The following is a 114,400-nucleotide window of genomic DNA, read 5'->3' as shown; positions in this document are numbered from 1 at the left end:
CGGATACTTTGAGATGTTGACTCTGGCTTTTCCCCTACAAATGGTGGTCTTATCCTGGTGTTTAGGGAAAACAGGGAGCATAAAGATGGAAACCAGGGAAGGCTTTGAAAGAGCGTTAACATGTGGGGAAGCTGTGCTGGCACGCTCTATATATGGCAATTCAATTTTTTATAACGACGTAAAAGTACATTGTGACAGTTACTTTCCATTTGGATTACAGCATCCGGCTTATGCTATGGCCCCAAATGGGGAGTTGTGGTTTCGAAAAGAGAGATATTTATCGGACTTCTCGCGAGGAAATGATGAATCTCAGCATACTTTCATACATGAAATGGCTCATGTCTGGCAGCACCAGAAAGGTATGTGGGTAAGGTTGAGCGGCCTTTTTAGCGGAGTTGCTGATTACACGTACCGCCTTGACGGTAAGAGGTTGCTTCATCACTACACGATGGAGCAACAAGCATCCATCATTGCTGACTATTGGTTGCTTCGAAAATTAGGGTATTCCAAATGGATTAAAAACGTACGCCTTATAAATTTCAGAGGTGTAACACATAAGACTCTCCTGCCAGAATACGAATATGCTCTTTCACACTTTTTAAACCAAAGGTAATTGCTGATGAAAAAAATGGTGTTAGTTAGCCTGTTAGTATTGTCGCTTGCAGCTTGCCATCAAAATCCACAGCCTCCACAGCTACGGGCAAAGGCTGTTACTAACGCTGATAATGTTTGTGTTCTTGTTCAACCTGAAGGCGATGAACAGGTGGTGATTGTCAAAATCTCAGAAGTCGGGAATCCGCAAAATACGCTTGAAAAATATGATATCAACGATATAGCTGCCACCTTTGATAGTTGCATGCCGACTTATGGCTATAAGTTTGAAAAAGGACACGCCTATAACTTCACCGTCTATCTCGATTCAGCCGAAAAAAGAAAGAAACTGATAATTCCCTCTTCACGCATATTCTCTATAGGCTTTGCCGTTCGGGATAATAACGGTATTACAGAAATATTTAGCGATAACTGATTTTGAGCCCAGCGGCTGGGCTCATATTTATTCCCTTACGGATAAATCGCCATCAGTACACTGCGTTTATCCTGCGAGAAGAGCGTGAAATCATCGCTTAGCGCCGGATTTTTTGTTAATAAACGCTGCTTAACCGTCGGAAACTTATCGTCGTTGGTAAAAAATAGCGCCATCAGATAATCCATATTTTCAATATGATTGTTTTCCGATTCGCTGATTACACGTTGATAGCACGTATCCTCTTTTTTACCCAAACGCTCTTTGAGCATGCACTCTTGCAACAATAATGAGGGATTAGCGTTGGCTCTGTTAACAGGCTCAAGATAATTGAGTGATTTCTGATAGTCTCCTCTGGAAGCAAGCAGGCTGGTATAACTGCGAATAACATTCACATTTTCAGGATTTTTGCGCGCGAGCTTGTCGAAATCCTCTAACACGGCAGGTTTATCCGCATCCTCTGACAGCGTGTACTTTTTCACCAGCTCAGAGGCTTGCTGTGTAGGTTCATCCTTATAGTTACTAACAGCTCTAACGCTCAAGCTGAAAATAGAAAAAAGGACGAAAAGGATTATCTTTTTTACGTTCATATCTTATCCTTGAAAAGCTGTTAGGTTTATGACTCGCTTTAAGCTGGCTGGAATCGGCGGTACTGTGCCAGTATACCCAGAATCATAAAAGTAACCTGCTTCGATTTCTAAGGCCGCGTTTCTGCTTGCTGCATCAGGAATAAAAAATGATGTATTCCCTATAACGACATCATCGACACCTACAGCCCAATGTTCGCCTCGTTTCCTCTCGAGCACATAGGTTTTACCATCAACATTGTTTCTCACCTTACACCAAAACAATAGATTCCCTGTCCCCACTGCTTTTGCTGCATTACTTTTCCCGGTCGCAGAGACACTAATTTTTTTGCCCCCAGAAATATTTTCGTCGCTAACGTTCAAATTAACAGAATAGCTGGCATGGGGATTCCTATACCTTCAATCCTTAAGTCAGCGATTGGTGAAAAAAAATTTTTTAGTAGCCATCATCACGTCCTTATTAATCACTATGGAACCTTTTTCAAGGGCTTAATCCTGGTACAGAGTCTTTATAGAGCCAAACACTTGCTCCAATAACGATGGTCACTACTGGTCACTTAAATTAACTATTCGTTCAATCACATTATTACTCTACTTTGCGGTTTTTATACCAAACACCCTGAACAGTGCGCTCGTTCCCTCTGCGGTAATTGTCACTTCGCGGTAACCCGGCGTGCGCTGTAACCAGCCGCGCTGTTCGCAGGCGATCAGCAGCGCGGCACCGGCATCGCCGCCGAGATGAAAGCGGCGCTCGCTCCAGTCGAGGCAGGCGCTACAGGGTTTGCGTCGGGTATGCGGGTCGAGCACCACGCCGAGCCTGGCAAGCTCGCGCCTGCCGGTGTCGGTGATCGCATCACCCGCATCGGTGATCCACCCCTCTCGCTGCATCACGCTGTAAATGCCGACGGCGATCTCACCGGCAAGGTGGTCGTAACAGGTACGCGCCCGACGTAGCGCCGGCGGCGTGCGGATGACGGGCGTTTTTGCGCCGCGCATCGAGACCCCCATCATATTTTCCAGCAGCCCGGCGACATCGTGACCCGCCAGCCGGTAGTAGCGATGCCGCCCCTGCGAGACGCACACCAGTAGCCCGCTGCTCAGCAGCTTGCCTAAGTGCGCGCTGGCCGTTGAGGCGGCAATATCAGCCACCGCACACAGCTCCGTTGCGGTCCACGCCCGCCCATCCATCAGCGCGCAGAGCATCCGCGCGCGTGACGGTTCTGCCATGGCGCTGGCGATAGCGGCAAGCGCGCTCTCCAGCGCTGGCGGTGAATTGTCGGCAGGTAAACTCATGCTTTTGAAACGTCCCAATGTTGTGTCACTTCGTGCGCCAGTGGATCATTATCGGTGAGCAGGATCAAGCGATTATCGTGATCGCTGTACTGCACCTCAATGTTGATCCCCGCTTTTGCCAGCGCGCGCGCAATCTCACCCAGCTCGCCCGGCCTCTCCTGCTTTAGCTTACGGATAAGCGGCTTTCTGATGCTCTGCACCGTAAAGCCTGCCGCCTTCAGCAGTTGCCCTGCGCGCGCGCCCTCTTCAACCAGAAAGTGAGCATGACACTGCGCGTTCACGCTAAACACGCCGCCCCCCTCCAGACCAACGCCATTGCGACCCAGCGTTTCGCCAAGCGCCGCCAGCGCACCGGGCGCGTTATCCAGCACAACATGAAGATCGTACATATCAGGCTCTCCTGTCGGTCGAGGCGTAGTCGCGCAGCACCTGTGCGACGCGAATGCGGTAAAACGAAAAGATGGTGCGCTGCCCTTCCGCCTGCGCAGCCTGGTGCAGAACGTTTTGCTTCCAGGCGATCACCGCCGCCTCATCCCGCCACCAGGAGAGGGATAACATCTTCCCCTCCCTGCTCAGGCTCTGAAAGCGCTCAATGTCGATAAAACCGTCAATCTCCGCCAGCTGCGGCTTAAGCTCTGCGGCAAGCTGCAAATAGCGCGGCTGCTCGCCGTGGGCAATATCCGCTTCAAATAACACTGCAATCATAGGTTACTCCCTCCACTGTTTCGTCTCGCCAGTGTTATGCAGCACGCGGTGCGATGCTTCGCCCGGCAACGAAATGTCGCCGCAGCGCCTCTTTTTTCGGAGTGATTTGGCTCGCAATTTTCCCTGAAACCGGTTGCAGCCGGGCCTCACCAGGCTAGCATGAAACCGGTTTCACCCAGTTACACCTACTCAGTTTCCGATAATAAAAGGTAAATAAAAATGGCCGTTATCAGGGATTACAATAAGTTAGCGAGCGATATCCTGCGGGAGGTCGGCGGTGAAGAGAACATCAGCAACTTCTCCCGCTGCGCCACCCGACTGCGCCTCGTCCTCAATGAAACGCCCGCCACTGCAAAAAGCAATGTCCAGAGCCTGCCCGGCGTGATTGCGGTCGTTGAGAGCGGCGGTCAGTTCCAGGTGGTGATTGGCACCCACGTCGCCGATGTATTCAACGCCCTGAGCGGCATGGTGAAAGAGCGCGGCGATGACGCACCGCCAGTGAAAACGCGCTGGCTCGATGCGGTGATCGCAACCATGTCGGCGGTGTTTGCCCCCATCGTCTATATTCTTGCCGCCGCCGGGATTTTGCAGGGTTTGCTGATCCTGCTCGGCCTTGCGGATGCGGATATCAAGTCCACCGGCACCTTTGCGGTGCTCAACTTTATGTCCTGGACGCCCTTCGCCTTTCTGCCGGTGTTTATTGCCATCACCGCCGCCCGCCACTTTAAGTGCAACCCGTTTATTGCCGTGCTCTGCTGCTGTGCGCTGATAAACCCGGAGTGGACGGCGCTGGCGGGCAAAATCGCCGCCGGTAACGACGTGAAGTTCCTCTTCTTCCCGCTGGCGGAAACGGTCTATACCTCCTCGGTGCTGCCGCCGCTGTTCCTCGTCTGGGCGCTGTCGTGGTTTGAACGCCGCGTGGAAAAATGGCTGCCGGAGGTGATAAGCCCTCTCTTTACGCCGCTTATTTGCTTTGTGGTGATTGTGCCGCTGACGCTGATTGTGATTGGGCCGCTGACCAGCTGGGCGGCGATCGGTGTGGCAAATGGCTATAACGCCCTGTTCCACGCTGCACCAGCGCTGGCGGCTGCGATTATTGGCGGCGTCTGGCAGGTGATTGTGATTTTTGGCGTTCACTGGGGCATTACGCCGGTGATCATGGCCAACTTCGACACCCAGGGGTATGACTCCTTCCAGGCCTACCAGACCATCGCGGTGATTGGCCAGATGGCGGCGGTCTTCGGCGTGTTTATCAAAAGCCGTAACAAACAGCTGAAAGCCACCTCGCTTTCGGCGGGCGTCACCGCCATTTTCGGCATTACCGAACCGGCGATTTACGGCGTTACGTTGCGCTTTAAAAAGCCCTTTATCTGCGGCTGTATTGGCGGTGCCATCGGCGCGGTGGTCGCCAGCCTGTTTGGCAGCCTCTATTATGCCTATGCCGCGCTGCCGGGTCTCTTTACGCTGGTGAACGCCATCAGCCCCGATGCGCCGATGTCCTTTATCGGTGAACTGGCCGGTGCCGCAACGGCCATTGTGCTCACCGTGGTGATGGTGCAGTTTGTTGGTTTTGACGATCCCGTTGAAGAGAGGCCCGCAGAGCAGAAACCCGCGACGGTCACCGTCGGTACACTGCAAATGCTCAGCCCGATCAAAGGCGAAGTGATTGCGCTGGAGAGCGTGAAAGATGAAGCCTTTGCTGGCAAAGTGCTGGGCGATGGCATCGCGATTGTGCCCGCTGAGGGAAAAGTGGTCGCGCCGTGCGATGCGCAGGTCGCGACATTAATTGACTCTCATCACGCTATCGGCCTGATTTGTGACAATGGGGCAGAATTACTGATCCATGTTGGCCTGAATACCGTTAATTTACAGGGACAATACTTTACGCCGCTGGTTAAAGAGGGTGACCGGGTGATCGCAGGCACACCTCTGCTGGCATTCGATAAGGCGAAAATTGAGCAGGCCGGGTATGATTTAACAACGCCGGTGCTGGTGGTGAACAGCGATGAGTTCACGCTTACCCGCCACCAGTCACAAGGTGCCGTCACGGCGGGAGCGCCGCTGATGTCACTGGCCTGACAAGAGAGATAACACGAGCGAGGATGAAGAATGGTAACGATACTGGATGTCGCACGGCTGGCAGGCGTCTCCAAAGCGACGGTATCGCGTGCGCTGAACGGCAAAGTCTTTGTCCGCGAAGAGGTCAAAGCCCGCATTATGCAGGCGATTGACGAAACGGGTTACAAGCCAAACCAACTGGCGCGCAACCTTGCCAATAATAAAACCAACTCCGTCGGACTGGTGATCACTAACGGGCTCTATAACGGCCCGTTCTTCTCCAGCATGATTTACCATGCGGCGACCGACAGTGAAATGCACGGTCGGCAGCTGGTGCTGGCGGATGGAAAACACAGCGCACAAGAGGAGCGCGACGCCATCGACCTGCTGCTGTCGCTGCGCTGTGAAGCGATCCTCATCTACCCGAAATACCTGACGGTCGACGAGCTGGATGAGATTATCGATACCAGCCAGACGCCAATTGTGGTGATTAACCGCGAGCTGACCCGCAACCGCAGCCAGTGCGTGTTTGTTGACCACCAGCAGAGCAGCGAAAGGATGGTGGCGTATCTGCTGGCGCAGGGGCATCGGCGTATTGCCTTTGTCGCCGGTTCCGAGGGTTCACCCACCGGCGACAGCCGTCTGGCGGGGTATCACCAGGCGCTGCGTCACGCCGGCATTGAGCCGGACCCGCAGTTGCTGGTGCGGGGAAGCTGGAGCACCGACAGCGGTTATGAAGCCGGGCGTGAGCTGCTGGCGCGCAATGTGTCATTCAGCTGTGTGCTGGCCGCGAATGACGATATGGCGATTGGCGTGGCGAAAGCGTGTCAGGAGGCCGGGCTGCGCCTGCCGGAGGATCTCTCCCTCGCGGGGTTCGATGACTCGGTGATTGGCAAATATTACAACCCGGCGCTCACCACCCTGCATGTGCCGATGGATGAGATGATCCGCCACGCGGTGGCGATCCTCTTGTTGCCGGATGAGACGCCCCCGCGCGCCCATCAGGGCGAGCTGGTGTGCCGCGAGTCGGTGGTGAAGGTGGGGTAATGGTTGAGTCTTTTGTCAGCCAGATATCTTTTGTAGGCCGGATAAAGCGTCAGCCGCCATCCGGCAATACCCGGCGCGCTACGCGCCGATGCTGTTTAACGTCTCCAGCGCCTCGCGCGGTAATACCAGCTTAGCGCTGACGAGGTTCTCCTGCAGATGCTGCGGAGAGGAGGTCCCCGGGATCAGCAAAATATTGGGCGAACGCTGTAACAACCACGCCAGCGCCACCTGCATTGGCGTTGCATCAAGCTCTGCCGCCACTGCATTGAGTTCGCTTGATTGCAGCGGCGAAAAACCGCCAAGCGGGAAGAACGGCACAAAGGCGATGCCCTGCTCATTCAGCGTATCAATCAGCGCGTCATCCTGGCGGTTTGCCACGTTATAGAGGTTCTGCACGCAGGCGATGGGCGTCATCTTCTGCGCGTCCGCCACCTGTTTTGCCGTCACATTACTCAGACCAATATGGCGAATCAGCCCGCGATCTTTGAGCTTGATTAAGGTCTCAAGCGGCGCCTCCAGCGACCCTTCTGCCGGGCCGTGAGCGCTGAACATCGCGCGCAGGTTCACCACATCCAGCACATCCAGCGCGAGATTACGCAGGTTATCTTCAACCGCGCGGGTCAGCTCTTCATCGCTAAAAGCGGGCAGCCAGTTGGCTTTTTCATCGCGGCGCGCGCCAACTTTGGTGACAATCGTCAGGTTGTCCGGGTAGGGATGCAGCGCCTGCTTAATCAACTTATTGGTAACGTGCGGGCCGTAAAAATCACTGGTATCAATATGCGTAACCCCGGCGGCCACCGCATCGCGCAGCACCTGCAGGGCGCGCGCCTCGTCGGCCGGCGGGCCAAACACGCCAGGGCCTGCGAGCTGCATTGCACCGTAACCCAGACGACCCACTTCGTTGTCGCCCAGACGATAAGTAAGCGAAAGTTCAGACATAGCATTGCTCCTGTGTGTTAAGTCAGTCGATTGTAGGCGGCGCGTCTGAAGGCGGCAATGTACCTTTTGTGCGAAGGGTAAAGCCGTGCCTCAAGCCTTGGATATATAACGCAATCGTTACAAGAAATGTCTACACTTGAGAAAACAGGCCTTATCGAGGATGTCATATGATTTTTCCGGCTATGCCAGTCAACGAAAGAGAGCGTCTGCACTCTCTATACATGATGGATCTGCTTGATAAAAAAGATGACGAGCGCTTCGATCGCTTAACCCGCATGGCGAAAACCACCTTCGATGTGCCAATTGCGGTGATTAGCCTGCTCGACCGCGATCGACAGTGGCTGCTGTCACGCGGCGGTATTGATACTCATGAAACCCCGCGCAACCTCTCTTTCTGCGCCCACGCCATTCTTGAAGAGGGTGTCTTTATTGTGAAAGACACCCAGATGGATCCGCGCTTTGCCGATAACCCCTTTGTTACCGGCGAACCGTGGGTGCGTTTTTACGCCGGCTGCCCGGTGCGCCTTCCGGATGGCGCGATTGCCGGTACCATCTGCATTATCGATACCTATCCGCGCCCCTTCTCCAGCGCGGAGATCAACACCCTGCTCGATTTCGCCGCCATTGTCGAAGATGAGTTTTTGATTCTCAGCATGGCGATGACCGATTCACTGACCGGCATGCCCAACAGCCGCGGCTTTTACCGCTCCGGCGAGAAGCGCTTCAACTGGTCAAAAGAGCACAACACGCCCTTCAGCCTGCTCTATTTCAGCCTCGACAACCTGAAATCGATCAACGAAGTATTGGGCAGTAAAGAGGGGGATGCGGTGGTGAAAACCTTTGCCAGCACGCTGACGAAATGCCTGCAGGAGCAGGATATCGCCGCGCGCATGGGCGGCGGGGAGTTTGCGGTGCTGCTCAGTAATAGCGCCGGGCATGATGTCGATGCCTTCCTCTTCGATCTGCAAACGCGAATGGACGCGCTGGAGGCAAACGGCGCTAAAAACTACCACATCAACTACTCTCACGGCGTAATTGAACAGGATGAGAAGTACACCACCCTGCGCGACATGCTGGAGGAGAGCGGCAAAGTGATGTACGCGGAAAAACGTCGCCGTTAATCAAAGGGGATCGAAACCGGCCTGCCCTTGCCAGCCATCCAGCCGCTGATAAATGGTCTCTACCGCCGCCTTCACTGGCGGCGTCATCGGGTAGCAAAAGCCTACGATATCAGGCTGAATGCCGAGAAAAATCACCTCACCGACATCCTCTTTCAGCTGATCGATCAGGTAGTTGAGCGGCATATTGTGGGTGGTCATCATAAACATGTCGGCGATGTCATCCGGGTTAACCACGCGGATTTCGCCGGGGTTAAGCCCCATATCCGTCGCGTCGACCAGCAGCAGCCGCGTCGGGCGCAAATCACGGATCGCGGCGACATCATTCTCCGGCGCGCTGCCGCCATCAATCACCAGCCACTCCCCCGCAGGCTTAGCGGCACACATCTCCGCCAGCAGCGGACCTGCGCCATCGTCGCCCATCATGCTATTGCCGACACAGAGTAAAACGTCAGTCACGTAACCTCCTGACCATCAGATAGATGGCGCTCTCCTGGTAAATATCATGCAGCATCGACAGTAGCGCATGGCTCCACGCCTGCTGCGTGGCGCTTTGCTGCGCCAGCGCGCGGTCAAAGGCGTTGGCCAGCAGCATCACATGATTCGTGTCGATGACGATTTCGCCGTAGCGCGGCACCCCTTCCATTTTTCGCCGCGCTTCGCTGCCCGCGTCGAGAGTGGCGATCCACGCCAGGTACTCCTCCCACGAGCAGGTGAGCGCCGCCTCCAGACAGTCGATCACCCCAAGATGGTGACCAATAGCCAGACTGTAGTAGACCACCTGCTGCGCCTGCGGCGGCGTCGCCTCATTTTCGTCGATAAATTTGCGCCGCAGCTGACTAAAGACCACCGTTTCGCCCATCAGATTTTCGCCTCCTGCACCACCTGGTTAAGGTGGCTGACAATCTCCGTCAGGCGCGGATCGTTCTCCTGCGCCAGCCAGTTCATTACCTCATGCTCGCCAAGGGTACGCAGGCGCAGGTAGTCATCAGCGATCTGGCGGCCATAGCGGTAACCCGCCAGCCGGCGCGCGGTGCGATCCACTTTGACCCGCAGCGGCTGCACCATCTGCGGGTGAAGGATCTCTGCTGGCTGATCGTCCTGCTCGCCGGGAAGACGGGCGTGAATTTTCTGCTCCAGCAGCCCAAGCGCCATAGCAAAGCCATACAGCGTAGCGGCGGGCGTCGGCGGGCAGCCAGGAATATAGACATCCACCGGCACGATCTTGTCCGTACCACCCCAGACACAGTAGAGATCGTGGAAGATCCCCCCGCTGTTACCGCAGGCGCCGTAGGAGATGCAGATCTTCGGATCCGGTGCCGATTGCCAGGCGCGTAACGCCGGGGAGCGCATCGCACGCGTCACCGCGCCGGTAAAGAGCAAAATATCCGCGTGACGCGGCGACGGCACTACCTTGATACCGAAACGTTCGGCGTCGAACAGCGGCGAAAGAGTAGCGAAAATTTCGATTTCACAGCCGTTGCAGCCGCCGCAATCGACGCGGTACACGTAGGCTGAGCGTTTGATCTTCTTCAACAACGAGGTTTTCATGCTGGCGATGGACTCCTCCACCGTCAATGGCAGCGGAATGCCCTGTGCGTCGCGCGGTCCAATAAGCTGGCTCATTAGCTGGCCTCTCTCATATGGCGGGTCAATTCAATACGGTCGGTTGGTACCAGGCACTGCTGGCGTTTGCAGGCGGGGCAGGTTTCAAAGCTTGCGCGGTGCGCTTCGGCGTGGGTATCGCCATTGTGCGCCAGCAGCGCGATGGCGTAATCGATCTCTTTCTGCACGGCAAAGGGGCGCGCGCATTCACGACACTGGCAGAGCTCAAAGCGCGACTGTTGCAAAAAGTCGGCCTTGTTCCACACTGCCAGCTCATACTCCTGCGACAGAGTAATCGCCGCCGTCGGGCAGACCTCTTCGCAGCGGGCGCAGAAGATGCAGCGTCCGAGATTAAACTGCCAGGCCTGCTCGCCGGTGGCGAGGTCGGTCTCCACCGTCAGCGCATTGGAGGGGCAGGCATTGACGCACGCCGCGCAGCCGATGCACTGCTGCGGGTTGTGCTGCGGCTTACCGCGAAAATTTTTATCAACCGGCATCGGCGACAGCGGATAACTGCTGGTCGGGGCGCCGGTTTTGATCACTTTTTTGATAAAGGTAAACATGGCTTGCAACGCTCCTTCTATTTCAGCGGCGAGTGCTTACGCTCAATGCTGTAGCGCTCCAGCTCTTTGTACGGCACCACCTGGCTCTTTTTCTTACGCACATCCACCACCGTCATGCGGTCGGTGCAGGAGTAGCAGGGATCGAGGCTGCCGATAATCAGCGGTGCGTCAGAGACACTATTCCCGCGCAGCATGTAGCGCAGGGTTGGCCAGTTGGCGTAAGTCGCCGCACGGCAGCGCCAGCGGTAGAGCTTCTGGTTGTCGCCGGTCATGCTCCAGTGGATATCATCCCCGCGTGGCGCTTCAGAAAAGCCGAGAGCAAAGCGGTGCGGAATATAGGTAAAGCCCTCCACCATCAGCGGGCCGCCGGGCAGGTTATCGAGACCGAAATCAATCATGTTCAGGGCGGTAAAGACTTCATTGATACGCACTTTCAGGCGTGAAATCACATCACAGCCCTGCTCAGTGTGGACGGTCATTGGCAGCAGGCCATAGCCGACAAAGGGGTGATCGGCGCGGGTATCGCGGGCGTGCCCACTGGCACGCACCATCGGGCCGACGTTACTGAAGTCGCGGGCAATTTGCGGGTCAAGGCGGCCAATACCGACCGTGCGCTGCTCAATGTTGGGCGTGCTTAACAACATATCGACCAGCTCCTGCACATCGCGGCGCATCTGCTGCGCCAGCTGGCGGGTCTGGATCATCTCATCTTTAAGCATGTCACGACGGATGCCGCCAATCAGGTTCAGGCCGTAGGTTTTACGCGCCCCGGTCAGGATCTCCGCCATCTTCATTGAGGTTTCACGCACGCGGAAGAACTGCATAAAGCCAGAGTCGAAGCCGACAAAGTGGCAGGCCAGGCCGAGGTTGAGCAGGTTGGAGTGCAGGCGCTCAACCTCAAGCAAAATGGCGCGGATCATCTGCGCGCGCTCCGGCACCACAATGCCCATCGCGTTCTCCACCGAGGTGGTGTACGCCGTACTGTGGGCGAAGCCGCAAATCCCGCAAACGCGATCCGACAGGAAGGTCACTTCGTTATAACCCATGCGGGTTTCTGCCAGCTTTTCCATCCCGCGGTGGACATAGAACATGCGGTAGTCGGCGTCGATAATGGTCTCGCCATCGACAAACAGGCGGAAATGGCCCGGTTCGTCGGAGGTGACATGCAGCGGACCAATCGGCACCACATTGTTCTTCTTATCGCCCAGTTCGTTAATGAACTCGTAGGTTTCCGCGTCAGTGGTCGGTGCGGGGCGCTGGCGGTAATCCATGCTGTCTTTACGCAGCGGATAGAGTTCATCCGGCCAGTCGTCGGGCAGCACCAGACGGCGCTCATCCGGCAGGCCTACCGGGATGAGCCCATACATATCGCGCACTTCGCGCTCACCCCACACCGCCGCCGGCACGCGCGGCGTGACCGATGGATACTCCGGTTTCAGGGCATCCACCTCGACGCGCACCGTGATCCAGCACTTCACGCCCTGCTCCATCGACAGCACGTAGTAAACAGCGAAGTGACCGTTGAGCTTGCGCTCATCGTTGCCAAACAGTACCGACAGCCAGCCGCCCTGCTGGTAGTAGAGGAACTCAACCACTTCCGGCAAATAGTTGGTTTTGACGGTCAGGGTCAGCTGATCCTTCGTCTGCCACGCACTCTCCAGCACCACGCCGGGGAATTTCTCATGCAGCGCGGCAAGGTAGTGTTGGCCGATCTTTTCTTCAGACATAGATGAACTCTCTTAATAGGTCGCCAGCAAGGAGACAAAGGCCAGCAAGGCGACGCCAAAACCGGCCCAGGTGACGCGCGAGGCGGCAACGAAACGCAGGCGTGCCATGCTGTTTTCAAATAGCGCAATCACCAACACGCCGAGCAGCAGCTTCAGTAGTGCGGCAACCAGCGCCAGCAGCAGCCCGCCGACGCTGAAGGTGGTCAGCTGCCCCCACGGCAAAAAGACGCCGACAAAGAGTTGCAGCACCACCAGTTGTTTCAGGCTGATGCCCCACTTGAGGATCGCGAAGCCGCTGCCGCTGTACTCGGAGAGCGGCCCCTCCTGCAACTCCTGCTCCGCTTCTGCCAGATCGAACGGCAGTTTGCCCATCTCAATAAAGGTGGCGAAGGCGCAGGCGCAGAGCGCCAGAAAGAGCGGCAGGCTGGCGTGCAGCGGCCAGTGATAAACGGTGTCGGTGATGTGGGTGAGATGGGTCGAACCGGCGACCAGCGCCGCGACCCACAACCCCAACAGCAGGATCGGCTCCACCAGCACGCCGAGCATCGCTTCGCGGCTGGCGCCCAGCCCGGTAAAGGGGCTGCCGGTATCCAGCCCGGCAATGGCGAAGAAGAAGCGGGCAATGGCGAAGAGGTAGATGAGCGTGATCAGATCGCCGAGTTGCGGCAGCGGTGAGGCTACCGTCACCACCGGCAGCGCGGTAGCGACTGTCAGCATTACGCCAACCATCACCAGCGGCGTCAGGCGAAAGACCCAGCCGGAGGCCGCAGGAGCGACGCTCTGCCGCCCGAGCAGTTTGAACAGATCGCGATACTCCTGCAGCACCCCCGGCCCGCGCCGGTTATGCAGACGCGCACGCGCCACACGGCTTATGCCGGAAAGCAGCGGCGCAAGGGCAAACAGCACCAGCGCCTGTACAACAGCAAACAGAAAACTCATCTTCAGGCTCCTCGGGAAATCACCACAACCACCAGCACCGCCAGTTCAATCAGCGCCAGGCGACGAAACAGCAGCGGTGCGGCGTCGCCCCGCCAGGCAGGCAGCGAGAGCGTTGGCTCCAGCCATTTGCGCAGGGCGAAAAATGGTGCGAAGGCAGCTTTAACCGGCATCGCAAAACCGTGGGCGGTGATAACCATTGACGCTTCGTGGTCGTAACCACACACCCACGCTGCCCCCCGTCGGCGGGAGGGCAGACGATCGCCCTTCAGCAGCAGGAGCAGCACCACTGGCAGCAGGGTCGCGGCAATCAGCAGCAGGGCGATCATCGGTTGCGACACCACGGTGTTCGCCGTTTCAAGCGGCAGCGGCACGGCACTGAACAGGCGCGGCAGCAGCCACGGCGCGGCAACACCGCCTGCCACACAGCAGATCGCCAGCGCCGCCACGCTGGCACGCATTAGCCACGGCAGCGGGCGCGGGGTTTCCGCCTGCGCGCTACGCGGTGCGCCAAGGAAGGTGACGCCATAGACTTTGGCCATGCACATCACCGCCAGCGCGCCGGTGATCGCCAGCCCGACCGCCAGCAGCGGCCCCATCAGCTGCAGGAGAAAATTGCCGCTGGCGCTTAAGCGGAAGAAGGCCTGGTAGATCACCCACTCCCCGGCAAAACCGTTCAGCGGCGGCAGCGCGGCCATCGCCATCAGGCCAACCAGCATCGCCAGCGAAATAAGCGGCATGCGTTTACCGAGGCCGCCCAGTTTTTCGATATCGCGAAAGCCAGTGGCAAACCACAGCGCGCCCGCGCCAAGAAACAGCGTGCTCTTAAACAGGCTATGGTTGAAAAGATGATAGAGGGCACCGACCAGCCCGAGCGCCACCAGCGCGGGCTGGCGCAGCGCAAGCCCGGTGATACCCGCGCCCAGGCCAAGCAGAATGATGCCGATGTTCTCCAGCGTGTGGTAAGCCAGCAGCCGCTGAATGTTGTGCTCCATCAACGCGTAAAGCCCGCCGACAAAAGCGGTCAGCAGACCAAACGCCAGTAGCAGCACGCCCCACCACAGCGGCGGTTGTCCGCCGAGCAGCGAGAGGGTCAGCACGCCAAACAGGCCAACTTTCATCACCACGGCGGAGAAGAGCGCCGCCGCCGGGGCCGGGGCGTTGGCGTGGGCCTGCGGCACCCAGGCGTGTAGCGGGATGATCCCCGCCAGCAGGCCAAAACCGATGACGCCGAGCAGCCAGAGGCCGCCGCTCAGGGGATGCAGGCTCAGCACGGTCAAATCAAGTGTCTGATAGCGCTGCCACAGCAGCCAGCAGACCAGTGCCAGCAGCAGCGTGCCGAGACGCCCGAGCGCAAACCAGAGTTTGCCGGAGGCGCTGCACCCGGTGAGGAACACCGCGCAGAGCGCCATGATCTCCGCCATCACCACCAGCGCGCCGAGGCTAGCCGCGCTGACTGCGCAGATCGCCCCCGCCAGCAGGAGGTTAATCAGCAGGCCGTTGGCTTTCACCGCCTGATGTCGGTGCCACGCCAGATTATAGAGGCTGATAAAGACGCCGCAGACGCCAAGCGTCAGCAGCCAGACTGCGCTCAGCGGGGTGAGCAAAAGCGGAAGGTTAATCAGCGGCACGATACCCCTCACGGTTTGCCCGTTGAGCAGTACGCCAGCCCCGGCCACCGTCACCAGCATGCAGCCAGCCGTACCCCCAAGGCCCGCGAAGAAGCCGCTCACGGCTTTGAACGCACTCAGCAGGCCCGCCAGCAGCGCTGCGCAGCTCAGCGTGATGACCGCGGTGCTTAGCAAAGAGAAAAGCGTCATTTTGCACTCCCGTTATTCTGCGCAAACAGCGCCAGATCGCCGTAGTCGCTATTAAGGGTCTGTTCGCGTTTGCGGCGGCTGGCGCGATTGATATCGCGCGGGCTGACCAGATGCAGCGCCCTGGTCGGGCACATGCGCACGCAGGCCGGGCCGTCGGCGTCGAAAGAGCAGAGGTCGCACTTCACGGCGATGGCGCGCACGCCCGGCACCCAGTCGAGCAGCGAGCTTACTTTCGCAGGCATCGGCGGTGCGGCGGGCGCTTTCGGGGTGTTGACGTTGGCCGGAATATCCAGCGGTCGGCTGCCGGAAAACTCAATCGCGCCGAACGGGCAGGCAATCGCGCAGAGCTTACAGCTGACGCAGAGGCTCTCATTGAGCTGCACCGCGCCGTCGACACGGTTGATGGCGTTCACCGGGCAGACGCCGGCACAGGGCGCGTCTTCACAGTGGTGGCACTGCTGCGGCGCGGATTCATGTTGGTTGCGCATGACGCGCAGGCGCGGCATAGCCTGTAGCCCATATGCGCGGTGCGTCTCGGCGCAGGCCGCCTCGCAGGTGTGGCAACCAATACAGAGCGCCGGGTCGGCAATTACAAAACGGTTCACCAGTCGATCCTCAGGTGACTCGCCCGCTTACGGGCAGTCATTTTTGACGAAACATGTCGACGAGTGTCATCTCGACACCCGTCGACACTCCAGCTCAGGCCAGCACCGACGAGTGCCCGTCGCGGGCAAGCGTGGTGAGGTTGATCGGCGTATCTGCTTCCATCGCGGTATAGAGGTTGTCGTACACGGCGGCGAGTTTGCCGAGGTAGTGATCAAGCACTTTTTCGCGATCGCGGACCTCAATCAGAGCATCAATTTTTCCGTCGCTGGTGAGCCGCGCCTCGGCGATTACGCGCTTCTCTTCACTGCCTTTATTGGCAATCGCGTACTCAATGGTGTGGCCGTTAAAGCCGCCGCTCAGGGTGATGTAAACCATGAAGTGATCGAACAGTACGAAGCAGAGCTGCTGCTCCGGCGCACAGCCGATGGTGTGATGCAAACGCGCTTTGGAGAGCGTAATGCCCTGAACCAGCGTATTGCAGTAACTGCGCCACGCCTCTTGCAGACGGTGGTGCCGTCCGGCGATGTAATCCGCCTTTTCGCTAATTTCCCAAATCGTCATCTCAGCTTACCCGCTTAATAGAAACAACGAGGGTTAAGCATCATCCATGCCAATTTTTAAGATGCTGATATGTATAGGTATTAATAAAAACCAATCGGGATTTCGACGTGTCATCTCGTCAGTGTCGTCATCGTCACCGTGATTAAACCGGGGGTGGCACTGTTATTGCATTAACAGGCGAAAGTCATCAGGAGGCGTTATGCATGAAATCACGCTGTGCCAGCGCGCGCTGGAAGTGATTGAACAACAGGCAGCGGCAAATGGCGCACGCAAGGTTACCGCCGTCTGGCTAAAGGTGGGCGCATTTTCTTGCGTCGAAACGGACGCTTTAACGTTTTGTTTTGATCTGGTCTGCCGCGGCAGCCTGGCGGAAGGTTGTAGACTGCATATCGAACAACAACAGGCCGAGTGCTGGTGCGAATCCTGCCAGCAGTATGTGACGTTACTCAGTCAGCGTGTCCGCCGCTGTCCACAATGCCACAGCGACCAGTTGCAGATCGTCGCCGACGACGGTATGCAAATTCAGCGACTGGAAATTGAGGAGTAAGCAATGTGTACGACATGTGGTTGTCAGGATGGAAACCGCTATATAGAAGGCGATGAACATAACCCCCACTCTGCCTTTCGCAGCGCCCCCTTCGCCCCGGCGACGCGCCCGGCGCTGACCATTACCGGGGTAAAAACCGATGCTTTCAGCCCGACTCAGCTTAATGAGGGCGACCTGCATTATGGTCACGGCGAAGCGGGAACCCACGCGCCGGGCATCAGCCAGCGGCGGATGCTGGAAGTTGAGATCGACGTGCTGGATAAAAACAACCGCATCGCCGCCCGCAACCGCGCACGCTTCGCGGCCCGCCAACAGCTGGTGCTCAATCTCGTCTCCAGCCCCGGCTCCGGTAAAACCACCCTGCTCACTGAAACCCTGCTGCGCCTGAAAAACCGCCTCCCCTGCGCGGTGATTGAGGGCGATCAGCAAACCGTTAACGACGCCGCGCGCATCCGCGCCACCGGCACGCCGGCGATTCAGGTTAATACCGGTAAGGGCTGCCACCTCGACGCGCAGATGATTGCCGATGCCGCGCCGCGTCTGCCGCTGGCTGAGCAGGGCATTCTGTTTATCGAAAATGTCGGTAACCTCGTCTGCCCGGCGAGTTTCGATCTCGGTGAGCGGCATAAAGTGGCGGTGCTCTCCGTGACCGAAGGCGAGGATAAGCCGCTCAAATATCCGCATATGTTCGCCGCCGCCTCGCTGATGCTGCTGAATAAAGTCGATCTGCTCCCCTACCTCAACTTCGATGTTGCGCAGTGCATCGCTTACGCGCGGGAGGTGAACCCTGAGATTGAGATCCTGCTGGTTTCCGCCACCAAAGGCGACGGTATGGATGCGTGGCTGGAGTGGCTGGAGGCGCAACGATGTGCATAGGCGTTCCGGGGCAAATCTGTGCCATTGACGGCCTGCAGGCGAAAGTCGATGTCAGCGGCGTCCAGCGTAATGTTGATTTGACGCTGGTCGGCAGTGAAGATGAGCAGGGTCGCTCGCGTATCGGCCAGTGGGTGCTGGTGCATGTCGGCTTTGCTATGAGCGTTATCAACGAAGCGGAGGCGCGTGAAACGCTGACGGCGCTGCAAAATATGTTTGATGTTGAGCCGGATGTCGGTGCCCTGCTCTACGGCGAGGAGGGATGATGCGCTTTGTCGATGAATACCGCGCGCCGGAGCAGGTGATGCAGCTTATCGCCCGCCTCAAGGAGCGCGCCACACAGCTCGCTTACACCGCCGCGCGCCCGCTGCGCATTATGGAGGTGTGCGGCGGCCACACCCATGCCATTTTCAAATTCGGCCTCGACCAGTTGCTGCCGGAGAATATTGAGTTTATCCACGGCCCCGGCTGCCCGGTCTGCGTCTTACCGATGGGGCGCATCGATACTTGCGTGGAGATCGCCAGCCACCCGGAGGTGATCTTCTGCACTTTCGGCGACGCGATTCGCGTGCCGGGCAAAAACGGCTCACTGTTACAGGCGAAGGCGCGCGGCGCGGATGTGCGTATCGTCTACTCCCCGCTCGATGCGCTGGCGCTGGCGGAGAAAAACCCGCAGCGCAAGGTGGTCTTTTTCGGCCTCGGTTTCGAAACCACCATGCCCGCCACCGCGATTACGCTACAGCAGGCGAAAGCGCGCGACATCAACAACTTCTGGTTCTTCTGTCAGCACATCACGCTCATTCCGACCCTGCGCAGCCTGCTTGCGCAGCCCGATAACGGCATCGACGCCTTTCTCGCCCCCGGCCACGTCAGCATGGTGATTGGCACCGACGCCTACACCTTTATCGCCGATGAGTTTCAGCGCCCGCTGGTGGTCGTCGGTTTTGAGCCGCTCGACCTGTTACAGGGGGTGCTAATGCTGGTCGAGCAGAAGCTTGCCGCCCATAGCCGGGTGGAGAATCAGTACCGCCGCGTGGTGCCGGACGAGGGCAACCGGCGGGCGCAAGAGGCGATTGCCGGGGTGTTCACCGTGCGTGGCGACAGCGAGTGGCGCGGGCTGGGGATAATTGGTGAATCGGGCGTGCATCTGACTCCCCCCTATCAGCGTTTTGATGCTGAAGCCCATTTCCAGCCGGCGGTACAGCAGGTGTATGACGACCCGCGCGCCCGCTGCGGCGACGTGCTGACCGGGCGCTGCAAACCGCACCACTGCCCGCTGTTTGGCAAAACCTGTAATCCACAAAGCGCTTTTGGCGCGCTGATGGTCTCCTCCGAAGGGGCCTGCGCCGCCTGGTATCACTACCGCGCTCAGGAGTGTGAAGTATGAATGAGGTTCAGATGGCGCACGGCAGCGGTGGCCAGGCGATGCAGCAGTTGATAGGCGAACTCTTTATGCAGGCCTTTGCCAACCCCTGGCTGGCTGAGCAGGAGGATCAGGCGCGCCTCGATCTCACGGCACTGGCGGCGGGCGGCGACAGGCTCGCCTTCTCGACCGACAGCTATGTGATTGACCCGCTGATTTTCCCTGGCGGCGATATCGGTAAACTCGCCGTCTGCGGTACCGCCAATGATGTGGCGGTCAGCGGCGCGATCCCGCGCTACCTCTCCTGCGGCTTTATCCTCGAAGAGGGGTTGTCGATGGCAACGTTAAAACAGGTGGTCGAAAGCATGGCAATGACCGCCCGTAACGCCGGGATCAATATTGTCACCGGCGACACCAAAGTGGTGCAGCGCGGCGCGGCGGATAAGCTCTTTATTAATACCGCCTGTATTGGCGCGATCCCCGCCACCATTCGCTGGGCAGCGGCCTCGTTACAGCCGGGCGATGTGCTGCTGGCAAGCGGTACGCTCGGCGACCACGGCGCGACGATCCTCAACCTGCGTGAAGGGCTGGGGCTGGACGGGGAGTTAACCAGCGACTGCGCGGTGCTGACACCGTTAATCGGGACGCTGCGCGATCTGCCCGGTGTGAAAGCCCTGCGCGATGCGACGCGCGGCGGCGTCAACGCGGTGGTGCATGAGTTTGCCGCCGCCTGCGGATATGGCATTGAATTACAAGAGAGCAAATTGCCCATTAACCCGGCGGTGCGCGGCGTCTGTGAACTGCTGGGGCTGGATGCGCTTAACTTTGCCAATGAAGGCAAACTGCTGATCGCCGTCGCGCGTGACTGCGCCGAACTGGCGCTCAGCCGTTTACGCGCCCACCCTTTAGGTAAAGATGCAGCGATGATTGGTGAAGTCGTTGAACAACAAGGCGTGCGAGTAGCCGGGCTTTACGGCGTAAAACGCCTGTTAGATCTCCCCCACGCGGAGCCGTTACCGCGGATCTGCTAGTTGTTATTTTTCACACCCTCTGGTGTGTTTCTGGATGAGCAAAATGTCGTATACACCGATGAGCGATCTCGGACAGCAAGGGCTTTTCGATATCACGCGGATTTTATTACAGCAGCCGAACGTGGCGGCACTCAGCGAAACGCTGGCGCAGCTGGCGCGTCAGGCGGGGCTGGCGCAGGGCGCGGCGATTGTGCTGTGGCATGCGGATAGCCACCGGGCAAGCCGCTACAGTGTTCAGCCCCCGGAAAATGGCGCGGAGTATGGCGATCAGGCGCTGCTGGCGAGCGGGCCGGTGCGGCATATTCTCTCTCACCCGCAGACGCTGCACTGCACGGCGGCACTGTTTAACGAAACCTGGCCCGCCCTTGCCGCAGGCGGGCTCTACCCGCCTTTCGCCCACTACGCGCTGCTGCCGCTGGCAGCGGAGGGGCAGATTTTAGGCGGCTGCGAGTTCTTCCGCTATGATGACCAGCCATGGAGCGAGCGCGAACTTGATCGCCTTAATACGCTAACGCAACTCGTCGCGGTGGTGACCGAACAGTTGCAAAACCGCGACCGGCGCACGCCGGACTATGCGCTGCTCAGCCAGGAGCGTAATGATTACCGCATCCTCGTCGCCATCACCAATGCCGTGCTCTCCCGGCTGCATATGGATGAGCTGGTGAGCGAAGTGGCCAAAGAGATCCACTACTACTTCGGCATTGACGCCATTAGCCTTGTGCTGCGCGGCAGCCGCAAAGGCAAGCTGACCATCTACTCCACCCACTATCTGGATGAGGCCAACCCGACGCACGAAACCCAGGAAGCGGACGAGGCGGGAACGCTGACGGAGCGCGTATTTCTGAGTAAAGAGATGCTGCTGCTCAACCTGCACGAGCGCGACAAGCTTGCGCCCTATGAGCGGATGCTGTTTGAGACCTGGGGCAACCAGATCCAGACGCTCTGCCTGCTGCCGCTGATGTCGGGCAAAAATTTGCTCGGCGTGCTGAAGCTGGCGCAGTGCCAGAAAGAGGTCTTTACCCAGGCAAACCTCAAGCTGCTGCGCCAGATCGCCGAGCGTATCGCCATTGCGGTGGATAACGCGCTCGCCTACCAGGAGATCCATCGCCTGAAGGAGCGGCTGGTGGATGAGAACCTTGCGCTGACCGAGCAGCTTAATAAAGTCGACAGCGAGTTTGGCGAGATCATTGGCCGCAGCGAGGCGATGTCGCGGGTGCTGAAACAGGTGGAGATGGTAGCCCGCAGTAACAGTACGGTGCTGATCCTCGGCGAAACCGGCACCGGCAAGGAGCTGATTGCCCGTGCTATCCACAATCTGAGCGAGCGCAATAGCCGCCGGATGGTGAAGATGAACTGCGCGGCGATGCCGGCAGGTCTTATGGAGAGCGATCTTTTTGGTCATGAGCGCGGCGCGTTTACCGGCGCCAGCGCCCAGCGTATCGGCCGCTTTGAGTTGGCAGATAAGAGCTCGCTGTTTCTTGATGAAGTGGGCGATATGCCGCTTGAGCTACAACCGAAGCTGCTGCGCGTCTTGCAGGAGCAGGAGTTTGAGCGGCTCGGCAGTAACAAGCTGATCCGCACCGATGTGCGGTTGATCGCCGCCACCAATCGCGATCTGAAGAAGATGGTCGCCGATCGCGAGTTTCGCAGCGATCTTTACTACCGCCTGAATGTGTTTCCTATCCAGCTTCCGTCGCTGCGCGAACGCCCGGAAGATATTCCGCTGCTGGTGAAAGCCTTCACCTTCAAAATTGCCCGCAAGATGGGACGCAATATTGACAGCATACCGGCAGAAACGCTGCGGGTGCTGAGCGCGATGGAGTGGCCGGGGAATGTGCGCGAGCTGGAGAATATGATTGAGCGAGCGGTGCTGCTGACGCGCGGTAATGTGTTGCAGCTTTCGATGGCGGAGATCGCCATGCCGCCCGCGACGGTGGCTCCGCCCGCCGAGTCACCGCGCGACGGGGAGGATGAGTATCAGCTGATTGTGCGTGTTTTAAAGGAGACCAACGGCGTGGTCGCCGGGCCGAAAGGTGCCGCGCAGCGGCTGGGGCTGAAGCGAACAACGCTGCTCTCAAGGATGAAGCGGCTGGGGATTGATAAAGATGATTTGTCGGGTGGGTAAGTTGTGGCACACCATGCCGGATGGCGCTTACGCTTATCCGGCCTACGCCGTTTCAGAAATAGGTTTTTTGTAGGCCGGATAAGGCGCAGCCGCCATCCGGCAATGATGACGCGCTGATAATGCCGGATGGCGCTTGACGTTTATCCGGCCTGCTTGCGCCGGTATTTCTCGGGCAACTCCGGTACCGGGCGCTTATCGTCGATCAAATGACGCACGGTTAATATCGGGTGTCGCCACAACATGCGTGGCCCTGCCCAGCGCATCACCTGCTTCATCTCCTCGCGTTTTGCGGGCTGATAACAGTGCACCGGACACTGCTTGCAGGCCGGTTTCGCCTCGCCGAAGACGCACTTATCGAGCCGCTTTTCCGCATAGGCACAGAGATCTGCATAGTGCGCCGCGCTGCTCACTGCATCCGGGCAGAGGCGTTGATAGAGAGCAATCATCTTCCGGATGGTCAGTTTTTCCCGCAGGATGCGTGGTCCAGACATAATTATCACCAATGATTAAGATGCATCTATAATACAACTTAATCTCTCTCGGCGGCACCCCGGTGAGCGTTTTACGCACTTTCGTCACTCAACGTCGCATGCACCATGGCGATAATCACCCGCTCCAGCTCCTCTTTCGCCTGCTGTTCGCTAATCGCATCCTGCACCGCCGCCCAGGAGAGCCCTTCCGCGGCACCGAGCATCGCCCATAGCGCGGCGTCGCGCAGAGGCGCATGGCAAAACGGCGCAAACAGCGTGCGGCACGTGCCGGTAAAATCCACGGCGTAGTCGCGGCGGATCTTCTCCAGCTCCGGCGTCCCCGCCAGTGCCGCCAGCAGGCTCGGCATCTCACGCCCCTGAAACAGCACGCATTCGATATAGGTTGTTGCAACCACTTCTGCGCGCGCCGCCAGCTCGGGCGCGGTCCTGGCCAGCAGCGCCTCCATTTTGCGATTCTGACGCTGATCGTACTCGCGATAGAGCGCCGCCAGCAGCCCGGAGCGGCTGGTGAAGTGGTCATATACCACCGGTTTAGTCACTCCCGCCCGTTCGGCTAAATAGCCGAGCGTCAGCGCTTCGGTACCCACCTCATGGATAATATGCCACGCCACCTCCACCAGTTGTGCGTAGCGCTCTTCCCGCGAGAGCCGCTGGCGTACACGCGTTTCGGCCATCATTGCCTCCTTGACAAGCTTATATACCATTAGTAACTTACTAGTGGTAGGTTACCGATAGTATATAAGCCTACGGTGATTAATCCGTAATGGCAACCGAGGAGAAGCAAATGCATGCACTGATCGTAGTCTCTCACCCGCTCGACACCTCTTTAACCCATGGCCTGGCGCAGGCCGTGGCAGAAGGAATTCGCGAACAGAACGCGCAGAACAGCGTTGAGATCGCCGATCTGGCGCGGGAGGGGTTTAACCCGTCGTTTACCGCCGCCGATTACAACGCCTTTATGCGAACCGCCCCGCTGCCCGCCGACGTGGTGGCTGAACAGGAGCGTATTGAGAAAGCAGACGCATTAGTACTGGTATTTCCTATCTACTGGTGGACGATGCCCGCACAATTAAAGGGCTGGATCGATCGCGTCTTTGCCAACGGCTGGGCCTACGAAGATAGCGGCACCGGCAAGGTCATCAAGAAGCTGACACATCTGCCGGTGCATCTGGTGGCGACAGGAGGCGCAGACAGCAAAACGTTCGAAAAGCATGGCTATGCGCAATCATGGAATACACAAATCCCCCACGGTATTTTTGACTACTGCGGCGCGCCGGTGTTAACCAACGCCACGCTGATGCAGCCCGATCTCGGCACTCCGCAAGCTTGCCTGCAAAAGGCGCGTGAGATCGGTAAAACTATTTTCGCTGCGACCCAAGCGTAATTTTTTGCCGGAGAGGAGCCTTCGCCCTCTCCGGAATCGCTAAAAAATTAGCGAAACTGTGAAGAAGAGCATAGCAATCGGTCAACCAGAGATAATTGTGGCAGATTGCAGAATACCTCCCTCCCGTACGCTCCCGTATACTTGTTTTACCCACGGAAAAAAGTACCAAACCCAAATTTACGCCTCTTATTAAGATGTTAGTTACGTCATTTCTGGAAAAATGGGGACAATTGCCAGGCACATTGCGGGTAAAGAAGCATATTGCTCTTTTGATGTTGCAGGCCAGCCTGAGTGCTTTGCGGTAGTGATGAGGCAGAAGATTTGCCGCTTCGTTCGCTATTGAAGGATTTCAGCAAACCTGAACGTAGATAAAGAGCGTTCGCACCAGAAAAAAAACCCGGCCTGATAAGCAGGAAGCGCGCGGAAAGCGATCGCCAACGCGCTGAAATATAGACATGTATGCGCAAGTCGTAAGGAGTGAACGATGCAGCCAACACCAACGATCGGCACACAGGAGATCAAAACCGTCCACGAACAGCAGCTCTTTAAAGGAAAGCCTTTCCATGTCTTTATCTTCAATAAATCGGAGAGCGCCAGCGGGCTGCATCAGCATGATTATTATGAATTTACCCTCGTTCTGACCGGGCGGTACTACCAGGTCATTAACGGTAAACGCGTGCTGCTGGAGCGCGGTGATTTCGTTTTTATCCCGCTGGGATCGCATCACCAGAGTCTCTATGAGTACGGTGCCGCCCGCATCCTCAATGTCGGTATTAGCCGACAATTTTTCGATCAGTACTATCACTCTCTGCTGCCGTTCTGCTTTGTGGCCTCGCAACCTTACCGCACGCACAGCGCATTTTTGACCTATGTTGAAACAGTGATTGCTTCGCTCAATTTTCGTGAGAACGGTCTCGACGAGTTTATCGAAACCGTGACTTTTTACGTGCTCAATCGCCTGCGTCACTATCGCGAAGAGCAGGTGATGGAGGATATTCCGCAGTGGCTGAGAAGCACCGTCGAAGCGATGCACGATAAACGCCAGTTCAGCGATAATGCGCTGGAGAACATGGTGCGGCTCTCCTGCAAATCGCAGGAGTATCTCACCCGTGCGACGCGGCGCTTTTACGACAAAACGCCGATGCAGATCATCAATGAGATCCGTATCGACTTTGCGAAAAAGCAGCTGGAGATGACCAACTACTCGGTAGCGGACATCGCCTGGGAGTCGGGTTACAGCAGCCCGAGCCTGTTTATTAAGACCTTCAAAAAAATGACCTCGTTTACACCCAACGGTTACCGCAAGCGGTTAACGGAGATCACGCAGTAGTCCCCGCTGGCGCAATCCTCGACAGGAGAGAGCATGAGCCCGAAACTGAAAGTCGTCACTGTTGGCGGCGGCAGTAGCTACACCCCGGAACTGCTGGAAGGGTTTATCAAGCGCTACCACGAACTGCCGATTACGGAGTGGTGGCTGGTGGACGTCGAGGAGGGAAGAGAGAAGCAGGAGATTATTTTCCAGCTCTGCCAGCGGATGGTGGCCAAAGCGGGCATTCCCCTGAAGGTGTATCAAACGCTTGATCGCCGCGAGGCGCTGCAGGGTGCCGATTTTGTCACGACCCAGCTGCGCGTCGGCCAGCTGAAAGCGCGCGAACTGGATGAGCGCATCCCGCTAAGCCACGGCTATCTTGGTCAGGAGACCAATGGCGCTGGCGGATTATTCAAAGGGTTGCGCACCATCCCGGTCATTTTCGACATTCTGCGCGACGTAGAGGCTATCTGCCCGAACGCCTGGGTGATTAACTTCACCAACCCGGCAGGCATGGTGACCGAAGCGGTCTGCCGCCATACCAACTTCAGGAGATTTATCGGCGTCTGCAACATTCCTGTCGGCATGAAGATGTTTGTCCGCGATGTGCTGGCGCTGGCAAAGAGTGATGAGATCGCGCTCGATCTTTTCGGCCTCAACCACATGGTGTTCCTCAGTGATGTGCAGGTAAACGGCGTGTCGCGCTTCGCGGAGTTGCTCGACGGTGTTGCCAGCGGAAAGTTACAGGCATCGTCGGTGAAAAACATCTTCGACCTGCCCTTTAGTTAAGGGCTGATCCGCGCCCTCAACCTGCTGCCCTGCTCCTACCTGCTCTACTACTTTAAGCAGAAAGAGATGCTGGCGATTGAGCTCGGCGAGTATTACAAAGGCGGCGCACGGGCGCAGGTGGTGCAGCAAATCGAAAAAGATCTCTTTGAACTCTATAAAGATCCCAACCTTGACGTGAAACCTCAGGCACTGGAGCAGCGCGGCGGCGCCTGGTACTCCGATGCCGCGTGCGAGGTGATTAACGCCATCTATAACGATAAGCAGACAGAACACTATGTGAACATTCCCCATTGCGGTCACATCGACAATATTCCGCCAGAGTGGGCGGTTGAGATGACCTGCCTGATTGGGCGAGATGGGGCGACGCCCCATCCGCGCGTTACCCATTTTGATGACAAGGTGCTGGGGCTTATCCACACCATTAAGGGGTTTGAAATCGCGGCCAGCAAGGCTGCCCTGAGCGGCGAGTTTAACGATGTGTTGCTGGCGCTCAATCTCAGCCCGCTGGTGCACTCCGACGGTGACGCCGAGCGGCTGGCGCGCGAGATGTTACTGGCTCATGAGAAGTGGTTGCCAAACTTCGCCGCGACTCTTGCGCGCCTGAAGCAGCAAAAAGCCTGATGCAGAGGCCGTTTGCCCGCCAGCAACGGGCTTTTGCGGCGCACTTCTGCGCCGCTTTTTTGCTTACCACCACACCTCAGCCTGCGCGCCGACGGTGAACTGCTCCCGCCGCTCATCGCCAAAGCGGAAGTGGCTGATGCCGTTCTCCTGCGCGCGGAGCCAGCTGGCGTAAAAACGCAGCTCCGGTCGCGAGGTCAGCAGGCTGGTGTCCACTTTCAGCGCGTGATAGAGCGTGGCTTTATACCCCTTTTCGCGGTAATCCTCGCCCTGCTGACGGTTGGTTTGTTTAAACCACGCCAGCTCAACGCCCGTCTGGTTATGTTTATCCCAGATCCACGCCGGGCGCATCACTGCCCGGTAGCTGCGAAAATCGGTATGCGCACCGGTGTCATAGCTGTAAATATCCTGCCCGGCGGCATAAACCAGCGCATGCGCCAGCACGATCTGCGATGAGGGGTAGAACTCACCCTGCGAGATAGCGCGCACGGCGTGCCCGTAGGAGTGCTCGCCATAGTAGCTGTCTTGATAGCCGTAGGTCGCTCCCGAGTTGGAGATGAGCGCGAAGCCGCTGGCCAATGCGTTATCCGCCGCCTGCAGCGTGAACTCTTCAAACCCGCCCGCGCTAAAGCTCTGCCGCACTATCGCACCTGCTAACCACGCATCTTTGATGCTGTAGTAACGCCCCGCGTTTTCGCTCGCCCGGTAGGTGGCAGATTTGTTCGCCAGTGAGTAACGGCCAAACAGCTCCAGCGTAGCGCGATCCCACAGCGGCAGCGCGTTATAGCGAAGGTCCATCGTGTGGGTGTTAACCTGCATCGTGTTATGGCTGACAGGATAGTTCACCGCATGGGCATCCAGATCCTGGCGCACCAGCGCAACATTGAGCTTGCCCGCGCCGAGCGCCCAGTTCTCCACGCCGATCCCCGCGCCGCTGTCGGTCTGGTGGCTTTTCCAGTCCAGCATCTGAATTTCATACTTTGGCAGGTTGTGTTTTCCAACCCAGAGATCCGCTTCCGGCGCAAAGGGCAGGAAACCGCGTGTGGTGAGGTAGATATCGGAGAACTGCAGAAGGTTTTCTGAGCGCTTGTCGAACCACGCGCTGCCATACTGCGCGCCGACGTTGCCATCCAATTGCACAACGGCATGCGCCGATTTGCCCCCCTCCTCATAGACCCGCTGCGAGAAAGTGAAATCGAACCACGACGAATACTCATTGCCAAAACGCCCCAGCGAGCCAATGGCGTACTCTTTTGGCGAGCCGTTGCTGGCGGCTCCCCAGCCGGAACGCAGGTAACCATGCCAGGCAAAGCCGATATCCTCTTTGACGAAATCGCTGATCTCTTTCAGCGTATAAGAGGATTTTTCTGTCGCAGCGGCCTGCGGCTGTACGGTTGACTTTGCGTCGGTAACGCCCCTTGCTCTGACCTGTTCCAGCTCCGCTTTTGCCTGCGCCAGCTCCGTCATATTCCGCTCTAATGCCATTTCCAGCTGGCTCAGTCGCTCTTCAACCGTTAATTGTTGCGCAGAGGCGTGCGCGCAGGCTGCTGTGATCAGCAGTGCGAGTATTGATTTATTCATAATAACCAGTCCATTTATTAATATATAAACGCGCTGAATAAAGATTCCCTTTAAATTAATTTGCGCGTCTTACCCTGAATGCATGAAATATAAGAAAGCTAACAAATACAGAAAGATAAGATTATTGATAAACAAGGGGAATAACCCAAACAACGGCCTCCTTAACAACTATTATTGAGCGGGTAATAGTCATTCAGGATGTTTCGATATGTCTACAGAGATAAATTAATTTTTAGATCTCTCTCGCACAGAATTTTCTCGGAAATTTCACACATTCATGAAATGGTTTCTATACTCTCTGCGGAGGTTTATTAATGAGAAAATTACTTCGTTCTTTATTTGCCAGCCCTGACAAGCTGTTACAGGTGATGAGTCACAGTGAAATACAGGATTCGATTGAAGATGGTGAGCGCATTGTGGTCGATGCTGACGGCAACGCCTCGGTGAATATCCACTGCAAAAGGGTACAGGAAGATTTCAGAGAGCATGTTGATGCGTTGAAGAGGGCTTAGGGATGGGTACAGCAATATTCATGGTATTGATGGTTTGCGGCTACTGGTACACCTCGCACGACCTCTCGACACGCTTCAAATTCAAACGCAGCTTCGGCTGGGATGTCTACTTTCTGGTAGCGCTCTATGGCTGCGTCTTTGTCCTGCAGGGGATTATCGCCACCGCCGTGGTGTGGCTCAGCCTGCTCGCCAGTTCGGCTGTGATGAATACTTTTCCCGCCACGTTTGGCCCGGAAGAGCACCATCTGCATATGACATTTATGAACTGGACCTTCCTCGGCATCCAGGCACCGGTGGTGATTATGCTCGCCTTTGCTGTGCTGTTTTGCCTGTGGCACTCGAACTGGTCCAGCAGCGCGCGCCTCGATATCCCCGGCCGCCGCGAATTGTATAAACACCTCTCGCGCGCCAACGGCATTGAGGGGCTGATCTATCAGTGCATGGAGCGCGGCGACCTGGCGTGGATCACCCTGAAATCTCAGCGCATCTACATCGGCATGATCCATACCGCCACGTTTGATGTCGGCGATGCCAACAACATTGTGCTCATTCCGATGCTGAGCGGCTACCGCAACCATGAGACGCTGGATCTGCGGGTTGAGCATAACTACAGCGCATGGTACGACGACCATCATATCGATCTCGCCTCGGAGCCGATGTCGGCGCTCGATTTTCGCAAGGTGCTGCTGCTGTCGCAGGTGGAGAGTTTGTCGCTGTTCCACCCCTCACAGGTGATGGCGATGGGCATCAACAAACTGAAGTCCACGGAGTGAAGAGAGGCTAAGGGATTAGCTTGTTCCGCTACTTTTACTCACGGCGCGTTAATATTCAGCTTTATAGTATAAAAGCAGCGAATTGCGCCAAAAATTTGCCTCACCCATAAATTTTAATTATGGTGTCCCCCTGCCGCGAACGTCGGCAAACTGCTTTTTTCTGCATCTTATAGCTTTCATTTCCCTCCATTTGAGCATCACGGCTGCGAAAGCTATAAGGTCGCACCACCAGCACTCATGGGGAGTTTATGAGCAACGGAACGACTTTACCGCACCACACTAACCCGGCCGCAACGGCCAACGAACTGACCGTAGAAGACATCACTGTCATTGATAATAAGCTGCTGAAACGCGCCGTCGGTGCGGCCGCGCTGGGCAACACGATGGAGTGGTTCGACTTTGGCGTCTACAGCTATCTGGCAGTCATTATCGGCCAGGTCTTCTTTCCCGGCGCCAGCAGCACCGCGCAGCTTATCGCCTCTTTCGGCACCTTCGCCGCGGCCTTCCTGGTTCGCCCGATTGGCGGCATGGTCTTCGGCCCGCTCGGCGACCGCTTTGGTCGCCAGAAGATCCTCGCCCTGACGATGATCATGATGTCGATCGGCACTTTCTGTATTGGCCTGATTCCCGATTACGACAGCATTGGCATTGCCGCGCCGATCCTGCTGCTGGTCGCACGCCTGGTTCAGGGCTTCTCAACCGGCGGTGAGTATGGCGGCGCAGCCACCTTTATCGCCGAGTACTCCACCGATAAACGCCGTGGTTTTATGGGCAGCTTTCTCGAGTTCGGCACGCTTGGCGGCTATTTGCTGGGCGCCAGTCTGGTGACCATTATGATTGCCGTGCTGCCAGCCGAGGCGATGCACAGCTGGGGCTGGCGAATCCCCTTTTTCCTCGCCGCACCGCTCGGCCTGTTTGGTCTCTATATCCGCCTGAAGCTCGAAGAGACGCCGGCTTTTAAAGAGCATATGGATAAGCAGGGTGCGCTGGAGCACAGCAAACCCAAGCTGAGCCTGCTGCAGATGCTGCACAAATACCGCAAACAGATGCTGCAGTGTATTGGCCTGGTGCTGGTCTTTAACGTCTCGAACTATATGCTCACCTCTTATATGCCGAGCTACCTGACCAGCGTGTTAGGAATGAGCGAGCTGACCGGCCTGCTGCTGGTGATGGTGATCATGTTTGTGATGATGCCGCTGACGCTGGCCTGGGGACACTGGACCGACCGTCTGGGCCGCCGCCCGGTGATCGCTTTCGGCGCGCTGGGGCTGGTGCTGCTGGCGATCCCAAGCTATATGCTGATTGGCTCCGGCAATATGTGGGCGGTCTTCGGCGGCCTGGTCATTCTGGGCGTGCTGCACACCTGCTTTAGTGGCACCATGCCAGCAACGCTGCCAGCGCTGTTTATCACCGATATTCGCTACAGCGCGCTGGCCATTGGCTTTAACCTCTCGGTCTCTCTGTTCGGTGGTACTACGCCGCTGGTCACCGCCTGGCTGGTCGATACCACCCACAATGTGATGATGCCCGCTTACTACATGATGGGCGCAGGGCTGATTGGTGCCTTGACCGTGCTGACACTGCGCGAAACGGCGCGAAAACCGCTGAGCGGATCGTCGCCTGCGGTCGCCACCCGCGCGGAAGCGCACAAGCTGATTGATAAGTTGCGAAAGCAGCGCGCGTCGAAACGTTTAAAAACCCAGGCAGCGCATGAGCACGGCTAAACCCAGTCTTCAATAGCGCTGTCCAGAGGCCGGAGCGGTGGCGCGATCCGGCCTATCTCCTCTTCAATATTGAACTCCGTCAGATCTTCGGCGGTGGCCAGCAGATAGGTATGCCCTTCAGGCGATAGCCACTCGGTAATGAAGTACTGCTCTTTACGCGAGAGCTCGACCCTCTTCTGCCCGCTTCGGTCAAAGAACTGCCCGAAGCGCTCATCGTGCTTCGAGAGATTCAGCCCCATCGCCGGGTAGACGCCACGCCATACCTCGCCGTGGTGTTTACCGCCCAGCACCAGGTACTCCTGCATGATCTTCTTACTCATTTGCCACCCCCGTTACGCCCGCTTTTTTTAAGCGTAGCTAATGCTCAGCCCTTGCACTATTCGCGCCGTCTGGCCTGGTGCAGACCTTTTTCAGCAACTATACCTTTTGGGGTGCAATGTGCAGATTGCAGCCTCATGTGGAGGAGTATGAGTTATTTGATGTGGATGGCCGCGACCGGCGGCCTGTTACTGTTGATGTCGTTATCCTACGGCTGGATAAGCCGCGTGCCGATCCCGGTGTTTGGTCTCTATCTTGTGGTCGGCATCATCTGCGGCCCGTGGGAGATGGGCGTTCTTAATATCGATGTGGCGGCCCATGCCGATCTCACCGCCCGCATTACCGAAATCGCGATGGCGGCCTCGCTGTTTATTACCGGCCTGAAGATCCGTCTGCCGCTCACCTCTCCCTACTGGAAGATGGGCATTAAGCTGGCGCTGCCCGCTATGCTACTGACTATCGGCGGGATTATGGTCGCCGCCCACTATCTGCTCGATCTGGCCTGGCCGCTCTCGCTGGCGCTTGGCGCGATTCTGGCACCCACCGATCCGGTGCTGGCGAGCCTGGTGGCGATTAACGACGCGCGCGATGATGACCAACTGCGCATAGCGCTCTCCAGCGAGGCGGGGCTTAATGACGGCACCGCGCTCCCCTTCTTAATGCTGGCGCTGATCTGGTACAAAGCCGATGGCGTGCCGTCAGGCGAAGAGCTGTTGCACTGGCTGAGCATCGATCTGCTGTGGGCGCTGGTCGGCGGGCTGCTGATTGGTTTCTTTATGGGGCGCTTAATCGGCCTTCTCGCCACCCGTTCACGCCATAAACAGGGCGAAGTGGCACCCAGCGACTTTATCGCCCTGGCGCTGATCTGCCTGAGCTTCGCGCTGGCGCAGTCGGTGAGCGCCTCCGGTTTCCTCGCGGCCTTTGCTGCCGGGATTGGCCTGCGCAGCGCCGAAGTAAGCGTGCAAAAGCGCCATGGCGATCCCGAAGAGGAGGAGGATGTGCCGGCAGAGATGCAGGTCAACCCGCATCTGCGCCATGCGCTGGAGGAGCAGAACCCGATTAAATCTGTAGGCCTGGTGATTGGCGATGCCCTCTCTTTTGGCGATACCGTTGAGCGGCTGCTGGCGGCGCTGCTGGTGATTGTGCTTGGTGTCACCCTCGCTCAGCACTGGGATGCGCACGCGCTCGGGCTGGCCTTTGTGCTCTTTTTGGTGATCCGCCCGCTATCGGTGTTTATTGTGACGCTGCGCTCCGGTACGACATGGTTTCACCGCGCGAGCCTCGGCTGGCTTGGCATTCGCGGCATCGGCAGTCTCAACTATATTGCCTTTGCCTATGTCCACGGTTTGCAGGGCGCGGATGCCAATATTGTTGCCGATATCGCCATTACCATTGTGACGCTGAGCGTGCTGCTGCATGGCATCTCGGTGACGCCACTGTTAACGGTGCGCAGTAAAAAACTGGCGCGTAAAGCGAAACGTTAAGCACCGCCCGGCAATCGCTGCAAAAGCGTGGCAGAGTGGCCGCGGTTTTCTTGTAAACATTGATGAGGTTGCCTGTGACACCAATTGAGAGCTTCACGTCAGAAAAGGGTCTGTGGATAAATAAACCCGCCCACGTTACTCAGACTGATGAACAACTGCTGATGCGCACCGGGGCGAATACCGATTTTTGGGTCAAGACCTGGTACGGCTTTGAGCGGCACTCCGGTCATGCTTTTGGGTTTATGCTTGAGGGGGAGTTTACCCTTGAGGTGAAAATCGCCGCCGCGTTTGAACAACTTTACGACCAGGCGGGGATCTTTATTGAAGCGTCTGAAACGCAGTGGGTAAAAAGCGGCATTGAGTATAACGATGGCGCGCCCGCGATTGGCTGTGTGGTGACGCAGGGGCAATCTGACTGGTCGACTGGCCTCTTCCCCGGCGATGCGCATGAGTTCTGGATGCGCGCGACGCTTGAGAAGCAGGCGTTACGCCTGCAATACTCCACCGACGGGAAAACGTGGCCGCTGCTGCGGCTCTTCCCGTGGCAGGATAGCGGTCAGCGCTTTGTTGGGGTGATGTGCTGCTCGCCGGAAAGAGAGGGGCTGGATGTGCGCTTTGAACAACTGCGCATCACCCGCCCGCTCGGTAAAGCGCTGCATGATTTGAGCTGACCCCAGGCGGCCTGCGCCGGAGGTCTGCAACATACTGCCTTAACGCCCCGTTGAGAGGGTTTGCAGCACTTTCAGCTGGGCAACCGCTTCCTGCATCGCATCCATTCCGGCGGTCAGGGTGCGCAGGTTGCTCAGTTGCTTCGCGATGTTTTCCCGCTCCTGGCGCGTCTGCTGGCTCATCTCAGCAATGGCATTAGCGGCAAGAATGCTGCGCTCCGCCATATCGGTTGCGGTCTCCACCGTATTGCTGGCGACTTCACGGATATGGGAGATGGTGCTGACCGCGTCGCTGATGTTGCTCGCCGTCGCTTCTGCCTGCTCTTTTGAGGAGTGCGCCAGGCGGCGAACCTCCCCTGCTACCACCGCAAAACCGCGCCCCGCATCGCCGGCGCGCGCCGCTTCTACTGCCGCGTTGAGCGCAAGGATATTGGTCTGGAAGGCGATGTTACTGATGCCGTGGGTGATCACGCCGATGCCGTTGGAGATCTGCTCCAGCGAATCCAGCCCTTCGCCAAGACGCCCCTGCGCCCGCTGGCTTTCGGTGGCGATATCGCTGATGCCACGAATGCTGCTTTCTGCCATCACCAGCGCTTCACTCTGGCTCTGGGTGGCGGCTTCGAGCGCCGGCAGCGCCTGCACAATCGGTGCCAGCTCCTGCTGATAGCTCACCACGCGATCCAGCACCCGGGTCTGAATGCTATTCAGCGCTTCCCAACGGCGCAGCGCGCGCTGGGCATAGTGCGCGGCATATCCGGCGTACTCCACCGGAAACTGGGTCATCGCTTTCACGTCATGGTTAAAGAAGACCAGCGCGGAGAGGGTCTGGTTAATCGGCACGCCGAGGATTTCGCCAAAGCTGGAGAAGCCCGCCGCCGGGATGCCTTTGAAGAAGTGAGCATCGTGCAGCTGATCGCTGTTACCCATACGGCGCAAAATACAGTCATTCATCATGATGGCGGCAGGTTTGCCTTTACCGGTGATAAAGGTTTGCCAGTCGCGCAACGTCGCCTGTTTAAAGTCGGTCTCCTGCATCAGGAACAGCCGATCGCCAAACTCCAGATCGCAGAAGAAGTGCACCATGCCGTGCTCAATTTTCGCTACCGAGCGGATGAAGTACTCGTCACCCACTTTTACGCCGAAGGTAAGCCCTTTCAGACGTTCACTCAGCTGTGACTCTTTACAGTTAAGGTGCTCGGCGAGCGCCTGGGTAAAAGCCTTCTGCTGCCCCTGGCGATCAAAGACCGATGTTACCGTGCGAGAAATCGGATCGGCATCGGCAATCAACCAACTCTGATCCAGCGGGGTAAAGTTCTGGCTCTTAAAAGGTGAGAAGGATTTGCCTTCCGCCATGCGACAGAAAACGACAACGGCTTTGCCTTGTAATACCCGGTCGCCGACGCCAATCCACGTGCCGTCAAAGGTCGCGCGTCCGCCTGCGGAGCCGCCAATCGCCAGGCACGGGAAGAGACCGCTGTTATACCAGGCCTGCATGAAGAAACCTTCCGAAGCAGAGAGCCCGTCGCAGTAGATCATCGCGAAAGTGCGCTCAGCGGAGAGCGCCATGCGCGGTTTAATGGTGTTTAATTCGCGCTGAATGGCGCTGATACGCTGCGCGGCACTCTGGGTGTCGTGCAGATGGAGGTCGACAATATGCGTCTCATGCTCGGCGATAAGGCTATCCGGCAGCAGCAGGAAGCTCCCCTCCTGCCCGTCGCCCGCGCAGTAGGTCGTCTGGCGACCGCTGGCGCTTAGCGCGCCGTTTGAAGAGAGGGTAATCACCGTCAGATCGGCAGAGGTAAAACGTTGCCACGCCTGGCTGACGCGGTGGAAATCCGCTTCGGGCGGGACAAAGGTCAATAAAATGCCGGATGAGCGTGCGCTAAGACCCGCAGCCGAAAGTGAAGTCGGTAAATCCCGGCAGTCGAAAATGCCGTTAGCAGGTTTTGGTCCACCGGCCAGACGGGAACCCAACAAACCGCGACACAGTGATCTTACGAAAGCCATAGTACTGTTTTCCTTAAAATAAAAAAACGCGCGTAAAAAAGCGCTTACTGGTGTTGTTAAAGGAGGGCTAAAAGCAGATCCGTCGCGATCAGAACTCGTTGAAAAAAGATAAGCGCGCCCCTGCGTGATTGAGGGTGACGCTAAGACGTTATCGTCAATTTGCGCTAAAGCTTCACTAATCGCTGCAATAGGCAGAACTATTCCGCACAAAGTAGGTTACGAGTGAAGCAGAAAGCGTTTTGAATATTTCATCCTTTTTTATTTCCGGCCTGTTTAACAGCACGCATTATTTGCAGGGAAGCTTCAAATATAACCCTCCTTTATTATGTGCCTTTCAAATTCTGATAAGAGGGTGCGCATCCCCCCATTTCCGGTGGGCTTTCGCCGCAGCGGTTTCACTCCCCTCAGATAAACGGATAGGATGTGCGCCTCGTTTTTTCTACCACTCATATAAGGATTAATCGTGTACTACGATTACAACGGTAACAGCCATCTCAGCGAGTTTGAGCGCGATGAGGCTAACCGCAGATTAGCGGCGCAGAACCCCCATGCCGCAGCAGCAGGCCCGGCGGCAGTAAGTGTAGTGATGATTGTATTAATTGCCGCTTTTTCGCTTTTCGCGCTGCTCTTTTTTGCCGCTAAAGCCTTTCTTACGCGCGGTGCGCCGAAATTATGGCCAGGCTCTACCGCGCGTGCGCTGAAATTATTTCTGCTGTATGAGTTTCTTTTTTATCTATTCGAGATGCTGACCACCTGGTGGTATGTGTTTATTAATAGCCTTTCAGGCCCGTTGCCTGTTCCGCATATCTTCTCCTGGATCTCCTCTGTGCAGTTCTGGCTTTATCAGCAGATAAATACCCCATTGCTCTACTCCATTAATCTGGGGCAATTAGCGCTGCACTATCTGACCCTGCTGTGCATCAATACGCTGTCGATCATTATCTGGTTGTTATTAGCCAAAACGCTGGCAACCCATCTGCCCCATCTGAAGTGGTTCCGCTTTACGGATGCCACCGGCCAACGCATCGATTGGCTGCGGGTGATGAAAGTCCATATGCTCACCTCTCTGCTCTTCTGGAGCGTGGTCTACCTTTTTAGCTAACCCCGGCCAGAGAGTGCGCAGTTAACCGCCCCTGCCCGCTGCGAGACTGGCTTTTTATTAACAATCACGTTATAACCCTTTAACGCAGATGTTTAGACGTCCATACGTTTAGAGGGTTGTATGCAAAATCAGCAGGATCAGGCTCAGGGGCAGCTTAAGCGCACCATGAAAACCCGCCACTTAGTTATGCTGTCGCTGGGCGGCGTGATTGGCACCGGGTTGTTCTTTAATACCGGCTATATCATCTCTACTACCGGCGCGGCCGGCACGCTGCTGGCCTATCTGATTGGCGCGCTGGTGGTCTGGCTGGTGATGCAGTGCCTCGGTGAACTCTCCGTAGCAATGCCGGTGACCGGCGCGTTTCATGTCTATGCCGCGCGCTATCTCGGCCCGGCAACGGGCTATACCGTGGCCTGGCTCTACTGGCTCACCTGGACGGTGGCGCTGGGATCGAGCTTTACCGCCGCCGGGTTCTGCATGCAGTACTGGTTCCCGCATGTTCCGGTCTGGATATGGTGCGTCATCTTCTGCGTGGCGATTTTCGCCCTTAATGTCGTCTCGACGCGCTTTTTCGCCGAGGGCGAGTTCTGGTTCTCGCTGGTAAAAGTGATCACCATCATTGCCTTTATCCTGCTTGGCGGGGCGGCAATCTTTGGTTTTATCCCGATGCAGGATGGCTCTGCTGCTCCCGGTCTTGCCAACATCACTGCCGAAGGGTGGTTCCCCCACGGCGGGCTGCCGATTCTGATGACCATGGTGGCGGTGAACTTTGCCTTCTCCGGTACCGAACTGATTGGTATTGCCGCAGGCGAAACAGAGAACCCACAGCAGGTGATTCCGGTCGCCATTCGCGCCACGATCGTACGGTTAATCCTCTTTTTTATCGGCACCGTGTTTGTGCTGGCGGCACTGATCCCGATGCAGCAGGCGGGCGTGGAGAAGAGCCCCTTCGTGGTGGTGTTTGAGAAGATTGGCATTCCTTACGCCGCCGATATTTTTAACTTTGTCATCCTGACGGCGATCCTCTCAGCGGCTAACTCGGGGCTGTATGCTTCCGGGCGCATGCTGTGGTCGCTCTCGAATGAGAAGACGCTGCCGCGCTGTTTTATGCGCGTCACCAAAAACGGCGTGCCGCTGACGGCGCTCTCGGTCTCGATGCTGGGCGGTGTGCTGGCGCTGCTCTCGAGCGTTATCGCGCCGGATACGGTGTTCGTTGCGCTGTCAGCGATTTCCGGTTTCGCCGTGGTCGCCGTGTGGCTCAGCATTTGTGCGGCGCACTTTGTCTTTCGCCGTCGCCATTTGCAGTCCGGCAAGTCACTTGCGGATCTGCACTACCACGCGCCGTGGTATCCGCTGGTGCCTGTTGCCGGTTTCCTGCTCTGCCTGCTGGCGTGTATCGGCCTGGCATTTGATCCCGACCAGCGCATTGCGCTCTATTGTGGGCTGCCGTTTGTTGCTCTGTGCTATGGTGCTTACTGGCTGACCCATCATGATAAAGCGAAGGAGAGTGAACATGTCGCGCCCTAACCCCCTGACCGCGCTGCTGGAGAAGCAGCCCTTTATTGTGCTTGACGGCGCGATGGCAACGGAGCTTGAAGCGCGCGGCTGTAACCTTGCTGATAATCTCTGGTCCGCGAAAGTGCTGATGGAAGCGCCGGAGCTGATCCGCGATGTGCATCTCGACTATTTCCGCGCCGGTGCGCAGATCGCGATTACCGCCAGCTACCAGGCGACGCCGCTCGGCTTTGCTGCACGCGGCCTGGATGAGGCGCAGTCGCGCGCGCTGATTGGCAAAAGCGTCGAGCTGGCGCAGGCGGCCCGTGAGGCCGCGCTGGCGGAAAACCCGCAGGCCGGGCCGCTGCTGGTGGCGGGGTCCGTTGGGCCATATGGTGCTTATCTGGCGGATGGGTCAGAGTATCGCGGCGATTATCAGCGCACTGCGGAGGAGTTTACTGATTTTCACCGCCCGCGCATTGAGGCGCTGTTAGCGGCCGGTGCCGATCTGCTGGCCTGCGAAACGCTCCCCTCATTTGCCGAGATAAAAGCCCTCGCCGCGCTGTTGCAGGCCTGGCCTGACGCGCGGGCGTGGTTTTCGTTTACCCTGCGCGACGCGCACCATTTAAGCGACGGTACGCCGCTCGCAGAGGTGGTAAACGTCGTGGAAGCAACGCCGCAGATTGTCGCGCTGGGCATTAACTGCATTGCGCTGGAGAAGAGTAACGAAGCGCTGGAACACCTGCACAGCCTGAGCGCACTGCCGCTGGTGGTCTACCCCAACTCGGGCGAAACCTATGATGCGGTAAGCAAGAGCTGGCGCGGGCACGGTGCAGAGTGCGACACGCTGGCCGGGCATCTGCCCGCCTGGCTGGCTTCAGGGGCAAAACTGATTGGTGGCTGCTGTCGCACCACGCCTGCGGATATTGTCGCCCTGCACCACTGCTGCACGAAATGATTATCCCCCTGCGGCAGCTAGCGTGAACGCCAGCGTTGATGCCCCCAGCTCAGCGCGCCGTTAACGACAATCCTGCCGCCGCAGGCCGGATAGCCCGGCGGATCGACCGAGACGTTGCGCATCGAAGGGAAGATGTCGAAGCGCTGGAAGATAGCCGCCAGCCGTGGATACTCCGGGTTCAGCTCCGGCAGCGAGAACCACACCAGTTCGCCAAGCGAGCGCTCAAGCCACTCCTCGACCTCCCCCTCTTCGCTGACGGGATTACTCAGCGCCGGGCTTTGCGCCATCGCCTGGAGTTGCGCATAGTGGCGGATACGCCAACCGCAAAATTCCAGCGTTTCGCCAGCGTAGTAGAGCTCGTCGAGATATTCGCTCTCGTCGCGGCTTAAGCTCTCCGCTTGCGCCTCGGTCAGGCTGTCAAATAAGAAGCGTGCGGCAAGCGTCGGCAAGTTATGCACCACCAACCCTGGATGCTCGCCACTCCCGCCGCCCAGCACCAGGTTTTGCGGCGTGGCGCTGAAGTCATACGCTCCCCAGCCGCCGTCGCCTTCGATGGTTTCCAGCGGATGGTAGATCGGCAGATAGCCAAGAGTGCCGATTATTTCATGGTCAAAGCCATCAATGTAGCTCATACGGATCCTTGTGCGTGGTCATTTTCATCAAATAAATAGGGGACCCATGCTATAAATTATTGCCGACAATGTCATGACCGCCACACTATTCATTCTGTTGTTATTAATACAAGTTGATCTGCTGAGTCATAACAAAGCGTTTTTTTGTAATTTGGCACAATAACTCCATTATCTGTTGAACACCAAAACATATAGTTCCAACCGGGTAGCACCTAATATGCTGTACTGATATTTTTAAAAGCACCATCGCACACCGCGCATGGTTGCTTCTGTTAATAAAAAATATTTCCTTTGCTTGAATATTTCACTTTTAGCAAGATTCGAAAAAAAATAATTACCATATCCAAAATTAATGCTTTTTTCCTGACCTGTTTCTATCACAAGAGAAATAGTTACTCATATATCCTGGCAGCCATCAGCATATCGTAAAGAACTTTCCAGTTCATATCTGACGGAACCTCCTGTTTTGTATTGATATAATACTGTTCCATATCTTCGACCCACGCTTTCAATGCTTCTAAAAAAGAGGGGAGATCGCGATTAGCCCACTCTTCTGGGGACGATTTGAGATCCTGGCTGTATAACGTAAGAAAAGCCAGGAAATCTGCTTTTGATTTTATTTCGTTATCGGTGGGGATCATCTTACTCTCCAGGCTTCTCTATAAACGATAATGGTGGCAGAAACGCTTTCTCCGTCCTCTTCATCTCCCACAGAGAGATCAATGATTAATGACAGTAAGAGCGACTCTTTTTTCAGGATACATAACGCGCTCTCTATTCACCCTTTCATTTATCAGGAAAAGGAGATTTAAGTGACACAGCGCCTCTGTAACGAGTGAGCCAATGATAGCACTTTTGGTGACATCAAACTGTCACTGCCACTTATGTGTAGGGGGGATGTTGCGTGATGCCATGCTGCGGGGCTTAAGTATCATAGGGGCGCAAAAAAAAGCCGTTCTCTGGGGAAGGAACGGCAAATACACATCACGGTCAAAGGAACACCATACATTATTCATTTTCTATAAGTTTTACAGAGTAACCATAAAGTGTTTTTTAATGTAAGAAAATGAAACCTGCTTATCCTCACAGACCTGTTCAAGCGGGCAGACAGACACTATTACGTCACAGGATCTTTTATTGCATCTGGATAAATTATGATTTTTCATCAGGTAAAGAAAAATCCAGACCAGACGCGACCTGTACAAATGAATTAACCACGGGGTTGGATTCATTTTTTCTATAAAACAACTCCATTGTCATTCGCTCAGGAAAATCAATTATTTGACGGTATGCAGAACAATGGTTTAATTATCACCTTTTGGTAATCAAAACGGTTTGCATCGTTGTATAAACTTTGCGATGCAAACTACTGTACTTAACGATTAACGTTGAAGAAAACGGTCGGTTTCGTTCTGAAAGAGCTTGTCCTCACATGGCTATGTGACGGTAGAGAAAAAGAGCTTACCCGATAGCTCTCCAGGAGAGGCGTAAGGCATTGTTTTCGCCGTTATCAGCGTTATCTGTATCATTTAGTTCCACCATTTCCACCTCTTTCAACAACAGCCCCTCGCCCGCTGGTTTTCCTGCTCCACAGAGTCCGTTATCATGCTCGCTACGCCTTCATGAACCGCGATGCAAATTCATGAGTTTCGGTGAGGAAAGTGATAAGCGATGAGAACAACAAACATCACTGACTCATTATTTTTCAAGAAGATGGACATCACTAACTGATGAGTACGACAGATAATCTCGACGCACACACGCCCATGATGCAGCAGTACCTGAAGCTGAAAGCGCAGCATCCGGACATCCTGCTCTTCTATCGTATGGGCGACTTCTACGAGCTCTTTTATGACGATGCGAAACGCGCGTCGCAGCTGATGGATATCTCCCTGACCAAACGCGGTGCTTCTGCCGGGGAGCCAATCCCGATGGCGGGCGTGCCGCATCATGCGGTGGAGAACTACCTGGCAAAACTGGTGAGCCTCGGTGAATCGGTGGCGATTTGCGAGCAGATTGGCGATCCGGCCACCAGCAAAGGGCCGGTTGAGCGCAAGGTCGTACGCATCGTTACGCCGGGCACCATCAGTGATGAAGCGCTACTGCAGGAGCGCCAGGATAACCTGCTCGCCGCCATCTGGCAGGACAGTAAAGGCTTTGGCTACGCCACGCTGGATATCAGCTCCGGGCGTTTTCGCCTCAGTGAACCCGCCGACCGCGAAACCATGGCCGCCGAACTGCAGCGCACCAATCCTGCCGAACTGCTCTATGCGGAAGACTTTGCTGAAACCGCGCTGATTGAAGGCCGTCGCGGTTTGCGCCGCCGCCCGCTGTGGGAGTTTGAAATCGACACCGCCCGCCAGCAGCTTAATATGCAGTTTGGCACCCGTGATTTAATTGGCTTCGGCGTTGAGAATGCTGCGCGCGGCCTGTGCGCCGCTGGCTGCCTGTTGCAGTATGTTAAAGATACGCAACGGACGGCCCTGCCCCATATCCGCTCCATTACGATGGAGCGTCAGCAGGACACCATTATTATGGATGCCGCGACGCGCCGTAATCTGGAGATCACCCAGAACCTCGCAGGCGGGATTGAAAGCACCCTGGCCTCGGTGCTCGACCGCACCGTCACGCCAATGGGCAGCCGTATGCTGAAACGCTGGCTGCACATGCCGGTGCGCGACACGAAAGTGCTTACCGAGCGCCAGCAAACTATCAGCGCCTTACAGGATCGCGCCGCCGGGCTGCAACCGGTGTTACGCCAGGTAGGCGATCTGGAGCGTATTCTGGCGCGTCTCGCCCTTCGTACCGCCCGCCCGCGCGACCTGGCGCGTATGCGCTACGCCTTCCAGCAACTGCCTGAGCTGCGCGCGCAGCTGGCTGACGTTGACTGTGCACCTGTACAGGCGTTGCGTGAGAAAATGGGCGAATTCAGCGAACTGCGTGAACTGCTTGAGCGCGCCATTATTGAAGCCCCGCCGGTGCTGGTGCGCGACGGCGGCGTCATTGCTCCCGGCTACCACGCTGAGCTGGATGAGTGGCGCGGCCTCGCCGATGGTGCGACGGATTATCTCGACCGGCTGGAGATCCGCGAGCGCGAGCGCCTTGGGCTCGACACCCTGAAAGTGGGCTACAACGCGGTGCACGGCTACTTCATTCAGATCAGCCGCGGGCAGAGCCACCTCGCGCCAATCCACTATGTGCGCCGCCAGACGCTGAAAAACGCCGAGCGCTATATCATCCCTGAGCTGAAAGAGTATGAAGACAAGGTACTCACCTCGAAAGGCAAAGCGCTGGCGCTGGAAAAACAGCTCTATGAGGAGCTGTTCGACCTGCTGATGCCGCACCTCGGCGACCTGCAACAGAGCGCCGCCGCGCTGGCGGAGCTCGATGTGCTGATCAACCTCGCTGAACGCGCCGATACTCTGAACTACTGCTGTCCGACCTTTAGCGATAAGCCAGGTATCCGCATTAGCGAAGGGCGTCACCCGGTGGTGGAGCAGGTGCTGAAAGAGCCGTTTATCGCCAACCCGCTGAACCTGTCGCCGCAGCGCCGGATGCTGATCATCACCGGCCCGAACATGGGCGGTAAAAGTACCTATATGCGCCAGACCGCGCTGATTACCCTGCTGGCCTATATTGGCAGCTATGTGCCGGCGCAGAAGGTAGAGATTGGTCCCATTGACCGCATCTTCACCCGCGTTGGCGCGGCGGACGATCTGGCCAGCGGGCGTTCAACCTTTATGGTTGAGATGACCGAAACCGCCAACATCCTGCATAACGCGACCGAGAACAGCCTGGTGCTGATGGATGAGATTGGACGCGGGACTTCGACCTACGACGGCCTGTCGCTGGCGTGGGCCTGTGCGGAGAATCTGGCGAATAAAATCAAAGCGCTCACGCTGTTTGCCACCCACTACTTTGAGCTGACGCAATTGCCGGAGAAGATGGAGGGCGTGGCAAATGTTCACCTCGACGCGCTGGAGCATGGCGATACCATCGCCTTTATGCACAGCGTGCAGGATGGCGCGGCGAGTAAGAGTTACGGCCTTGCGGTCGCGGCGCTGGCTGGCGTGCCGAAAGAGGTGATCAAGCGCGCGCGCGGCAAGCTGCGCGAGCTGGAGAGCCTCTCGCCGGGTGCCGCCGGGACGCAGATTGACGGCACGCAGATGTCGCTCCTTGCGCCGGCGGAAGAGACCAACCCGGCGGTAGAAGCGCTGGAGAATCTCGACCCGGACAGCCTGACACCGCGTCAGGCGCTGGAGTGGATCTACCGCTTAAAAAACCTCGTCTAAGCCACGCTGCCGGATGGCTGATCTCATCCGGCAATTTCCTCCCGCGCCACCCACTGGCGCAGAAAATCGACCAGCGCGCGCACTTTGGCAGAGAGATGCTGCGTATCGGCATAGACCGCGTAAACGCCCTGCGGCGCAAAGGTCCACTCCGGCAACAGATGCACCAGCCGCCCATCAGCCAGCGCGGTTTGCACCAGCCACGCCGGCAGCAGCGCCACGCCACAGCCGGCAAGGGCAAACGACATCAGAGCCTGTGCGCTGTCAGCGAAGATGCGCGCGGGCTGCTTTATCTCCAGCGTCTCGCCTCTGCCCGCCGCATCATGCACCTGCCAGCGCAGCGGAGAAGAGAGCCGCTCATGAATAATCCACGGCGCGTGCGCCAGGGCGTGCAGCGTCGTTATCGGGTGCTGGCTGAGCCACTGCGGCGCGGCAACAGGAAGAATGTCGAAGCGCGAAATCAGCGCCGCGTGATAGCGGGAGTCCGCCAGCGTGCCGAGGCGAATAGCGACATCGAAGCGCTCGCTAATCAGATCCGCGTGATGGGATGAAGAGACGTGGCGAATACGCAGCGCCGGGTGGCGCTCGCTAAAGGCCGCCAGCGCCGGGATCACCACCTGCGCGCCATACTCCGGCGTGGTAGTAATGCGCAGCTCACCGCTCAGGCCAATATGGTTTGCCTGCACCTCATCCTGCAAGTGTTCAGCATCCCTTACCAGCGCCACGCCGCGCTGATAAAAGAGGCTCCCCGCCTCGGTGAGCGTTAAGCGGCGCGTGGAGCGTAACAGCAGTGCCACGCCCAGCGAATCCTCCAGTTGGCGGATATTGAAGCTGATCACCGCCTTGGTCTGCCCGAGCGTGGCGGCCGCGGCGGTAAAACTGCCGGTGTCGACGACGGCGATAAACATGGCGACGCGTTGCAAATTGAGCATCGCTTCTCCCGTAATTGTCAAAACAGGTTTGACAGTATATCGCCACCCGCGGCGTTTATCCCCCTTCGGCCAACCGCTAGAGTAGCGCTCCGCACAGAAGGAGGAAAAATGAGGTATCGCAACAAAGTCGCTGTGGTCTATCTGCTGGGCTTTTTTCTCGACTTAATCAATATGTTTATCGCCAGCGTGGCGTTTCCGGCGATGGCAGAGAGCCTGCATGCGTCGGTCTCTGCGCTGGCGTGGGTCAGCAATGGCTATATCGCCGGGTTGACGGTGGCGATCCTCTTCAGCGCGCTGCTGACCCGTTTTATCGGCGCACGGCGGCTCTTTATGCTGTCGCTGTTACTCTTCAGCGCGGCGGGGCTGGCGGCAGGTTTTGCCGACTCGCTGGGCACGCTGATTGGCTGGCGCGTGGTGCAGGGGCTGGGCGGTGGGCTGCTGATCCCGGTAGGTCAGGCACTCGCCTGGCAGCAGTTTAAACCCCATGAGCGGGCGAAGATCTCCGCTGCCGTGATGCTGGTGGCGCTGCTCGCCCCCGCCTGTTCACCGGCTGTCGGTGGGCTGCTGGTGGAACTGCTCGGCTGGCGCTGGATCTTCTTCGTCACGCTGCCGCTGGCGCTGTTCACGCTGCTGCTGGCGGGGTGCTGGCTGAAAGAGGAGCGCGCGTCCGCCGTTTCACGTCGGCTTCTCGATCTCTCCCTGCTGAAAAACTCACTGCTGCGCTTCGCCATGCTTATCTACCTCTGCGTACCGGGGATGTTTATTGGCGTCAGCGTGGTGGGGATGTTCTATTTGCAGAGTGTAATGGGGCTAACGCCTGCGGTGACGGGCGCGTTAATGGTGCCGTGGTCACTCGCCTCCGCGCTGGCGATTTCCGTGACCGGGCGCTATTTCAATCGCCTCGGCCCGCGCCCTCTGGTGATGATCGGCGCTCTGCTGCAGGCAGTGGGCATTATGTTACTGCTGCTGGTTACGCCGTCGACGCCGCTGGCGATGCTTATCGCAAGCTTCGCGCTGATGGGCGCGGGCGGAAGCCTGTGCAGCAGCACCGCGCAGAGCTGCGCATTTCTCACCATCAGCCATCAGGCAATGCCCGATGCCAGCGCACTGTGGAATCTTAACCGCCAGCTAAGCTTTTTTATCGGCGCCACGTTGCTGGCGTTTGTTCTCGGTCTGCTGCAACAGGCTATGCCGCCCCTTGCCGCCTATTACGGGACATTTGTCCTCGCCGCTATGATTACGCTTTTCCCTCTTGCGGGCGCGCTGCGCCTTGATAACCAACACACCTTGCAACAGCTTAAACAGGAGCACTCATGAAGGTTTATACGAAGGAGATTATTGATGCCCATATCGCTATTGAAGCGTGGCTGGGCCGTGGCGAAGGAGACTGCGCAGCGCTGATAGCGCGCTTTAGCGACGCGTTTACTATGATCACCCCGAGCGGAGCAGGGCTTGATAAACCTGCACTGGTCAACGTTTTCCAGGCGCAGCGCGCGGCGCGCACGGGGCTTAGCATCCGTGTGGATGATATCGAATTGCTGACAGAGTGGGAAAGCGGTGCGGTGCTGCGCTACCTTGAGACGCAACAGTTGCCGGATGGGCCGGCGCATCAACGCTGGTCAACGGTAGTGTTTGAGAATGTTGGCGGGAAGCTTATGTGGCGGCACCTGCATGAAACGGCGCTTACCGCCTAGCAGAAAAGAAAAAGGCCAGTCTTTACGACCGGCCTTTTCGACGAGAAAGGGTGTTTATTCGCGGAACAGCGCTTCGATATTCAGCCCTTGCGTTTGCAGGATTTCACGCAAACGACGCAGACCTTCAACCTGAATCTGGCGAACACGTTCACGAGTGAGACCAATTTCACGGCCTACATCTTCGAGTGTCGCAGCCTCATAACCCAGCAGACCGAAACGACGTGCCAGCACTTCACGCTGTTTGGCGTTCAGTTCGAACAGCCATTTGACGATGCTCTGTTTCATATCATCGTCCTGCGTGGTGTCTTCCGGGCCGTTGTCTTTTTCATCGGCCAGGATGTCCAGCAGCGCTTTTTCAGAATCACCGCCCAGCGGTGTATCAACTGAGGTAATGCGCTCGTTGAGACGCAGCATACGGCTGACATCATCAACAGGTTTGTCTAACTGTTCAGCAATCTCTTCTGCGCTCGGTTCATGGTCCAGTTTGTGGGACAACTCACGCGCGGTACGCAGATAGACGTTCAGCTCTTTGACGATATGGATGGGCAGACGAATAGTGCGGGTTTGGTTCATGATAGCCCGCTCGATGGTCTGACGAATCCACCAGGTCGCGTAAGTTGAGAAACGGAACCCACGTTCAGGGTCAAATTTTTCAACGGCGCGGATCAGCCCCAGGTTGCCCTCTTCAATCAGATCCAGCAGAGCCAGACCACGATTGCTGTAGCGACGAGCAATCTTCACCACCAGACGCAGGTTACTTTCGATCATGCGACGGCGGGAGGCAACATCACCTCGTAATGCACGGCGTGCAAAATAAACTTCTTCTTCGGCCGTCAAAAGCGGGGAGTACCCGATTTCCCCAAGATAAAGCTGAGTCGCGTCTAAAACACGCTGTGTTGCACCCTGCGATAACAGCTCTTCTTCAGCCAGGTCATTATCACTGGGTTCCTCTTCTACCAAGACTTTTTCGTCAAAAGCCTCTGTTCCGTTCTCATCAAATTCCGCGTCTTCATTTAAATCATGAACTTTCAGCGTATTCTGACTCATAAAGTGGCTCCTACCCGTGATCCCTGGGCAAAACATCTGACGCATTCTCATTTACCTCCGCTGCAGCGGCATCTGCGCTCACTGCAACGGAATAAGTGAGAATGACCTCACCTGCTTTGCACCGATTTATCGCTGCGGCAAATAACGCAGCGGGTTTACGGATTTCCCCTTGTAACGAATTTCAAAATGCAAGCGTGTAGAGCTGGTTCCGGTGCTACCCATAGTCGCTATTTTTTGCCCCGCCTTCACTTCTTGTTGTTCCCGGACCAGCATTGTGTCGTTATGGGCGTAGGCACTCAGGTAATCATCGTTGTGTTTTATGATGATAAGATTACCGTAACCGCGCAGTGCGTTACCGGCATATACTACGCGTCCATCTGCGGTCGCGATGATAGCCTGTCCTTTACTGCCTGCGATATCGACACCTTTGTTACCACCCTCGGTGGCAGAGAAGTTATCGATAACATTGCCTTCAGTTGGCCAGCGCCATGTTGAGATCGGCGAGCTGGTTGTTGTACTGCTGACAGTCGGTTCGGTTGTTGTACTAACGGAAGGTGCCGTAACAGGCGCTGTGACAGGTGTCGCAGGCTTGTTGTTCGGCAACATTTTATTAGCACTTTGTTCACCTGAAGTCTCAGAATACGTAATTGTCGGTTTCGAAGCAACCACCGCGGTTGAATTTTGCGCAGTTTTTGAGACTATTCCTTGTTCCGATGCATCAGCCTGAGTTATTGCATTTCCACCTGTGATAGGCGTACCAGAGGCATTTCCCACCTGCAATGTCTGCCCGACATGCAAACCGTACGGCGCAGGCACGTTGTTGCGCTGGGCCAGGTCGCGGAAATCGTTGCCGGTGATCCAGGCAATATAGAAGAGGGTATCGCCCCGTTTCACGGTGTAGGTGCTGCCGCCGGTGTAGCTCCCTTTCGGGATATTGCCATACTTGCGGTTATAGACAATGTGACCATCTACCGTCTGCACCGGCTGCGCCTGCACAGGTTGAGACTCTATTGGCTGCACGGGTTGAACTGGCTGTACCGGTTGAACTTGCTGCATTTGCGGCTGCTGTGCGTTCGTGCTCATGGCAGGCGGCGGCGTAATGAGCATCCCTGAGTTGTCGCTGCCGCTGGCGCTTCCACCTACGGAACTGACCGGTGCCGGAGTATTGTTGGAATTTGAACACCCTGCCAGCCAAAGCGAAACCAGTGACAATGCCGCGACACGGCGTACGGTGAATTTCGGGCTTCCCGCGCTCATTTTTCCCCCAATATTATGTAAATTACCAATGACTTAAAGATAACCGCGAAGGTCGACGGCAAATTTGCCCACAATACGCTGTTATGGCCCGAAATACCCAGGATAAATCTGTAACTCAGGCCAGCTCACCGCGTACAAGCGGAACAAAGCGCACGGCTTCAACGGTATCAATAATGAATTCGCTTCCCCGCCGACGAACCCGCTTTAACTGCTGGAGTTCGTCGCCCACGGGCAAAACGAGAATGCCGCCATCATCCAGCTGCGACATCAGCGCGGCGGGAATTTCAGGCGGAGCGGCTGTCACAATAATAGCGTCAAATGGCGCGCGTGCTTGCCATCCTTGCCAGCCATCACCGTGACGCGTGGAGACATTGTGCAGATCGAGCTGCTTGAGACGGCGTCGCGCCTGCCACTGCAGCCCTTTAATCCGTTCAACGGAGCAGACATGGTGCACCAGATGGGCGAGGATCGCCGTCTGGTAACCGGAACCGGTGCCAATCTCCAGCACGCGCGAATCGGGCGTCAGCTCAAGCAGCTCCGTCATGCGGGCGACCATATAGGGCTGAGAGATGGTTTGCCCCTGACCAATAGGCAACGCGACGTTTTCCCACGCTTTGTGTTCGAACGCCTCGTCGATAAATTTCTCGCGCGGCACTCGCGACAACGCCTCAAGCACCTGTTCATCTTTGATGCCCTGCGCGCGTAACTGGCTAAGAAGATCCTGGATGCGTTTGCTTACCATTGCGTATTCACCCCGGCGCGATCCAACCAACCTGATACCACCTCCTGCGCACTGTAGGCGGTCAAATCTACGTGCAGCGGCGTAACGGAAACATAACCCTCATCAACGGCGGCGAAGTCGGTATCCGGACCGGCATCGCACTTCTCGCCCGGCGGGCCAATCCAGTAAAGGGTATTACCGCGCGGGTCCTGCTGCGGGATCACCTGATCAGCAGGATGACGGCTACCACAGCGCGTCACCCGTATGCCTTTAATCTCACTCAGCGGCAGATCCGGCACGTTGATATTCAAAATACGCCCGGTGCGCAGCGGCTCGCGGCTCAGCCCACGCAGGAGTGCGCAGGTAACCGCAGCGGCAGTTTCATAGTGGGTATGACCATTGAGGGAGACGGCCAGCGCGGGAAAGCCGAGGTGGCGGCCCTCCATCGCGGCGGCAACGGTGCCGGAGTAGATCACATCATCGCCGAGATTTGGCCCGGCGTTGATGCCTGACACCACCACATCCGGGCGCGGGCGCATCAATGCGTTCACGCCGAGAAAGACGCAGTCCGTCGGCGTGCCCATCTGCACGGCAATATCGCCGTTATCAAAGGTAAAAGTACGAAGTGAAGACTCAAGCGTCAGCGAATTAGACGCACCGCTGCGGTTACGATCGGGAGCCACGACCTGAACGTCGGCAAACTCCCTAAGAGCACGGGCCAGCGTCTGGATACCCGGCGCGTGGATCCCGTCATCGTTACTCAGCAATATTCGCATAATCACCCGATGTGTTGATAAGTTCCCTGACCACACTGGTGGCAAAGCTCCCCGCCGGTAGCCAGAAACGAACCTCGACGGTGGCGTCATCCCACCAGTTCCAGCTGAGCGCCTGCGGATAAAGCAACATCGCACGGCGCGCAGCGTCCACTTTTTCTCTCACCAGCAGCGTCTGTAACTCTGGCGTATCAGCAATTGCCTGCTGCTCAAACTCCAGCGCCGCGTCTTGTGTTCCCCACTCGCCGCGCCCCGGCAGCGGCGCGGTGATCATCAGTGCTTTCGCATCAACGCGCGCCTGTAACTCGTTGCGCTCCTCGTCGGTCGCCACGAACCAGCTGCCGCGACCCGCTAATTGTAGCGCATCGCCGACAACAACTTGATTGAAGTCCGGTTTCTTCAGCCGCTCGCTGACCACCTGATTAAACAACGCGCTGCGCGCGGCGGACAACCAAAAACTGCGTTTGTTACGATCGCGAACCGGCGCATCGCTTTGCGCCCAGCGCAGCGCGCCCTGCAGGTTGCTGCCGCCGATGCCGAAGCGCTGTGCGCCAAAATAGTTAGGTACGCCCTGCTCTGCGATAGCCTGCAAACGCGATTCAACCTCTGCGCGGTCGCTTATTTCCCGCAGCACCAGCGTAAAGGCGTTGCCCTTCAGCGCGCCGAGACGCAGTTTGCGTTTATGGCGGGCATACTCCAGCACGTTGCAGCCTTCGAGCGTGAACTGGCTGAGATCTGGCATGCCATTCCCCGGTACGCGGGCGCAGAGCCACTGTTCCGTTACGGCATGCTTATCTTTCTGACCGGCAAAGCTCACTTCACGCACATGAATTTTAAGGAATTTCGCTAAAGCGTCAGCAACAAAACGCGTATTGCAGCCATTTTTCAGAATTCGTACCAGAATATGCTCACCTTCGCCGTCTGGCTCGAAGCCCAGATCCTCCACTACGACGAAATCTTCCGGGCTGGCCTTCAGGATGCCATTGCCGCCAGGCTTGCCATGCAGAAAGGTGAGGTTATCAAATTCCGTCATTTCGCCGCCTTCACTAACAGCGCCACCGCTTCACAGGCGATGCCTTCGCCGCGTCCGGTGAAACCGAGCTTCTCGGTGGTGGTGGCTTTGACGTTAACGTCATCCATATGGCAACCGAGATCTTCAGCAATGAAGACGCGCATCTGCGGAATATGGGGCAGCATTTTCGGAGCCTGGGCAATGATGGTCACATCGACGTTGCCAAGCGTGTAGCCTTTGGCCTGAATGCGTCGCCACGCTTCGCGCAGCAGTTCGCGGCTGTCCGCACCTTTAAAAGCCGGATCGGTATCCGGGAAGAGCTTGCCAATATCTCCCAGCGCCGCCGCACCAAGCAGCGCATCGGTCAACGCATGCAGGGCGACATCGCCGTCGGAGTGCGCCAGCAGCCCCTTTTCATAGGGAATGCGCACGCCGCCAATAATAATCGGGCCAGCGCCGCCAAAGGCGTGTACGTCAAAACCGTGTCCAATGCGCATTATGCTTTCTCCTGAAGGTCTGCATAGGTCAGATAAAATTCTGCGAGTTGTAAATCTTCGGGTCGGGTCACTTTGATATTATCCGCACGTCCGGCGACCAGTTCGGGATGATAGCCGCAATACTCCAGCGCCGAGGCTTCATCGGTGATGGTGGCACCTTCATCTAACGCGCGGGTTAAGCAGTCGTGGAGTAACGCAAGCGGGAAAAACTGCGGCGTCAGGGCATGCCATAGATCATTGCGCTCAACGGTGTGCGCGATAGCGGTTTGTCCCGGTTCAGCGCGTTTCATGGTGTCACGCACTGGCGCAGCGAGGATCCCCCCTACCCGGCTGGTTTCACGCAGGGCGAGCAGCCGGTTGAGATCCTCCTGGTGCAGGCAGGGGCGTGCGGCGTCATGCACCAGCACCCACTGCGCACCGGCAGCGGCTTTCAACCCCGCCAGCACCGAGTCGGCGCGTTCCGCACCGCCGTTCACCACCGTAATCTGCGGATGATTCGCCAGAGGAAGCTGCGCGAAGCGTTCATCGCCCGCGCTGACAGCAATAATCACCCGGCTAACGCACGGGTGGGCGAGCAGCGCGGCGACCGCGTGCTCAAGGATGGTTTTATCGCCGATGGAGAGATACTGCTTTGGACATTCCGTTTGCATGCGGCGGCCGAATCCGGCGGCCGGCACCACGGCACAGACGTCCGGAATGAGTGTTGCCATTCGTTAACCCGGGACTGTTTATGGTCTAGTTTGCGTATTCTGCGTGTTTTGTGTGTTCTGCGCTGAGCCTGCCGCGCGCTTTGATGCATCCGGCACCAGACGATAGAAGGTTTCGCCCGGTTTTGTCATGGTCAGCTCATTGCGCGCGCGCTCCTCGATCGCCTCCTGGCCGCCATTGAGATCGTCAATTTCGGCGAACAGCTGATCGTTGCGCGCTTTAAGTTTTGCGTTTGTCGCCTGCTGTGCCGCCACATCTTCGCTGACGCGGCCGTAGTCGTGCAGACCATTTTTGCCGAACCACAGCGAGTATTGCAGCCAGACCAGCAAAGCCAGCAAAAGCAGCGTTAATTTACCCATCCTGCCCCCTGAAAAACGGCATCATCATCCCACAACTTTTCGTCAGACTCCACTTCGGGGCCGGGTGATACCGCGCAAGCGGCAGACTTTATCATAAATATTGAACATTCCGAACCCGGACACATTGCCTTAACAGGCGTTACACCTTGAAGTATGGCGCGCCTTAGCCCACCAGCCAGAGGAAAAGGAGGCCGAACATCGCCGCCACGCTGAGCAGTGTCGCTACACAGCTGTAACGCAACCTGCCGTCGAGCAGTGAATGCAGGGCAATTCCTACCACCACCGAGACGGGCATCAGGGCAAGAAAAAAGGGCCAGGTATAGAGAAGAAAAAAGAGCGTATTGGAGCCGTATAAAAGAAAAGGGATTGCCAGCGCCAGCAGCCATGCGACAAAGCCCACGATGGCACCCGGAAGAGACCATGTGGGTTCGTCGGCGGTCGGGGGAAGAGACAATGACCGCGGAAGGGTAATGTTGTGACTGTTACGCATATCTGATCCTGTTGCCTGCACGACCGGTAAATGCGATACACACCTCTTCAGATGGCGAGAAAAGCAAACTCGCTGAAGCCTGAAGAGTGGGTGTATCGCCAGTACCGTCTCAGGATCTGATAATATCTCCCTGCCGCAGCAGGTCTAATAATTGACTGACCAAATTTGTTACCAATTGTTCGCCATCAAGGTGCACTTCTGGCCCCTCTGGCGCTTCGTACACTGAATCAATACCGGTGAAATTACGCAGCTCTCCGGCGCGGGCTTTCTTATATAACCCTTTCGGATCGCGCGCTTCGCAAATCGCCAACGGCGTATCGACAAACACCTCTATGAAGCGCCCCTCGCCGAGGCGTTCGCGCACCATCTGCCGCTCTGCGCGATGGGGCGAGATAAAGGCGGTCAACACCACCAGCCCCGATTCGACCATCAGCTTCGCCACTTCGCCGACCCGGCGGATGTTCTCTTTGCGATCCGCGTCGCTGAAGCCTAAATCGCTGCACAGGCCATGACGCACATTATCGCCATCAAGCAGATAGGTGCTGACGCCCGCGCGGTGCAACGCCTCTTCCAGCGCCCCCGCGACGGTCGATTTACCGGAGCCGGAAAGCCCGGTAAACCAGAGCACAACTCCACGGTGACCGTGGAGCTGTTCGCGCTGCTGCGGCGTCACCGGATGGGCATGCCAGACGACGTTTTCGTCATGCTGCGCCATTATTTGCCTCCCAGCAGATCGCGCGCGCCCCAGTGCGGGAAGTGTTTGCGAACCAGCTGGTTCAGCTCCAGTTCAAAGGCGCTGAATTCCGACGGCACGACGTGCGCATCGGTGTGGACTTCGCGCACCATGCCCGCGCCAACGGTGACGTTGCTCAGGCGATCGATAAAGATCATCCCGCCAGTCACCGGGTTCTGCTGATAAGGGTCGAGGGTCAGCGGCTCATCAAAGGTGACATCGACCAGCCCGATACCGTTCAGCGGCAGGCTCTCAACCTCGCGCTGGGTCAGGTTGTTGATATCCACCTGGTACTGAACGGCGTCGATACGCGCGCGGGTTTTCTTACCCGCCACTTTGACCTCAAAACTCTGGCCCGCCTGTAACGGCTGCTCTGCCATCCACACCACATCCAGCGAGGCGCGTTGTACAGACGGCAGGCTCTCCTGCGCATCGAGGATCAGATCGCCGCGGCTGATATCAATCTCATCTTTCAGCACGAGAGTGATCGCTTCGCCCGCGCCCGCTTCCTGCAGATCGCCATCAAAGGTCACGATACGCGCGATGGTCGACTCCACGCCCGACGGCAGCACTTTGATGCGCTGGCCAACCTTAACCACGCCGGAGGCCAGCGTGCCGGAGAAACCGCGGAAATCGAGATTCGGGCGGTTAACATACTGCACCGGGAAGCGCATCGGCTGGTGCTCTACCACGCGTTTGATGTCAACGGTTTCGAGCATCTCCAGCAGCGTCGGGCCGCTATACCACGCCATCTTGTCGCTCTGGCTGGCAACGTTATCGCCCTCCAGCGCCGAGAGCGGCACAAAGCGGATATCGAGATCGCCCGGTAGCTGTTCGGCAAAGGTGAGGTAATCCTGGCGAATGGCGTCGAAGGTCGCTTCGCTGAACGCAACCAGATCCATCTTGTTCACCGCCACCACCAGGTGTTTGATCCCAAGCAGCGTGGAGATAAAGCTGTGGCGACGGGTCTGGTCCAGCACGCCTTTGCGCGCATCGATCAACAGGATCGCCAAATCGCAGGTGGAGGCACCGGTCGCCATATTGCGGGTGTACTGCTCATGCCCCGGCGTGTCGGCAATAATAAATTTGCGCTTCTCGGTGGAGAAGTAGCGATACGCCACGTCAATGGTAATCCCCTGCTCGCGCTCGGCCTGCAGGCCATCCACCAGCAGCGCAAGGTCGAGTTTCTCACCCTGGGTACCGTGGCGTTTGCTGTCATTATGCAGCGTTGAGAGTTGATCTTCGTAGATCTGGCGAGTGTCGTGCAGCAGGCGGCCAATCAGCGTGCTCTTGCCGTCATCGACGCTGCCGCAGGTAAGAAAACGCAGCAGGCTTTTGTGTTGCTGGGCATGCAGGTACGCTTCGACGCCGCCTTCATCCGCAATTTGTTGTGCAATAGTGGTATTCATGGCGGCTCCTTAGAAATAACCCTGGCGTTTTTTCAGCTCCATCGAACCAGCCTGGTCGCGGTCAATCACGCGCCCCTGACGTTCGCTGGTGGTCGAGATCAGCATCTCTTCGATGATCTCCGGCAGCGTCTGCGCGTGGGACTCCACCGCGCCGGTCAGCGGCCAGCAGCCGAGGGTACGGAAACGCACCATGCGTTTTTCAATCACTTCGCCCGGCTGTAGATCGATGCGGTCATCGTCGATCATCATCAGCATACCGTCGCGCTCCAGTACCGGTCGCTCAGCGGCCAGATAGAGCGGCACAATTTCAATATTTTCCAGGAAGATGTACTGCCAGATATCGAGCTCGGTCCAGTTGGAGAGCGGGAAGACGCGGATGCTTTCGCCCTTGTTAATCTGGCCGTTGTAGTTGTGCCACAGCTCCGGACGCTGGTTTTTCGGGTCCCAGCGGTGAAAACGGTCGCGGAAGGAGTAGATACGCTCTTTAGCGCGCGACTTCTCTTCATCACGGCGCGCGCCGCCAAATGCAGCGTCAAAACCATACTTGTTCAGCGCCTGCTTGAGCCCTTCGGTTTTCATAATGTCGGTATGTTTCGCACTGCCATGCACGAACGGGTTAATGCCCATCGCCACCCCTTCCGGGTTTTTATGCACCAGCAGCTCGCAACCATAGGCTTTGGCGGTACGGTCACGGAATTCGTACATTTCGCGGAATTTCCAGCCGGTATCGACATGCAGTAGCGGAAACGGCAGCGTGCCCGGATAGAAGGCTTTACGCGCCAGGTGCAGCATCACGCTGGAGTCTTTGCCGATGGAGTACATCATCACCGGATTGGCAAACTCGGCGGCCACTTCGCGAATGATATGGATGCTTTCCGCCTCCAGTTGTCGCAGGTGAGTGAGTCGTTTTTCGTCCATATCCCTTCCTTAAGCCAGATTGATCACGGAAGCGTCAAACGCCGCCGTGCCTGTCGTTTGCTGGAACCAGGCCAGTTCGCGATGAAGCGCAACCACTTCACCCACCACTAACAGGGCGGGCATGGGAGCGCCTGTAGCCAGTTCCTCAAGTTGTTCTAATGTGCCGGTAGTGATCTGTTGATCGGCACGCGTACCGCGGGAGATCACCGCGACCGGCGTGGTGCGATCGCGGCCGTGGGCAATCAGCTGCGCGCTGATCTCTGCCGCTTTCATGGTGCCCATATAGATCGCCAGCGTCTGGCGGCTTTGCGCCAGCTGCGACCAGTCGAACGGCGCGCTGTCGGCTTTGTAGTGGCCAGTCACGAAGGTGACGCTCTGGGCGAAATCCCGGTGCGTCAACGGAATACCGGCATACGCCGTCGCACCCGATGCCGCAGTCACGCCTGGCACCACCTGAAACGGAATACCCGCTTCGGCTGCCGCTTGCAGCTCTTCGCCGCCGCGACCAAAGATAAAGGGGTCACCACCTTTCAGCCGCACGACGGTTTTCCCCTCCTGCGCCGCCTCCACAAGCATCCGGTTGGTTTCGTGCTGCGGCACGGCATGTACACCCGCCCGTTTGCCGACACAGATCTTCTCCGCGTCGCGGCGGGTTAACTCCAGCACCGCATCGCTCACCAGATGGTCGTAAAAGACCACATCGGCCTGCTGGATCACCTGCAAACCGCGCAGAGTCAACAAGCCCGCATCGCCCGGCCCGGCGCCGACGAGGATGATCTCGCCGCTGGCTGACCCCGGCTGTTGTAACTCCGCCTCCAGCGCCCGCTCTGCCGCAGGCTCATCGCCCGCCGCCATCAGGCTGGCGAAACGCCCGCGAAAGGCGCTCTCCCAGAAGCGCCGACGATCGTCAGTGGTGCGGCGAAACGCTTTGATGCGCGTGCGCCAGCGCCCGGCCACGGCCGCCATCCGCCCGAGGTTACCCGGCAGCAGCGCCTCTATTTTTTCCCGCAGCAGACGCGCCAGCACCGGGGCGTTACCTCCGGAAGAGATGGCGACGATCAGCGGCGAACGGTCGACAATAGAGGGGAAAATAAAGGAGCAGAGCGGCTGATCGTCCACCACGTTAACCAGCCGATGGCGCGCATTGGCGGCGTCAAATACCCGGCGGTTAAGGGCAGCATCGTTAGTGGCCGCAATCACCAGAAACACCGCATCAAGCTGCGACTCATCAAACTCCGTGGCTATCCAGTGAACGGCCTGCTCATTCGCAAGCTGCTGGAGGTGAGGATCAAGCCCTCTGGCCACTATCTGTACATGCGCGCCCGCACGGCGCAAAAAAGTGATTTTGCGCGCGGCAATTTCACCGCCGCCAATCACTAACACAGGGCGGTCTTTTACAGCAGCAAACAGAGGCAGGTAATCCACAACGTTGTAACTCACTCACAGCCAGCAATAGGGGGACTATAGGGGGCGCGTTAGAACGAATGAAATTACGAATTGGAATGAGTAGTTCCGCAAAAGAATAAAGAGCCGGGAAAGCTCATACCAAAAAGTGCTTAAGGTGAGAATTTTCGGATGGTTAACAACAAATGAAATTGTGCAAACTCCATCACAGTTTCATACTAAGCCCGTTTAAAATCTTGCTGCATAAAGGACTCACTATGTTTTCCGCATTGCGCCTCCGTACCGCTGCCCTGGCGCTCGGCGTATGCTTTATCCTTCCGGTTGCTGCCCGCACCTCCCAACCCGGTGAAATGGCAAATGAACAGGCGCGACATATCGCCAGCCTCTTTCCCGGCCGCATGACCGGCACACCGGCCGAAATGCTCAGCGCAGACTATCTTCAGCAGCAGTTTTCTCAGATGGGTTATCAGAGCGATATCCGCACGTTTAAAACCCGCTACCGCTACAGCACCAAAGATAATCAGCAGAGCTGGCAGAGTGTGACCGGCAGTTCGGTGATCGCCGCCCATGAAGGGCGCATGCCACAGCAAATTATCGTGATGGCGCATCTTGATACCTACGCGCCGCAAAGCGATGCCGATGTCGACAACAACCTGGGTGGCTTAACGCTGCAGGGTATTGATGACAATGCCGCCGCGCTTGGTGTGATGCTTGAACTGGCGCAGGCGCTGAAAACGACGCCGACGGAGTACACCGTGCGCTTTGTCGCTACCAGCGGCGAGGAGGAGGGCCAGCTTGGCGCACAGAGCTTCCTCGATCGCATGAGCGAGAAAGAGCGCAAAAATACTCTGCTGGTAATTAACCTCAATAACCTGATTGTTGGCGATAAACTCTATTTCACCAGCGGGAAAAACACCCCGGCCTCGGTGCGAAAACTGACGCGCGACCGTGCGCTGGCGATTGCCCGCTCGCACGGCATTCAGGCGTTAAGCGCCCCGGCGAGCGCGGAAAAGCGCCCCCCTTGCTGCCATGATGCGCAGGTGTTTGATAAGGCGATGATCCCGGTGCTGTCGGTGGAAGCCGCTAACTGGTCACTGGGAAATAAAGATGGCACGCAGCAGCGGGCAAAGTCGAAGGCATTTCCGGAGGGTGTAAGCTATCACCGCGCGCGGCTTGATAACCAGTTCTATATCGATAAGGCGCTGCCGGGACGAATTGAACACCGCAGCCGCGATGTGATGCGGATTATGCTGCCGTTAGTCAAAGAGTTAGCAAAGGCGGGAAATAAACAATAGGCCTGCAGGTTTAGTTACAGGCCATCTGAACAGGGAGCGCGCGCAAAACCGCAGCGTACAGGCAGTGCGCAAGGTGTTGAGCACTGCCCCGTTTTTAAGGCCTAACGCTCATCCCTGCGCCCGCCCACTGCCGCCCACATCCGGCGGATATGAACCGTCACCTCTTCACGATCGTGATAGAGCTGACGCGCCTGGATCTGCGCAGCGACGCCGTGCTCATCCAGCTGCTGCTGAATATAGGCGAGGTTGCTTGAGACCTCTTCATAGCGCTTTTTCATCGGCAGCTTAAGGTTGAAGATGGTTTCACGACACCACCCTTCCGTCAGCCACTGCGCCATCAGCGCCGCAACTTTTGCCGGTTTCTCGACCATATCGCACACCATCCAGGAGATGTTGCTGCGCGTCGGGCGGTAGCGAAAACCATCTTCGCGCAGCCAGGTCACCTGGCCGGTATCCATCAGGCTCTGCGCCATCGGGCCGTTGTCCACGGAAGAGACCCACATGTTGCGCTTCACCAGTTGGTAGGTCCAGCCGCCGGGGCAGGCCCCGAGATCGACGGCGTACATGCCGTTTGCCAGACGTTCATCCCACTCATCGGCAGGAATAAAGACGTGAAACGCCTCCTCCAGCTTCAGCGTCGAGCGGCTCGGCGCATCGGACGGGAACTTCAGGCGCGGAATGCCCATATAGAAAGGTGAGTTGTTATAAGAGTAGGAATAGCCGGTGTAGCAGCAGCCTGGCGCAATAAAGAAGATATGCACCACCGGGCGGCTCGCCGAATCGTTACGCGCAAGAATACCCGCTTCACGCAACGCGCCGCGCAGCGGCACGGTGAACTTGCGGCAGAACTTCATCAACTCTTTGCTTTCGTTGGTGTCTGCCACTTCGACGCGCAGATCGCCGCCCTTCTCCACCACGCCCTGCAGCATGCCAACGATAGGCGTAATGCGATCGTCCGGCGGCAGGTCGCGCAGCAGTTCGCCGACAACAAACATCTGGCGGGCAAAAATGAGCGAGCTGAACGGCAGTTCGCGCGCCAGTTTGTCAGCATCCTCTTGCTGATAACACTCAAAAATGACATAGCCCGCGTTCTCTTTGACGCGGGCGAAACCGAACACGTTCTGGCGTCCGGCTTTATCGGTAATTTCGGCTGCGCACTCTTTCTCAAAACCCGGGCGGCACAGCAATACCACTTTATTCATGAACAACGCCCCTACGTTTCAGACGAATTGCGCCAATTAACATTAATGCCCAGCCGATTAAGAAGCAGACGCCGCCGACCGGGGTAACAAACGCCCACAGGCGTAAATGGGAGAGCGCAAGGCAGTACAGGCTACCGCTGAACAGCACGATGCCGAGTGCCAGGAAGACGCTGCTCCAGTAAAACCAGATGCTGATGCGGCGCTGCATCGCTACCGCAAGACCGAACACGGCTAAGGTGTGAAACGCCTGATACTCAAGGCCGGTCTGAATCCAGCTCATCTCGGTAACACCGAGAGACTTGCTTAACACGTGTGCGCCGAACGCGCCCAACGCGACAAAGATAAAACCGCTCACTGCGGCGAAAATCAGCATAAAACGGCTGGTCATGTCACTTCCCCAAGAGTCATACGCGCCCTGCGCGCGCGAATTATTGTTCGTAGCGGAAACGGAATTTTTCCTGTTCGCTTGCCGCTTTGGCCAGGATCCACTGACGAAAGGCCGCTATTTTACCCAGTTCTGCCTGGCTGTCATGACAAACCAGATAAAAAGCATTTTTGCTCACCAGCACATCGTTAAACGGGCAGACCAGACGGCCCGCTTCAATTTCCGATTGCGCCATCACGTTGTTTGCCAGCGCCACACCCTGGCCGTGGATTGCCGCCTGCAGCACCATCGAGCTGTGGCTGAAGATCGGCCCCTGCTGAACATTGAGGTTGACGCCCAGCTGACGGGTATAGGTTTGCCAGTCGCGCCGTGAAGCGTCATGCAAAAGCGTGTGGCGCGCCAGGTCGTCCGGCGTTTTCAAGGCCTTCTCGCCGGTAAGCAGCAGCGGTGAACAGACCGGGAGCAGATATTCTGCATAGAGTTTCTCCACTCGCAGGCCCGGCCAGTTGCCGCGCCCGTAGAAGATTGCCACATCAACATCATCGGCGAGCTTGTCCTCTTCGCGATCGACCGCCTGGATGCGCACGTCAATTCCCGGATAAGCTGAGTTAAAGCTGGAGAGTCTTGGCACCAGCCACTGAATAGCGAAACTGGGCAGCAAGCTGACGGTCAGCGCGCCCTTTGCGCTACGCGCCTGTAATTTGCGGGTGGCTTCATTAAGCTGGGAAAATATCTCTTTGATATCCTGAAAATAACTCTGCCCCTCCTCCGTTAATAGCAGCGAACGGTTGCGGCGGCGAAAGAGTTTCAGGCCGAGAAAATCCTCGAGAGACTTGATTTGGTGGCTTACTGCGGCCTGCGTCACAAATAGCTCATCGGCCGCGCGGGTGAAACTTAAATGGCGGGCAGCGGCATCAAAAACACGTAATGCATTAAGGGGTGGTAATCGCTTCGACATGGTTATCAGGCTTAGATGTAAACTGAATTTAACAAACAGGAAACAGCAGTTAACCTATTAGTTTTTTTTATCTGAGCCATTATAAATTGTCCGTTGAGGTTGCACCAGCAAATACCTATAGTGGCGGCACTTCCTGAAGCCGGAACGAAAAGTGTTTTGGAATTGAGATTCTGAAGGGCTTTTGGCTTACGGTTGTGATGTTGTGTTGTTGTGTTTGCAATTTGGTCTGCATTTCAGACCCCGGTAGCGACGCTACCCCTTTTTCACTTCCTGTACATTTACCCTGTCTGTCCATAGTGATTAATGTAGCACCGCAAATTGCGGTGCTTTTTTTTGCCTGGCGCCCGGGATTATTTCTCCAGAGCAACCATCTCTTTCACGTCAGAACGGTTGATCTGCTGCTCGTTACCGTTCGCGTCTTTGTAGGAAATCATACCTGTCTGGTCGTCAGTTTTCGGCTTGCCTTCGGAAATGATTGTACGGCCATCGTTGGTGTGCAACGCGTAGTTCGGGCTGGAACAGGCGCTCAGGGCGAAAGCTAAAGTACAAGCAGAAATAATTGCGGCAGTCTTCTTCATCTTCTTCTCCTTGATTGATTCTGGCAATTAATGCTGTGAAATACTCTTACAGGAAGAGTGTCAAACACGTTACTTACACTTATCAGCATAACCTGCTTATGCAGATCTGCCAGTATAAACAGATAATTCCGATGGTTATCAATCCTCTTGCCCACAGAAAAAAAGTGCGCGACCATCGTCGGCCTACAGATGAGGATAAGTATGAACGCATTTAATCCTTCGCAGTTTCGCGCCCAGTTTCCGGCGCTGGCCGACGCGGGTGTCTACCTCGACAGCGCCGCCACCGCGCTGAAACCGCAGACGGTGATCGACGCCACGCAGCAGTTCTATAGCCTGAGCGCCGGCAATGTTCACCGCAGCCAGTTTGCCGAAGCGCAGCAGCTCACCGCCCGCTACGAAGCCGCGCGCGACCAGGTCGCCACGCTGCTCAATGCCCCTTCCGGAAAAAACATCGTCTGGACGCGCGGCACCACCGAAGCGATCAACATGGTTGCCCAGTGCTATGCCCGCCCGCGCTTAACGCCAGGCGATGAAATTATTGTCAGCGAGGCGGAGCACCATGCCAACCTGGTGCCGTGGCTGATGGTCGCGGAGCAGACCGGCGCAAAGGTGGTGAAGCTGCCGCTGGCGGACGATCGCCTGCCGGATCTTAAAAAGCTTCCAGCCCTTATCACCTCCCGCAGCCGGATCCTGGCACTGGGGCAGATGTCCAACGTTACCGGCGGCTGCCCGGATCTCGCACGCGCCATTACGCTTGCCCATCAGGCTGGCATGGTGGTAATGGTCGATGGCGCACAGGGGGTGGTCCATTTCCCTGCCGACGTGCGGCAGCTGGATATCGATTTTTATGCCTTCTCCGGCCATAAACTTTATGGTCCAAACGGCATTGGCGCGCTGTATGGCAAAGCGGAACTGCTGGAGGAGATGACGCCGTGGCTCGGCGGCGGCAAGATGATCAGCGAAGTGACCTTTGAGGGTTTCACCACCCAGCCGGTGCCCTACAAGCTCGAAGCGGGCACGCCTAACGTGGCGGGTGTGATTGGCTTAAGCGCCGCGCTGGAGTGGCTGCATGAGGTTGATATTGCACAGGCTGAACGCTACAGCCGCGGCCTGGCGACGCTGGCAGAAGAGCAGCTTGCGCAGCGCCCCGGTTTCCGCTCATTCCGCTGCCAGGACTCCAGCCTGCTGGCCTTTACCTTTGAAGGTGTGCATCACAGCGATATGGTGACGCTGCTGGCGGGCTACGGCATCGCTCTGCGCGCGGGCCAGCACTGCGCCCAGCCGCTGCTCGCCGCGCTTGGCGTCAACGGCACGCTACGCGCCTCATTTGCGCCCTATAATACTCAACAGGATGTCGATGCGCTGGTCAGCGCCGTCGACCGTGCTCTGGAACTATTGGTGGATTGATGACAAGCCCTGCATTCGCCGGACACCCGTTCGGCACCGTGGTCACTGAAGAGACACTGCGCCAGACTTTTGGTGCGCTCAGCGCGTGGGAAGAGAAGTACCGCCAGCTGATTATGCTCGGCAAGCAGCTGCCTGCCGCAACAGACGAGATAAAAGCACAGGCGCAGGAGATCCCCGGCTGCGAAAACCGCGTCTGGCTAGGCTCAACGCTTCTGCCCGACGGCACGCTGCACTTCTTTGGCGACAGCGAAGGGCGCATTGTGCGCGGTTTGTTAGCGGTATTGCTGACGGCGGTGGAGGGTAAACGCCCGCAGACGCTAATCGAGAACGATCCGCTGGCGCTGTTTGATGCGTTGGGGCTGCGCAATCAGCTGAGCGCCTCGCGCAGCCAGGGGCTGGCGGCGCTGGCCGCCGCCGTACAGGAGCAGGCTCGTCAGGCGCTGGCCTGACGCTCCGCTTTCGCCATCAGTTTTTTTAACGCATGGGAGACCGCGACAAAGCCAAAGGTGGCGGTCACCATCGTTGCTGCGCCAAACCCTGCGGCGCAATCCATTCTTTTTGGCCCTTCCGCGCTGCTTTTCATCGCACACACCGAGCCATCCGCCTGCGGGTAGACCAGCGCTTCGGTTGAGAAGACGCAGTCGATGCCGAGTTTGCCCTTGCTGTTTTTCACCACGCCAAAATCACTTTTCAGCCGCTCGCGCAGCTTCGCCGCCAGCGGATCCTGAATGGTTTTCGCCAGATCGCTCACCTGAATCTGCGTCGGATCGATCTGCCCGCCCGCACCGCCGGTAGTCACCAGCGGGATCTTATTGCGTCGGCACCAGGCGATCAGCGCCGCTTTTGGCCGTACGCTATCAATAGCATCAATCACATAGCTGAATGAGCTGCTCATCAGCTGCGCCACATTATCGGCGGTGACAAAATCATCGATCACCGTGACACGGCACTCCGGGTTGATGTCGCGAATGCGCGCGGCCATCACTTCCGCTTTCGCCTCGCCGACGGTGTCGCGCAGGGCATGGATCTGCCGGTTGGTATTCGTCACGCAGACATCATCCATATCAATCAGCGTGATGGCGCCAATGCCGGTGCGCGCCAGCGCTTCGGCGACCCATGAGCCGACGCCACCGATGCCGACCACGCAGATATGCGCATCGGCAAACCACTGCAGCGCTTTTTCACCATACAAACGCGCCGTCCCGCCAAAGCGCTGGCGCCAGGCGTCGCTGATTACTGCTGACATAACAAACCTCAAGCTAAAACAGAGAACCCCCTCCGGGACCGGAAGGGGTGAAGAGTTTACCACATTCGCTTAGCCGCTAAAGACGTTGCCCGTCAGACCCGCGCCCGGTGCGTTCTTTAATATCCAGACGCGGCCATAGTGGTTATACCAGCCGGCGCGGTGCCCGGCTTCCGCGCCGATACCCTGATAGATGTCGAAGTGCTGGCCTTTAATTGCCCCACCAACATCCAGCGCCACCATCAGGCGCAGCTCATACTGACCGTTGAACTTGCCTTTGCTGTCCAGTTGCGGCACTTCCGCTAGCAGCGTAGTGCCCGGCGGGATGACGGTTTTATCAGAGGCGACCGACGCCCGGCCAATCAGCGGCACGGAGCTGGCGCCTTTTACCGGTGCCCAGGATTGCGGTTTAAAGAAGACAAAGGAGGCGTTCTCTTCGAGCAGCGCGCGTACTTCAGCTTCACTGTGTTTCTCGCCCCATTCGCGGATCGCCTGCATCGACATATCTTCGCGCTTCACTTCACCGCGATCGATCAGCACTTTGCCGATACTGCGATAGGCATGACCATTTTTACCGGCATAGCTAAAGAAGTTGAGCGGGCTGCCGTCGCCAAAATCGATGTAGCCGCTGCCCTGCACATCCATAATGAAGTTGTCCATCAGCGAGTTGCTGTAGGCCAGCACATAGCTCTCGCTGAGCGCCCCGGCGTAGATCTCCGCGCGCGAAGGCAGGCGGCCGCGTTTTGGCGGCATGCGGTAGATGGGGTACTGGAACTCACCCTGGCGGGTGTGGCGCGCCTGCACCACCGGCGTGTAGTAGCCGGTAAACTGCACGTTGCCATAGTTATCTGTCCCTTCCATCTGCCAGGCATCAATGCCGTACTGGCGCAGCGTGCGGGTATCGCCTCCGGCGCGCAGCCAGGCTTCAATGGCGTTATAGACGCTGCTCTGGTTGCCATAAAGGCGCGGCGCAGAGCTTCTAATCTGGCTCACCTGCTCGGAGAAGTCTCCGGCATTAATAGGTGCGCCAACGGCGTCAGGCTGATTAACGAGGGAAAAAGGCTGAGAGAATTTTCCGTCTTTATACTGTTGACCGCGATCGGTCGGTTTGGAAGAGCAAGACGCGAGGAGTGCCACCATCGCGCCTGTGAGTACGAACTTAGCCCAACGTGCTTTCATTGTTTCTCATCTTTTGGTTAACCCCGAGCCGGGTGAAGATAACAAACCGCTGTAGCTAATGAAATGCACAAGAACATTCCGACGCCAGTTTTGTTCAAATATCAATCACATTGTATTGTTTTTAAACATAAAGTCCTGAAATCGACAATTGTGGCAAAAAAAAGGTTGCATCAAATCGTCTGCGGCGTATAGTGCGCTTCCACGGACGCGGGATGGAGCAGCCTGGTAGCTCGTCGGGCTCATAACCCGAAGGTCGTCGGTTCAAATCCGGCTCCCGCAACCAATTAAAATGTGGAAGAAAGAAAAAGTTTACATGATGGAAGTGTAAACAGACGGACGCGGGGTGGAGCAGCCTGGTAGCTCGTCGGGCTCATAACCCGAAGGTCGTCGGTTCAAATCCGGCCCCCGCAACCAACACAATAAACACCTTAACGGGTGTTTTTTTGTTTCTGGCGTTGGTAAAAGCGCTCAGCAAACACGAGAAAAAATGGCGCCCTTCGGCGCCATTCTGTTATCCCCTTCTCGCCAGCGTCGCGCCATCCGCGAAGTAGGCTTTAATCCCCGCCAGAATTGACTCTGCCACTTCCTGCTGGAATTTTGCGGTCTTGAGCTTGCGCTCTTCCTCAACGTTACTGATAAACGCCGTCTCAACCAGAATCGACGGGATATCCGGCGCTTTCAGCACCGCAAAGCCCGCCTGCTCAACGCTATTCTTGTGCAGGTTATTGACGCGCCCCAGCTTGTTAAGCACCGCTTTGCCAAACTTCAGGCTGTCGTTGATGGTCAGCGACTGCACCATATCGAACATGGTGTGATCGAGATAGCGGTCACCGCTTTTGCTTACGCCACCAATCAAGTCCGCCGCGTTCTGCGTATCCGCCAGATATTTCGCCGCCGTACTGGTCGCCCCTTTGGTCGAGAGGGCGAAAACGGACGAACCGTGCGGCTGACGGCTGCTAAAGGCATCGGCGTGAATTGAGACAAAGAGGTCGGCGCGCTGCTTCTGCGCTTTTGCCACCCGCACCTTCAACGGAATAAAAACATCTTCATTGCGGGTCATATAGGACTTCATATTGCCCTCTTTCTCGATCAGCGCATGCAGGCGGCGGGCGATTTGCAGAACCACATCCTTCTCACGGGTTTTGTATTTCCCCGTCGCCCCCGGATCTTCCCCGCCATGGCCGGGATCGAGCATGATCACAATCGGCCTGTCGCGCCCGGCTTTGCCCGGCTGCGGGCCGCTCTGCGCAGGCGGCACCTGCTTATCGAGATCGCCCTGGTTGTACTCTTCAAGCAGCGCCAGCAGCGGATCCTGCACATCCTGCGCATTTGCCGGATAGAGATCCATCACCAGACGCTCTTTGAAGCCTGCGACCGGCGCCAGCGCAAAGAGTTGCGGTTTCACGTTCTGCTTAAGTTCAAACACCATGCGCACCGTCTGCGGATCGAACTGACCCACGCGGGCAGATTTGATAAAGGGATCGTCACTGCGGATCTGCGTTCCCATGCCCTTGAGCACGGAGTTAAGGTGTACGCCTTGCAGGTCTACCACCAGGCGGTCAGGATTGCTCAAAGCGAACTGTTTGTACTTCACCACGCGGTTCGATTCCACCGTCACACGGGTATAGCTGGACGCAGGCCAGACGCGCACGGCGACCACCTGACTGACGGCGGCCAGGCCAACCTGGCTCACGCTTAATAACCACATCGCCCCCACACCCTGTAATAATTTGCGGCGGCTCAGCGCTGAATGACTTCCCGACATGCTTCTCCCGAGCAATTTGTTTAGATAATGCTTAACGTCAGAATTGACGGAAAACTTTAGCGAATGATGCATAAACTGTCATCTTTTAAAGGGTAAACATATGTCTGGCGCTATGCTTCCTGAAGAGGGGGGGATCCTGAGTTAAGAAAATTTGTGCTTGCAGCGAAGGTGATAAAAGAATAAAAATACAATTTTTACGAATAATCATGCAGTGAGGACAGGCCGTGGTCAAAGAGCGCAGAACCGAACTGGTGCAGGGATTCCGCCATTCCGTTCCCTATATCAACGCCCATCGGGGGAAGACATTCGTCATTATGCTCGGGGGTGAAGCTATCGAGCATGAAAACTTCTCCAGCATTGTCAACGACATCGGCCTGCTGCATAGCCTCGGGATCAGGCTGGTGGTGGTCTATGGCGCGCGCCCGCAAATCGACGCCAACCTTGCTGAACACCACCACGAACCGCTCTATCACAAACACACCCGCGTCACCGATGCTAAAACCCTTGAACTGGTGAAACAGGCCGCAGGTCTTCTGCAGCTGGATATCACCGCGCGGCTGTCGATGAGCCTCAACAACACGCCGTTGCAGGGCGCGCACATCAACGTGGTCAGCGGTAACTTTATTATTTCGCAGCCGCTGGGCGTTGACGACGGGGTCGACTACTGCCACAGCGGCCGCATTCGCCGTATTGATGAAGAGGCGATCCATCGCCAGCTCGACAGCGGCGCAATCGTGCTGATGGGGCCGGTTGCGGTCTCCGTTACCGGTGAAAGCTTTAACCTCACCTCCGAAGAGATTGCCACGCAGCTGGCGATCAAGCTGAAAGCAGAAAAGATGATCGGCTTTTGCTCGGCGCAGGGTGTCATGAACGATGAGGGCGAGATTGTCTCAGAACTTTTCCCTAACGACGCGCAGGCGCGTGTGGAAGAGCTGGAGCAACGCGGCGACTACCACTCCGGCACCGTGCGTTTCCTGCGCGGCGCGGTAAAGGCGTGTCGCAGCGGCGTGCGTCGCAGCCATTTAATCAGCTATCAGGAAGATGGCTCCCTGCTGCAGGAACTCTTTTCCCGCGACGGGATCGGTACGCAGATTGTGATGGAGAGCGCCGAGCAGATCCGCCGCGCCACCATTAACGATATTGGTGGCATTCTGGAACTCATTCGTCCACTTGAACAGCAGGGCATCCTGGTGCGCCGCTCCCGCGAGCAGCTGGAGATGGAGATCGATAAGTTCACGATTATTGAGCGTGACAATCTCACCATCGCCTGCGCGGCGCTCTACCCCTTCCCGGAAGAGAAGATTGGCGAGATGGCCTGCGTGGCGGTGCATCCTGATTATCGCAGCTCGTCACGCGGCGAAGCGCTGCTGGAACGCATTGCCCTGCAGGCGCGGCAGATGGGCCTCAGCAAGCTGTTTGTGCTTACCACCCGCAGCATTCACTGGTTCCAGGAGCGCGGCTTTACGCCGGTGGATATCGATTCGCTGCCCGAAACCAAAAAGCAGATGTACAACTACCAGCGGCGCTCAAAGGTGCTGATGGCCGATCTCACCTGATCCACGCCCCGCCCTGTGCGGGGCGTTTTATTTCAGGGCGCTGAAGAGCGCTTCAAGGCCGCTGCGCCGTTCGGTGCGGGTGGCGATTGCCTGGCCCAGCACGCGCTCATCGGCATAGAGCGAGAGTCGTTTACGCGCGCGGGTAATCGCGGTGTAGACCAGCTCGCGCGTCACTACCGGCACGTTTTGCGCAGGCAGGATTAGCGCGGCGTGATCGAACTCCGAACCCTGCGACTTATGCACCGTCATCGCCCAGGCGGTTTCATGCTCCGGCAAACGGCTCGGCTGCACTGACTTGATCTTCCCACCCGGTAGCGGGAACCAGACGCGCATCCCCTGCCCCTGATCCAGCGCGATGCCAATATCGCCGTTGAAGAGACCCAGCGCGGAGTCATTGCGTGAGATCATTACCGGCCTGCCGTGATACCAGCGCGAGAAGGGCTGGCGGCTAATTTTACGCTGACGCACCAGCGCCAGCTCAAGCCGTTCATTCAGCCCGCTGACACCAAACGGCCCTTCGCGCAGCGCGCAGAGCAGCTGGTATTCGCCGAAGGCGGCGATAATCGCTTCCGGCTCGGCGTGGCCCTGCACCAGCGCGAGATAGTGCGCATAGCCCGCCAGCGCATCGTCAATCATCTCCTGGTACGCCTCGGCGCTGCTAAGCGGTTTACGCTCAATATCCTCAAAACCCTGGCTGAAGACCGCCTGAGTGGCGCGCTTATCACCGCGGTTGACCGCGGCGGCCAGCTGACCGATGCCGGAGTGGCTGCCGAAGCGGTAACTTTTTTGCAGAAGGCAGAGGCTGTCACGCAGCGCGGTGGCCGCCTCGCCTTCGCCTGCGGGCACTTCCGCGCCGGTCAACCTTGAGAGTTGTGCCGCGCGCGTCGCGCTGTAACCAGCATTTACCCAGGCGCAGATATCCCCCAGCACCGCACCGGCCTCGACGGACGCCAGTTGATCGCGATCGCCGAGGAAAATCACCCGCGCCCGCGGCGGCAAAGCGTCAATCAGCCGCGACATCATCGGCAGGTCAATCATCGATGCCTCATCCACCACCAGCACATCCAGATGCAGCGGATTGAGCGCGTGATGGCGCATGCGCTGGCTTCCCGGCTGTGCGCCGAGCAGCCTGTGCAGCGTACTGGCCTCCTCCGGCAGCATCGCTTTTTGCGCCTCATCAAGCGGCAGCTGGCGCAGCGCATTGCCAAGCGATTCGGTTAACCGCGCGGCGGCTTTACCGGTGGGCGCAGCCAGGCAGATACGGCAGCGGTTGCCATCGAGCGTCTGTACCAGCGCCGCCAGCAGCTTCGCCACGGTGGTGGTTTTGCCGGTTCCCGGCCCGCCGGAGATCACCGAAATTCGTCGGGTGAGCGCCACGGCAGCAGCAACTTTTTGCCAGTTCACATCCGTTTCATTATCTGCCGGAAAGAGCGAGGCCAGCGCCGCTGAAAGCCGGGCTTCATCCGCCTCATCAACGGTCTGCTGGGCGGCGAAGAACTCCGCAACGCGCCGCTCGTTCCACCACATACGGTTCAGGTAGAGGCGCGCGTCGTGCAAAATTATCGGCGTCGCGCCGCTGCCGTCACCCACCGCCGGAGAGGCAAGCAGCAGCGCCTGCCAGTCGTCCGGCGGACCGGCCATCTCAAACAGCTGACGCGCGAGGGGCGAATCATTGCCGAACACGTCGGGCGTCAGGCGTGAAAGCGGCAAACAGACATGCCCCTCTCCGGCATCGCGACTTAGCAGCGCTGCCGCCAGTAGCAACGCGGGCTCTTCCGTGCCAGCCACCGTCAGGGCAAACTGCACGTCCAGCGGACGCAGCAGCTTCTGCTCCATCGCTTCTTGCAGTAAAGCCTGCACATTCATGGCGTCATCTCCGGTACTTCACCTGCAAACAGGGTATCCATGCGGGCTATCAGCGCCGCATCCGGGCGGGTGGTGAAAATCCCCTGCTCCGGTTGCTGCGCCTCCACACCGCGTAAAAAGAGGTAGATCACACCGCCGAAATGGCGCTCATAGTCGTAATCGGCGATGCGGTGTCGTAAATAGCGGTGCAGCGCCAGGGTATAGAGCTGGTACTGCAGATCGTAACGATGGGACTGCATCGCTGCCGCCATCGCCTCTTGCGTATAGGCCTGCGCGTTTTCGCCCAGCCAGTTGGATTTGTAATCAAGCAGGTAGTAGCGCCCCTGATGGCGAAACACCAGATCGATAAAGCCCTTCAGCATCCCGCGCACGTCGCGAAAATCGAGCGGCGCGCAGCCGGCCGACAGCGGATCGTAGCGGCGAATCAGCCCGTCGAGCGCCTCTGCGCTGAGCGTGGCGCTGATGGGCAGGTAAAACTCCATCTCGACCTGTTTATCTTTGGCCGTCAACTGGCTAAGAGAGACTCCGGCTGCGGTAAGCGGCGCGTGCAGCACCGTCTCCAGCCAGTTACTCAACACCGGCTGCCAGTGCTCCTCGTACCCTGCCACCAGCAGCTTTTCTGCCACCCACTCCGGCGACACCGGCTGGGTAAAGTCGATATCTTCAAACAGACTGTGTAAGAAGGTGCCCGGCGCTGCGCCGCGCGGAAACTCATGCGGGGTCAGCATCGGCTGCGTCTGCACCTCGCGCTCACCTGCGGCATCGACGTCAAGACGTGGGAGCAGATCCTGGGCAAGGCCATGACCGCGCTGCTGTAAGCCGGAGTAACTGGTCACACGCCAGTCATCGGCGACCCGGCGCATCACTTCACGCACACTGAGCGCGGGCGGCTGCGGCTGCGGCAACTCCCAGCGCTCGGTGTCCGGCGTGGGCGGCGTCGCCAGCACAATCTCCTCATTGCAGATTTCTGCCAGCGCCTGGCGCAGCCCGGCGGCATCCAGCGCCTCGCCCTTCTGAATCAGCCGGCCCAGCGCGCTGAGGTGGAAATCAGTGGGCCCGCTCTTCTCGCCACGCCGGCGAAACAGCGGCGCGATACCGAGGCTGCAGTGCCACACCGAACGGGTGAGCGCCACATAGAGCAGGCGTAAATCTTCCGCCAGCCGCTCTGCCTCCGCCAGTTCAATGCTCTCTTCGGCATGACTGAGATCGAGCACCGCGTTGAACGAGGCGCGATCGTGATAGAAGCCCTGGTCCTGAATGCGGAAGTTGGCGATAAACGGCAGCCAGACCAGCGGGTACTCAAGGCCTTTCGATTTGTGGATGGTGACAATCTGCACCAGGTGCTTATCGCTCTCCAGACGCATCTGCTCGCTGGCGGCGCTGGTGTTCGGCTCGGCGATATGCTGCGTCAGCCAGCGGGTAAGTGCGTGCTCACTTTCAAGCTGCGTGCCCGCCTCCTGCAACAGCTCGCTGATATGCAAAATGTCCGTTAAGCGCCGCTCCCCGCCGGGCGTGGCGAGCAGGTTTTCCGCCACATTCCGCGCGCTCATCAGCGTGCGCAGCATCGCCATCACGCCGCGCTTTTGCCACAGTTCGCGATAGTGAGAGAACTCCTCAACCACCCGATCCCAGGCCTCTTCATCCAGATTGAGCGCGTCGATATCCCGCGCCGTCAAGCCGAGCATTGAGGTTGCCAGCGCGCTGCGCAGCGTATTTTCGCGCTCCGGCGTCAGCACCGCATGCAGCAGCCAGAGCAGCTCCTGCGCTTCCGGCGTTTCAAACACGCTGTCACGGTTAGAGAGGTAGACCGAGGGAATACCGAGCAGCGTCAGCGCATCGCGGATCAGCGATGCTTCATGACGGCTGCGCACCAGCACGGTGATATCCGAGGCTTTCACCGGCCGCGCTTTAGCCCCTTCGTAGAGCAGCGCATCGCCTGCCTGCCCGGCGCTGAGCCAGTCGCGAATCTGCATCGCGCAGAGCTGGGCCATAAAGCTCTGGTAATCACCCACGCCAACGCCTTCGCCCTCCATTAACCACAGCTTCATCGACGGCTGGGTTTCCCCCTTCACCGCAAAGCGCAGCCCGCTGTTTCGCGTAGCCGCTTTCACCGGCAGGAAGGGGATCTGGCGAAACATAAACGCGTCGTCCATCTGGCTAAAGAGCCGGTTGACGCTGGCGATCATCCCCGGCGACGAGCGCCAGTTGGTGTCAAGGGTATAGCGGGCGCTCACTTCGTCGCGTGCTTTCATATAGGTGAAGATATCGGCGCCGCGAAAAGCGTAGATCGCCTGTTTAGGATCGCCAATCAGCAGCAGGCCGCAGTCGGGCTGATTCAGCCAGATACGGCTAAAGATGCGGTACTGTTGCGGGTCGGTATCCTGAAATTCATCGATCATCGCCACCGGAAAACGGGTGCGGATAGCCGCAGCCAGCGCCTCACCGTTCGGGCTTTGCAGGGCGTGATCGAGCCGGCTGAGCATATCGTCAAAACCGAGCTCACCGCGGCGGCGCTTCTCTTTTGCTACCGCATCGCGGATTTCGCGCATCGCGCGGGTCAACACCAGATCGCTCAGGGTTAGCGGCTGCGCCAGCAGCGTTTCGATGGCGACAAATAGCGGATGCTCCGGCACCACGCCGCCCGCTTTGGTGCGCTGGGCGAGAAATGCCTGCGAGAACTTCTCCAGCGCATCCGGCAGCAGATAGGTGCTGGTCTCCTCCTGCGCCCAGGCGGAGATCTTCTCAATCCACTTTCCCTGGTTGCCGCGGTTAAACTTGCGCCGGTCAATGCCAGAATTTTCAAGCAGCGGCTCCAGCTCACTCACGGAGTCGAGCCACTGACGCTTCACCGCATCAATCTGCGAGACAATCTGTGCATGGCGCGAAGCGAGGGTCTCCTCCTCCGGCGGCGGGGATTTGATCTGCGGGGCTTCCCCCTGCAGATAGCGGTCAATGGACCTGAGAAGATCCTGCGGCCCCTTCCACAAATCATGGATCACCTGCGCAATGCCGCGCGGCAGCGGGTAGCAGTGGCGACGCCAGAAGTCGGCGCAGGCCTGATAACGCAGCAGGGTTTCATCTTCCAGCAGTTTCAGTTCAAACAGCATGCCGGATTCAAAGGCGTTGAGGCTGAGCATGCGCTGGCAAAAACCGTGGATGGTAAAGACAGCGGCTTCATCCATCTGCCGTTCCGCCAGCATCAGCCAATGGGAGGCCTGCTGTTTGTCCTCAATCTCTGCCAGCAGACTGGCGTAGAGCGGGTTGTCGCTGCTTTCACGCAGGCAGGCAATGCGTAGCTCATGGATGTTGCTGCGAATGCGCCCGCGCAGCTCTTCCGTCGCCGCTTCGGTGAAGGTAACCACCAGCAGCTCTTCGACGTTGAGCGGGCGGGGGAAGGCGGCATTGCCGCCAAGCCCGAGTAACAGCCGCAAATAGAGCGCGGCGATGGTGAAGGTCTTACCGGTGCCCGCCGAGGCTTCAATCAGGCGCTCGCCGGTAAGCGGCAGGCGCAGGGGATCAAGGGTCTCAGCGGTCGTTTCACTCATTTTTCTCGCTCATCAAGGGTAAGGATTGCTGCAAAGCGCTGGCGTCCTTCCAGACCTTCCAGCCGTCAGGGCGCGCGTAGTCGGCTTTTCCGCTCTGGCTTCCGGAGATCTGTGACAGTATCGCCATACCTTGCGGCTCAACCACCGCCTGATGGAAGAAGTCCGCAAGCTTTTGCGGCGTCAGCGCTTTTATTTGGGCCACTACTTTATCACGTGAATCGAAGCGCATATTGCCGCGATCGAAATCTTTGCTCAATTTGGAAGCCTCCTCGCCTAATGTCTGCGGCGCTTGCAGCATTTGCGCAATGACGCCCTGCTGGATCTGCGCAAACTCCTCCGGCTTCATCGCGCGCAGGCGCGCTTCAGCAGTCGGGAAGAAGGCTTTATAACGCTCCCAGAGCCAGGCGGGCTGCTTCTCATTGCTCTGCAACAGAAAGCCCATTCCCCACTGGCGTCCCACATTGACTGGAAAAGCAAAGACGGCATAACCGAGCTGCTCTTCGGTACGCAGCTGGTTGTAGAACCACGGCTGCACAATTTGCCCGAGCATCGCGCTGTAAGCCGAGCTGCTGTACTCATCGAAACCGGTCGGCACAAAAACGGCAGCCAGCGCGGAATCGGTGCTGTTGCCCGCTTTCTCAAACATGACGTTCTGCTTTTTATCCACCAGCACGTCTTTGTTGCGACACCATTCGTTACCGCGGGTACCAAGCTGTTTTTGCACGTTGCGGGCCAGATCTTTCGCCTGCTCTTCGCTCAGGTTGCCCACCACCAGGAACTCCGGGCGCGCATTGTGCTTCAGCGCATCGCGATAATGAAGAATGTCCTGCACGGTGATCGACGGCAGCAGCGCTCGGCGCGCTTCGCGCGGGAAGTAGGGCACCTGCGATATCATCTGCACCGGCATAATCGCCTGGTCAAACGCTTTGCCCTTCTCCGCCGAGGCCATCATCCTGCTATACCAGGATTTCGCCTGCGTCAGCTGCTCCTCGGTTGGCGTATAGCTGAAATACCCCTCCAGCAAGGCGCTGAAGAGTTGCGGCAGGCGCTGGGTATAGCCGTTGGCATTCAGCATTAACCCGTTGTTGGCATTGGTAGAGAAACCTATCCCGCCGACGGCGGCCTGGTTGCTGAGCTGATCGAGCGCCAGCCCTGCCAGGTAATCATTTAAGGCAAACAGCACCTGATTTTTTGCGCTGTCCATCGCCTGCGGATTACGCAGCACCACGCTGACATCCGCGCGTGGTTCATTGGCGAAGTAGCGGCTCGGCATATAGACCACGCGCAGCGTCGGTTCATCAACGATTAGCTCCGGGTGCGTATATCTCTTTGCCGGGGCGATCAGCGAGAAGTCATCCGGGATATAGGGGTTGAGCTCCGGGAATTTCAGCTCGATCCCTGCTTCATCTTTTTGCCAGGCAGCAAAGCGATCGGGAGTAATTTTCTCCACCTGATAAGGGGCATCAACAAAGTAGGCTTTTTTGTTGTGTGGCTCATCGGGGCTGATATACCAGATACGCGCGTTTTGCGGTGTCATCTCATCAAGACGCGCCTGCACCGCTTTAGCGTCAAACTGGTCGGCGATGTTGACGGAATCCAGGGTGTGAGCAACCGGTACGCGGATCATCGTGTCGGCAAGCCACTCAACATAATCCATATCGCGGGTGATCGACGGGTAGCGGAAATCGAGATCCAGAATGTGCGCCAGCTCGTCGAAATAGCGTTTATCGATCCCCTTTTCGCGCAGCAGTTGCAGATAGCTGAAGATAGCGGCAACAACCCGATCGCGGTTCGCCAGCCCTTTATCCGTCAGGGTAGCGGAGATGGCCAGTACGCCGCTGTTGCCGTTGACCACAGGGTCGGAATCACCGCGAATGCCCTCAACCAGCCCCTGGCTTTGCAGCCAGTCCGAGAGCGTGCCCGGGCTGCGGTTGCCAATCAGATAGGTAATCAGCTCGTCGGTTTTGCTGCGAAAGGCCGCCGTGTTGTTATCGATACGAAACTCAACGCGCAGTACCTTGTTCGGCACTTCCGGCACGTAGTGAATGATGATGCCTTTTTGCGCATCTGTTACCACCGGTACGGTGATCTCCGGCCGGGTGATATTTTTGTTGGGAACCCGGCCATAGGTCTCCACCGCGAGCGTCGCCAGCTCGTTAAGCGGGCGATTGCTGTAAATCACCGCTTTCATCAGGTTTGCCGAGTAGTACTTATCGCGAAACGCCAGCAGCGCGTCGTGCACCGGGCTGCCCGGTTTATCGCTGAGGGTTTCCAGATTGCCGCCGGAGAAGCGCGCGCCGGGGTGAGCCGGGTTTATGGTCTCCGCACTCACCTGCGCCATGCGCATGCCGTCACGGGTGCGTGCCATGGTCAGCTCTGCGTTGACCGCGTTACGCTCCCGCTCGGCGTACTTCTTTGCCAGCAGCGGCTCGGCAATGGCATCGGCTAAGCGATCCACGGCTCCGTCCAGCGCGTCGTTCTCCACTTCCAGATAGTAAGCGGTGCGATAAGGCGCGGTGCTGGCATTATGGCTGCCGCCGTGCATTTTGAGGTATTCAGCAAGGCTGTCTGGCTGCGGATACTTTTTCGACCCCATCAGCGTCATATGCTCAAGATAGTGAGCAAGGCCTGGGTGGCTATCAGGATCTTCGAGCGAGCCGACCGGGACAACCAGCGCAGAGAGGGATTTGACAGCCTGCGCATCCGAAACCAGCAGCACGACCATGCCGTTATCCAGGCGGATAGCCTGATACTGCCGCGTATCTTTGTCGCTCTTACGGATAGTCTCTTTCACAGGCTGCCAGCCGGTATCAGCCTGACTGAGTGGCGCCCACAGGGCAAAAAACAGAACGAAGATAGTTAACCAGGTGCTGCGGGGCATTCACGAACCTCATCATTAACTTTTCCTGCTCCCCCGATAACCGCCGGAGTAGCAGGTAAATGTGTGCTGACAGCGCCAGCACGCGTGTTATATCAGTCCGTGACCGTCGCGCATAATAAGGGATGGCTCCCCTCTGCGCAATTTTTATACCGTCAGGCGGGCTGATTGTGTCGATAAAGCGGTAACAGAAAACGTTGCGCCTGTGCGGTAATCTCCGCGAAGTACTCCGGCTCCAGGGTTCGCCACAGACGCTGATACCAGATATCGGCACCTTCACCGCTGACCACCATGTTGCCTTCATACGCCTGCAAAAATTTGCTCTGTGCTTTTTGCAACGTCTCGTCGTCCTTTACCATGGCATCATTTGCTGCGTCATAACAGGCCTTTATCCATGCGCCGCCGCTTTCGGGCAATAGCAGCAAGGGTTTCGCCATTCCTTCGCGGTAGCCTTCGATCATTAACGCCAGGTAGCGCAGCGCCTCTTCAGGCGGCAGCGGCGGGAAACGCCACTGACCATCTTTACGCACAAAGAGGCGGCTCTCTCCCGTTCCGCCACTGGCACAGTAGACAAGATGTTCCAGCCAAAGTTGCAGCCCCTGGGAGACCTTAAGCTGCGATGGACGCCAGCGCAGCAGCCCGTCCGGCTGCACGTGGGCCAGCCATCCGGTCAGGTGAACGCCCGCGCAGTGCAGGTCGATCTCGAGGCTGTCTGCCGGTTGGCGATGCTCAATAACGCGGCTGGCCAGCGCCTGCATCTCCTTACATTGCGTCTCCCAGACAATTTCACCAAACGCCCCGTACGGCAGCACACCCGCAGCCCGATAGCGGCGGAACAGTTTTTCCGCATCCTGCTCTTCAACCAGCGCATTCAGTAGCTCGTCGTTAAGCTGGTAGCGATCCAGGCCATCGAGAATAAAGGGCTCAGCGTCAGGAATATCGCTCTCTTCAGGGCGGAAATTCACCCGCAGACGCATCTGGAAGAAGGCGCGCACCGGGTGCGCCCAGAATCGTTGAAGCTGGTCGAAGGCCAGCGTCTCCAGCGCTGGTGTCTCCAGCGTCTGGATAAAGGGCAAATGCTCTTCACCCTGCAGGCTTGCGGCGGGCAGCCAGTCGCGGGCATAGCTCTGCCACTCATCCACCGTATAGTTAGCCGGGTCGAACGGCATGCGGGTGTGCAGATGGGTGATATGCGCCTTCACCCGCCGCTCGCTTTCATCGCAGTTAAGAGCCTCATCACCCGGCAGATGATGGCTCTGGCCGATATAGTCCACAAGCTCCTGCACCAGCACCGAAGGAAAACGCTCTTTGTTATCCTGGATCGAACGGCCTATATAGCTGATGTAGAGCTGCTGTTGAGCAGAGATGAGCGCCTCCAGGAAGAGGTAGCGGTCATCATCGCGGCGGCTACGATCGCCGCGCTGCGGTTTCTGGCTCATCAGATCAAAACCGAGCGGGGGAAGAGTACGCGGATAGATGCCGTCGTTCATCCCCAGCAGGCAAACTACCCTGAATGGGATCGAGCGCATCGGCATCAGCGTACAGATGTTGACCGGGCCGGCGAGGAAGCGCTGACTGATGCGCTCCTGATCGAGGCGCTGAGCCAGCTCATCACGCAGCAGAGAGATCGGAATCGCTTCGCCATAGCTTGCGCCAACGCCCTGGGCGATAATCGCCTGCCACTGCTGCTCGATCAGCGCCAGCGCGGCTTCGGTCTCCTGATCCGGCAGGAAGAAGTCATTAAGCATCTCACGGCAGACAGGTAGCCACTCCTCGAGTGGGCGCTCTTCGGCAAGACCCTGACGCCAGATATTGAGTTGCATCAGCAGAGAGGCCAGGTGCCCAACAAGCTCCGCAATCAAACCGCTCGACTCATCATAAGGAAGAATTGACTGCCACTCGCCCTGGCGGCTCTCCATGGCGTAGCCGAGCAGCATACGCGTCAGGCCAAACTGCCAGGTGTGCTGCCCGGTTGGCGGCAGTTCGAGCTCGCGCACGTTGTCATCATCCATCCCCCAGCGAATACCGGACTCGTTTACCCACAGGCGCAGGTAGCGCAGCCCCTCTTCGGTAATGTTGAAACGGGCCGCCAGCACCGGGACATCCAGCAGGGCGAGCACATCTTCCGAGACGAAGCGGCTGTCCGGCAGCGATAAGAGGCTGATAAAGGCTTGCAGCGCGGGGTGGGCCTGACGCGCACGGCGGTCGGATACCGCATAGGGAATGTAGCGTTCGCCGCTGGCGCTGCCGAACACCGCCTGAATATAGGGGCTGTAACTGTCGATATCCGCCACCATCACCACGATATCGCGCGGCGTCAGTTCCGGATCCTCCTCCAGCATCGCCAAAAGACGATCGTGCAGCACTTCCACCTCCCGCTGCGGGCTGTGGCAGATATGCACCGTGACGCTGCGATCCTCTGGATCGAGCGGACGCTTGTTATCGCTACGCGCAAACTCCTCTGCCGTAACACCGGCTACCGCACTGTTTTGCAGCTCAAGGATGTCGTATTTCAAATTTTGCAGAAGCGTTCCCGGCGTAATGTCGACAAAGGCATCCAGCTCTTCATAGCGTTCCATCCCCGCCAGCAAAAAGATGTTGTCGCGGCCCAGCTTGCCCCAGGAGGCCAGCAGCGGATTACCCACGTCCTGCTCCCCTTCGCCATTGAACAGACCTTCCGCGCTTTGCGTATCGCGGAAAAGAGGAAACTGGCGGTCATCCCGGTGATGGCGGCGGCGTCGGGTGACAAGCCGTGCGAGAAATGCCGGGTCTTTGATATCGCCCCAGTAGTAGCGACAGGGGTTAGTAAACAGCAGGTGGACATCAATATGTTTGCCGAGCGCCTGCAGGGCTTGCAGGTAGACAGGCGGCAGCGCGGAGATGCCGCAGATAAATACGCGGGCAGGCAGCCCGGCTGGTGGCGCTTTCGCCGATTCAAGCCGGGAGATAAAGCGCTGATAAAGGTTAGCGCGGTGCCAGTGGGGCTGACCTAACTCGCGGGTATGCTCAACCAACGCGCGCCAGAGCGGCGCCTGCCAGCGCTGCGCATCGTCCAGACCGTCGACCCGTTCACCCGCCTCCCATCGCGTCAGCCACTCCGGGCGATAAACCAGATACTGATCGTAAAGATCCGCCACGCGTGAGCAGAGCTGGAACAGCTTACGCTTGTCATCATCATCGTGGAGATAGTGATGCAGCATGGCAAAATCTTCATGCTCCAGCAGTGCAGGCAGCAGCGACATCAGCTTCCAGCTCATACTCTGTTTGTTGAACGCGCTCTCTTTGGGAATATCGTCCAGAACGGTAACGAACATCTCCCAGATAAAGCTCGCGGGTAGCGGAAAGGTGATATTGGCGGCGATACCAAATTTTTGTGCCAGGGTCATCTGCAGCCACTGCGCCATACCGGTGCTTTGCACCATGATTACTTCCGGCGCAAAGGGGTCGTCGAGCCTGTCATGCTCAACGATAAACTCCATCAGTGCTTCAAGCACATCCAGACGATTGGAGTGATAAACCCTTAACATACGTGCTCCTGACTACTGACTGTTTGGGCAAAAAAGTTGCGTCATTTTCCCCTGCCTGCCCTGTGGCGAGATAACGGTGACGTTGATGCTGACACATCCTTCTGTTGTTGTCTGCCCCCGCGAAACCTGCCAGCCCGAAGGGAGTGGTGTCGCGTTAGGTTGAGCCTGCTGCCACGCATAGCGCCAGAGCTGCCGCCACTGGCTGGTGGCTGAAAACCCGCTGGACAAGGCGCGATGATACCCGCCAAGAGCAGTGACCACCATTACCATCAACACTATGGCCAGCAGGACTTCCGTCAGACTAAAACCCCGCTCCCGACTCAGGGAAGTTGACATAATGCGCTCTCCGTAAGCGGGCAGAAATCGCTCCAGCCGTGTGGCGAGAAGCGAACCAGCTCACCCTCTACCCGCCCAAGCCGCCATAACGCGGCTTCTGCGCTGGCGACGATCAGCAGGGCTGAGCCGTCGGCGAAAATACGCAGGCAGCTTCGCACGCCCTCTGCTGCAGGCTGCAGGCACTGTAATGCAGGCTCTGACGGCCATCGCCTGTGGCGCGCTAACTCCATCGCCGATGAAACCTCTGCGGTGCTGAGTATTCCCTGCCTTTCACGATTGACCCGCCATATATGGCTGGTCAGCTGTTGGTTGAGACCGTTAAGCATCAGGCTACCCAGCAGCAGCAACAGAAGCACCAGTGCCAGGGAAGATACGCCAAGCTGCCGATTCACAGGTTATACCCGCTGACGGTTAGCTCGCCGCTCACCGTTTTCTCAGTTGCGCCCGGCAGGCTGGCGGTAAGCAGAATCGTGAGCTGTGGCGCAAAGCCTGCCATCTGGCGTTGAGTCACGCTAAAGCGCTCTACGCGCATCTGCGCCGGATCGGTGACTTTCTCCCATCCCCGCCCGGCGCAGGAGGTCGCGCCGCGTAGCGTTTCCAGTGCGCCATTTTGCAGGCGAAAGGCCGTTTGTTCCGCATCATTACTGGGTGCGCTCTCCCAATGACCGTTGCTGTTAGCATCCCACTGTGCAATGACGCACTCCCCTTTGGCGCTGATAAAAAGCGGCTGACCGCTACAGCTTCCGCGGCAGTAACCTGCGCGCTGCATGTGTTTAGCGACAGCCCGCAGCCGCTGCCAGAGGTCATCTTCGATGGTCTGCAGCCGGGTGTGTTGCATAAGGGCAGTCTGTAGACCGGGCAGAAAGCGGGCGGAAGCAAGCAGCAGCACGCTACCGATGGCCATCGCCAGCAGCGTCTCCAGCAAGGAAAAGCCGCGCTGACCTTTTAACATACACTCCCTCCCCCAGGCTGACACATTCTGATCCTTCCCCATGCGGAGACCACCACTCGCCACTCCCCGGCACTGTTGCGCAGGCGGATATGCCCCGGCCAGGCGGTATTGCGTAAACCATAAAAGCCGAGCGACGGCGTAACATCAGCCAGCGCGACATCCGGCCAGGCCGGGTGCATCGTTAACGCCTGCTCTGCTGAGCAACGTGCCGCCGGTATATTCAGCAAACACCACCGCTCCCCTTCCCGCACGCTGTAAACAACCTGCGATTGGTTATGCCAGTTGGCCTCTTCCCGCAAGCGCTCAAGGAAATGGCGCGCCTGCAGCGCGGTTTGCCACAGCCGCTGCTGCGCTTGCCAGCTCTGCCAGCCGGAAATCCCCGCTGCACTGAGGATGGCGATCAGCGCCACGGCAACGAGGGTTTCAATCAGCGTAAAACCATCTTCTTTTTTCATGGCGGCAGTCTGTCGCCGGGAGAGATATTCGTCGAGGGAGAAAACGCAGGTTTACGAGACGTTACGCAAGGAAAAGCAGCGGTTGCAGCGGGTTACATCGAGGCTGGAAGCTGCGCCGAAAAAGCGGTTTGTAGGCAAAAAAACCGGCACGTTAGCGCGCCGGTTGTGTCAGGCTGAGCGAGGTCAGATAGCGACCGGCGCTTTGATCGCAGGGTGCGGATCGTAGCCTTCAATCTCGAAGTCTTCGAAACGGTAATCAAACAGCGACGCGGGTTTACGCTTGATCACCAGTTTCGGTAACGCACGCGGTTCACGGCTCAGCTGCAAGCGCGCCTGCTCGAGATGGTTGCTGTAGAGGTGCGTATCGCCACCGGTCCAGACAAAGTCACCCGGCTCAAGATCGCACTGCTGCGCCATCATGTGTACCAGCAACGCGTAGCTGGCGATATTGAACGGCAGGCCGAGGAAGACGTCGCACGAACGCTGGTAGAGCTGGCAAGAGAGCTTGCCATCTGCCACATAGAACTGGAAGAAAGCGTGGCACGGGGCCAGCGCCATTTTGTCCAGTTCACCGACGTTCCACGCCGAGACGATAATGCGGCGCGAGTCCGGATCGTTTTTCAACTGCTCAATGACCGTTGAAATCTGATCGATATGGCGGCCATCCGGCGTCGGCCAGGCGCGCCACTGTTTGCCGTAAACCGGGCCCAGGTCACCCTTTTCGTCGGCCCACTCGTCCCAGATGGAGACCTTGTTCTCACGCAGGTAGCCAATGTTGGTATCGCCCTGCAGGAACCACAGCAGCTCATGAATAATTGAACGCAAATGGCAGCGCTTGGTGGTCACCAGCGGGAAGCCGTCCTGCAGATTAAAACGCATCTGATGGCCAAAAATAGACAGCGTGCCTGTCCCGGTGCGGTCATTTTTCGGGGTGCCTTCGTTAAGCACCTTTTGCATCAACTCTAAATACTGTTTCATGGTTCCTCAGGAAACGTGTTGCGGCGAACGATGGCGGTACGCCCAGATCATCATGATGGCGCCAGCAATAATCATCGGGATGGAGAGGATCTGCCCCATGCTGATGTACTGCACCCACTCGCCGGTAAACTGCGCGTCGGGCTGGCGGAAAAACTCAACGATGATACGGAACGCGCCGTAGCCAATCAGGAACAGGCCGGAGACCGCGCCGGTCGGGCGAGGTTTACGAATAAAGAGATTCAGGATGATAAACAGCACCACGCCTTCCAGCGCCAGCTCGTAGAGCTGGGACATGTGGCGTGGCAGCACGCCGTAGGTATCAAAAATTGACTGCCACTCCGGATGAGAAGGCAGCAGCGCCATATCTTCCGCGCGCGAGCCAGGGAATAGCATGGTGTATTTAAAAGAGGGATCGACACGGCCCCAGAGCTCGCCGTTAATAAAGTTCCCCAGGCGACCCGCGCCGAGGCCAAACGGGATCAGTGGCGCGATAAAGTCGGCGACCTGGAAAAAGCTGCGTTTGGTGCGTTTAGCGAAGATGATCATCACCACGATCACGCCGATTAAGCCGCCGTGGAAAGACATGCCGCCGTCCCATACGCGGAAGAGATAGAGCGGATCATCGAGGAAGAGCGGGAAATTGTAGAACAGCACGTAGCCGAGACGACCACCGAGGAACACGCCGAGGAAGCCTGCGTAGAGCAGGTTTTCAACTTCGTTTTTCGTCCAGCCGCTGCCAGGGCGATTAGCCCGGCGGGTAGCCAGCCACATAGCAAAAACAAAACCGACCAGATACATCAGACCGTACCAGTGCAGGGAGACGGGTCCGATGGAGAAAATCACCGGATCAAAATCCGGAAAATGCAGATAGCCACTGTTCATCTGTCACCACAACTTGTTGTTATTCCGCCGAAAGTGGACAGCGGTATACCGACGCGGTCGCACCTGGCGGCCGCTCCAAAGCTGCGAATCATAGCATAAGGCACAAGGCAGGTTGCCGCTATGTTGTAAAAGTTATGTATAAACGAAACGGTACAGGCGGAGACTCTGTGCCGGACGCTTGCCGGATGGCACTGGCGCTTATCCGGATCACAGACAGGCCCTTACCCCTCCGACAACAGAGATCTGCCATGGCAGGCCTGATAAGGCGAAGCTGCCATCAGGCAGAGCGCCTGCAGAGCCTAAAGGGGGCAGTGCGGGTTAAATAAGCTGCTGCTTAAATCCCGCCACGGATCAGCCCGCCGAGGCCGCGCCGCTCCATAAAAGCGGCAATCTGGTGGCGCACTTCGGTTGTCAGCTGAGCCTCCAACGCACGCTGCGCCAGCACCTGCGCTTCTTCGCAATCAATGCGGCGCAGCAGATATTTGATACGCGCCACGGAGCGACCATTCATTGACAGATGCCGGTAGCCCATACCAATCAGCAGCGCGACGCACATCGGATCGCCGGCCATTTCGCCACACAAACAGAGATCGATCCCCAGCCGTTCAGCTTCGCCTGCAATCATCGCCAGCGCGCGTAACACCGCCGGATGCAGGCTGTCATACATATTCGCCACGCGAGTATTGTTACGATCGACGGCAAGAATGTACTGAGTTAAGTCATTGGTGCCGACAGAGATAAAATCGACGCGTTTGACCAGGTGCGACAGCATAAACACCATCGACGGCACTTCCAGCATCACGCCGATGCGCGGTTTTGGGATCGCATAACCGATCATCTCTTCCACTTCCCGCCCGGCACGCTCTATCAACCTGCGTGCCTCATCCACCTCATCAATACTGGTGATCATCGGCAGCAGGATGCTGAGGTTGCCGGTCGCGGCGTTTGCCCGCAGCATGGCGCGCACCTGGATCAGAAAGATCTCCGGCTGATCCAGAGTAATACGAATGCCGCGCCAGCCAAGACAGGGGTTCTCTTCGCTTATCGGCATGTAGGGCAGCTGTTTATCGGCACCGACATCCAGCGTACGCAGCGTTACCGGCTTGTCGTTGAACATCTGCAACATGCCCTGATACTGCGCAACCTGCTCCTCTTCGGAGGGGAAGCCGCTTTGCAACATAAAGGGAATTTCGGTGCGGTAGAGCCCAATGCCGTCGATTCGCTTGCCCAGCTTCTCTTCGTGAGCGGGGCTTAAACCGGCGTTGAGCATCACTTTGACCCGCTCGCCGCTGCTTAAGCGGGCTTCAAGGTTAACGTCATCTTCGGCAAGACGGCTTAACTCATTCTCTTCCGTAATAAGACGCTGGTACTCCTGCAACAGTACCGGCTCAGGATCGACCAGCAGTTCGCCGCGATAACCATCGACGATCAGCGTCCGCCGATGGAGGGCTGAAGGCTGAATATCGGCCCCCATAACCGTAGGAATTCCCAGCGCTCGCACCATAATTGCGGCATGGGAGTTGGAGGCGCCGTCGCGCACCACCACGCCCGCCAGCCTGTCATGTGGTAACTCGGCAAGGGTTGTTGCGGAGAGTTCGTCTGCCACCAGCACGAAGCGCTCAGGCCAGCTATTTGGCCCCTGAATATTGTCATCAAGATGGAACAGCAGACGCTGGCCGAGGGCACGCAGGTCGCCCGCGCGCTCTTTCAGGTAGCCATCGCTGAGGGCAGCGAACTGCGCAGCGAAGCTCTCAATAACCGTTTTCACCGCCCATTCGGCGACCACGCCGCGGTCAACCTCCTCAAACAGCTCGCGGCGAAGACGCGCGTCGGAGAGCAGGTGCGAATAGAGATCGAAGATCGCCGCCGTCTCTTTTTGCGCCCCGGCAGAGAAGCGTTTGCTGTAGCGACGGAACTCATTTGCCGCCTCTTCCAGCGCGGTGGTTAACCTTTCCCGCTCAAGGGAGGTATCCAGCGTTGAGGCCGGATAGACCTGCTCCATCAACGGCAGCGTTTGATCCATCCACCCTTCGGCAATCGCCACGCCGGACGATGCTGGCAGCGCACGGATACGGGTCTGGCGATACTGACCGAACAGGGCGTTTAACTGCGACTGGGAGAGAATGCCCGCCATCTGGGTGGCGAGGGTGACAAGGAAGGACTCTTCGCTCTCATCGTACTGGCGAATTTCGCGCTGCTGCACCACCAGCACCCCAAGCAGTTGGCGACGCTGAATAATCGGCACGCCGAGAAAGGCGCGAAACCGCTCCTCTTTCACCGAGGGGATAAATTTAAAGCTGGGGTGCTTTTGCGCGTCGGCAAGGTTGATAGGCTCCGCCAGCCTGCCTACCAGGCCGACGATACCTTGATCGAATGCGAGCGTAACAGTGCGGCCGCGCGGCTTTTTCAAACCGCGCGTCGCCATAAGATAGAAACAGCGCCTGTCGTGATCTGCGAGATAGACCGAACATACTTCGGTTTCCATCGCCAGACAAACGTCGGTAACCAGTATCTCCAGCGCTTCGTTAAGACGTGGCGCGCTGGCAACTTTCTCAACAATCTCTCGCAGTCGGGTGAGCATAATGTGGGTGGCTTAACCTCGTTTCCGTCGCCAGGCAGGCGCGCTTTGCGGCTTCACAGGAGTCTCCTGAAGCGCCAGCACCGCGGCTGCAAACTCTTTCATCACCCGCCGGTAAACGTCGCGTTTAAACGACACAACCTGGCGAACAGGATACCAGTAGCTCACCCAACGCCAGCCATCAAACTCGGGTGTACTGCTGGTTTGCATATTGATATCGCTGTCGTTGCTCATCAACTGCAAAAGAAACCATTTCTGTTTCTGGCCGATGCAAACCGGCTTTGTGTCCCAACGCACCAAACGTTTCGGTAACTTGTAACGCAACCAGTTACGGGTAGAAGCAAGGATACGAACATCTTTACGACTTAAGCCCACTTCCTCGAACAGCTCCCGGTACATGGCCTGCTCCGGGGATTCTCCAGGATTGATTCCCCCCTGGGGAAACTGCCATGAGTGCTGTCCGAAGCGTTTGGCCCACATGACCTGACCCTGTCGATTACAGATTACGATTCCCACATTTGGGCGGTAGCCATCGTCATCAATCACCGGACTACCTCAAAATAAACCTGAATAAAGCGATTGTTTCACACTCCCGGAAAACGGTAAACCACTCTATGACAGCGAGATAAACGAATAACAATTGAATAACTCACAGTAATCATCACACTTATAAACAGCCGTGACCAACAGCAAGGGGTTTTATTCACCTTTTCTGTGGATAGAGTTGTGAAGAAGTATGGAATTACCGAGGGAAAACCCAGAGTAGTCTGAATAAGAGCTTAAGATGCGCAAAAAATTACTCTCCGTAATTCATTGCCTTAGTGCATCAAACGCCCCGTCACGCTGCCATTTTGTGATAGCTATCACAATTAGGATCCTGGTGTTGATGAAAGATCGAACAGAGCCGAGCTTATCCACAGATTATGCCCCTTAGTTAGGCACATTTTGTGCAAAAATTCGATTTTGCTCTCGCGTCAAGGCTGTAAATGGAAACAGTAGTACCGGTTATTCCCACTTATCCCACTTTTCTGTGGATAACAGGGTGTAAGATCCTGTTCATTGTCAGTGACCAGATTTGGAAAACATTGCGCCCTGTTGCGCAACACGCCAATCACGCGGGTAAATTAGCTTATAAATCATTGCATTGCTCTTTTTTGGCGGAACACGATAAACTTCTGCCGTGCGGTGGAAAACTGCTGTATATTTTTTAACCAGAAGGTTTTAGCATGTGTGTAATCACCCCTCTCACCGCTCCGCCGGAAACCGAAGCGCAGCTGCTGGCACAGGCGCAGCGGCTGGCAGGCTATACGTTAGGCGAGCTGGCTGAACTCGCCGGAATGCCGACGCCGCGCGATCTGAAGCGCGATAAAGGGTGGATCGGTGTTCTGCTGGAGCACTGGCTGGGTGCGAGCGCGGGCAGCAAACCAGAACAGGATTTCGCAGCGCTGGGCGTGGAGCTAAAAACCATCCCGATCGATGCGCAAGGCGGTCCGCTGGAAACCACCTTTGTCTGCGTCGCGCCGCTGACGGGCAACACGGGCGTGGTGTGGGAAACCAGCCATGTTCGCCATAAACTTAAACGCGTCCTGTGGGTGCCTGTCGAGGGCTCGCGCACCATTCCACTTGCTGAACGGCGCGTAGGGTCGCCGCTGCTCTGGAGCCCGGATGCCGATGAGGAGCAACAGCTGCGCCAGGACTGGGAAGAGTTAATGGATCTGATCGTGCTCGGCCAGGTGACACGCATCACCGCCCGCCATGGCGAAGTGCTGCAACTGCGCCCGAAGGCGGCCAACAGTAAAGCGTTAACCGAAGCCATCGGCGAACATGGCGAGCCGATTCTGACGCTGCCGCGCGGTTTTTATCTGAAAAAGAACTTTACGCGTGCGCTGCTTGCGCGCCATTTCGCGTTATCGCCCTATTAAATTTTGCCAGAAAGCTGTCGGCGCTTATAATTAGCGCTTCTTTTTTTGGCAGGACTTTATCGATGTTATTTGCATGGATCACCGATCCCAACGCCTGGCTCGCGCTCGGTACGCTGACGCTGCTGGAGATCGTTCTTGGGATCGACAATATTATTTTCCTCTCTCTGGTTGTCGCAAAACTTCCCACCGCCCAACGTAACCACGCCCGCAGGCTGGGGCTGGCGGGGGCGATGATTATGCGTCTGTTGCTGCTGGCCTCGATCGCGTGGGTCATTAAACTGACTCATCCGCTGTTTAACGTCTTCGATCATGACGTTTCTGCCCGCGATCTGATCCTCTTCCTCGGCGGTCTGTTCCTGATCTGGAAGGCGAGCAAAGAGATCCATGAGTCGATCGAAGGCGAAGAGGAGGGGCTGAAAACCAACGTTCACTCCTTCTTTGGCGCAATCGTGCAGATCATGCTGCTGGATATTATCTTCAGCCTCGACTCGGTGATCACCGCCGTCGGTCTCTCCGATCATCTGTTCATTATGATGGCTGCGGTAGTGATTGCCGTTGGGGTGATGATGTTCGCCGCGCGCCCGATCGGTGAATTTGTCGATCGCCACCCCTCCGTCAAGATGTTGGCGCTGTCGTTTTTGATCCTGGTCGGCTTTACGCTGATTCTGGAGAGCGTCTCCATTCATGTGCCGAAAGGCTACATCTACTTCGCGATGTTCTTCTCCATCGCCGTTGAGTCGCTCAACCTGCTGCGCAACAAGAAGAACCCGCTGTAAACCACGCGCCTTCCCCTGCGGGAAGGCGTTTTTTTATGCGTTTCCCCCCTCACTGCACACTTTCAGACAATCCTGCTTTTTCATCACCTAAGGGCACGTTATTACTACACTTCTGTGAGGATAAGCCGAGAGGATAGGAACGATGAAGAAGTGGGCAGTCATTATTTCCGCGGTCGGGCTGGCATGCGCGGTCAGCGGTTGCAGCAGTGACTACGTGATGTCGACCAAAGACGGCAGAATGATTCTGACGGACGGTAAGCCGCAGATTGATGATGACACCGGTCTGGTGAGCTATCACGATCAGCAGGGCAACAAAATGCAGATTAACCGCGATGATGTATCCCAGATTATTGAGCGCTAAGAAATCCCTATAAAGGTCAGTAACCTGCTGGCCTTTAATCCATTTTTTCCTTTCCCTTTTGCTTCCCCTCTGCCATGTTTATAGTCCTTTGTCAGCTCCGCTGACGTGGCATGTTTGTTTAAGGAAGCCGGCTATGCACTATCACCGTATCCCCCACAGTTCGCTTGAAATAAGCACCCTCGGGCTGGGCACAATGACGTTTGGTGAACAAAACAGCGAAGCCGACGCCCATGCACAGCTCGATTATGCGGTCAGCCAGGGCATTAACCTGATTGATGTCGCAGAGATGTACCCTGTCCCACCGCGCCCGGAAACCCAGGGCCTGACGGAAACCTACGTCGGCAACTGGCTGGCGAAGCGCAACAACCGCGAAAAACTCCTTATCGCCTCGAAAGTGAGTGGCCCGAGCCGCAACAGCGATAGCGGCATCCGCCCAAACCAGGCACTCGATCGCAAAAATATCCGCGCCGCGCTTGATGAGAGCCTCAAGCGTCTGCAGACCGATTATCTCGACCTATACCAGGTTCACTGGCCGCAGCGACAGACCAACTGCTTTGGCAAGCTGGGCTACAGCTGGGTTGAGAGCGCGCCGGTAATCACCTTACTGGAAACGCTGGAAGCCCTTACCGAGTGCCAGCGCGCCGGTAAGATCCGCTATATCGGCGTCTCCAACGAAACGGCGTTCGGCGTGATGCGTTACCTGCAACTGGCGGAGAAGCATGAACTGCCGCGCATTGTGACCATCCAGAATCCCTACAGTTTGCTGAACCGCAGCTTCGAGGTGGGTCTGGCGGAGGTGAGCCAGTATGAGGGGGTTGAACTGCTGGCCTACTCCTGCCTGGCGTTTGGTACGCTGACTGGCAAATACCTGAACGGCGCGAAACCGGCCGGCGCGCGCAACACGCTGTTCAGCCGTTTTACCCGTTACAGCGGCGAGCAGTCGCAGAAAGCGGTAGCGGCCTATGTCGACATTGCGAAACGGCACAATCTCGATCCGGCGCAGATGGCGCTGGCCTTCGTTCGCCGTCAGCCCTTCGTCGCCAGCACCCTGCTGGGCGCGACGACGATGGAGCAGCTGAAAACCAACGTTGAGAGCCTGCATCTGGATTTGAGCGATGAGGTGATTGCGGAGATCGAGGCGGTGCATCAGATCTACACCTACCCCGCCCCGTAAAACTTACCGGCGGCGCTGCCAGATCCACAGCGCCGCAATTGCCAGCGCAAACAGCACTCCAAAACCAATACCGGTGCCGACCACCGGCACGCCCACTTTGATTGCCAGCGAGTAGAGTCCCAGCATCAGCAGCATGGCGGTGTTTTCACCGAGGTTCTGCACGGCAATGGCGTTACCCGCACCAACGGACTCTTTCCCAATCGCCTGCAACAGCGCGTTAAGCGGCACCACGAAGAAGCCACCGAGCACGCCAATCAGCATCAGCACGCCATAAGCAGGCAGCAAGGCATGCTGTAGCGAGAAGATCACCACCGCAATACCAATCAATACGCCGGCCGGCATACAGCGCGAGACCTTCTCGAGCGTGACCAGCTTCGCTGCCAGCCCGGCACCCACCACAATGCCGACAGCCACCATCGCATTGAGGTAGGTTGGCGTGGCGTTATCCGTCAGGCCGAGCGCCACCGGCACCCACAGCACCAGCAGGAAACGCAGCGTCACGCCCGCGCCCCAGAAGAGGCTGGTTCCCACCAAAGAGAAGCGGGTTTCCCCGTTCTGCCACAGGCTCTTACAGGCGCTGAAAAAGCTGGCGGTCATTGGTGCAAAGCGCCATGAGCGCCCTGGGCGCGCGGCAGGCAGTTTCGGGATAAGCAGGTTAGCTACCACCGCCCCGGCGTAGACCAGCGCGCAGACGCCAACCGCCGCCAGCACATGCCAGTCGGCCAGCACGCCACCCGCCACCGAGCCAATCAGGATCGCAGCAATGGTCGACGACTCCATCAGGCCATTCGCTTTCACCAGCTTATCGCCGGTGGTGATCTCGCCGAGGATGCCATACTTCGCCGGGGAGTAGGCCGCTGCGCCAATGCCCACCAGCAGGTAGCCGACAAAGGGGTTCACCCCCACGCAAATGCTCGCCGCGCCCAGCAGTTTGAGGGCGTTAGCAACCATCATTACACGCCCTTTGGCAAAGCTGTCGGCCACCTGGCCGACAAACGGGGCAAAAAGAATGTAAGCGCCCACAAACACCATCTGCAGTATGGGCTGGCTCCAGTCAGGGTAAAACTCCGCTTTCAACAGCGCCAGCGTGGCAAAGAGCAGTGCATTGTCGCCAAACGCCGAGAGAAACTGGGCGGCAATCACCGCCATCATTCCCCGCGATAAGAGCGGAGAGTTAGCGCTTACTGACTCATGCGTGTTCGGTTTCTGCCTCATCCACCACTCCTTTCAGGGTCACGAAATCGGGCTTGCCGCTGCCCAGCACCGGCAGCTGTTTCAGGAAACGGATATCACGCGGCACAGCCAGCTCAGGTATGCCCTGCGCGCGCGCCTGCTGTTGCAGCTTGTCGCGCGTCAGTTCGCTGTCAGTAGTAAACATCACCAGCGCCTCGCCTTTGCTGGCGTCGCTTTTCACCACGGTAGCGTGCATTTTCTCCGGCGAAACGGCCTGCGCCAGCTGCTCAACCATCTCCAGCGAGATCATCTCGCCTGCGATCTTGGCGAAGCGTTTTGCGCGCCCCTGGATCTGCACAAAGCCCTGCTCGTCGAAGCGCACGATATCGCCGGTGTCATACCAGCCCGGCTCCATCTCGCCATTGATGTTTTCCGCCATGGGCGCTTCCAGCACGCCGGGGTTTTCCACCCGCAGATAGCCGGTCATCACGTTTGGCCCTTTCAACTGCAGGCGTCCGCCCTCTTCAATACCCGGTACCGCCATTAAACGCGCGTCCATGCCCGGCAGGATGCGCCCGACCGTGCCCGGTTTTGCCGCCATCGGGACGTTGATGGAGACCACCGGCGCGCATTCGGTCACGCCGTAACCTTCAAGGATGCGCAGGCCAAACTTGTCCTGCCAAATCTGGCGGGTGCTCTCCTGCAGTTTCTCCGCCCCAGCGACCACATAGCGCAGGCGGTAAAAATCATACGGGTTGGCGAAACGGGCATAGTGCCCCAGGAAGGTCGAGGTGCCAAACAGCACCGTGCAGTTACGGTCATAGACCAGCTCCGGCACAATGCGGTAATGCAGCGGGCTCGGGTAGAGGAAGACCTGCGCGCCGGTAAATAGCGGCGTAAGCAGACCAACCGTCAGGCCGAAGGAGTGGAAAAGCGGTAGCGCCGACATAAAGCGGTCGTTGGCAGTAAAATCGGCAATCGTGCGGATCTGCTCAACGTTCGCCAGCAGGCTCTTATGGCTGTGCACCACCCCTTTCGGGTTGCCCTCAGAGCCGGAGGTAAAGAGGATCAGCGCCGGATCTTCCGGTTTCTGCTCCACCTGCGCGCGGTGCGGCATCAGCAGATGGCGGAAAATCCACAGCTTATCTTCAAAGGTGACATCCCCTTTCAAATCTTCGAGATAGACCCAGCGCACCTGGGTAAGCTGCTCCGGCAGATGCCACAGCTTGCCCTTATCCATAAAGGTGCGGGAGGTAAAGATGGTCTTGATTTGTGCCGCGGTAATCGCGCTGCTCATTCCCTTCACCCCGGCGGTGTAGTTCATCATCGCCGGAATGCGCCCGCGGGCGATGGCACCAAAGATCACCGCCGCGCTGATACCGGCGTTGGGCAGCATCAGGCCGATTTTCTCACCCTGCGCGCTGTATTTATCGAGGATGCGCGCCACAAAAAGGGTTTTGGTCAGCAGCTTGCGGTAGCTGTCCGGCGTGAAGTTGATATCTTCCACGCAGGGTTTGCTGGCACCATAGCGGTACTGCGCGCTGAGCAAGGCTTCGAACAGCGTTTCACGTGGGCGCACCGCCATACGAGCTTCCATCATAATCTGGTGCAGCATTTCGCCCGCAATCTTGCGGCGGTCACGCGCGCGCGGCGCGTCCGGCATCGGCAGCTGTGTCGGCGGCAGAATATGCAGGGTAATGCGCGGGAAGAGGCGCTGTTTAACCAGCCCTTTCAGGCGGCTGAAGAAGGTCAGCTCCGCGCCGTCAATACGCAGCGGGATCACCGTCGCGCCGGATTTCGCGGCGACAAAACCGGCCCCTTCATAAATCTTCATCAGCGAGCCGGACACGGAGATGCGCCCTTCCGGGAAGATCACCACCGGGCGTCCCTCGCCAATCAGGCGAACCAGATGTTTAACCGACATGGGCTTGGTCGGGTCGAGAGGCACAAAATCGATGATTTTGCTGACCCAGCGCATATACCACTGCTCGCTGATCGAGGTGTAGACCGCAAAGACCGGGCGCACGGGGAGAAACAGCGCCAGTAAGATGCCATCAATGAATGAGACATGATTAGGGGTGATCAATACCCGATCGCCGTTTAAAGGCGCGGTATTGCCGGTCAGCTGTACACGGAACAAGACGCGAAACAGGCCGCGAAAAAAGCCCAGTAGCATTTCAACTCCTTTTGCCAGTCATTGAGGCATGTGATTCAGAGTCTGGAAGATTACATGAGAAGTGCGGAGGGATAAAACGCAGGCAAAAAAAAACCTGCGCGTCCGCGCAGGTTGGTGCAATCAATAAGTACGAAAAGCGTACTGAATTAATCACCAATCAATACCTCTGGGACGTTGATTGTCACCTGCGCCTGGGGGCGCTGCCAGCGGGAAAAAGCAAGAGAATGAGCCGAAGTGAAACGAGGTGTGTCGATTAGCGATTACTGTTACACGGCAGGATAAAAAAAAACCTGCGCATCTGCGCAGGTCGGTGTAAGTCGAGTGTGCAACGTAGCGTTGCGCTCACCTATCAATACCTCTGGGATGAACAGAGTCGCACGCTCAGGCCGCCAACAACCAGCGGTCAATCGAAACAGGCTTTCGCAAAGTGTAAGTAAAGGTTCTCGGTGTGTGCATTTGCAACGCCGCGCATGTAACGTTTTCACGATGCGCGCCGCGCTGGCTCACGTTTGCACACTCTGGTAGATGCGCCGCCTTGAACAGGCGCCCCTTTTCCGTAACACTAACTGCAGTGTAAACGCTTACCCAGGAAGGTAGAGAATGGCGACGATTAAAGACGTTGCGCGGCTGGCTGGCGTCTCGGTCGCGACGGTGTCGCGCGTGATCAACAGCTCACCGAAAGCCAGTGAAAGCTCGCGCCAGGCGGTACAGAGCGCGATGGATTCGCTCAACTATCACCCGAACGCCAACGCCCGCGCGCTGGCGCAGCAATCCACCGAGTCGGTGGGGCTGGTGGTGAGCGATGTCTCCGATCCCTTTTTCGGCGCGATGGTAAAAGCCGTTGAGCAGGTCGCGTCCGCCACCGGCAATTTTCTGCTGATTGGCAACGGCTACCACGTAGAAGAGAAAGAGCGCAAAGCGATTGAGCAGCTGATCCGCCACCGCTGCGCCGCGCTGGTGGTGCACGCGAAGGTGGTGCCGGACGAAGAGCTGGCGTCGCTGATGAAGCAGATCCCCGGCATGGTGCTGATTAACCGCATACTGCCCGGCTTCGAGCAGCGCTGTGTGGCGCTCGACGACCGCTACGGCGCATGGCTGGCGACGCGCCATCTGATTCAGCAGGGCCATACGCGCATAGGCTATCTCTGCTCCAACCATGAGATCTCCGACGCCGACGACCGTTTGCAAGGCTATTACGATGCGCTGAAAGAGAATAGCCTGCCATGCAATGACAGGCTGGTGACCTTCGCCGAGCCGGATGAGAGCGGTGGCGAGCAGGCAATGACCGAGCTGCTCGGGCGCGGGCGCAACTTTACCGCCGTTGCCTGTTACAACGACTCAATGGCTGCCGGCGCAATGGGCGTGCTGAACGATAACGGTATTGATGTGCCGCGTGAGATTTCGCTGATTGGCTTCGATGATGTGCTGGTGTCGCGCTATGTTCGCCCCCGGCTGACCACGGTGCGTTATCCGATTGTCACCATGGCGACCCAGGCCGCCGAGCTGGCGCTGGCGCTGGCTGAGAACCGCCCGCTGCCTGAGATCACCCATCTTTTTAACCCGACGCTGGTGCGCCGTCACTCAGTGATTGCACCGCCGGAGAGTTGATCGCAGCGGAGTTGCTGAAACCGCCGGAACCACGTAGGCCGGATAAGCGTGTAACGCGCCATCCGGCAAGGGCGTTGCGTGATAATGCCGGATGGCGCTGGCGCTTATCCGGCCTACGGGATCGGTGCGTTTTGTAGGCCGGATAAGGCGTAGCCGCCATCCGGCAAGGGTGCCGCGGCGCTATCTCAGCGCAATGCGATACAGATGCACGCGGGTGTTCGGGTAATCAAGACCATCCCCGATATACCGCCAGCCGAAGCGCTCATAATAGTCGCGGAAGGCGGCATAGAGGTGCAGCTGATCAAAGCCCATTGCTTTCGCCTGCTGCATAACATGGCGCTGTAGCTGCCCGGCCAGCCCCTGGCCGCGCGCGCCCGCTTTTACATAAAGCGCAGCGAGCCACGGGTAGAGATCCTGGCGGCTGATCAAATCGCAGCGCCACAGCCCGACGGTACCCAGCAGTTCATCGCCTTCCACCAGCACATACGTCAGCGGCAGCTGACCCGGTGTCTGGCTGTGCTCAATGATGCTTTCGAAAAACTCCCGCGACAGCGAGTCACCAAACTCCTGCCACAGCCAGTCAGTCACCTGCTCCCCATGCTGCGGGGCCTCATAAAGCGGCAGAATTGTCACATCAGCTTCCCCTGAAAAATAGGGACTGACTCAAACAGATAGCCGTCAAAGTCCGGTGCATCTTCGTCCGACAGTTCAAGCAGGCTCTTTTTAACGTTTTCCAGGTGCTGCCACATCGCCTGCCAGGCACCCATCACGTCGCGGCGGCGCAGCGCGGCCAGCAGGGTTTGCCGGTCGCCGAGCCACTTCAGGCGGTAGGCGCGGCTGGCGATATGTACGTTGAACTGCTGCCACAGCGGGCTGCTGTCCATGTGGTGCCAGATGCTCTCGACCGTTGCCAGCAGCATCTGGTTTTGCGACGCGCCCGCCAGCACCAGGTGGAACATCTTGCTGTTGTCCTGCGAGGTGTCGTTGAGGGCGATGGCGCGCTGCTCCTGCTCGAGGATGCGCCGAAGATTGTCGATATCCGCCCGCGTCGCCATTTTGGCGGCAAAGGCGGCGATATTGCTCTCCAGCAGCTGGCGCGCCTGCAGAATTTCAAACGGGCCGACGTCGCTGCTTAAAAAGCGCTCCTCTTCGTTTTCATGGGCCTGAGGAATGCGCATCACATAGACGCCGGAGCCCTGGCGGATATCCACCGTCCCCTGCAACTCCAGCATCAGCAAGGCTTCGCGCACGATGGTGCGGCTGACGCCATACTTCTCGGCGATATTGCGCTCCGGCGGCAAGCGCGAGCCAACGGGATAGTGACCTTCGATGATCTGCTCACGCAGATCGTCGCCAATCTCCTGATACTGTTTTTTCTCCGGCGGGACGACAGCCTTCTCCACGATATCACCTGCACTTATCAGTCGTTGCGCTATCTTACTTCATCATCAAGGGTCAGGGTCAACTGACGCTCATCCCTGAGTTTACGAAACCAGCCGAGGGACTTTTTCGGCCGGCGATCGCGGTTGTGCTGCAGGTCGATCTCCACCAGCCCATAGCGATTTTTGAAAGCATTCATCGGCGACACATTATCGGTAAACGCCCACAGCATGTAACCCTGGCAGTTTGCCCCAGCCTCCTTCGCGCGCAGCGCCTGGTGAAGGTGCGCAGCGATAAAGTCGATGCGGTAATCATCCTCAATGGTGCCCTGCGCGTTGCGGAACTGCCCTTCGTTCTCAATGCCCATGCCGCTTTCCGCCACGAACCACGGAATATTGCCGTAGTCGTTTTTAAGGCGCATCGCCATATCAAACACAATCTCCGGCAGGATCTCCCAGCCGCGGGAGGTGTTCATTTTGCGCCCCGGCAGCTCAAACGGCTCGTAATAGTAGGCCGGATGGAAGGGCGTTTCCGGGTGCCAGGCGCGGGACGGGGCTTTGACGCGGTGCGGATAGTAGAGATTGATCCCCAGCTCATCGACGGTGTTGTCGCGAATCGTCGCCAGCTCCTCGTCGCTGTACTCCCACTTCACCTGATGTTTATCCAGCAGCGCCAGCAGCTCTGCCGGGTAGTGCCCTTTGACCATCGGGTCGAGAAACATGCGGTTGTAGAAGAGATCGTAGCGCTCCGCCGCCAGCAGATCGTGCGGCGCGCGCGAGCGCGGGTAGGTCACTTCCGGGTTGAGAATAGAGCCGACGCTGCCCGCGTACCCCTTCTCACGAAACAGCTGCACCACTTTCGCGGTGGCGAGGTTTTTATGGTGGTTCCACTGCATCCAGGTCGAGGTGTTCTGCTCATAAGGCCAGCGCAGCGCGTCAAGATAGACGCGGGTTTGCACCACAATCGGCTCGTTAAAGGTGAACCAGCGCCTCACCTTCTGGTGGTAGCGCGCCAGCACCTTTTCGACATAGAGCAGGTAGAGTTCGACCACTTTTTTCGACGCCCAGCCGCCGTACCTTTCCAGCAAATAGCCGGGCAGTTCATAGTGTTCGAGGCAGATCATCGGCTCGATGCCATGGCGCGCCATCTCATCAAACAGCTCGTCGTAGTAAGCAGCGTAGCGCTCATCCACCACGCCATTTTCATAATCGGTAAGGAAACGCGACCAGTTGATCGAGGTGCGGTAGTGGGTCAAGCCCGCCTGCTTCATCAGCTGCACATCTTCGCGAAAGCGCTGGTAGAAGTTGGTCGCCACCGCCGGGCCGTAGCCCTGATGCCAGACGTGACGATCGTTTTTGTACCAGAGATCGGGCCAGGAGTCCTGGCCCTCGCGTTTGTCTATCCACCCTTCCGTTTGCCAGGCCGACGCGGCGGCACCGAGGATAAAGTCGGGCGGGATGGTGACGGTTTTCGTGCTCATAGCGTCCTCACACTTTCGGCGTTGAAGAGGTAGCTTCCGCCTGCAGCTGCGCCTGCTCGGCGCGGCGTGAGGCGATCTTCACAAACGGCAGATAGATGATGATGGCGGTCAGGATGCAGATAAGCTGCGTGATCACCGCCCCCATCGATCCGGCGGTAGAGAGCCAGGCGTTGATCAGCGGCGGCGTGGTCCAGGGCACCATCACCACCGCTTTACCGGCAAACCCGCTCGCGGTGGCGAAGTAACCAATCGAGCCGGTCACCAGCGGCGTGATGATAAAGGGGATCGCAAGGATCGGATTGAGCATGATCGGCATACCGAAAATCACCGGCTCGTTAATGTTAAAGATCCCAGGCCCGATCGACAGCTTGGCGATCTCCTTCATCTCTTTGCGTTTGGTGGCAATCATCACCGCCACCAGCAGGCCAATGGTCAGCCCCGATCCGCCGATGCTCATATAGACATCCCAGAAGGGCATGGTAATGATGTTCGGCGCCTCTTTACCCTGCTCAAAGGCGCTCATATTGACGGTGATCGCCCCCAGCAGCAGCGGCTCGCGGATCGGCTTGATCATCTGGTTGCCATGAATACCGATCACCCAGAAGAGCTGCGCGACAAACATCAGCAACAGGATCCCCGGCAGGCTCTGCACCACACGCTCAAGCGGCTGCTGAACGACCTGGTAAACGGCGTCATAGAGATACATGCCGGTCAGCTGGTGGAAAATAAAGCCAAAGGTGGCAATTGCGGTGGTAGTAATGATCGCCGGGATCAGCGCGGAGAATGAGGCGGAAACGTTGGGCGGCACGGTGTCCGGCATCTTGATCTTCAGCCCTTCACGCGTCTCCAGCCAGCAGTAGATCTCCACCGACAAAATGGCGATAAACATACCGAGGAACAGGCTACGGGTGTCGGAGAACTGGCGCAGCAGCACATCTTTCACCACGTGCATCTGGCCGTCGACCAGCATTTCAACGGTGGTGGGTGTCACGCAGATAAAGCAGATCACCGCCAGCAGGCCGGGAAACAGCGTGCGGATACCGTTAATGCGCCCCAGTTCAATACCGATTAAGAACACCGCGCAGATATTGAGGAAGTTAAGCGTGGCGTAGTTGATGGCGCTGGTAATCGGCTTTAACGCCGCCAGAAAGGAGAGCGACTGGAAGCTGGCGAGCCCGTTTTTCGGGTCCAGCACCATATTGGAGATCAGCACTGAGAAGGCACCGACAATGATCACCGGCATCAGGGTAATAAACGAGGCCTTGATGGCCATAATGTAGCGATAGCTGTTGAATTTCGTCGCGAAACTCCCCAGCGAATCGATGAGCTTTTCTTGTAGGGCCATGAGTTAACACCTCTGTTAAGGAGCTTTTTTATCGATGCAGGGATACCGCTCTCGTCCCATTTGGCATACCAAAAATAGCCACGCCCGGCGAAAAGTTCTGTGATGCGCTTCGCAACACCCTATCTGGTATTCCAAAATGCGGCCCAGCGCGCATTTGGCATACCACCTTACGGTTTGCAGGGATTTAGGTAAAAAAGGAGGGGCGACCCCGCTATGGGTAAGCGGGATCGTGAATCAGGTTCAGAACAGCTCAAGGCCGATCAGCTCCTCAATGGTCTGGCGGCGGCGAATCAGGCGCGCTACGCCGCGATCAAACAGCACTTCCGGCAGCAGCGGACGGCTGTTGTAGTTCGAGGACATCGAAGCGCCATACGCACCGGTATCGTGCAGAACGACGTAGTCTCCCGCTTTCACTTCCGGCAGCGGGCACGTTTCCACTTTCCCGCCCTCTTGCTGCGTAAAGACATCGCCCGATTCACACAGCGGACCGGCAACCACAGTGTCGACGCACGCCGCGTCGCGCAGATCGCGCCCGTCGGCGGCCAGTGCCGTAATGTGGTGATAACTGCCGTACATCGCCGGACGCATCAGATCGTTAAACCCGGCGTCGATCAGCACAAAGTGGCGGCTGCCCATGGTTTTCACGCTGCGCACCTGGGAGATCAGCACCCCCGACTCTGCCACGAGGAAGCGCCCTGGCTCGATCTCCAGTTTCACCGCGTGGCCAAGATGCTGCGCAATTTTCTCCCGCGCAGCGTTCCACAGCCCGTAGTAGTGCGCGGTATCAACCGGCTCTTCCCCTTCGCGATAGGGGATCGACAAACCGCCACCCGCGGAGATGGCCGGCAGATCCTGACCGAAGTCGATCACCTGCTGCACCATCGCGCCGCACACCTGCTCAAGATGACCATAATCAACGCCGGAGCCGATATGCATATGAATGCCCGCCAGTTGCAGGCCGTAACGCTGCATCACAGCCAGCGCCGCGCCCATGTCGCTAAACCAGATGCCATGCTTGCTGTTCTCGCCGCCGGTGTTGGTTTTCTGGCTGTGGCCGTGACCAAAACCGGGGTTGACGCGCAGCCAGACGCGGTGGCCTGGCGAAACGGCGCCGAGCTGCTCCAGCATATCCACCGAACCGGCGTTGACCGCGATGCCCAGTTCGCTGACGCGCGCGATAGTCGCCTCATCCAGCACATCGGCGGTAAAGACGATATCGTCCGGGTCTGTTTTCGGGTCGTAACCTGCCGCCAGCGCGCGCTCGATTTCCCCCAGCGACACCGAATCGACCTTTACGCCCTGCTCGCGCATCAGGCGCAAAATATGGATGTTAGAGCAGGCCTTCTGCGCAAAACGGATGACGTCGAAATCACGCAGTTTGGCGATTTGCGCACGGATGATCTGCGCATCGTAAACCCATACCGGGCAGCCAAATTCCGCAGGCAGTTGCCGCAGGTTAGCAGCGTTGAGGTCGGTCTCTGTCTGGTGTAGCGAGCGTGGCATAACAACTCCGTCAGCAATTTTTTTTATGATTACGCCACACCTTGAAGCGAATAAAAAATATCGTTTTATCGCAAGTCTATGCAAAAATGATATGGATAACCTTCTGTAACCGGATCCGTTCATGCCCGCTGTTAACCTGCGCCATATTGAAATTTTTCACGCCGTAATGACCACCGGCAACCTGACCGAGGCGGCATTGATGCTGCACACCTCGCAGCCGACCGTCAGCAGGGAGCTGGCGCGCTTTGAAAAGGTGCTGGGCCTGACGCTGTTTGAGCGATCGCGCGGGCGGCTGCACGCCACAGTGCAGGGGTTGCGATTGTTTGAAGAGGTGCAGCGATCCTGGTACGGGCTGGACAGGATCGTCAGCGCGGCGGAGAGCCTGCGCGAGTTTCGCCAGGGCGAGCTCTCTGTCGCCTGTCTGCCGGTCTTTTCGCAATCCTTTTTACCGCTGCTGTTGCAGCCCTTTCTCGCCCGCTACCCGGACGTCAGCCTCAACATTGTGCCGCAGGAGTCGCCGCTGCTGGAGGAGTGGCTCTCGGCGCAGCGCCACGATTTAGGCCTCACCGAAACGCTCACGACGCCGGCGGGCACCGAGCGCACGCCGCTGCTGACCTGTAATGAGGTGTGCGTAATGCCAGAAGATCACCCATTGGCGCAGAAAACGGTGCTGACACCAGCGGATTTTCATGGGGAGAATTACATTAGCCTGTCGCGCACCGACAGCTACCGGCAGTTGCTTGATGCCCTGTTCAACGAGCACCAGGTGAAGCGCCGCATGGTGCTGGAAACCCATAGCGCGGCGTCGGTCTGCGCGATGGTGCGAGCCGGAGTGGGCATTTCAGTGGTGAACCCGCTGACCGCCCTCGATTATGCCGCCAGCGGCGTGGCGGTGCGGCGTTTCAGCATCGACGTGCCGTTTACCATAAGCCTGGTTCGCCCGCTGCACCGCCCCGCTTCCGCGCTGGTCGACACCTTTGCTGACCATCTGCAGGCGGCCATGCCGCGTATTACCGCGCCGCTGGCCGCTATGCTCGGCGAGGATTAAGAGAGCATAAAATCGACCGCGGCGGCGGCATGCAGCGCGGCCGTGTCGAACACCTTAATCGGGCTGTGGGTTTCAGGCAGCAGCAGGCCGATTTCAGTACAGCCGAAAATCACCCCTTCAGCCCCTTCGCTCGCCAGCTGTTTAATCACATTCATAAAGTAGTAGCGCGATTCGTCGCTGAAGGTGCCGAGGCAGAGCTCATCAAAGATGATCTCATTGATGCGCTGGCGCTCTTCCGGGCCGGGCACCGTGGTTCTGATGGCGAACTGCTTCTCCAGCCGCCCGCGATAGAAATCCTGCTCCATGGTGTAGCGCGTGCCGAGCAGCGCCACATTGCGTAGCCCGGCATTTTCAATTGCGTGGCCGGTAGCATCAGCAATATGGAGGAACGGGATCTGACAGCGCTCCTCAATTTGCCCCGCCACTTTGTGCATGGTATTGGTGCAGAGCACAATCGCCTGTGCGCCTGCCTGCTCAAGACCTGCCGCCGCCTGGCCGAGGATCTCTCCGGCCCGGTGCCACTGCGCGGTGGCCTGGCAGGTTTCAATCTCGTGAAAATCGAGGCTATGCAGCAGCAAGTTCGCGGAGTGCAAGCCGCCCAGCCGTGCTTTGACGCCCTCGTTAATCAGCCGATAGTAGGGAATGGTTGATTCCCAGCTCATGCCGCCCAGCAGTCCAATGGTTTTCATCGCCTTTCTCCGTCTTGTTCTCGCGCAATCATGCAAAGTTGTGATCGACTTTCAACTTCTCCGGCCTCGCGTTTATTTTTCCGCCACCGTGAGATAAATTATTTAAAACATTGTTTCACTATATCTTACCGACTACAGGACAGCCCGATGTTTATCTTTCATAAAGACACGCAACTTGACGACCTGGGCAACGGCGTCACGCGCCGTATTCTCGCCCATGGCGGCAAAATGATGGCGGTTGAAGTTATGTTCGAACAGGGCGCAGTCGGCCCGATGCATAACCACCCTCATGAGCAACTCACCTATGTTTTATCCGGGGAGTTCGAATTTACCATCGGTGATGAGAAACATATCGTCACCGCAGGCGATACACTTTACAAGCAACCGCACATTATGCACGGCTGCGTCTGTCTGAAGCCCGGCACCCTGCTCGATACCTTCACTCCGGTTCGTGAAGACTTTCTGCAATCCTGAGTTTGGCAGCAGTGAAAACGCCTCCCGTCGCGGAGGCGTTTTTATTTCTGCACGACAAAATAATCCTTCGCCGGTTAATGGTTGAAATATTGAATGATTTCACCGCGCGATATTTTTCCTGCCCTTTCGCTTGCCGCAAATAACCCCTTTTTATTTACTGAAAAGCCCGCGTTTTTTACGTGAAAATGACTGCCTAATCACTTTATTGAAACATCGTTTCGACTCCGATCACATTTCAGCAATTTAACGAATGACGGCATCTTTAAACCCAATAAAATATTTTAAAACGACGTTTTACAATTCAAGAACGCAAGTTCAGAGGATTTTAAAACCCGGAATAATATCAATACTTTCCGGCAGTTACAGATTTAAAACGCTTTGATTTCATTAAATATTGTGATCTAACGCACCCTTTATAGCGTGAAAGGGCGGCGGCTCTCCGAATCCGAATTACACATTGCTCGCCAGGTAGGTATCTATGAATGAAAACAGACTACTGGGATTGGCCTGGATATCACCTTACATAATAGGGTTGATTGTCTTTACCGCTTTCCCATTCATCTCATCCTTCTTTCTCAGTTTTACTGAGTATGATCTGATGAGCCCGCCGGTATTTAATGGCATCGAAAACTACCGCTACATGTTTACTGAAGATACCCTCTTCTGGAAATCGATGGGCGTGACGTTTGCTTATGTTTTTTTAACTATCCCGCTGAAGCTGGCTTTTGCGCTGGGCATCGCCTTCGTGCTCAATTTCAAACTGCGCGGCATCGGTTTTTTCCGTACCGCTTACTACATCCCATCCATCCTCGGCAGCTCCGTTGCCATCGCCGTGTTGTGGCGGGCGCTCTTCGCCATTGATGGATTGTTAAACAGCTTTATCGGTGTCTTTGGTTTTGATCCCGTTAACTGGCTCGGCGAGCCGTCGCTGGCTCTGATGTCGGTAACGCTGCTGCGCGTCTGGCAGTTCGGCTCGGCGATGGTGATCTTCCTCGCGGCGCTGCAAAACGTTCCGCAGTCGCAGTATGAAGCGGCGATGATCGACGGTGCCAGCAAATGGCAGATGTTTATGAAAGTGACCGTGCCGCTGATTACGCCGGTGATCTTCTTCAACTTCATCATGCAGACCACCCAGGCGTTCCAGGAGTTTACCGGCCCGTATGTGATTACCGGCGGCGGCCCGACCTACTACACCTATCTCTTCTCGCTCTACATCTACGATACCGCGTTCAAATATTTCGATATGGGTTATGGCGCAGCGCTGGCCTGGGTGCTCTTCCTGGTGGTGGCGGTCTTTGCCTCCGTCGCCTTTAAGTCCTCGAAGTATTGGGTCTTCTACTCTGCCGATAAGGGAGGCAAAAATGGCTGATGTTCAACACCTTACGCCGGGCATGAAAGAGGCTGAACGTGAAGTGGCGCGCACCCTGCGCCGCGAGAAAGTCAGCGCATGGATCCGTTACACGATCCTGCTGCTGGTCGGCCTGCTGATGCTCTACCCGCTGGCATGGATGTTCTCGGCGTCGTTCAAACCGAACCATGAGATCTTCACCACCCTCGGGCTGTGGCCGAACCACGCCACGTGGGACGGTTTTATCAACGGCTGGAAAACCGGCACCGAATACACCTTCGGCCATTACATGCTCAACACCTTTAAGTATGTGATCCCAAAAGTGATCCTGACGATCATCTCATCGACAGTGGTGGCGTATGGTTTCGCGCGCTTTGAGATCCCGTGGAAGAACTTCTGGTTCGGCACGCTTATCGCCACCATGCTGCTGCCGAGCACCGTGCTGCTGATCCCGCAATATCTGATGTTCCGTGAAATGGGCATGCTCAACAGCTATATGCCGCTCTACCTGCCGCTGGCCTTCGCCACGCAGGGCTTCTTTGTCTTTATGTTGATTCAGTTTTTACGCGGCGTGCCGCGCGATATGGAAGAGGCGGCGCAGATCGATGGCTGCAACTCGTGGCAGGTGCTCTGGTACGTGGTGGTGCCGATCCTGAAACCGGCAATTATCTCCGTAGCGCTGTTCCAGTTTATGTGGTCGATGAACGACTTTATCGGGCCGCTGATCTACGTCTACAGCGTGGATAAATACCCCATCGCGCTGGCGCTGAAAATGTCCATCGACGTGACCGAAGGCGCACCGTGGAACGAAATTCTGGCAATGGCGAGTATCTCCATCCTGCCGTCCATCATTGTCTTCTTCCTGGCACAGCGCTACTTCGTACAGGGCGTCACCAGCAGCGGAATCAAAGGTTAAGAGGGAAGTATCATGGCTGAAGTAATTTTCAACAAACTGGAAAAGGTCTACTCCAACGGCTTCAAAGCGGTACATGGTATCGACCTGAAAATCGCCGACGGTGAGTTTATGGTCATTGTTGGCCCCTCCGGCTGCGCCAAATCGACCACCCTGCGTATGCTGGCGGGGCTGGAGACCATCAGCGGCGGCGAAGTGCGCATCGGCGAGAAAATTGTTAACAACCTCGCGCCGAAGTCGCGCGGCATCGCGATGGTGTTCCAGAACTACGCGCTCTACCCGCATATGACCGTGCGCGAAAACCTCGCCTTCGGCCTGAAGCTGAGCAAAATGCCGAAGGATGAGATTGCACGCCAGGTGGATGAAGCAGCAAAAATCCTCGAGCTCGAAGAGCTGATGGATCGTCTGCCGCGCCAGCTCTCCGGCGGCCAGGCGCAGCGCGTGGCGGTGGGACGTGCCATTGTTAAAAAACCGGATGTCTTCCTGTTTGACGAACCGCTCTCCAATCTCGACGCCAAGCTGCGCGCCTCAATGCGTATCCGTATTTCAGATCTGCATAAACAGTTAAAAAGCTCCGGTAAACCGGCGACCACCGTCTACGTAACCCACGATCAGACCGAAGCGATGACCATGGGCGACCGCATCTGCGTGATGAAGCTCGGCCATATCATGCAGGTCGATACGCCGGATAACCTCTATCACTTCCCGAAAAATATGTTCGTTGCGGGCTTTATCGGCGCGCCGGAGATGAACATCAAACCGGCGAAAATCGTGCAGAAAGCGGGGGCTCTGCACATTACCGTCGGCCAGGAGACGCTGGCGCTTAATGCTCACCAGCAGGAGAGCGTCGCGGCTTATGCCGACAAAGAGGTCTTCTTTGGCGTGCGCCCGGAGTTTGTCTCCGTTGCCGATGAACCCTTCAGCGACGACTGTGGCGCGGGCGATCTGGTACGCGTGGAGAATATGGGCCATGAGTTCTTCGTCTACCTGAAAGTCGCTGACTATGAGCTGACCGCCCGCATTCCCTCTGATGAAGCCAGGCCATTGATTGCTAAAGGACTTCACCGGAAGGTCTACTTTAAGTTCGACATGAATAAGTGCCACATCTTTGACGCGAAAACGGAACAGAACATCTCTCTATAGCTAAAAACATGCGGGCCGCGTCAGACGGCCTCAGCGTGACCTACATAAACTGGAGTATAAAAATGAAAAAAGTGCTAATCGGCGCAGCCATCTCCGCAACCCTGGGCATGTGTGCTGTACCGGCCACCGCCGCTGACAATGTTGATTTGCGTATGTCCTGGTGGGGGGGCAATGGTCGTCACCAGGTCACCTTAAAAGCGCTGGAAGAGTTTCATAAACAGCACCCGGAGATTACCGTGAAGTCGGAATATACCGGCTGGGACGGGCATCTTTCCCGTCTTACCACCCAGATCGCTGGCGGCACCGAACCGGACGTGATGCAGACCAACTGGAACTGGTTGCCGATCTTCTCGAAAAATGGCGAGGGGTTTTACGACCTGAACCAGCTGAAAGATATTATCGATCTTAGCCAGTTCGACGCCAAAGAGCTGCAAACCACCACCATTAACGGCAAGTTAAACGGCATTCCTGTCTCGGTGACCGCGCGCGTCTTCTACTTCAACGACGAGCAGTGGAAAAAAGCGGGCCTCAGTTTCCCGAAAACCTGGGACGAACTGATGGCGGCGGGCAAAACCTTTGAGAGCAAGCTGGGCAAACAGTACTACCCGGTGGTGCTGGAGCACCAGGATACGCTGGCGCTGCTTAACTCTTATATGGTGCAGAAGTACAACATTCCGGCCGTTGACGAAAAGACCAAAAAATTCAGCTACAGCAAAGAGCAGTGGGTTGAATTCTTCCAGATGTACAAAAAGCTGGTCGACAGCCACGTAATGCCTGACTCGAAATACTACGCCTCGTTCGGTAAGAGCAATATGTATGAGATGAAGCCGTGGATCGAGGGCGAATGGGGCGGCACCTATATGTGGAACTCCACCATCACCAAATACTCCGACAACCTGAAGCCACCGGCCAAACTGGTGCTGGGCGACTATCCGATGCTGCCGGGGGCCACCGATGCGGGGCTGTTCTTCAAACCTGCACAGATGCTGTCGATTGGTAAATCGACCAAACATCCGAAAGAGGCGGCGCAGGTGATTAACTTCCTGCTGAACAGCAAAGAGGGTGTGCAGACCCTGGGCCTTGAGCGTGGCGTGCCGCTGAGCAAAGTGGCGGTAGAGACGCTGACCGCCAGCGGGGTGATTAAAGAGGACGATCCGGCGGTCGCGGGCCTGCGTCTGGCGCAGTCGCTGCCGGCGAAACTCTCCGTGTCGCCCTATTTTGACGATCCGCAGATTGTGGCGCAGTTCGGCACTGCGATTCAGTACATCGATTATGGTCAGAAAACCGTTGAAGAGACCGCGACGGACTTCCAGCGCCAGGCCGAGCGTATCCTCAAGCGCGCCATGCGTTAATCAGGTTAAAAATTGAAGCTGTAACAAGGATTTGCAGGCCGGATAAGCGTTTGCGCGCCATCCGGCAATTCCTCACACGCCGATATTGCGCAGCTTCTCCCCGGACATCAAACGACGCTCAATATGCTCCAGCGTGACGTTTTTCGTCTCCGGCACCAGCCAGTAAGTGACACCCACAAACGCCAGGTTCAGGCCTGTATAGAGCCAGAAAGTTCCCGCCGCGCCAATCGCATCCAGCAGCGTCAGGAAGGTCGCACCGATAATCATGTTCGATACCCAGTTGGTGGTTGTCGAGCAGGTGATACCAAAATCACGGCATTTAAGCGGCTGGATTTCAGAGCACAAAATCCACACCATCGGCGCGGCGCTCATCGCATACCCGGCAATACAGAGCATCGTCATCCCGACCGACACCCACGAAAGACCGCTCGACGCCGTGCCGTTATCAAACTGCATCAGGCAGTAACCGAGGATCAGCGTACCTATCGCCATCACGCTAAAACCAATTTTCAGCGCCGGTTTGCGCCCGGCTTTATCCACCGTAAAGACGGCGATAAAGGTGGCGAACATAAAGGTCAGGCCGACCACCAGCGTGGCGATCATCTGCTGCTCGGTGGTGGTAAAACCGGCCATCTTAAAGATGCGCGGCGCGTAATACATGATGATGTTCATGCCGGTGAACTGCTGCATCGCCTGAAGCAGCATGCCGAGGAACACCGCGCGGCGCACGTTGCGGTTGCTTTTAAATAGCTGGAAACCGCCCTGCTTTAACTTCAGGCTTTCACGAATTTCATTCAGCTCTTCACGCGCTTTTTCCGAAGTATCGCGCAGCATGCGCAGCACCTCTTCCGCTTCGATATGCCGCCCTTTCTGCGCCAGCCAGCGCGGGCTATTGGGTAAAAAGATCACCAGAATAATCAATAACACCGCCGGTAGCGCCAGCACGCCGAGCATTGCCCGCCAGTTGCCGCTGTAGCTGAACGCAGTATCGGAGAGAAACGCCAGCACAATCCCCAGCGTCACCATCAGCTGGTACATGCTGATCATTTTGCCGCGCACGTTTTCGCTCGCCATCTCCGAGAGATAGAGCGGCGCGGTGTAGGAAGCAATACCCACCGCGACGCCGAGCAGAACGCGGGAGATGAGCAGCACTTCCACGTTGGTGGCAAACGCCGAGCCAAGCGAACCGGCGACAAAGAGGATCGCCCCGGCCATCAGGCTATATTTGCGCCCGAGGCGGAACGAGAGCCAGCCGTTGAACAGCGCGCCAATCGCCGCGCCGAGCATCATGCTGCTCACCACCCACTCCTGCAGCCGGTTGCTTAGGGTGAAGTGATCGGTAATAAACGGCAGTGCGCCGGCAATAACGCCGATATCGAGGCCAAAAAGCAGCCCGGCGACCGCGGCGGAAACAGAGACAAACATGTTCATGCGCCGGGTATCACGCAGCGCGCGGGGTAAAGCGACAGAATCATTACTGAGAAAAGCCATTATTATTTCCTGCCTGCACAGAATAAGACGTTATATGAAAGTAAGGCAGCGCCGGGAAAAGCGTCAGTGAGGAAAACGCGAAGATATGGATAAAATAGCTGTCAGATACTGTTTTGTGATGGAGTTTACAATTTTGAAAATAGTGTTTAAGCGCTAAACTATTTTTAATTAGCTTATTTTTAAGCATATTTTAATGTTAGCGAAATAATTAAGAGTAATTGATATGGATATTTCAATTTGTTGCGTATGGACAAATAATATGCACAGATAAAAAAACCTGCCGTAGCAGGTTTCTTTTTTTAAAGACGGGAATTAACGCGCCAGCCAGCCGCCATCAACGGCAATGGTGTAGCCGTTAATGTAATCAGAGGCTTTAGAGGAGAGGAAGACCACCGGCCCCATCAGATCGCTCGGCAGACCCCAGCGGCCAGCCGGGATGCGATCGAGGATCTCGGCGCTGCGCTGTTCGTCGGCGCGCAGCTGCTGGGTATTGTTGGTCGCCATATAACCCGGCGCAATCGCGTTGACGTTAATGTTGTGCTTCGCCCACTCGTTTGCCAGCAGACGGGTCACGCCCATCACGCCGCTTTTCGAAGCGGTATAAGAGGGCACACGGATGCCGCCCTGGAAGGAGAGCATCGAGGCGATGTTGATGATTTTTCCGCCGTTGCCCTGGGCAATAAAGTGTTTAGCCGCCGCCTGGGACATAAAGAAGACGCTTTTGATGTTCAGATTCATTACGTCATCCCAGTCCTGCTCGCTGAAGTTGATCGCGTCTTCGCGACGGATCAGACCGGCGTTATTCACCAGGATATCAATTTTGCCGAACTCGGCGACCGCGCGCTCCAGCAGTGCCGGAATAGCGTCAATCTTACGCAGATCGGCGGTCAGGCTCAGAAAACGGCGGCCCAGCGAGGTGACGCGCTCAATGGTTTCGGTCGGTTCAACGATATTGATACCAACAATATCGCAGCCCGCTTCCGCGAGACCCAGCGCCATCCCCTGCCCCAGACCGGTATCGCAACCGCTCACCACCGCAACTTTACCTTGAAGAGAAAATGCATCCAGAATCATGTGAGTTCCTTAATCTATCAGCGCCTGTCACGGACAGGCAGAGTGTTTGCTGCCCGCAATTAGCGCAGATCTTTTACGGCGACGTGGTCCATGTCATCAAAGACCTGGTTTTCGCCCACCATCCCCCAGATGAAGGTGTACGCACGCGTCCCCACACCTGAATGGATTGACCAGCTTGGTGAAATCACCGCTTGTTCATTCTGCATCACGATATGACGCGTCTCCTGCGGCTGGCCCATCATATGGAATACGCAGGCATCCTCTTCCATATTGAAGTAGAAATAGACTTCCATGCGGCGTTCGTGCGTGTGGCACGGCATGGTGTTCCACAGGTTGCCCGGCGCAAGCTCGGTCAGCCCCATGCTTAACTGGCAGGTCTCCAGCACGTCCGGCACAAAGTACTTATTAATGGTGCGGCGGTTGCTGGTTAATGGATCGCCGAGGGTGACCGGCGAAACCTGCGCAGGCGTCACTCTTTTGGTTGGGTAGGTGGTATGAGCCGGGGCACAGTTGTAGTAAAACTTCGCCGGCTTCGCCGCATCAACGCTGGCGAAGACCACCTCTTTCGCGCCTTTGCCAACATAGAGCGCATCGCGGTGGCCGATTTCATAAACCTCACCGTCCACGGTAATGGTGCCTGCGCCACCGATATTGATAACCCCCAGTTCGCGACGCTCAAGGAAATAGGTGACGCCCAGCTGTTTACCCACTTCGCCGCCAACCGACACGCTTTTCGCCACCGGCTTGATACCGCCGACGATGATGCGATCGATGTGGCTGTAAACCATGGTGTATTCATCATCGACGAACACTTTTTCAATTAAAAACTCGTTGCGCAGCCCCTGGGTATCCAGTGTTTTAGCGTGCGCGCTGTGGATGCTTTGTCTGACTTCCACCCTTACCTCCGACATCAATTTTCAGCAAAATGGTCTGAGACGAAACAGAGAAACAGTGTTCCGTTTCAACTTTTCCTGCATCTTATCCCGGCTAAAACACGTTTTCAATCTTATATAAAACAACGTTTCAATTTTTATGTTGTTATTTTCTATTCTGGAAGTGGGATCACGATTGTTCAGCGTAGACAAGCGTAACGGGGTGCAGGAAATTTTTGCTTCTCTCAAATTAATAGATATATATCAATAATTTAAATCTGTTATTGAATTTAGCCGTTGAGGGAAAATTTCTCCTTTTAAATCAAAGCCCATTATTCACGCCCGTAATGACAGAACCACTCCCAGGCCCTTTGGTAATAATTTTCTTATAAATTGCGCCCGCAATCACACATATTGAAACGATGTTTTGATAAATTGAAATCCTATTTTTAAACTTAAACAGATACGGGGGCTCGCGGGGACGCAACATGGCGGCCAGCCCCTCGACAGGAGAGAAACATGGCGAAAGGCATGCGGGTAAAACTCAACTATGCAGTGAGCCGCGATCCGGATACCGGCGCGGAAGTGACCCGCTTAACTCCTCCGGAAGTGACGTGTCACCGCAACTACTTCTATCAAAAGTGCTTCTTTAACGATGGTAGCCATCTGCTGTTTGCCGGCGAGTTTGACGGTAACTGGAACTACTATCTGCTGGATATTGAGAATGCCGAAGCGGTGCAGTTAACCGAAGGCGCGGGAGATAACACTTTTGGCGGCTTTATCTCACCGGATGACAGCGCGCTCTATTACGTGAAAAACGATCGCACCCTGCGCGAAGTTAACCTGCACACGCTGGCCGAGCGCGAGATCTACCGCGTGCCCGAGGAGTGGGTGGGTTACGGCACCTGGGTCGCCAAC

The 114,400-nt window shown here is 57.2% G+C and carries 106 protein-coding genes, 2 tRNA genes and 1 pseudogene (1 of these 109 cut by a window edge); 43 read left to right on the top strand and 66 right to left on the bottom strand.

What is annotated here, in order from left to right:
- The first annotated feature begins 85 nt into the window (after nt 1-85).
- Together PU683_RS08205 and PU683_RS08200 are read left to right on the top strand one after the other, a co-directional pair.
- Nucleotides 86-613, top strand: coding sequence for a type IV secretion protein Rhs (locus PU683_RS08205; RefSeq protein ID WP_277171041.1), 528 nt, complete (start codon nt 86-88; stop codon nt 611-613).
- Nucleotides 614-619: 6 nt separating this feature from the next.
- Nucleotides 620-1,027 (top strand): putative T6SS immunity periplasmic lipoprotein, encoded by a 408-nt coding sequence (locus PU683_RS08200; RefSeq protein ID WP_277171040.1) that lies wholly within the window; start codon nt 620-622, stop codon nt 1,025-1,027.
- A gap of 35 nt (nt 1,028-1,062) precedes the next feature.
- On the opposite strand, the gene PU683_RS08195 is transcribed toward PU683_RS08200, so the two are convergent.
- From PU683_RS08195 to PU683_RS08175, 5 genes are all read right to left on the bottom strand, one after another.
- Nucleotides 1,063-1,614 carry a tetratricopeptide repeat protein gene (locus PU683_RS08195; RefSeq protein ID WP_277171039.1) on the bottom strand — a complete coding sequence of 184 codons (552 nt, stop codon included), beginning with the start codon at nt 1,612-1,614 and terminating at the stop codon, nt 1,063-1,065.
- A gap of 3 nt (nt 1,615-1,617) precedes the next feature.
- Nucleotides 1,618-1,974: a hypothetical protein gene (locus tag PU683_RS08190; RefSeq protein ID WP_277171038.1), complete on the bottom strand. Its 357-nt coding sequence runs from the start codon at nt 1,972-1,974 to the stop codon at nt 1,618-1,620.
- Between the two features lie 228 nt (nt 1,975-2,202).
- Complete coding sequence (locus PU683_RS08185; protein ID WP_277171037.1) at nt 2,203-2,904, bottom strand: ArsR/SmtB family transcription factor; 702 nt, start codon at nt 2,902-2,904, stop codon at nt 2,203-2,205.
- Nucleotides 2,901-3,293 (bottom strand): amino acid-binding protein, encoded by a 393-nt coding sequence (locus tag PU683_RS08180; RefSeq protein ID WP_277171036.1) that lies wholly within the window; start codon nt 3,291-3,293, stop codon nt 2,901-2,903. The genes PU683_RS08185 and PU683_RS08180 overlap by 4 nt, the downstream gene beginning before the upstream one ends.
- Nucleotide 3,294: 1 nt before the next feature.
- On the bottom strand, nt 3,295-3,609 hold the full coding sequence (locus PU683_RS08175; protein ID WP_277171035.1) for an antibiotic biosynthesis monooxygenase family protein: 315 nt from the start codon (nt 3,607-3,609) through the stop codon (nt 3,295-3,297).
- Nucleotides 3,610-3,828: 219 nt separating this feature from the next.
- Here PU683_RS08175 and PU683_RS08170 point away from each other — a divergent pair, with 219 nt between their 5' ends.
- Together PU683_RS08170 and PU683_RS08165 are read left to right on the top strand one after the other, a co-directional pair.
- The gene (locus PU683_RS08170) at nt 3,829-5,688 is read left to right on the top strand and encodes a beta-glucoside-specific PTS transporter subunit IIABC (protein ID WP_277171034.1); all 1,860 of its coding nucleotides are present in this window, start codon (nt 3,829-3,831) and stop codon (nt 5,686-5,688) included.
- Between the two features lie 30 nt (nt 5,689-5,718).
- Entirely contained in the window at nt 5,719-6,714 is a 996-nt protein-coding gene (locus tag PU683_RS08165; protein WP_277171033.1) for a LacI family DNA-binding transcriptional regulator, read from the top strand.
- 78 nt (nt 6,715-6,792) lie between these two features.
- On the opposite strand, the gene PU683_RS08160 is transcribed toward PU683_RS08165, so the two are convergent.
- Nucleotides 6,793-7,653, bottom strand: coding sequence for an aldo/keto reductase family oxidoreductase (locus PU683_RS08160; protein WP_277171032.1), 861 nt, complete (start codon nt 7,651-7,653; stop codon nt 6,793-6,795).
- Between the two features lie 167 nt (nt 7,654-7,820).
- On the opposite strand from PU683_RS08160, the gene PU683_RS08155 reads away from it, so the two are divergent.
- Nucleotides 7,821-8,774: a GGDEF domain-containing protein gene (locus PU683_RS08155; protein WP_277171031.1), complete on the top strand. Its 954-nt coding sequence runs from the start codon at nt 7,821-7,823 to the stop codon at nt 8,772-8,774.
- On the opposite strand, the gene hycI is transcribed toward PU683_RS08155, so the two are convergent.
- The 9 genes from hycI to hycA form a co-directional block, all read right to left on the bottom strand.
- Entirely contained in the window at nt 8,775-9,230 is a 456-nt protein-coding gene (gene hycI / locus PU683_RS08150) for a hydrogenase maturation peptidase HycI (protein WP_277171030.1), read from the bottom strand. It abuts the gene before it with no gap.
- Complete coding sequence (locus tag PU683_RS08145; RefSeq protein ID WP_277171029.1) at nt 9,223-9,633, bottom strand: formate hydrogenlyase maturation HycH family protein; 411 nt, start codon at nt 9,631-9,633, stop codon at nt 9,223-9,225. The genes hycI and PU683_RS08145 overlap by 8 nt, the downstream gene beginning before the upstream one ends.
- Complete coding sequence (locus PU683_RS08140) at nt 9,633-10,397, bottom strand: NADH-quinone oxidoreductase subunit B family protein (RefSeq protein ID WP_277171028.1); 765 nt, start codon at nt 10,395-10,397, stop codon at nt 9,633-9,635. The genes PU683_RS08145 and PU683_RS08140 overlap by 1 nt, the downstream gene beginning before the upstream one ends.
- Nucleotides 10,397-10,939 carry a formate hydrogenlyase complex iron-sulfur subunit gene (locus PU683_RS08135; protein WP_277171027.1) on the bottom strand — a complete coding sequence of 181 codons (543 nt, stop codon included), beginning with the start codon at nt 10,937-10,939 and terminating at the stop codon, nt 10,397-10,399. Before PU683_RS08135 ends, PU683_RS08140 begins: the two co-directional genes overlap by 1 nt.
- Nucleotides 10,940-10,956: 17 nt before the next feature.
- The gene (gene hycE, locus PU683_RS08130) at nt 10,957-12,666 is read right to left on the bottom strand and encodes a formate hydrogenlyase subunit HycE (protein WP_277171026.1); all 1,710 of its coding nucleotides are present in this window, start codon (nt 12,664-12,666) and stop codon (nt 10,957-10,959) included.
- A 12-nt stretch (nt 12,667-12,678) separates the two neighbouring features.
- The gene (locus PU683_RS08125; protein ID WP_277171025.1) at nt 12,679-13,605 is read right to left on the bottom strand and encodes a respiratory chain complex I subunit 1 family protein; all 927 of its coding nucleotides are present in this window, start codon (nt 13,603-13,605) and stop codon (nt 12,679-12,681) included.
- Between the two features lie 2 nt (nt 13,606-13,607).
- Entirely contained in the window at nt 13,608-15,422 is a 1,815-nt protein-coding gene (hycC, locus tag PU683_RS08120; RefSeq protein WP_277171024.1) for a formate hydrogenlyase subunit 3, read from the bottom strand.
- On the bottom strand, nt 15,419-16,027 hold the full coding sequence (locus tag PU683_RS08115) for a 4Fe-4S dicluster domain-containing protein (protein ID WP_277171023.1): 609 nt from the start codon (nt 16,025-16,027) through the stop codon (nt 15,419-15,421). The genes hycC and PU683_RS08115 overlap by 4 nt, the downstream gene beginning before the upstream one ends.
- Before the next feature lie 94 nt (nt 16,028-16,121).
- On the bottom strand, nt 16,122-16,589 hold the full coding sequence (hycA, locus tag PU683_RS08110; RefSeq protein WP_277171022.1) for a formate hydrogenlyase regulator HycA: 468 nt from the start codon (nt 16,587-16,589) through the stop codon (nt 16,122-16,124).
- A gap of 199 nt (nt 16,590-16,788) precedes the next feature.
- Here hycA and hypA point away from each other — a divergent pair, with 199 nt between their 5' ends.
- Genes hypA through flhA form a run of 6 tightly spaced genes read left to right on the top strand, consistent with a single transcriptional unit; the run spans nt 16,789 to nt 22,528 of the window.
- Nucleotides 16,789-17,136 carry a hydrogenase maturation nickel metallochaperone HypA gene (hypA, locus tag PU683_RS08105; RefSeq protein WP_277171021.1) on the top strand — a complete coding sequence of 116 codons (348 nt, stop codon included), beginning with the start codon at nt 16,789-16,791 and terminating at the stop codon, nt 17,134-17,136.
- Nucleotides 17,137-17,139: 3 nt separating this feature from the next.
- Nucleotides 17,140-18,012 carry a hydrogenase nickel incorporation protein HypB gene (hypB, locus tag PU683_RS08100; RefSeq protein ID WP_277171020.1) on the top strand — a complete coding sequence of 291 codons (873 nt, stop codon included), beginning with the start codon at nt 17,140-17,142 and terminating at the stop codon, nt 18,010-18,012.
- Complete coding sequence (locus tag PU683_RS08095) at nt 18,003-18,275, top strand: HypC/HybG/HupF family hydrogenase formation chaperone (protein ID WP_277171019.1); 273 nt, start codon at nt 18,003-18,005, stop codon at nt 18,273-18,275. The genes hypB and PU683_RS08095 overlap by 10 nt, the downstream gene beginning before the upstream one ends.
- A complete protein-coding gene (gene hypD, locus PU683_RS08090; RefSeq protein WP_277174237.1) occupies nt 18,275-19,396 on the top strand; it encodes a hydrogenase formation protein HypD in 1,122 nt (373 codons plus the stop codon). The genes PU683_RS08095 and hypD overlap by 1 nt, the downstream gene beginning before the upstream one ends.
- Nucleotides 19,393-20,403: a hydrogenase expression/formation protein HypE gene (gene hypE, locus PU683_RS08085; RefSeq protein ID WP_277171018.1), complete on the top strand. Its 1,011-nt coding sequence runs from the start codon at nt 19,393-19,395 to the stop codon at nt 20,401-20,403. The genes hypD and hypE overlap by 4 nt, the downstream gene beginning before the upstream one ends.
- 43 nt (nt 20,404-20,446) lie before the next feature.
- Nucleotides 20,447-22,528 (top strand): formate hydrogenlyase transcriptional activator FlhA, encoded by a 2,082-nt coding sequence (gene flhA, locus PU683_RS08080; RefSeq protein WP_277171017.1) that lies wholly within the window; start codon nt 20,447-20,449, stop codon nt 22,526-22,528.
- Nucleotides 22,529-22,668: 140 nt separating this feature from the next.
- Here flhA and PU683_RS08075 read toward each other — a convergent pair whose 3' ends face one another.
- Together PU683_RS08075 and PU683_RS08070 are read right to left on the bottom strand one after the other, a co-directional pair.
- Nucleotides 22,669-23,019 (bottom strand): nitrous oxide-stimulated promoter family protein, encoded by a 351-nt coding sequence (locus PU683_RS08075; protein WP_277171016.1) that lies wholly within the window; start codon nt 23,017-23,019, stop codon nt 22,669-22,671.
- Between the two features lie 71 nt (nt 23,020-23,090).
- On the bottom strand, nt 23,091-23,693 hold the full coding sequence (locus tag PU683_RS08070; RefSeq protein WP_277174236.1) for a TetR/AcrR family transcriptional regulator: 603 nt from the start codon (nt 23,691-23,693) through the stop codon (nt 23,091-23,093).
- A 110-nt stretch (nt 23,694-23,803) separates the two neighbouring features.
- Between PU683_RS08070 and PU683_RS08065 the strand changes: the two genes are divergently transcribed.
- From PU683_RS08065 to PU683_RS08055, 3 genes and pseudogenes are all read left to right on the top strand, one after another.
- Nucleotides 23,804-24,403 (top strand): NAD(P)H-dependent oxidoreductase, encoded by a 600-nt coding sequence (locus tag PU683_RS08065; RefSeq protein ID WP_277171014.1) that lies wholly within the window; start codon nt 23,804-23,806, stop codon nt 24,401-24,403.
- A gap of 484 nt (nt 24,404-24,887) precedes the next feature.
- Nucleotides 24,888-25,733 carry a transcriptional regulator ChbR gene (chbR, locus tag PU683_RS08060; RefSeq protein ID WP_277171012.1) on the top strand — a complete coding sequence of 282 codons (846 nt, stop codon included), beginning with the start codon at nt 24,888-24,890 and terminating at the stop codon, nt 25,731-25,733.
- Nucleotides 25,734-25,766: 33 nt separating this feature from the next.
- Nucleotides 25,767-27,122 (top strand): annotated as a pseudogene (locus PU683_RS08055) (6-phospho-beta-glucosidase).
- A 63-nt stretch (nt 27,123-27,185) separates the two neighbouring features.
- Here PU683_RS08055 and PU683_RS08050 read toward each other — a convergent pair.
- Entirely contained in the window at nt 27,186-28,700 is a 1,515-nt protein-coding gene (locus PU683_RS08050; protein ID WP_277171010.1) for a carbohydrate porin, read from the bottom strand.
- Between the two features lie 314 nt (nt 28,701-29,014).
- Between PU683_RS08050 and PU683_RS08045 the strand changes: the two genes are divergently transcribed.
- The 3 genes from PU683_RS08045 (at nt 29,015) to proP (ending at nt 31,709) form a co-directional block, all read left to right on the top strand.
- Nucleotides 29,015-29,212: a hypothetical protein gene (locus PU683_RS08045; RefSeq protein WP_023481113.1), complete on the top strand. Its 198-nt coding sequence runs from the start codon at nt 29,015-29,017 to the stop codon at nt 29,210-29,212.
- A gap of 2 nt (nt 29,213-29,214) precedes the next feature.
- On the top strand, nt 29,215-29,985 hold the full coding sequence (locus PU683_RS08040) for a hypothetical protein (RefSeq protein WP_277171008.1): 771 nt from the start codon (nt 29,215-29,217) through the stop codon (nt 29,983-29,985).
- Between the two features lie 248 nt (nt 29,986-30,233).
- Nucleotides 30,234-31,709, top strand: a complete 1,476-nt coding sequence (proP, locus tag PU683_RS08035; RefSeq protein ID WP_277171007.1) for a glycine betaine/L-proline transporter ProP — start codon at nt 30,234-30,236, stop codon at nt 31,707-31,709.
- Here the strand turns inward: proP and PU683_RS08030 are convergent.
- Nucleotides 31,706-32,029: a hypothetical protein gene (locus PU683_RS08030; protein ID WP_277171005.1), complete on the bottom strand. Its 324-nt coding sequence runs from the start codon at nt 32,027-32,029 to the stop codon at nt 31,706-31,708. The two genes, proP and PU683_RS08030, sit on opposite strands and share 4 nt — an antisense overlap.
- Before the next feature lie 147 nt (nt 32,030-32,176).
- Here PU683_RS08030 and PU683_RS08025 point away from each other — a divergent pair, with 147 nt between their 5' ends.
- Both PU683_RS08025 and PU683_RS08020 read left to right on the top strand, forming a co-directional pair.
- On the top strand, nt 32,177-33,511 hold the full coding sequence (locus tag PU683_RS08025) for a cation:proton antiporter (RefSeq protein WP_277171004.1): 1,335 nt from the start codon (nt 32,177-32,179) through the stop codon (nt 33,509-33,511).
- Nucleotides 33,512-33,573: 62 nt separating this feature from the next.
- Complete coding sequence (locus PU683_RS08020; RefSeq protein WP_431190930.1) at nt 33,574-34,182, top strand: DUF1349 domain-containing protein; 609 nt, start codon at nt 33,574-33,576, stop codon at nt 34,180-34,182.
- 39 nt (nt 34,183-34,221) lie between these two features.
- On the opposite strand, the gene PU683_RS08015 is transcribed toward PU683_RS08020, so the two are convergent.
- A complete protein-coding gene (locus PU683_RS08015; RefSeq protein ID WP_277171002.1) occupies nt 34,222-36,186 on the bottom strand; it encodes a methyl-accepting chemotaxis protein in 1,965 nt (654 codons plus the stop codon).
- Between the two features lie 463 nt (nt 36,187-36,649).
- Between PU683_RS08015 and PU683_RS08010 the strand changes: the two genes are divergently transcribed.
- The 3 genes from PU683_RS08010 (at nt 36,650) to mmuM (ending at nt 39,740) form a co-directional block, all read left to right on the top strand.
- Nucleotides 36,650-37,288, top strand: coding sequence for a hypothetical protein (locus PU683_RS08010; protein WP_277171000.1), 639 nt, complete (start codon nt 36,650-36,652; stop codon nt 37,286-37,288).
- 120 nt (nt 37,289-37,408) lie between these two features.
- Nucleotides 37,409-38,815 (top strand): S-methylmethionine permease, encoded by a 1,407-nt coding sequence (gene mmuP, locus PU683_RS08005; protein ID WP_277170997.1) that lies wholly within the window; start codon nt 37,409-37,411, stop codon nt 38,813-38,815.
- Nucleotides 38,802-39,740, top strand: coding sequence for a homocysteine S-methyltransferase (mmuM, locus tag PU683_RS08000; protein ID WP_277170995.1), 939 nt, complete (start codon nt 38,802-38,804; stop codon nt 39,738-39,740). Before mmuP ends, mmuM begins: the two co-directional genes overlap by 14 nt.
- Nucleotides 39,741-39,757: 17 nt before the next feature.
- Here the strand turns inward: mmuM and PU683_RS07995 are convergent, their stop codons facing one another.
- The gene (locus PU683_RS07995) at nt 39,758-40,372 is read right to left on the bottom strand and encodes a hypothetical protein (RefSeq protein WP_277170993.1); all 615 of its coding nucleotides are present in this window, start codon (nt 40,370-40,372) and stop codon (nt 39,758-39,760) included.
- A 392-nt stretch (nt 40,373-40,764) separates the two neighbouring features.
- Complete coding sequence (locus PU683_RS07990; protein ID WP_277170991.1) at nt 40,765-41,013, bottom strand: DUF7660 family protein; 249 nt, start codon at nt 41,011-41,013, stop codon at nt 40,765-40,767.
- A 1,089-nt stretch (nt 41,014-42,102) separates the two neighbouring features.
- Between PU683_RS07990 and mutS the strand changes: the two genes are divergently transcribed.
- The gene (mutS, locus tag PU683_RS07985) at nt 42,103-44,664 is read left to right on the top strand and encodes a DNA mismatch repair protein MutS (protein WP_277170989.1); all 2,562 of its coding nucleotides are present in this window, start codon (nt 42,103-42,105) and stop codon (nt 44,662-44,664) included.
- A 23-nt stretch (nt 44,665-44,687) separates the two neighbouring features.
- Here the strand turns inward: mutS and PU683_RS07980 are convergent, their stop codons facing one another.
- Nucleotides 44,688-45,593: a LysR family transcriptional regulator gene (locus tag PU683_RS07980; protein ID WP_277170988.1), complete on the bottom strand. Its 906-nt coding sequence runs from the start codon at nt 45,591-45,593 to the stop codon at nt 44,688-44,690.
- Nucleotides 45,594-45,701: 108 nt separating this feature from the next.
- Here PU683_RS07980 and PU683_RS07975 point away from each other — a divergent pair, with 108 nt between their 5' ends.
- Both PU683_RS07975 and PU683_RS07970 read left to right on the top strand, forming a co-directional pair.
- Nucleotides 45,702-46,910, top strand: coding sequence for an MFS transporter (locus tag PU683_RS07975; RefSeq protein ID WP_277170986.1), 1,209 nt, complete (start codon nt 45,702-45,704; stop codon nt 46,908-46,910).
- Nucleotides 46,907-47,287, top strand: coding sequence for a DUF4440 domain-containing protein (locus PU683_RS07970; RefSeq protein ID WP_277170984.1), 381 nt, complete (start codon nt 46,907-46,909; stop codon nt 47,285-47,287). Before PU683_RS07975 ends, PU683_RS07970 begins: the two co-directional genes overlap by 4 nt.
- Nucleotides 47,288-47,341: 54 nt before the next feature.
- On the opposite strand, the gene rpoS is transcribed toward PU683_RS07970, so the two are convergent.
- From rpoS to cysG, 13 genes are all read right to left on the bottom strand, one after another.
- Nucleotides 47,342-48,334: an RNA polymerase sigma factor RpoS gene (rpoS, locus tag PU683_RS07965; protein WP_023481104.1), complete on the bottom strand. Its 993-nt coding sequence runs from the start codon at nt 48,332-48,334 to the stop codon at nt 47,342-47,344.
- 126 nt (nt 48,335-48,460) lie between these two features.
- Complete coding sequence (gene nlpD / locus PU683_RS07960) at nt 48,461-49,540, bottom strand: murein hydrolase activator NlpD (protein WP_277174235.1); 1,080 nt, start codon at nt 49,538-49,540, stop codon at nt 48,461-48,463.
- A gap of 166 nt (nt 49,541-49,706) precedes the next feature.
- Entirely contained in the window at nt 49,707-50,333 is a 627-nt protein-coding gene (locus PU683_RS07955; protein WP_277170982.1) for a protein-L-isoaspartate(D-aspartate) O-methyltransferase, read from the bottom strand.
- The gene (gene surE, locus PU683_RS07950; RefSeq protein ID WP_277170980.1) at nt 50,327-51,088 is read right to left on the bottom strand and encodes a 5'/3'-nucleotidase SurE; all 762 of its coding nucleotides are present in this window, start codon (nt 51,086-51,088) and stop codon (nt 50,327-50,329) included. The genes PU683_RS07955 and surE overlap by 7 nt, the downstream gene beginning before the upstream one ends.
- Nucleotides 51,069-52,118 (bottom strand): tRNA pseudouridine(13) synthase TruD, encoded by a 1,050-nt coding sequence (truD, locus tag PU683_RS07945; protein ID WP_277170978.1) that lies wholly within the window; start codon nt 52,116-52,118, stop codon nt 51,069-51,071. Before truD ends, surE begins: the two co-directional genes overlap by 20 nt.
- Nucleotides 52,115-52,594, bottom strand: a complete 480-nt coding sequence (gene ispF / locus PU683_RS07940; protein WP_023481125.1) for a 2-C-methyl-D-erythritol 2,4-cyclodiphosphate synthase — start codon at nt 52,592-52,594, stop codon at nt 52,115-52,117. The genes truD and ispF overlap by 4 nt, the downstream gene beginning before the upstream one ends.
- A complete protein-coding gene (gene ispD, locus PU683_RS07935) occupies nt 52,594-53,304 on the bottom strand; it encodes a 2-C-methyl-D-erythritol 4-phosphate cytidylyltransferase (RefSeq protein WP_277170976.1) in 711 nt (236 codons plus the stop codon). The genes ispF and ispD overlap by 1 nt, the downstream gene beginning before the upstream one ends.
- An 18-nt stretch (nt 53,305-53,322) precedes the next feature.
- Nucleotides 53,323-53,661, bottom strand: a complete 339-nt coding sequence (ftsB, locus tag PU683_RS07930; protein ID WP_023481120.1) for a cell division protein FtsB — start codon at nt 53,659-53,661, stop codon at nt 53,323-53,325.
- Nucleotides 53,662-53,824: 163 nt separating this feature from the next.
- Nucleotides 53,825-54,151: a DUF3561 family protein gene (locus tag PU683_RS07925; RefSeq protein ID WP_277170974.1), complete on the bottom strand. Its 327-nt coding sequence runs from the start codon at nt 54,149-54,151 to the stop codon at nt 53,825-53,827.
- A gap of 109 nt (nt 54,152-54,260) precedes the next feature.
- A complete protein-coding gene (gene cysC / locus PU683_RS07920) occupies nt 54,261-54,866 on the bottom strand; it encodes an adenylyl-sulfate kinase (protein ID WP_277170973.1) in 606 nt (201 codons plus the stop codon).
- Complete coding sequence (cysN, locus tag PU683_RS07915; protein ID WP_277170972.1) at nt 54,866-56,293, bottom strand: sulfate adenylyltransferase subunit CysN; 1,428 nt, start codon at nt 56,291-56,293, stop codon at nt 54,866-54,868. The genes cysC and cysN overlap by 1 nt, the downstream gene beginning before the upstream one ends.
- A 9-nt stretch (nt 56,294-56,302) precedes the next feature.
- A complete protein-coding gene (cysD, locus tag PU683_RS07910) occupies nt 56,303-57,211 on the bottom strand; it encodes a sulfate adenylyltransferase subunit CysD (RefSeq protein WP_023481127.1) in 909 nt (302 codons plus the stop codon).
- A gap of 9 nt (nt 57,212-57,220) precedes the next feature.
- Nucleotides 57,221-58,627 carry a siroheme synthase CysG gene (gene cysG / locus PU683_RS07905; protein ID WP_277174234.1) on the bottom strand — a complete coding sequence of 469 codons (1,407 nt, stop codon included), beginning with the start codon at nt 58,625-58,627 and terminating at the stop codon, nt 57,221-57,223.
- 245 nt (nt 58,628-58,872) lie between these two features.
- Here cysG and PU683_RS07900 point away from each other — a divergent pair, with 245 nt between their 5' ends.
- The gene (locus tag PU683_RS07900; RefSeq protein ID WP_277170969.1) at nt 58,873-59,910 is read left to right on the top strand and encodes an aminopeptidase; all 1,038 of its coding nucleotides are present in this window, start codon (nt 58,873-58,875) and stop codon (nt 59,908-59,910) included.
- A gap of 101 nt (nt 59,911-60,011) precedes the next feature.
- Here the strand turns inward: PU683_RS07900 and rlmM are convergent, their stop codons facing one another.
- The 4 genes from rlmM to PU683_RS07880 all read right to left on the bottom strand — a co-directional run bounded on the left by rlmM (nt 60,012) and on the right by PU683_RS07880 (nt 63,033).
- Nucleotides 60,012-61,112: a 23S rRNA (cytidine(2498)-2'-O)-methyltransferase RlmM gene (gene rlmM, locus PU683_RS07895; RefSeq protein ID WP_277170967.1), complete on the bottom strand. Its 1,101-nt coding sequence runs from the start codon at nt 61,110-61,112 to the stop codon at nt 60,012-60,014.
- Nucleotides 61,105-61,500 carry a DUF423 domain-containing protein gene (locus PU683_RS07890; RefSeq protein WP_277170965.1) on the bottom strand — a complete coding sequence of 132 codons (396 nt, stop codon included), beginning with the start codon at nt 61,498-61,500 and terminating at the stop codon, nt 61,105-61,107. Before PU683_RS07890 ends, rlmM begins: the two co-directional genes overlap by 8 nt.
- A 40-nt stretch (nt 61,501-61,540) precedes the next feature.
- Entirely contained in the window at nt 61,541-62,455 is a 915-nt protein-coding gene (gene gcvA / locus PU683_RS07885) for a glycine cleavage system transcriptional regulator GcvA (RefSeq protein WP_023481079.1), read from the bottom strand.
- Between the two features lie 350 nt (nt 62,456-62,805).
- Nucleotides 62,806-63,033: a YgdI/YgdR family lipoprotein gene (locus PU683_RS07880; protein WP_023481080.1), complete on the bottom strand. Its 228-nt coding sequence runs from the start codon at nt 63,031-63,033 to the stop codon at nt 62,806-62,808.
- A gap of 201 nt (nt 63,034-63,234) precedes the next feature.
- On the opposite strand from PU683_RS07880, the gene csdA reads away from it, so the two are divergent.
- Nucleotides 63,235-64,440, top strand: a complete 1,206-nt coding sequence (gene csdA / locus PU683_RS07875; RefSeq protein WP_277170962.1) for a cysteine desulfurase CsdA — start codon at nt 63,235-63,237, stop codon at nt 64,438-64,440.
- Nucleotides 64,440-64,889 (top strand): cysteine desulfurase sulfur acceptor subunit CsdE, encoded by a 450-nt coding sequence (gene csdE / locus PU683_RS07870; protein ID WP_277170960.1) that lies wholly within the window; start codon nt 64,440-64,442, stop codon nt 64,887-64,889. Before csdA ends, csdE begins: the two co-directional genes overlap by 1 nt.
- Here the strand turns inward: csdE and tcdA are convergent.
- On the bottom strand, nt 64,874-65,686 hold the full coding sequence (tcdA, locus tag PU683_RS07865) for a tRNA cyclic N6-threonylcarbamoyladenosine(37) synthase TcdA (protein ID WP_277170958.1): 813 nt from the start codon (nt 65,684-65,686) through the stop codon (nt 64,874-64,876). The two genes, csdE and tcdA, sit on opposite strands and share 16 nt — an antisense overlap.
- Before the next feature lie 69 nt (nt 65,687-65,755).
- Nucleotides 65,756-66,862 carry a murein transglycosylase A gene (gene mltA / locus PU683_RS07860; RefSeq protein ID WP_277170956.1) on the bottom strand — a complete coding sequence of 369 codons (1,107 nt, stop codon included), beginning with the start codon at nt 66,860-66,862 and terminating at the stop codon, nt 65,756-65,758.
- A gap of 206 nt (nt 66,863-67,068) precedes the next feature.
- On the opposite strand from mltA, the gene PU683_RS07855 reads away from it, so the two are divergent.
- Together PU683_RS07855 and PU683_RS07850 are read left to right on the top strand one after the other, a co-directional pair.
- A tRNA-Met gene (locus PU683_RS07855) sits at nt 67,069-67,145 on the top strand.
- Between the two features lie 54 nt (nt 67,146-67,199).
- Nucleotides 67,200-67,276 (top strand) — tRNA-Met (locus tag PU683_RS07850).
- Nucleotides 67,277-67,373: 97 nt separating this feature from the next.
- Here PU683_RS07850 and amiC read toward each other — a convergent pair.
- Nucleotides 67,374-68,627 (bottom strand): N-acetylmuramoyl-L-alanine amidase AmiC, encoded by a 1,254-nt coding sequence (gene amiC / locus PU683_RS07845; protein ID WP_277170954.1) that lies wholly within the window; start codon nt 68,625-68,627, stop codon nt 67,374-67,376.
- 224 nt (nt 68,628-68,851) lie between these two features.
- Here amiC and argA point away from each other — a divergent pair, with 224 nt between their 5' ends.
- Nucleotides 68,852-70,183 carry an amino-acid N-acetyltransferase gene (gene argA, locus PU683_RS07840; RefSeq protein WP_277170953.1) on the top strand — a complete coding sequence of 444 codons (1,332 nt, stop codon included), beginning with the start codon at nt 68,852-68,854 and terminating at the stop codon, nt 70,181-70,183.
- Nucleotides 70,184-70,210: 27 nt separating this feature from the next.
- On the opposite strand, the gene recD is transcribed toward argA, so the two are convergent.
- From recD to rppH, 12 genes are all read right to left on the bottom strand, one after another.
- Nucleotides 70,211-72,049 carry an exodeoxyribonuclease V subunit alpha gene (gene recD / locus PU683_RS07835; protein ID WP_277170952.1) on the bottom strand — a complete coding sequence of 613 codons (1,839 nt, stop codon included), beginning with the start codon at nt 72,047-72,049 and terminating at the stop codon, nt 70,211-70,213.
- Nucleotides 72,046-75,594 carry an exodeoxyribonuclease V subunit beta gene (gene recB, locus PU683_RS07830; protein ID WP_277170950.1) on the bottom strand — a complete coding sequence of 1,183 codons (3,549 nt, stop codon included), beginning with the start codon at nt 75,592-75,594 and terminating at the stop codon, nt 72,046-72,048. The genes recD and recB overlap by 4 nt, the downstream gene beginning before the upstream one ends.
- Complete coding sequence (gene ptrA, locus PU683_RS07825) at nt 75,587-78,475, bottom strand: pitrilysin (RefSeq protein WP_277170949.1); 2,889 nt, start codon at nt 78,473-78,475, stop codon at nt 75,587-75,589. The genes recB and ptrA overlap by 8 nt, the downstream gene beginning before the upstream one ends.
- A 152-nt stretch (nt 78,476-78,627) precedes the next feature.
- Entirely contained in the window at nt 78,628-81,999 is a 3,372-nt protein-coding gene (gene recC / locus PU683_RS07820; RefSeq protein ID WP_277170948.1) for an exodeoxyribonuclease V subunit gamma, read from the bottom strand.
- A 12-nt stretch (nt 82,000-82,011) separates the two neighbouring features.
- Nucleotides 82,012-82,335, bottom strand: a complete 324-nt coding sequence (locus PU683_RS07815; protein WP_277170947.1) for a prepilin-type N-terminal cleavage/methylation domain-containing protein — start codon at nt 82,333-82,335, stop codon at nt 82,012-82,014.
- Entirely contained in the window at nt 82,320-82,727 is a 408-nt protein-coding gene (locus tag PU683_RS07810) for a DUF2509 family protein (RefSeq protein ID WP_277170946.1), read from the bottom strand. The genes PU683_RS07815 and PU683_RS07810 overlap by 16 nt, the downstream gene beginning before the upstream one ends.
- Nucleotides 82,724-83,287 (bottom strand): prepilin peptidase-dependent protein, encoded by a 564-nt coding sequence (locus PU683_RS07805; RefSeq protein ID WP_277170945.1) that lies wholly within the window; start codon nt 83,285-83,287, stop codon nt 82,724-82,726. Before PU683_RS07805 ends, PU683_RS07810 begins: the two co-directional genes overlap by 4 nt.
- Entirely contained in the window at nt 83,281-83,742 is a 462-nt protein-coding gene (locus PU683_RS07800; protein WP_277170944.1) for a prepilin peptidase-dependent protein, read from the bottom strand. The genes PU683_RS07805 and PU683_RS07800 overlap by 7 nt, the downstream gene beginning before the upstream one ends.
- A 183-nt stretch (nt 83,743-83,925) precedes the next feature.
- Nucleotides 83,926-84,720, bottom strand: a complete 795-nt coding sequence (gene thyA, locus PU683_RS07795; protein WP_277170942.1) for a thymidylate synthase — start codon at nt 84,718-84,720, stop codon at nt 83,926-83,928.
- A 6-nt stretch (nt 84,721-84,726) separates the two neighbouring features.
- Nucleotides 84,727-85,602 (bottom strand): prolipoprotein diacylglyceryl transferase, encoded by an 876-nt coding sequence (gene lgt / locus PU683_RS07790; RefSeq protein ID WP_277170940.1) that lies wholly within the window; start codon nt 85,600-85,602, stop codon nt 84,727-84,729.
- A 334-nt stretch (nt 85,603-85,936) separates the two neighbouring features.
- Nucleotides 85,937-88,183: a phosphoenolpyruvate--protein phosphotransferase gene (ptsP, locus tag PU683_RS07785; protein ID WP_277170939.1), complete on the bottom strand. Its 2,247-nt coding sequence runs from the start codon at nt 88,181-88,183 to the stop codon at nt 85,937-85,939.
- 12 nt (nt 88,184-88,195) lie between these two features.
- A complete protein-coding gene (gene rppH / locus PU683_RS07780) occupies nt 88,196-88,726 on the bottom strand; it encodes an RNA pyrophosphohydrolase (RefSeq protein ID WP_034813806.1) in 531 nt (176 codons plus the stop codon).
- 680 nt (nt 88,727-89,406) lie between these two features.
- Here rppH and mutH point away from each other — a divergent pair.
- From mutH to PU683_RS07760, 4 genes are all read left to right on the top strand, one after another.
- Nucleotides 89,407-90,102 carry a DNA mismatch repair endonuclease MutH gene (gene mutH / locus PU683_RS07775; RefSeq protein WP_277170938.1) on the top strand — a complete coding sequence of 232 codons (696 nt, stop codon included), beginning with the start codon at nt 89,407-89,409 and terminating at the stop codon, nt 90,100-90,102.
- Nucleotides 90,103-90,164: 62 nt separating this feature from the next.
- Nucleotides 90,165-90,878 carry a TerC family protein gene (locus tag PU683_RS07770; RefSeq protein WP_277170937.1) on the top strand — a complete coding sequence of 238 codons (714 nt, stop codon included), beginning with the start codon at nt 90,165-90,167 and terminating at the stop codon, nt 90,876-90,878.
- A gap of 142 nt (nt 90,879-91,020) precedes the next feature.
- A complete protein-coding gene (locus PU683_RS07765) occupies nt 91,021-91,239 on the top strand; it encodes a YgdI/YgdR family lipoprotein (RefSeq protein ID WP_023481134.1) in 219 nt (72 codons plus the stop codon).
- 133 nt (nt 91,240-91,372) lie between these two features.
- The gene (locus tag PU683_RS07760; RefSeq protein ID WP_277170936.1) at nt 91,373-92,413 is read left to right on the top strand and encodes an NADP(H)-dependent aldo-keto reductase; all 1,041 of its coding nucleotides are present in this window, start codon (nt 91,373-91,375) and stop codon (nt 92,411-92,413) included.
- Nucleotides 92,414-92,416: 3 nt separating this feature from the next.
- Here PU683_RS07760 and lplT read toward each other — a convergent pair whose 3' ends face one another.
- Together lplT and aas are read right to left on the bottom strand one after the other, a co-directional pair.
- Nucleotides 92,417-93,628: a lysophospholipid transporter LplT gene (gene lplT, locus PU683_RS07755; protein ID WP_277170935.1), complete on the bottom strand. Its 1,212-nt coding sequence runs from the start codon at nt 93,626-93,628 to the stop codon at nt 92,417-92,419.
- Nucleotides 93,603-95,762 carry a bifunctional acyl-ACP--phospholipid O-acyltransferase/long-chain-fatty-acid--ACP ligase gene (gene aas, locus PU683_RS07750; protein ID WP_277170934.1) on the bottom strand — a complete coding sequence of 720 codons (2,160 nt, stop codon included), beginning with the start codon at nt 95,760-95,762 and terminating at the stop codon, nt 93,603-93,605. The genes lplT and aas overlap by 26 nt, the downstream gene beginning before the upstream one ends.
- A 600-nt stretch (nt 95,763-96,362) precedes the next feature.
- Here aas and galR point away from each other — a divergent pair.
- Nucleotides 96,363-97,370 carry an HTH-type transcriptional regulator GalR gene (galR, locus tag PU683_RS07745; RefSeq protein ID WP_277170933.1) on the top strand — a complete coding sequence of 336 codons (1,008 nt, stop codon included), beginning with the start codon at nt 96,363-96,365 and terminating at the stop codon, nt 97,368-97,370.
- Between the two features lie 180 nt (nt 97,371-97,550).
- On the opposite strand, the gene PU683_RS07740 is transcribed toward galR, so the two are convergent.
- The 5 genes from PU683_RS07740 to lysA form a co-directional block, all read right to left on the bottom strand.
- Nucleotides 97,551-98,003 carry a GNAT family N-acetyltransferase gene (locus PU683_RS07740; RefSeq protein ID WP_277170932.1) on the bottom strand — a complete coding sequence of 151 codons (453 nt, stop codon included), beginning with the start codon at nt 98,001-98,003 and terminating at the stop codon, nt 97,551-97,553.
- Nucleotides 98,000-98,773, bottom strand: a complete 774-nt coding sequence (locus PU683_RS07735) for a GntR family transcriptional regulator (protein ID WP_023481037.1) — start codon at nt 98,771-98,773, stop codon at nt 98,000-98,002. Before PU683_RS07735 ends, PU683_RS07740 begins: the two co-directional genes overlap by 4 nt.
- Before the next feature lie 29 nt (nt 98,774-98,802).
- Entirely contained in the window at nt 98,803-100,230 is a 1,428-nt protein-coding gene (locus PU683_RS07730; RefSeq protein ID WP_277170931.1) for a glycoside hydrolase family 1 protein, read from the bottom strand.
- Between the two features lie 7 nt (nt 100,231-100,237).
- Complete coding sequence (locus tag PU683_RS07725; protein WP_277170930.1) at nt 100,238-101,575, bottom strand: PTS sugar transporter subunit IIC; 1,338 nt, start codon at nt 101,573-101,575, stop codon at nt 100,238-100,240.
- 240 nt (nt 101,576-101,815) lie between these two features.
- Complete coding sequence (gene lysA, locus PU683_RS07720) at nt 101,816-103,078, bottom strand: diaminopimelate decarboxylase (protein ID WP_277170929.1); 1,263 nt, start codon at nt 103,076-103,078, stop codon at nt 101,816-101,818.
- Nucleotides 103,079-103,199: 121 nt separating this feature from the next.
- Between lysA and PU683_RS07715 the strand changes: the two genes are divergently transcribed.
- Nucleotides 103,200-104,126 (top strand): LysR family transcriptional regulator, encoded by a 927-nt coding sequence (locus PU683_RS07715; protein ID WP_277170928.1) that lies wholly within the window; start codon nt 103,200-103,202, stop codon nt 104,124-104,126.
- On the opposite strand, the gene PU683_RS07710 is transcribed toward PU683_RS07715, so the two are convergent.
- Complete coding sequence (locus tag PU683_RS07710; protein WP_277170927.1) at nt 104,123-104,815, bottom strand: aspartate/glutamate racemase; 693 nt, start codon at nt 104,813-104,815, stop codon at nt 104,123-104,125. The two genes, PU683_RS07715 and PU683_RS07710, sit on opposite strands and share 4 nt — an antisense overlap.
- A gap of 147 nt (nt 104,816-104,962) precedes the next feature.
- Between PU683_RS07710 and PU683_RS07705 the strand changes: the two genes are divergently transcribed.
- From PU683_RS07705 to PU683_RS07685, 5 genes are all read left to right on the top strand, one after another.
- The gene (locus PU683_RS07705; RefSeq protein ID WP_277170926.1) at nt 104,963-105,289 is read left to right on the top strand and encodes a cupin domain-containing protein; all 327 of its coding nucleotides are present in this window, start codon (nt 104,963-104,965) and stop codon (nt 105,287-105,289) included.
- A gap of 478 nt (nt 105,290-105,767) precedes the next feature.
- Complete coding sequence (locus tag PU683_RS07700) at nt 105,768-106,658, top strand: carbohydrate ABC transporter permease (protein WP_277170925.1); 891 nt, start codon at nt 105,768-105,770, stop codon at nt 106,656-106,658.
- The gene (locus tag PU683_RS07695; RefSeq protein WP_277170924.1) at nt 106,651-107,553 is read left to right on the top strand and encodes a carbohydrate ABC transporter permease; all 903 of its coding nucleotides are present in this window, start codon (nt 106,651-106,653) and stop codon (nt 107,551-107,553) included. The genes PU683_RS07700 and PU683_RS07695 overlap by 8 nt, the downstream gene beginning before the upstream one ends.
- Nucleotides 107,554-107,565: 12 nt before the next feature.
- Nucleotides 107,566-108,693, top strand: coding sequence for an ABC transporter ATP-binding protein (locus PU683_RS07690; protein WP_277170923.1), 1,128 nt, complete (start codon nt 107,566-107,568; stop codon nt 108,691-108,693).
- Nucleotides 108,694-108,755: 62 nt separating this feature from the next.
- The gene (locus PU683_RS07685; RefSeq protein WP_277170922.1) at nt 108,756-110,045 is read left to right on the top strand and encodes an ABC transporter substrate-binding protein; all 1,290 of its coding nucleotides are present in this window, start codon (nt 108,756-108,758) and stop codon (nt 110,043-110,045) included.
- 72 nt (nt 110,046-110,117) lie between these two features.
- Here PU683_RS07685 and araE read toward each other — a convergent pair whose 3' ends face one another.
- The 3 genes from araE to kduI all read right to left on the bottom strand — a co-directional run bounded on the left by araE (nt 110,118) and on the right by kduI (nt 113,506).
- Entirely contained in the window at nt 110,118-111,536 is a 1,419-nt protein-coding gene (araE, locus tag PU683_RS07680) for an arabinose-proton symporter AraE (protein WP_277170921.1), read from the bottom strand.
- A gap of 312 nt (nt 111,537-111,848) precedes the next feature.
- The gene (gene kduD, locus PU683_RS07675; protein ID WP_277170920.1) at nt 111,849-112,610 is read right to left on the bottom strand and encodes a 2-dehydro-3-deoxy-D-gluconate 5-dehydrogenase KduD; all 762 of its coding nucleotides are present in this window, start codon (nt 112,608-112,610) and stop codon (nt 111,849-111,851) included.
- A 59-nt stretch (nt 112,611-112,669) separates the two neighbouring features.
- Entirely contained in the window at nt 112,670-113,506 is an 837-nt protein-coding gene (gene kduI, locus PU683_RS07670) for a 5-dehydro-4-deoxy-D-glucuronate isomerase (protein WP_277170919.1), read from the bottom strand.
- Nucleotides 113,507-114,001: 495 nt separating this feature from the next.
- Here kduI and PU683_RS07665 point away from each other — a divergent pair, with 495 nt between their 5' ends.
- Nucleotides 114,002-114,400, top strand: partial view of an oligogalacturonate lyase family protein gene (locus PU683_RS07665; RefSeq protein ID WP_277170918.1) — the start only. Its footprint extends 777 nt past the window's final position; only the first 399 of its 1,176 coding nucleotides appear in the window; it begins with the start codon at nt 114,002-114,004; its stop codon lies beyond the right edge, outside the window.

Source organism: Candidatus Kosakonia sp. 282A-S69 (assembly GCF_029433855.1).
GTDB classification, from domain to species: domain Bacteria; phylum Pseudomonadota; class Gammaproteobacteria; order Enterobacterales; family Enterobacteriaceae; genus Kosakonia; species Kosakonia cowanii_A.
Note: the sequence above shows the minus strand (reverse complement) of the source record. Positions and strands in the feature narration are given on the sequence as shown.

Excerpts from the sequence above, each read along its gene's own strand:
- PU683_RS08205 (WP_277171041.1), top strand. The coding sequence starts at position 86 with ATGGAAACCAGGGAAGGCTTTGAAAGAGCGTTAACATGTGGGGAAGCT.
- PU683_RS08200 (WP_277171040.1), top strand. The coding sequence starts at position 620 with ATGAAAAAAATGGTGTTAGTTAGCCTGTTAGTATTGTCGCTTGCAGCT.
- PU683_RS08195 (WP_277171039.1), bottom strand. The coding sequence starts at position 1,614 with ATGAACGTAAAAAAGATAATCCTTTTCGTCCTTTTTTCTATTTTCAGC.
- PU683_RS08185 (WP_277171037.1), bottom strand. The coding sequence starts at position 2,904 with ATGAGTTTACCTGCCGACAATTCACCGCCAGCGCTGGAGAGCGCGCTT.
- PU683_RS08180 (WP_277171036.1), bottom strand. The coding sequence starts at position 3,293 with ATGTACGATCTTCATGTTGTGCTGGATAACGCGCCCGGTGCGCTGGCG.
- PU683_RS08175 (WP_277171035.1), bottom strand. The coding sequence starts at position 3,609 with ATGATTGCAGTGTTATTTGAAGCGGATATTGCCCACGGCGAGCAGCCG.
- PU683_RS08170 (WP_277171034.1), top strand. The coding sequence starts at position 3,829 with ATGGCCGTTATCAGGGATTACAATAAGTTAGCGAGCGATATCCTGCGG.
- PU683_RS08165 (WP_277171033.1), top strand. The coding sequence starts at position 5,719 with ATGGTAACGATACTGGATGTCGCACGGCTGGCAGGCGTCTCCAAAGCG.
- PU683_RS08160 (WP_277171032.1), bottom strand. The coding sequence starts at position 7,653 with ATGTCTGAACTTTCGCTTACTTATCGTCTGGGCGACAACGAAGTGGGT.
- PU683_RS08155 (WP_277171031.1), top strand. The coding sequence starts at position 7,821 with ATGATTTTTCCGGCTATGCCAGTCAACGAAAGAGAGCGTCTGCACTCT.
- PU683_RS08145 (WP_277171029.1), bottom strand. The coding sequence starts at position 9,633 with ATGGGCGAAACGGTGGTCTTTAGTCAGCTGCGGCGCAAATTTATCGAC.
- PU683_RS08140 (WP_277171028.1), bottom strand. The coding sequence starts at position 10,397 with ATGAGCCAGCTTATTGGACCGCGCGACGCACAGGGCATTCCGCTGCCA.
- PU683_RS08135 (WP_277171027.1), bottom strand. The coding sequence starts at position 10,939 with ATGTTTACCTTTATCAAAAAAGTGATCAAAACCGGCGCCCCGACCAGC.
- hycE (WP_277171026.1), bottom strand. The coding sequence starts at position 12,666 with ATGTCTGAAGAAAAGATCGGCCAACACTACCTTGCCGCGCTGCATGAG.
- PU683_RS08125 (WP_277171025.1), bottom strand. The coding sequence starts at position 13,605 with ATGAGTTTTCTGTTTGCTGTTGTACAGGCGCTGGTGCTGTTTGCCCTT.
- hycC (WP_277171024.1), bottom strand. The coding sequence starts at position 15,422 with ATGACGCTTTTCTCTTTGCTAAGCACCGCGGTCATCACGCTGAGCTGC.
- hycA (WP_277171022.1), bottom strand. The coding sequence starts at position 16,589 with ATGACGATTTGGGAAATTAGCGAAAAGGCGGATTACATCGCCGGACGG.
- hypA (WP_277171021.1), top strand. The coding sequence starts at position 16,789 with ATGCATGAAATCACGCTGTGCCAGCGCGCGCTGGAAGTGATTGAACAA.
- hypB (WP_277171020.1), top strand. The coding sequence starts at position 17,140 with ATGTGTACGACATGTGGTTGTCAGGATGGAAACCGCTATATAGAAGGC.
- PU683_RS08095 (WP_277171019.1), top strand. The coding sequence starts at position 18,003 with ATGTGCATAGGCGTTCCGGGGCAAATCTGTGCCATTGACGGCCTGCAG.
- hypD (WP_277174237.1), top strand. The coding sequence starts at position 18,275 with ATGCGCTTTGTCGATGAATACCGCGCGCCGGAGCAGGTGATGCAGCTT.
- hypE (WP_277171018.1), top strand. The coding sequence starts at position 19,393 with ATGAATGAGGTTCAGATGGCGCACGGCAGCGGTGGCCAGGCGATGCAG.
- flhA (WP_277171017.1), top strand. The coding sequence starts at position 20,447 with ATGTCGTATACACCGATGAGCGATCTCGGACAGCAAGGGCTTTTCGAT.
- PU683_RS08075 (WP_277171016.1), bottom strand. The coding sequence starts at position 23,019 with ATGTCTGGACCACGCATCCTGCGGGAAAAACTGACCATCCGGAAGATG.
- PU683_RS08070 (WP_277174236.1), bottom strand. The coding sequence starts at position 23,693 with ATGGCCGAAACGCGTGTACGCCAGCGGCTCTCGCGGGAAGAGCGCTAC.
- PU683_RS08065 (WP_277171014.1), top strand. The coding sequence starts at position 23,804 with ATGCATGCACTGATCGTAGTCTCTCACCCGCTCGACACCTCTTTAACC.
- chbR (WP_277171012.1), top strand. The coding sequence starts at position 24,888 with ATGCAGCCAACACCAACGATCGGCACACAGGAGATCAAAACCGTCCAC.
- PU683_RS08050 (WP_277171010.1), bottom strand. The coding sequence starts at position 28,700 with ATGAATAAATCAATACTCGCACTGCTGATCACAGCAGCCTGCGCGCAC.
- PU683_RS08045 (WP_023481113.1), top strand. The coding sequence starts at position 29,015 with ATGAGAAAATTACTTCGTTCTTTATTTGCCAGCCCTGACAAGCTGTTA.
- PU683_RS08040 (WP_277171008.1), top strand. The coding sequence starts at position 29,215 with ATGGGTACAGCAATATTCATGGTATTGATGGTTTGCGGCTACTGGTAC.
- proP (WP_277171007.1), top strand. The coding sequence starts at position 30,234 with ATGAGCAACGGAACGACTTTACCGCACCACACTAACCCGGCCGCAACG.
- PU683_RS08030 (WP_277171005.1), bottom strand. The coding sequence starts at position 32,029 with ATGAGTAAGAAGATCATGCAGGAGTACCTGGTGCTGGGCGGTAAACAC.
- PU683_RS08025 (WP_277171004.1), top strand. The coding sequence starts at position 32,177 with ATGAGTTATTTGATGTGGATGGCCGCGACCGGCGGCCTGTTACTGTTG.
- PU683_RS08020 (WP_431190930.1), top strand. The coding sequence starts at position 33,574 with ATGAGGTTGCCTGTGACACCAATTGAGAGCTTCACGTCAGAAAAGGGT.
- PU683_RS08015 (WP_277171002.1), bottom strand. The coding sequence starts at position 36,186 with ATGGCTTTCGTAAGATCACTGTGTCGCGGTTTGTTGGGTTCCCGTCTG.
- mmuP (WP_277170997.1), top strand. The coding sequence starts at position 37,409 with ATGCAAAATCAGCAGGATCAGGCTCAGGGGCAGCTTAAGCGCACCATG.
- mmuM (WP_277170995.1), top strand. The coding sequence starts at position 38,802 with ATGTCGCGCCCTAACCCCCTGACCGCGCTGCTGGAGAAGCAGCCCTTT.
- PU683_RS07995 (WP_277170993.1), bottom strand. The coding sequence starts at position 40,372 with ATGAGCTACATTGATGGCTTTGACCATGAAATAATCGGCACTCTTGGC.
- PU683_RS07990 (WP_277170991.1), bottom strand. The coding sequence starts at position 41,013 with ATGATCCCCACCGATAACGAAATAAAATCAAAAGCAGATTTCCTGGCT.
- mutS (WP_277170989.1), top strand. The coding sequence starts at position 42,103 with ATGAGTACGACAGATAATCTCGACGCACACACGCCCATGATGCAGCAG.
- PU683_RS07980 (WP_277170988.1), bottom strand. The coding sequence starts at position 45,593 with ATGCTCAATTTGCAACGCGTCGCCATGTTTATCGCCGTCGTCGACACC.
- PU683_RS07975 (WP_277170986.1), top strand. The coding sequence starts at position 45,702 with ATGAGGTATCGCAACAAAGTCGCTGTGGTCTATCTGCTGGGCTTTTTT.
- PU683_RS07970 (WP_277170984.1), top strand. The coding sequence starts at position 46,907 with ATGAAGGTTTATACGAAGGAGATTATTGATGCCCATATCGCTATTGAA.
- rpoS (WP_023481104.1), bottom strand. The coding sequence starts at position 48,334 with ATGAGTCAGAATACGCTGAAAGTTCATGATTTAAATGAAGACGCGGAA.
- PU683_RS07955 (WP_277170982.1), bottom strand. The coding sequence starts at position 50,333 with ATGGTAAGCAAACGCATCCAGGATCTTCTTAGCCAGTTACGCGCGCAG.
- surE (WP_277170980.1), bottom strand. The coding sequence starts at position 51,088 with ATGCGAATATTGCTGAGTAACGATGACGGGATCCACGCGCCGGGTATC.
- truD (WP_277170978.1), bottom strand. The coding sequence starts at position 52,118 with ATGACGGAATTTGATAACCTCACCTTTCTGCATGGCAAGCCTGGCGGC.
- ispF (WP_023481125.1), bottom strand. The coding sequence starts at position 52,594 with ATGCGCATTGGACACGGTTTTGACGTACACGCCTTTGGCGGCGCTGGC.
- ispD (WP_277170976.1), bottom strand. The coding sequence starts at position 53,304 with ATGGCAACACTCATTCCGGACGTCTGTGCCGTGGTGCCGGCCGCCGGA.
- ftsB (WP_023481120.1), bottom strand. The coding sequence starts at position 53,661 with ATGGGTAAATTAACGCTGCTTTTGCTGGCTTTGCTGGTCTGGCTGCAA.
- PU683_RS07925 (WP_277170974.1), bottom strand. The coding sequence starts at position 54,151 with ATGCGTAACAGTCACAACATTACCCTTCCGCGGTCATTGTCTCTTCCC.
- cysC (WP_277170973.1), bottom strand. The coding sequence starts at position 54,866 with ATGGCGCAGCATGACGAAAACGTCGTCTGGCATGCCCATCCGGTGACG.
- cysN (WP_277170972.1), bottom strand. The coding sequence starts at position 56,293 with ATGAATACCACTATTGCACAACAAATTGCGGATGAAGGCGGCGTCGAA.
- cysD (WP_023481127.1), bottom strand. The coding sequence starts at position 57,211 with ATGGACGAAAAACGACTCACTCACCTGCGACAACTGGAGGCGGAAAGC.
- PU683_RS07900 (WP_277170969.1), top strand. The coding sequence starts at position 58,873 with ATGTTTTCCGCATTGCGCCTCCGTACCGCTGCCCTGGCGCTCGGCGTA.
- rlmM (WP_277170967.1), bottom strand. The coding sequence starts at position 61,112 with ATGAATAAAGTGGTATTGCTGTGCCGCCCGGGTTTTGAGAAAGAGTGC.
- PU683_RS07890 (WP_277170965.1), bottom strand. The coding sequence starts at position 61,500 with ATGACCAGCCGTTTTATGCTGATTTTCGCCGCAGTGAGCGGTTTTATC.
- gcvA (WP_023481079.1), bottom strand. The coding sequence starts at position 62,455 with ATGTCGAAGCGATTACCACCCCTTAATGCATTACGTGTTTTTGATGCC.
- PU683_RS07880 (WP_023481080.1), bottom strand. The coding sequence starts at position 63,033 with ATGAAGAAGACTGCCGCAATTATTTCTGCTTGTACTTTAGCTTTCGCC.
- csdA (WP_277170962.1), top strand. The coding sequence starts at position 63,235 with ATGAACGCATTTAATCCTTCGCAGTTTCGCGCCCAGTTTCCGGCGCTG.
- csdE (WP_277170960.1), top strand. The coding sequence starts at position 64,440 with ATGACAAGCCCTGCATTCGCCGGACACCCGTTCGGCACCGTGGTCACT.
- tcdA (WP_277170958.1), bottom strand. The coding sequence starts at position 65,686 with ATGTCAGCAGTAATCAGCGACGCCTGGCGCCAGCGCTTTGGCGGGACG.
- mltA (WP_277170956.1), bottom strand. The coding sequence starts at position 66,862 with ATGAAAGCACGTTGGGCTAAGTTCGTACTCACAGGCGCGATGGTGGCA.
- amiC (WP_277170954.1), bottom strand. The coding sequence starts at position 68,627 with ATGTCGGGAAGTCATTCAGCGCTGAGCCGCCGCAAATTATTACAGGGT.
- recD (WP_277170952.1), bottom strand. The coding sequence starts at position 72,049 with ATGAATGTGCAGGCTTTACTGCAAGAAGCGATGGAGCAGAAGCTGCTG.
- recB (WP_277170950.1), bottom strand. The coding sequence starts at position 75,594 with ATGAGTGAAACGACCGCTGAGACCCTTGATCCCCTGCGCCTGCCGCTT.
- ptrA (WP_277170949.1), bottom strand. The coding sequence starts at position 78,475 with ATGCCCCGCAGCACCTGGTTAACTATCTTCGTTCTGTTTTTTGCCCTG.
- recC (WP_277170948.1), bottom strand. The coding sequence starts at position 81,999 with ATGTTAAGGGTTTATCACTCCAATCGTCTGGATGTGCTTGAAGCACTG.
- PU683_RS07815 (WP_277170947.1), bottom strand. The coding sequence starts at position 82,335 with ATGTCAACTTCCCTGAGTCGGGAGCGGGGTTTTAGTCTGACGGAAGTC.
- PU683_RS07805 (WP_277170945.1), bottom strand. The coding sequence starts at position 83,287 with ATGTTAAAAGGTCAGCGCGGCTTTTCCTTGCTGGAGACGCTGCTGGCG.
- PU683_RS07800 (WP_277170944.1), bottom strand. The coding sequence starts at position 83,742 with ATGAAAAAAGAAGATGGTTTTACGCTGATTGAAACCCTCGTTGCCGTG.
- thyA (WP_277170942.1), bottom strand. The coding sequence starts at position 84,720 with ATGAAACAGTATTTAGAGTTGATGCAAAAGGTGCTTAACGAAGGCACC.
- lgt (WP_277170940.1), bottom strand. The coding sequence starts at position 85,602 with ATGAACAGTGGCTATCTGCATTTTCCGGATTTTGATCCGGTGATTTTC.
- ptsP (WP_277170939.1), bottom strand. The coding sequence starts at position 88,183 with ATGCTCACCCGACTGCGAGAGATTGTTGAGAAAGTTGCCAGCGCGCCA.
- mutH (WP_277170938.1), top strand. The coding sequence starts at position 89,407 with ATGTGTGTAATCACCCCTCTCACCGCTCCGCCGGAAACCGAAGCGCAG.
- PU683_RS07770 (WP_277170937.1), top strand. The coding sequence starts at position 90,165 with ATGTTATTTGCATGGATCACCGATCCCAACGCCTGGCTCGCGCTCGGT.
- PU683_RS07765 (WP_023481134.1), top strand. The coding sequence starts at position 91,021 with ATGAAGAAGTGGGCAGTCATTATTTCCGCGGTCGGGCTGGCATGCGCG.
- PU683_RS07760 (WP_277170936.1), top strand. The coding sequence starts at position 91,373 with ATGCACTATCACCGTATCCCCCACAGTTCGCTTGAAATAAGCACCCTC.
- lplT (WP_277170935.1), bottom strand. The coding sequence starts at position 93,628 with ATGAGGCAGAAACCGAACACGCATGAGTCAGTAAGCGCTAACTCTCCG.
- aas (WP_277170934.1), bottom strand. The coding sequence starts at position 95,762 with ATGCTACTGGGCTTTTTTCGCGGCCTGTTTCGCGTCTTGTTCCGTGTA.
- galR (WP_277170933.1), top strand. The coding sequence starts at position 96,363 with ATGGCGACGATTAAAGACGTTGCGCGGCTGGCTGGCGTCTCGGTCGCG.
- PU683_RS07730 (WP_277170931.1), bottom strand. The coding sequence starts at position 100,230 with ATGAGCACGAAAACCGTCACCATCCCGCCCGACTTTATCCTCGGTGCC.
- PU683_RS07725 (WP_277170930.1), bottom strand. The coding sequence starts at position 101,575 with ATGGCCCTACAAGAAAAGCTCATCGATTCGCTGGGGAGTTTCGCGACG.
- lysA (WP_277170929.1), bottom strand. The coding sequence starts at position 103,078 with ATGCCACGCTCGCTACACCAGACAGAGACCGACCTCAACGCTGCTAAC.
- PU683_RS07715 (WP_277170928.1), top strand. The coding sequence starts at position 103,200 with ATGCCCGCTGTTAACCTGCGCCATATTGAAATTTTTCACGCCGTAATG.
- PU683_RS07710 (WP_277170927.1), bottom strand. The coding sequence starts at position 104,815 with ATGAAAACCATTGGACTGCTGGGCGGCATGAGCTGGGAATCAACCATT.
- PU683_RS07705 (WP_277170926.1), top strand. The coding sequence starts at position 104,963 with ATGTTTATCTTTCATAAAGACACGCAACTTGACGACCTGGGCAACGGC.
- PU683_RS07700 (WP_277170925.1), top strand. The coding sequence starts at position 105,768 with ATGAATGAAAACAGACTACTGGGATTGGCCTGGATATCACCTTACATA.
- PU683_RS07695 (WP_277170924.1), top strand. The coding sequence starts at position 106,651 with ATGGCTGATGTTCAACACCTTACGCCGGGCATGAAAGAGGCTGAACGT.
- PU683_RS07690 (WP_277170923.1), top strand. The coding sequence starts at position 107,566 with ATGGCTGAAGTAATTTTCAACAAACTGGAAAAGGTCTACTCCAACGGC.
- PU683_RS07685 (WP_277170922.1), top strand. The coding sequence starts at position 108,756 with ATGAAAAAAGTGCTAATCGGCGCAGCCATCTCCGCAACCCTGGGCATG.
- araE (WP_277170921.1), bottom strand. The coding sequence starts at position 111,536 with ATGGCTTTTCTCAGTAATGATTCTGTCGCTTTACCCCGCGCGCTGCGT.
- kduD (WP_277170920.1), bottom strand. The coding sequence starts at position 112,610 with ATGATTCTGGATGCATTTTCTCTTCAAGGTAAAGTTGCGGTGGTGAGC.